Here is a 115343-nt window from a genome sequence, read left to right on the forward strand (position 1 = left end):
ACGCAGCGCGTCCACCCACGGTCTGACCACCTCGGCGCTGCCCGGCGCGATGTTGGTGAAAACGGTGGCCTCCGGCTCGATCACGACGCCCGGGCGGCCGGCGCTGACCTCCGCCGTGCGTGCCAGCAGCCACCGGCCGAGCGCGTCGAAACGCGGGCGTTCCAGTGCCGTCGGGCGACGGCCCAAGATCGAGCCCAGGCCCATGTCGAGGTTGGGAGCGTCCCACACCAGCAAGACGCGCCCACCCGGCGGTTGGAAGCTGCTCAGGCCCTCGGCGGACAGGACCGCCGGCGAGTCGAGCGGTTCCGGTGCTGCCGTGGTCACTTCCGTCAGGCTCATGCTCATCGCCTACTCATCGTCTAAGCCAGACGAATTCGCTCACGGCGCTGCCCGCTTCGTGCGCCTTCGTCTCGTACTTGGTGGTCGGGCGGACGATCGAGATCGGCAGCCGGTCGCCGGGACCGACGCGGCGCAGCCTCGGTTCGCCCATGCCGACTTCGGCGATCTGCTCGGCGTAGCCCGGGTGGTCCGTCGCGGCGTGCAGGACACCTCCAGGGAGTAGCCGGTCCGCGATCAGCCCAATCGTGGCCGGTTGCAGGAACCGGCGTTTGTGGTGGCGCGCCTTCGGCCACGGATCGGGAAAGAAGACGCGAACCCCGGTCAGCGACTGCGGGGCGATCAGATGCTCCAGCACGTCGATCGCGTTCCCGCGGATCAACCGGATGTTGCCGGCGCGCTCGCGCTCGATCGCGCACAGCAGCTGCGCCAGGCCGCGCCGGTAGATTTCCACCGCGATCACGTCGACGTCGGGCTCGTCCTTGGCCATCGCCAGCGTCGACGTGCCGCTGCCGCAGCCGATCTCGAGCACCAGCGGCGCGCGGCGGCCGAACCACGCATCATTGTCCAGCGGCTCCGTGCGGCCGGATGCCCCTTGCGAAGACACCCCCAGCGAGATGCCCAGTTGTGGCCACAGCCGCTCCCAGGTCTGGCGCTGGGCTCCGGAAAGGGCGGAACGCCGCGAGCGGAAACTTGTGGCCGGGAGATAGCGCCGCGGCTCCGGCGCTGGGATAACCGCCGCTCCACCAACCTCGCCGGCGGTCTCTCCGGCCCCCGCCTCCACCGGCGCGTCGGGACACGTCCCGACCCCGGGTTGCGCATCCATTTGTCCATGGTGGCCCATGAACGCCCGATGTAGCCGCCCCTGGTCCAGATTGATACCCAACAGTTGCCTTCAACTGGTAACAGATAAACGGTGGCTCGCATCTCGAGGACCCAGGTGCCACCATTCGGTGGGATCACTCGGCGACGATCCGGACGGCGCAGGCGGTCCGGCAACCCGGGCAATCGAAATCCGTCGGCCGCCAGGCACACGGCGATAGCCTCGGCGACGATCCCGCATCCGGCGGGGGCGACGCTGGCCGGGCGATCAGGCCTATCGGATCGAACGGGCAGGACATGAGGGGACAAGGGCACCAGATTTTCGTCGACGAGCTGGCACGATTTGCCGCCGACCGCGCCGACCCGCGCCTGACGGCCATCGCCGAGCGGGCCGCGGTGCCGCTGCACGCGGTCGTCCGCGGACGCCCGGGGGTGGGTCGCGGCACGGTGGCGCGTGCCCTGCACCGCGCCGGAACCGCGTTGGGGATCTCGGTGACCACGGGAGCCGGCGACGTCGTCGTCTACGTCACCACGGAGGTGGTCAAACCCGAGGACACCGACGCGATCGCCGCCGCCGGCCGCCCGGTGGTGGCGGTGCTGAACAAAGCCGATCTGGCCGGCTCCCTTTCGGGCCGGGCCGGCGACGGGCCGATCGCGGCGGCACGCAAACGCTGCGCCGAGTTCTCCGCGCTCGTCGGGGCGCCCATGGAGCCGATGATCGGCCTGCTCGCGGTCGCCGCGCTGGACGACCTGGACGGCGAGCTGTGGGCGGCGCTGCGGACGCTGGCCGCCCATCCGGGCGGCGCTACCTGCCTCGACGGATCCTTTGCCGGCTTCCTGGCGGCCGACATTCCCTTGCCGACCGACGTGCGGCTGCGCCTCCTGGACACCCTGGACCTGTTCGGCACCGCACTCGGTGCCGCCGCCGCCCGGCGGGGCAGGACGCCCACCCAAGTCCGGGCCCTGCTGCGCCGGATGAGCGGTGTCGACACCGTCCTGAACAAGGCCTGCGTCGCCGGGGCCGAGGTGCGCTACCGACGGGTGCTTCGGGCCGTCGCGGAGTTGGAGGCGCTGGCCGTGTCGCGGGACCACATGGCCGAGGCGATCGGCGGCTTCCTGTCCCGCGACGACACCGTGGTCGCCCGCATGGCGGCCGCCGTCGACCTGGCCGAGGCGGCCGGTCTGGAGCCCGTCAACCTGGACCGCGATGATCCGGCCGCACACCTGCCCCGCGCGGTGCATTGGCAGCGCTACAGCCGTGAAGGCCTTGGCAGGCTTGGCGCCGTGAGCGATCTGCACCGCGCCTGCGGCGCCGATATCGCCCGGGGATCGCTGCGGCTGTGGTCGCAGGCCTGCGGGTCGCTGCCAGGAGAGTCATGGTGAGCGGCGAGGCCGGCGCCGACCCGGCCGCCCAGGTGGACGCGCTGGTGGCAACGATCGGGTCCCGGCTGGACTCGCCCGCCATCAACCGCCGCGACGTGGTACTGGTGACCGGCCCGTGGATGGCCGGCGTGACCGCGGTGGTCGAGGCGCTGCGCGAACGGCTGCCGCAGCACAAATTCGTCGAGTCGACGGACCTGGGACCCGGTGACGCGCCGACCGCGGTGGTGTTCGTCGTCTCCGCGGCGGCCCAACTCACCGGATCCGACTGCTTACTGCTGGACGCGGCCGCCGAGCACACCGACGTGGTCGTCGGTGTGGTGTCCAAGATCGACGTGCACCGCGGCTGGCGCGACGTGGTGGCCGCCAACCGCGACATGCTGGCCGCGCACGCACCGCGCTACGACAAGGTGCCCTGGGTCGGTGCGGCCGCCTTGCCCGACGTCGGCGAGCCCAGCGTCGACGACCTGGTCGAAACCGTCGCGGCACAATTCGCCGATCCCGACATCGCGCGGCGAAACAGGTTGCGGGCGTGGGAATCCCGGCTCCAGATGGTCGCGCGGCGGTTCGACCGCGACGCCGAGGGCGCCGGCCGGCGGGCCCGGGTCGACGCGCTGCGCGAAGAGCGCAGCACGGCCTTGCGGCAGCGGCGCCAGTCGAAGACCGAGCGCACCATCACGCTGCGCGGCCAGATCCAGCAGGCGCGCGTCCAGTTGTCCCACTTCGCTCGCAACCGTTGCTCGTCGGTGCGCACGGAGCTGCAGGAGGACGCCGCGGGTTTGTCCCGGCGGAACATGCCCGGCTTCGAGGCGTATACGCGCGGCCGGGTCGACGAGGTGGTCGCCGAGGTGGGCGAGGGTGTCACCACCCATCTCACCGACGTCGGGCAGGTGATGGGCGTGCCGGTGCCCCTGCCGGACACCGAGAAGCTGCCGACGGTCGAGGTCTCGCCCCCGCCACTGAAATCACGGCGCCAGGAAACCTGGCTGTTGATGCTGGTGGGCGCCGCGTTCGGACTGGGCGTGGCGCTGACGCTGAGCCGGCTGGTGGGCGGGTTGGCCTCGCGGCTGAGCCCCGGCCTGGGCCCCTTATTGACCCTGGCGGGGGCCGTCGGCTGCGTGGCGATCGGGCTGGCGGTCGCGTTCATGGTGATCCACATCCGCGGCCTGCTGCGCGACAGGGCGTTGCTGGACCGCTGGGCGGGCGACGTGACGTCGTCGCTGCGGTCGGTGGTCGAGGAGTTGGTCGCCACCCGCGTGCTGGTCGCCGAGTCGGTGCTGAGCACCGCGCTGGTCGCCCTGGACGAGGCCGACAACGCCGTGGTGGCCGATCAGGTCAGCGCCATCGACGGCGAACTGCGCGAGCACGCGATCGCCGCGGCGCGGGCCGCGGCGGTGCGTGACCGGGAGATGCCCACGGTTAAGGCCGCGCTGGACGCCGTGCGCGCCGAACTGGGTGAACCGGGCATATCACAGCCCGCGGACCCCGCCGCCGCCGCCGATCCGGGCGAAACCGAGAAACCCGCCCCGAGGAGCGCAAACGGCGATCCTTCGTGAGCTTCTGAATCGTTGTTGTGAGGAGGCTTATACCCGCCCGAGACTTCCCCGACAAGTAGCTCGCGATAACCTGTAGTTAACGCCACCATGAAGACGGTTGTGTGGGCGATCGCATATGCAACCAAGGGACGCCGTAAGCACGCAGACGAATCCAGGAGAGTTCGATGACTTCAGCCACCATTCCCGGTTTGGACACCGCGCCGACACAACACCCGGGACTGCTGGCCTGGGTGGAAGAGGTCGCCGAGCTCACCCAGCCGGACCGGGTGGTGTTCGCTGACGGCTCCGACGAGGAGTGGCAGCGGCTGAGTGAGCAGCTCGTCGAGGCGGGCACGTTCACGCGGCTGAACCCCGAGGAGTACCCCAACTCCTTCCTGGCGTTGTCCGACCCGTCCGACGTGGCGCGGGTGGAGTCCCGGACCTTCATCTGCTCCGAGCGCGAGATCGACGCCGGACCGACCAACAACTGGATGGACCCCGCCGAGATGCGGTCCACGCTGACCGACCTGTACCGCGGCTGCATGCGCGGCCGCACCATGTGGGTGGTGCCGTTCTGCATGGGCCCCCTCGGCGCCGACGACCCCAAGCTGGGCGTGGAGATCACCGACTCCGAATACGTCGTCGTCTCGATGAAGGTGATGACCCGGATGGGCACGGCCGCCCTGGAGAAGATCGGCGACGACGGGTTCTTCGTCAAGGCGTTGCACTCGGTCGGGGCGCCGCTGGAGCCCGGCCAACAAGACGTGCCGTGGCCGTGCAGCGACACCAAGTACATCACCCACTTCCCCGAGACCCGGGAGATCTGGAGCTACGGCTCCGGCTACGGCGGCAACGCGCTGCTGGGCAAGAAGTGCTACTCGCTGCGCATCGCGTCGGCGATGGCCCACGACGAGGGCTGGCTCGCCGAGCACATGCTGATCCTCAAGCTGATCTCGCCGGAGAACAAGGCGTACTACGTCGCGGCGGCGTTCCCGTCGGCCTGCGGCAAAACCAACCTGGCGATGATCCAACCCACCATTCCGGGCTGGCGCGCGGAAACACTCGGCGACGACATCGCCTGGATGCGGTTCGGCAAGGACGGCCGGCTGTATGCGGTGAACCCGGAGTTCGGCTTCTTCGGGGTGGCGCCGGGCACCAACTGGAAATCCAACCCCAACGCCATGCGCACCATCGCCGCGGGCAACACCGTGTTCACCAACGTCGCGCTCACCGACGACAGGGAAGTGTGGTGGGAAGGCCTGGAGGGCGACCCGCAGCACCTGATCGACTGGAGGGGCAACGACTGGTACTTCCGCGAGACGGAAACCACGGCGGCGCACCCGAATTCGCGGTACTGCACGCCGATGTCGCAATGCCCGATCCTGGCCCCCGAGTGGGATGACCCGCAGGGCGTGCCGATCTCGGCGATCTTGTTCGGCGGCCGCCGCAAGACCACCGTCCCACTGGTCACCCAAGCGCGCGACTGGCAGCACGGCGTGTTCATCGGCGCCACCCTGGGCAGCGAACAGACCGCCGCCGCCGAGGGCAAGGTCGGCAATGTGCGCCGCGACCCGATGGCCATGCTGCCGTTCATCGGCTACAACGTCGGCGACTACATGCAGCACTGGATCGACGTGGGCAAGAACTCCGACGAGTCCAAGCTGCCGAAGGTGTTCTTCGTCAACTGGTTCCGCCGTGGCGAGGACCACCGCTTCCTGTGGCCCGGCTTCGGCGAGAACAGCCGGGTGCTGAAGTGGATCGTGGACCGCATCGAGCACAAAGCCGGCGGCCGGTCCACCCCGATCGGCATCGTTCCCTCCGTCGAGGACCTGGAGTTGGAGGGGCTGGACGCCGATCCCGCCGACGTGGCCGAGGCGCTGGTGGTCGACGCCGGCGAATGGCGCCAGGAACTGCCGCTGATCGAGGAGTGGCTGGAATTCATCGGCGAGAAGCTGCCGACCGGAATCAAGGACGAGTTCGAGGCGCTCAAGCAGCGGCTCGCAGATGCCGATTAGGTCTCGATTAGATCGAAGTAGCACCCCTCGACGGAATGCTCGCCCCACCCCGCACGGGGCGAGTCCGTCAATCTCACGCGCCGCGCGAGCCGCGCCGCCGCCGACCGGCCCTGATCGGCGTCACCGTCGCCAGGGTGTCCCGCTCCTCCTGCGCGTGGAGCGAGGGGTGCGACGCGCCGTACTTCTTGATCAGCCGATCGCGCTTCTTGCCGAACAGGTCGATCACGACCGCGGTTGGTGCCCCGTCCCGTCGACCCTGATTGTGGTTGAGCACCGGAGACCTCCTCGGGCGTTCGGCCGCCTGCCGCGGCGCGTGAGGCCACGCTATGGCGAGGATTGCCGGGCGCACATCCGTAGCCGGGTACGCGATTTCGCCCGTCCCGGCCGCCGCCGGCACAGGAACCTACTCGGTCCCGATCGGTTCCCCGGCACGCGCCCGCGCCGTCCGGGACGGCCACCGCGTAACTTGCTACGCGGTCACGCGCGGGCGGCGCGTCGCATGAATTCCGCCAGGGCTTTCCGGTCCCCGACGCCGAGTTTGGTGCAGGCGTGCAGGATGTGGCCCTCGACGGTTCGCGCCGAGACCACCAGCCGCTCGGCGATCTCGCGGGTGCTCAGTCCCGTCGCCAGCAGGTTGGCGATCTCACGCTCCCGGGCGCTGAGTGGCAGCGGCTGGGCGGCCGCGCTCAGCGCCGGGGTCCGCAGGCCGCCGCAGCTCTGGGCGATGCGGTCGGCGTTGGCGGCCGCCTCGGTGGCCCGGCGGCGATCGTCGCGGGCGCGGAACATCTCCGCGGCTTGGGCGGCCGCGTCGGCGGCGCACAACAGCGCCCCGATCTGCTCGAAACGCTCGCTCGACGCGCACAGGGCCACGGGATCGCCATCGCGTAGCGCCGCGCCGTAGTCGGCGTACGCGCGCGCCAGGCAGCCGTCGACCACCGCGGTGGCGTCGACCAGGCGTGGGAGTGAGGCTCGGTCCCCGAAGCGGGCCGCGGCGACGAGGGCCAGCGTTTCGATCGCCCGCTGACCGGACTGGCGGGCCAGGTCGGCGGCGTCGATGGCCGCCGCGATGGCCCCGGTGACGTTGCCCTGCGCCGCGGCGAGCCAGGCGTCGACGATGCGCAGCTGCGGGCGAAACGCCGCATGCTGCGCGCCCGATCGGCTGTGCAGTTCGGCGACGGTCGCGGCGGCCGCCTCGACGCGGCCGAGCCCGCAATAGGCCTGGGCCAGAGACATTCTGGGCATGCTCCACCAGGCGGCCGACTCCGTGGTCAGCGCCGCGACGGTCTGTTCCATGCGCGACGCCGCCGCCGCGAAGCGCCCCCGCGCGACGTCGACGGTGCCGGCCGACATGTTGTCCAGCCCCCAGTCGAGGTATTGGTGGGTTGAGAAGATCCGGCCGCGGTCGGCCAACCGGGCGTCGGCGGCGTCGAGTCTCCCGGTCAGGACCAGGGCGCAGACCTCGGCGTAGGCCATCAGGTGTCGCAACACCCCGTCGACCTCGCGTTCGACCCGGCGGCCGCGCTCCGCCAGGACGGCGACCTGATCGCCTTGCCCGGTCAGCGCCAACGCGAGGCCGCCGCCGAACACCGCCCACCCGAGGGCGGCCGGCGGCGCCGCCGGATCGGCCAGCACACCGCGGGACAGTTCGGCGGCCTCCTCCAACCGGTTTGCCAACGCCAGGGAACCCGACGCCAGGCCGTCCACCACCGGCCTCAGCCTCGGATCACGGACGCGGCTGCGCAGCAGGTCGAGCACGTCGTTGGCGGCGTCGGTGTCGCCCATCGACAGTTGAAGGTTGACCATGCGCGCGACGCCCCAGCCGAGCAACTCAGCCTCGTCCATCGTGTCCGGGTCATAGGCGCTCAGGGCGAGATCGGCCTCCACCGATTTGCCTTGCCACAGCAGCGATCTGGCCAGCAGTTCGCCGGCGGCCAGGCCGGCCCCGCGGTCGACGGCGGCGCGGGCCAGGCGCTCGCCCAGGGTGACGTTGGTCAGCGCGATCGCGTCGTCGGCGGCCTCAACCAGCATTTCCGAGGTGGGGCTCGTGTCGCTGTCCAGCGTCAGCTCGGCCAGCCGGATCCGCTCGCTTGGCCCGCGGATCGGCTTGGCGGACAACGCCCGGACGAGTTCGCCGCGCAATCGGCGGGCGGCGGCAACCCCGAGGCGTCGCCGCATGACATCGCTCAGCAGCAGCTGGTTGAACTGCACTTCGCTGCCCTCGGTGATGCGGATCAGGCCCCGCCTTTCGGCCTGTTCCACCGCGCTGGCGCCCGCCAGGCCGATCAGCGTGTCCAGGTCGAGCGGCTCGCAAAACGCCAGCAGCCCCAACGCGCGCGCGACGTCGTCGGGCAGCTGCGCGATGCGCTCGTCCACCAACGACGCCAGTTCCTCGCGCACCACGGCAGGCCCACGCAGCTGCCAGATCCCGCGGACCTGCCGCAGCGTGCCGGCCTCCACCGCCCCCTCCACCAGTTGGCGCAGCAGCAGCGCGTTGCCGCCGGAGTCCCGCCACATCACGTCGGCGCTCAGCCCCTCGACCGGCCCGCCCAGCACCCGTTCGACCAGCTCCACACACTGCTCCCGGCTGAACGGCCGCAGCTCGATGCGCCGCAGGTAGCTGTCCTTCCACAGCGAGGTGATCGCGTCGGGCACCGGCTGGTCGGCCCTGATGTTGGCCACCATCGGCACCGATCGCTCCAGCGCCAGCTGGTGCACCAGCGTGGCGGACAGGTCGTCGAGCAGGTGCGCGTCATCGACACCGAGCACCGTGCCGCGATCGGCGGTCAGCGCGTCACGGGCCGCCGCCAGGCAGGCCACGGGGTCGCGGGTGGTCGCGGCCCCGACCAGGTAGGTGAACGAGCCCAGGGGGATGCTGCGCGACGACTCCGTTCCCGCCACCCAGCGCACCCGATTGGGCAGCGACTCGGTGACGTCGCGGGCCAACGTGGTCTTTCCCACGCCGGCCTCCCCGACCACCACGACGCCGGCGGTGCGGCTTTGTTGGGTGAGGGCAGCGCGAACCGCCGCGAACTCCGGCTCGCGGCGTACCAGCGGCCAATCCTCGACATCCACCAGAGCCAGAACTCTACAGATCGTCGTCCGCGTCCGGGTAGCGCTGAGCAGACGCAGAATCGCACGTCCGGGCCCCGGATCGTGCGATTCTGCGTCTGCTCGGCCGGCGCTACAGTCGGCGTATGGAGATCCGCCCCCATATCGGCGCGGGCAAACCCGCCGTCATCCTCCACCCCTCCGGCACGGTGATCACGTTCGACGAGCTGGAGGCGAGGGCCAACCGGCTGGCGCACCGGTTCCGCGGGGCCGGCCTGCGCGAGGGGGACACCGTCGCGATCCTGATGGAGAACAACGAGCACATCCACGCGGTCATGTGGGCGGCGCGGCGCAGCGGGTTGTACTTCGTGCCGATCAACACCCACCTGACCGCGGCCGCGGCCGCCTACATCGTCGACAACAGCGGCGCCAAGGCGATCATCGGGTCGGCGGCGCTGCGCGCGACGTGCGCGGGGCTGGCGGAGTATTTACCGGGCGGGCTGCCGGGCCTGCTGATGATCGCGGGCCCTTTTTCGCAGGGCGACCTCGACGGCTGGGAGCGCTATCCGGAATGCGTTGCGGACCAACCGGATACCCCCATCGACGACGAGCGCGAGGGCGACCTGCTGCAGTACTCGTCGGGCACCACCGGCCGGCCCAAGGGGATCAAACGCGAACTGCCGCACGTCCCGCCCGCCGAGGCGCCCGGCATGATGTCGGCGCTGGTCGGCTTCTGGATGACCCCCGAGTCGGTCTATCTAAGCCCGGCCCCGCTGTACCACACCGCGCCGTCGGTGTGGTCGATGAGCGCGCAGGCCGGCGGCATCACGACCGTCGTCATGGAGAAGTTCGATCCCGAGGGCGCGCTGGACGCCATCCAGCGCTACCGGGTCACGCACGGCCAGTTCGTGCCGGCCATGTTCACCCGGATGCTGAAACTCCCTCAGGCCATTCGTGATTCGTACGACCTGTCCAGCCTGCAGCGGGTGATGCACGCCGCCGCGCCGTGTCCGGTCGAGATCAAGAAGCAGATGATCGACTGGTGGGGGCCGATCGTCGACGAGTACTACGCGTCCTCCGAGGCGATCGGATCGACGCTGATCGGCGCCGAGGACTGGCTCGCGCATCCGGGGTCGGTGGGCAAGCCCATGGCGTGCCAGATCCACATCCTCTCCGAGGACGGCACCGAGCTGCCGCCGGGCCAGCCCGGCGAGATCTACTTCGAGGGCGGGTTCGCCTTCGAATACCTCAACGATCCAACGAAAACCGCCGCGGCATACGATAAGCGCGGCTGGGTGACGGTCGGCGACGTCGGTTACGTCGACGACGAGGGCTACCTGTACCTGACCGACCGGCGCCACCACATGATCATCTCCGGCGGGGTGAACATCTACCCGCAGGAGACCGAGAACCTTCTGGTCACCCACCCGAAGGTGTTGGATGCCGCCGTGTTCGGCGTCCCGGACGACGAGATGGGCCAGCGGGTCGCGGCGGCCGTGCAGACCGTCGACCCGGCCGACGCCACCGACGAATTCGCCGACGAGCTGCTGGGCTGGCTGCGAGACCGCCTGGCGCACTACAAATGTCCGCGGTCGATCGCGTTCGAGGCGCAGCTGCCGCGCACCGACACCGGAAAGCTCTACAAGAACGGGCTCATCGAGAAGTATTCGGTGTGACCATGCTCCGCGTGGTCCACGTGTCCGACGGTCCCGATGCCCCCGCGGCATCGCCGCCGGGCGTGATCGTCGCCGTCGGCACGGCCACCGACGTCGCGGCGGCCGAATATTGGCCGCGGGCAGCGACTTTCACGCTCACCGAGGACCCCTGTGCCGACCGCAGGGCGGTCACCGTCGATTCGGTGCCCGAGGCCCTGGCCGAGCTGACCCGGCGCTGCCAACGCTGGCCGCACGCCAGCGCCGTGTGCGACGACGTGCTGCGGGCGATCGACCCCGAGGGCCCGACGCTGGCCGGGGTGGTCACCGAGTCGTTGGCCTACTCGACCCTGCAGGCCGGGCCGGAGTTCGCGCGCTGGCTCGACGAGCGCGGCCCGGCCGAAATGCCCGACATCGCCGACCCGGTGCAGGCGGGGCGCGACGGCGACACCCTGCGCATCGCGTTCAACCGGCCGCGGCGCCACAACGCGTTTTCCACCGACGTGCGCGCCGCGCTGCTCGAGGCGTTGGCCGTCGCGCAGCTGGACCCGTCGGTGACCGGGATCGTGTTGAGCGGCAACGGGCCGTCGTTCTGCAGCGGCGGGGATCTCGCGGAATTCGGCACGTTCGCCGACCCGGCCAGCGCGCATCTGGCCCGCACCCGGCACAGCCCCGCCCTGGCGCTCGACGCGCTGACCGCCAGGCTCGGCCGGTCGTGCCGGGCCGAGGTGCACGGCCGGGTGCTGGGCAGCGGATTGGAGATGGCGGCGTTTTGCGGATGGGTTGCGGCGCGCGACGATTCGGTGTTCGGGCTACCCGAATTGGCTCTGGGGTTGATCCCCGGCGCCGGCGGTACCGTCAGCGTCACCCGCCGGATCGGCCGTTGGCGCACAGCGTATCTGGTGTTGTCCGGGCGCACCGTCGGTGCCGAGATCGCACGGGCCTGGGGGTTGGTGGACGCGACTTACGTTGGCGCTCAGTAGCCCGAAAACGTGGTGGTGGTAGTGGACGGCAGGTTCGAGACGGCCACCGCGAAAAGAACAAACCACAGCACCGCCAAGGTCACATAGGCGACGACACCCACGACCGCGCCGATGATGGCCCACTTTTTGGCGTTCTCGGATGCGGCCTGCGCCTCGGCAAACCGCCCTTGGGCCCACAGCCCGGAGACCTTGGTGGAGTAGACGATCGACACGATCCCAAACGGGAGGCAACACAGCACCGTGCACAGGACCGCCCAGACGAGGTAGTTGTCCGGCTCGCGCTGGCCGGGCCAACCCGGCTGCGGGGCTTGCCAACCCGGCTGCGGGGCTTGCCAACCGGGCGGCGGCGGGGGTTGCCAACCGGCCGGCGGCGGCTGGCCCTGCCATTCCGGGGAACCTTCGTACGGCCCCTGGGGATAACTCATGGCAACCGACTTTCTTTCGTTCCAGTAGCGTTTGCTCCCGCGTAGCTTTGCTGGCATGAGAAGTCAGGCAAATATACAGCACGTGGTGACGTCGGACCGGAAGGCCTAGGTTCCTCCCTAGATCCCGCCCCGGGCGACCAGCTGGCCGGCGATCACGTTGCGCTGGATCTCGTTGGTGCCCTCGCCGACGATCATCAGCGGCGCGTCGCGGAAGTAGCGTTCGACGTCGTATTCGCATGAGTAGCCGTAGCCGCCGTGGATGCGCACGGCGTTCAGGGCGATCTCCATCGCGGTCTCGGAGGCGAACAGCTTGGCCATCCCGGCCTCCATGTCGCAGCGTTCGCCGCTGTCGTAGCGCTCGGCGGCATAGCGGGTGAGCTGGCGGGCGGCGGTGAGCTTGGTCGCCATGTCGGCCAGGTAGTTGCCTATCGCCTGGTGCTTCCAGATCGGCCGGCCGAAACTCTCCCGCTGCTGGGCGTAGGCGAGCGCGTCCTCGAGCGCCGCCGTCGCCACGCCCAGGGCCCGGGCAGCTACCTGAATGCGGCCCGTCTCAAGCCCTTTCATCATCTGCGCAAAGCCCTCGCCCGTCCGGCCGCCCAGGACCGCCGCCGCCGGTGCGCGGAAGTCGTCGAACGACAGCTCGCAGGCCTCGACGCCCTTGTAGCCCAACTTGGGCAGGTCCCGCGACACCGTCAGGCCCGGGCCGTGCTCGACGAGCACGATCGAGATGCCCTTGTGACGCGGCGCGGCGTTCGGGTCGGTCTTGCACAGCAGCGCGATCAATCCCGAGCGGCGCGCGTTGCTGATCCAGGTCTTGGAGCCGTTGATCAGCAGGCCGCCGGAGTCGTCGGGTAGCGCGGTCGTCGACATGTTCTGCAGGTCCGAGCCGCCGCCCGGCTCCGTCAGCGCCATGGTGGCCCGCAGCTCGCCCGTCGCCATCGACGGCAGGTAGGCCCCCTTCTGCTCCTCGGTGCCGAACAGCGTCAGCAGCTTGGCCACCACGGTGTGCCCGCCCATCGCGCCGGCCAGGCTCATCCAGCCGCGGGCCAGCTCCTGGGTGACGCGCACATAACACGGCATCGACACCGGCGACCCGCCGTATTCCTCGGGAATCGCCAGGCCGTAGATGCCGATCCGCTTCATCTGCTCGATCCACGCCTCGGGGTAGGCGTTGGCGTGCTCGACCTCGCGGACGCTCGGTTTGACGTCGCGGTCGACGAACGCGCGCACCGTGGCGACCAGCATGTCCTCTTCTTCATTCAGCTCACTGCCCACCTGTGCCATATTGGCCCCGTGACTTATGCGCGTGCACGCGAGGGCGGCCCCTACTTCGACGACCTTTCGGTGGGCCAGGTCTTCGACTGGGCGCCGGCGGCGACGCTCTCGGCGGGGCTGGCCGCCGCCCATCAGGCGATCGTGGGGGACCGGCTGCGGCTGTCCTTGGACACCGACCTGTGTGCCGCGGTGACCGGCGCGCGGGGGCCGCTGGCGCATCCGGCGCTGGTGTGCGACGTGGCGATCGGGCAGTCGACGCTGGCCACCCAGCGGGTCAAAGCCAACCTGTTCTACCGCGGCCTGGTGTTCCACCGCTTCCCGCTCATCGGCGACTCACTTTATACACGTACGGAAGTGGTTGGGCTGCACGCGAATTCGCTCAAGCCGGGCCGGGCGCCGACGGGGATGGCGGCGCTGCGGATGATCACCATCGACCAGGCCGACCGATTGGTGCTCGACTTCTACCGCTGCGCCATGCTGCCGGCCAGCCCGGACTGGAGTCCCTCTGGCGCGGCCGGCGACGACCTGTCGGCCATCGGCGCCGACGCGCCCGGCCCGGCCCGCGATCCGACCGCGCAGTGGGACGCCGACGCGTTCCGGAACAAGGTGCCGGGCCCGCACTTCGACCCCGGGCTGGCGGGTGCGGTGCTGCGCAGCACCGGCGACGTGGTCACCGGCGCGCCCGAACTCGCCCGGCTCACGCTGAACATCGCTGCGGTGCATCATGATTCGCGCGTCGGCGGCCAGCGCCTGGTCTACGGCGGGCACACCATCGGGCTGGCACTTGCGCAGGCCAGCAGGCTGCTGCCCAACCTGGCGACGGTCCTGGGCTGGGAGTCCTGCGACCACACCGGCCCGGTGCACGAGGGCGACACTTTATATAGCGAGCTGCACGTGGAAACCGCCCGGCCGGCCGACCACGGCGGCGTGCTGGGGCTGCGGTCGCTCGTCTACGCGGCCGGTGAGCCCGACCGTCCGGTGCTGGACTGGCGGTTTCACGCGCTGCACTTCTAATCGGCTCGCGAGCGTAACGCCACGGCGAAAAATCCCGCCATTTTTCGCCGTGGCGTTACGCTGGCGGCCGAGGGCGCGGCCAGTACCACCGCTCTCACGGCGAGACCCCTTTTTGCCGCGCCCGGTCCGGCGCGTCCGCGCCGCGGGCCCACGCATCCAGCGATGCCGGCAGGTGATGGCGATCGGCATCGTGCGGGATGCCCAGGGCCGCAAGGACGTTGAGCAGCATCCCGGTGGACAGGAACCGGGTGATCTCCGCCGGGTCCTCGCCGGTGACGTCGGCGACCATGCGCCACAGGCCGGCCAGGTGGTGACGGCCGAGCTCGCGGCTGCGCGGGTCGTCGGGTGCGGCGGAATACAGCTGCAGCTGGAATTGAACGCAGGTGGAGTCGGCGATCAGTTGCCGATAGCGGCTGCCCATCGCGGCGATCGCCTCCGGTCCGGTGAGCCCGCGGGCCGATTCTCGCAGCGAGTCCTCGGTGTGCTGGAAGGACCGCTCGATGCACTTCAGGAAAAGGTCATGCTTGCCGGCGAAAAGCCGAAACAGGTAAGGCTGGGACACGCCGGCGCGCCTCGCGATGGCTTCCGTCGAGGTTCCCGCGTAACCGCGGTGCGCGAACTCGATGATCGCCGCGTGCAGCACCTCCTCGCGGCGGTCCTCGGCACTCATCCTCGCCACGAGCGGCCCCCGTTGTTCCAGCGTGCCGTCGGCCCGAAGGCTTGCCGCGCACCCACCTGCACGTACCGCATTTATGGGCCGCCGGTCAGCGGTTGGCTTCGCGGATCTGCTCGCGCAGCGGTGTTGTGGCCTCAGACCGGCTCCAGTTGGGCGCGAAACCCCGATGAACGACGCCGTCTATCTCGACGGCGCTGTAGATCTCATTCCCGTCGTGCTGAGTGAATTCCACGTTGAAGTAGCGGTCGTCGGCACCGAGGATCTCCACCGCGACGTCGACAAGAGCGTCGGCCAACCGGGAGCGCTGCTCCTCGGTCCGTCCCCGCCTGATGTCGCACGACAGCACCGCCGAAGGATGCGGTTCGTCTCCGCATCGCCACACTCCGCCGGGGCCGTGCTCACGGATCGTCACGTCGACGATGTCGGCGGAGGTCTGCATCGCCTGGGCATAGACCACGCCGAGCCGGCGGGCGAACTCGCGCTTGACGTCGACCGAATAGGGACCCGCCGTGTCCAACTGCAAGTGCGGCATGACTTCCCCTTCCAAGAGGCGCGATGACGACACTATATTAGTGATTGATCACTAATTCAAGCCTCAAGGTTGCAACGCGACGTTCCGCTCTGAGCCACGCGCACAATGGTGGGCGTGAGCTCGGCCGCGTCGAAGTGGGGCAGCAGCGGGCTGGCCTACCTGACGGGACTGCCCGACGGGCCGCCCGACTTCTCCCGCGCCAACGTGCTGGCCCGCGCCGAGCGGGTGGCCGCCGCGGTCGGTCGGCGACTGGATATCGCCGTCGATGCGGCCGGCCTGCTGACCGGGCGGGCGGCATTGCTCGGATTGGCCCGCCGCGGCCGCGTGTCGGCCGGCGGCGCCACCCGGTTGCTGGCGGCCCTGGACGGGTGGTGCGCGATCACGCTGTCGCGCCCCGACGACATCGCGGCCGTGCCCGCGCTGCTGCAGGCCGACGAAGTCCCCGTCGATCCGTGGCCGACGCTGCAGCATTGGGCCGCAACGCATCCGGTGTCCACGATCACCGAGCGGGCGGCCCTGCTCGACATCCCGGCGGCCGGCCTGGGCGAGGCCATGGCCACACCGCCACTGACACGCCCAATGGGCTCGCGCGCGGCCCCGCGCGAGTCGGCCGGCCTGCTGGTGGCCGACCTGTCCTCGATGTGGGCGGGCCCGCTGTGCGGCCGACTGCTGGCACGCGCCGGAGCCACCGTCGTCAAGGTCGAAAGCCCGCGCCGCCCGGACGGTACCCGGGCCGGCAACCGCGCCTTCTACGACTGGATCAACGGCCAAAAGCTGTCCTACTGCATCGATTTCGACGACCAAGCCGACGAGATGCGGGAGTTGCTCGCGGTGGCCGACGTCGTGATCGAAGGCTCGCGTCCCGCGGCGCTGGCGCGGCGCCGGCTCGGGCCGGATCACATCGCATCCCGAGCGGGCCGAATCTGGTTGCGCATCACCGGGTATGACGAGGGGCGGCCGGCGTTCGGCGACGACGCCGCGGTGGCCGGTGGCGTGGTCGGCGCCGCCGTCGGTGCCGACGTAAAAGGGCCGGTGTTCTGTGGCGACGCCATCGCGGACCCGCTGGCCGGGCTGGAAGCGGCCCTGGCGGTGGCCGACTCGCTGAGCCGGGGCGGCGGCGAATTGATCCAGGTGTCGATGGCCGCCGTCGCCGCGACCTACGCGGCGCTGCCCGTCGAGGCGTCGGTCTCGGGGGACCCGGCCCCGCCGCCGCGGACGCCGCCGACATGCCGTCCCGCAGCGGAACTCGGCGCCGATAACGGCGCCGTGCGCCAATTGGTCTCCGAAAAGCGCTGCTTATCATGCTGATTCGGCGAGGCGCACTGCTGGACGGGACGATCGCCGACATCCGGGTCGGTGCGCGGATCGAGGAGGTACGCGAGAGCCTGGTCGCCAAACGTGGGGAAGGCGTGCTCTACGCCGGCGGCGGCACCGTCCTGCCGGGGCTTTACGACCACCATGTGCACCTGCGCTCGGCGGCCTCCGCGCTGGACTCGTTCTTCGTCGGGCCGCCCGGCGTCAGCACCAAAACTCAGCTGATACAACTGCTCTCGAACGCCACGCCGGGACCCGACGGGTGGATTCGCGCCGTCGGCTATCACGAGTCGGTTGCCGGGGAGCTGGACCGGACCGCTCTCGATGCCGTGGTGGCCGACGTTCCGGTGCGCATCCAGCACCGCAGCGGCGCGCTGTGGATCCTCAACTCCGAAGCGCTGGCCCGGGTCGGCCTGGCCGAACATCCCGACGGCCGCCTGCGCAGCGCCGACAGTGGCTGGTCGGACGCGCTGCAGCGGCGCGAAACCGACCTGGCGGAACTCAGCCGCCGCATCACCGCGACCGGCGTCACCGGCGTCACCGACGCCACCCCCGACCTGGACGCCGACGACATGGTCGCGCTGTTGGTCGCGCACCGTCGCGGCGAATTCCGGCCGCGGCTGCGTTTCTTGTCCCCGGGCAAGAAGATCCTGCACGACGATCGCCTCGACCTGGACGGGCTCGCCCAATGGATCACCGATCACCACGACGCGGGCCGGCCGGTCGCCGTGCACTGCGTCACCGCGGCCCAGCTGGTGGTGACCATCGCGGCCCTGCGCGCCGCCGGCAGCCATCCGCTGGATCGCATCGAGCATGCCGCCGTGGTGCCCGACGACAACCTGACCGACCTCGCCGACCTCGGGGTCACGGTGGTCACCCAGCCCAACTTCGTCGCCGAGCGCGGCGATCAGTACCTCGCCGAGGTGCCCGCCGCCGAGCACGATCAGCTGTGGCGCGTCGCGTCCCTGCTCAACGCGACGGTGCCGGTGGCCCTGTCTACCGACATGCCGTTCGGCCACGGCGACCCGTGGACGGCGATGCGCGCCGCCGTATACCGCACCACACCGAGCGGGGCCGTCCTCAACGCGAACGAATGTGTCTCGGCGCTAACGGCTGTGACGATGTTCCTGGGCCGCTCGGATCAGCCCGGCCGGGCGCGGACCGTCGAGCCCGGACAGCCGGGGGACCTGTGTGTGCTGACCGAGCCGCCGGCGACGGTGCTGGCCGAGCTGGACGCCGGCATGGTGGCGGCCACGATCGTCGGCGGCGAGCTCGTCTACTTCGCCATGTGACCGGCGATCAACCCGCCGGGGCGAGCGCGGCGCGCAAGCCGTCGCACTGGCTATCGAAAAACCTTTGCGACACTTGGGCTTTCGGTGCCAACAAGTCGAAACCGTGGAAGGCACCCGGAACGACGTCGACGTGGCACGGGACGCCGGCTTTGGTCAGGCGTTCGGCGTAAGCCAGGTCTTCGTCGTGGAACAGGTCGTGGGTGCCCACACCGATCCACGCCGGCGGCAGCCCGCTCAGGTCGTCGCGGCGCCCGGGGACGGCGATCCGCGGGTCGGCATCACCGAGGTACGCGGTCCAGCCGAAGTGATTGCTGCGCGTGTTCCACAGCCGGTAGTTCGGGCTGTCGGTGGTCGCCGAACTTCGGTCATCCAGCATCGGGTACGCCAGCAGCTGGAAGGCCGGCGTGACCTCGCCGCGGTCTCGAGCCAGCAGGGCCAGGGCCGCCGCAAGGCCGCCGCCGGCGCTGGCGCCGCCGATCGCCACCCGGCCCCGGTCCACCGCGGGCAGGCCGGCCAGCCACGTCAGCGCCGAGTGGCAGTCTTCCAGCGGAGCGGGATATGGATGTTCGGGCGCCAGGCGGTAGTCCACCGACGCGACGGCGATGCCCAGCGTCGTGCTAAACCGGCGGCACAGCCCGTCGTCCTGTTGGGCGGTGCCGATCACGTATCCGCCGCCGTGGATCCACAGCAGCGCGGCCGTGGGTTCGGGCACGCCGACGGGACGGAACAGCCGCACGCCGGCTCCGGATTCCAGGGTGATCGCCTCGATGTCGCCGTCCGCGCCGGGCCTACGAAGGCGGCCCGTCAGCCCACTCAGTGCCCGCATGACCGGCAAGCTCCGGGGTCCGATCATGCGTCGCGGGGCGATGCGGGCGATGCGTCGCAGGTCGGGGTGAACGTCATTGTCCGGCATCGGTCCAGTATCCATCCGGGCTTGCTTCGGCACCGAATCACTCTGGGTTAACCGGATCGAGGATGGGGTATCGATCCGAGTGATCGAAATGCCGGTGTAATTCGTGAACATCAGCATGTCGGCGATGCGGCTTCGTTGCGACGTCCCCAGCGGGGGCCGAGGCGCGTCCGGTCCGCCTGGTCGGTCACGATGCGAGAGGCGTGAAATGCTGGGCCATCTGTACGACCGGGCGCTGGACGGCGAGCGTTGCTGGGTTCGTCACGAGGACGGCGAGGTTCGGCCGCTGCCCGCCCACCGTTGGTTGGGCGCCCGACGTCCCGATGATGAGCCCGGTGAGGGCTTCGACGAGGTCTTCGACGAAGCCGTCGCGCAGATGTGCACCGGGCCGGCGATCGAGCTGGGATGCGGGCCTGGGCGGTTGGTCGCGCGGCTGATTCGGCGGGGCATACCCGCGCTTGGCATCGATCGCTCCGCGACCGCCATCCGCCTGGCGGGTCGCGGCGGCGCGCCGGCGCTGCTGGGCGACGTGTTCGAGCCGTTGCCCGGAATGGGCATTTGGCAGACGGTTTTGCTGGTCGACGGCAACGTCGGCCTTGGGGGAGACCCGCGGCGGATTCTGGGGCGCGCCGCCGAACTGCTGGGCCGCGGTGGGCGTTGCATTGCCGAGTTCGACAGCGGGGTCATCGGTATCCGGGCGCGATGGGTGCGTCTGGAGTCGGCCCGCGAAGTCGGGCCGTGGTTCCGCTGGGCGTCGGTCGGCGTGGACAGCGCCGCCACGCTGGCCGCGCAAGTGGGTCTGACGCTGACCGGTGTCCGCCTGATCGGCGGCCGGGTGATTGCCAGCCTGGCGGCGCTGTGAAGCCCCGGTGAGCGGCCATGGCTTTCCCGCCAAGCTGTGGCGGGCGCTCGACCGGCATCCACCGCCGGGCGTGCGGCGGCTGGCCCGGTTTCGCAGCCCACTGCGCGGCCCGTGGTTGACGTCGGTGTTCGGGTTGGTGCTGTTGGTGACGCTGCCGCTCGTCACCATTACTGGGCTGCTGTCCTACATCGCCTACGCGCCGCAGCTCGGCCAGGCGATCCCCGGTGACGTCGGCTGGCTGCACCTGCCCACCTTCACCTGGCCCACCCGGCCGTCGTGGCTGTACCGGCTGACCCAGGGCCTGCACGTGGGGCTGGGGCTAGTGATCGTCCCGGTGGTGCTGGCCAAGCTGTGGTCGGTGATCCCGCGGCTGTTCGTGTGGCCGCCGGCCCGCTCGATCGCCCAAGTGCTGGAACGGCTTTCGTTGCTGATGCTGGTCGGAGGGGCGCTATTCGAAATCGTCACCGGGGTGCTCAACATCCAGTACGACTACGTCTTCGGGTTCAGCTTCTACACCGGCCACTATTTCGGGGCCTGGGTCTTCATCGCCGGCTTTCTGATGCACATCGCGGTCAAGGTGCCGCGCATGATCACCGGGCTGCGGTCGCTGCCGCTGCGAGAAGTGGTGCGCACCAACCGTGCCCATACCCGTCCGCAACCACCCGATCCCGACGGGCTGGCGTCCGTCGATCCGGCCGAACCGACGATGAGCCGGCGCGGCGCCCTGGCCCTGGTCGGCTCCGGCGCGTTGCTCATCGGCGCGCTGACCGCGGGCCAAACCCTCGGCGGGGCCGCCCGCGGCGCCGCCCTGCTGCTGCCGCGCGGTCGAGGCCTTCGTGATTCCAAAGGCGATTTCCCGGTCAACAAGACCGCGATCGCCGCGGGGATCACACCCGAAAATATCGGCGCCAGTTGGCGGTTGACCCTGGGGGGCGGCCCCGCGGAGGTGGTGCTCGACCGCGCCGCGCTGGTCGCCATGCCGCAAACCACCGCGCGGCTGCCGATCGCCTGCGTCGAGGGATGGTCGACGGTGCAGACCTGGAGCGGGGTGCGGCTGGCCGAGTTGGCCCGGATCGCGGGCGTGCCGGCACCACGCGCGGCGCGCGTGGCATCGCTGCAACGGGGCGGCGCATTCGGTGCGGCGACGTTGCAGGCCAACCAGATTGGCGACCCCGACGCCTTGCTGGCGTTGCGGGTCAACGGCGCCGACTTGTCGCCGGATCACGGCTATCCGGCGCGGATCATCGTTCCGGCGCTGCCCGGCGTGCACAACACCAAATGGGTTTCGTCCATCGAGTTCGAGCCGAGCTGAGATGTCTTTATTACCAACATGTTTCAGCGGGATCTACGGATCTCGCCCATTGCACCTGCTGACGATGCTGTCCGGTTTCGCCCTGTTCGGCTACATCCTCGCCACCTTCAAGCCGGCAACGCTGTGGAACCCTGGTGCCTGGTGGCAGTCGATCGCCGTCTGGTTGGCCGCCGCCGTCATCGGCCACGACCTGCTGCTCTTCCCGCTTTACGCGCTGGCAGACCGCGCGCTGTTCGCGCGGATCCCCCGGCGAACCGCCGCAGACCGTTTAAGTCACACAAACATCAGCGCCCGCAACCACATTCGGGTGCCTTTCCTGGGCGCCGGACTGACGCTGCTGATTTTCCTGCCCGGCATCATCGAACAGGGCGGGCCGACCTACCAGGCGGCCACCGGGCAAACCCAACAGCCGTTCCTGGGCAGATGGCTGCTGCTCACCGCGGCGATGTTCGCGGCCAGCGCGCTCAGCTACGCCACCCGGCTCGCCGTCGCGCGTCGGCGACCCGCGCATAAGCCCGGCGAGCAGACGCGGAATCGCACGATTTCGCGCGAAATCGTGCGATTCCGCGTCTGCTCGCGCCACCGCTCACGGGGCAAACGCAAATAGGCACCCGTACACCGCGAGCGCTCCTGGCAGCCAACTTCGGTCGCGACGAGCTTTCGCGCCGCGGCGCGCCCTTTAACGCAATCGTCAGTTTTCCCCGAACGGCGCGGGGTACGCTCCGCTGCATGACTGCGAGGGGACCCCTCATGACGCCCTGCGTGAGATGGCTTCTGCGGGCTCGTCCCGCCGATTACGCGCTGGCCTTGAGCGCCGCGGGCGCTTCGCTGCCGCTGGTGGGCAAGCACCTCGAGCCGCTGGGCGGCATGACCGCGATGGGCGTCTGGGGCACCCGGCAGGCCCCGCAAACCCTCTCCGCGATGACGAAGGATTGGCTGACGCCGGGCATCAACGACGTGCGCCGCCGCGATCGGGAGACCACCTACGAGGTCACCCTCGCGGCCCTGCGCGGCGTGGTGTCGGCCGCGGATCTCGACACCGAGTGGCCGACGGTGGAAAAGACGCCGCCGATCTGGGACGCGCTGCGTCAGCGCCGCTACCTCTATCGCCGTGGCGTCCACTACGGGAACAGCCCGGCGCAGGTGCTCGAGGTCTGGCGCCGCAAGGATCTGCCCGCGCAACCCGCGCCGGTCCTGATCTTCGTCCCGGGCGGCGCCTGGATACATGGCAGGTCGATGGGCCAGGGGTCCGCGCTGATGTCCCGGCTGGCCGAGCAGGGATGGGTGTGCCTGGCGATCGACTACCGAGTCGCGCCGCACCACCGCTGGCCGCGCCACATCACCGACGTCAAGACCGCCATCGCGTGGGCGCGGGCCAACGTCGACAGGTTCGGCGGCGACCGCAATTTCGTTGCTATAGCGGGGTGTTCGGCCGGCGGACACCTGTCCGCGCTGGCCGGACTGACCCCCGACGACCCGGCACACCGGGCGGAGCTGCCGGAGGGCGCCGACAGTTCGGTCGATGCGGTGGTCGGGCTCTACGGCCGCTACGACTGGCAGGACCGTTCCACGCCCGAGCGCGTCCGGTTCGTCGACTTCCTCGAGCGAGTGGTGGTCAAACGCAAGATCGCCCGTCACCCCGAGGTGTTCCGCGACGCGTCGCCGATCGCCCGCGTGCATCGGAATGCCCCGCCGTTCCTGGTGATTCACGGCAGCAAGGACAGCGTCATCCCCGTCGAGCAGGCCCGCGGCTTCGTCGAGCGGTTAAAGGCGGTGTCGCATTCGACGGTCGGCTACCTGGAGTTGCCCGGCGCGGGCCACGGGTACGACCTCGTCGACGGCGAGCGGGCCGGGGTGGCGGCGCATGCGGCGTCGCTCTTCCTCAACCAGGTCTATCGCACCAAGTCACGGATCGGGGCGAAAGAGGTTATCTGAGCTCGCGCCCTGAGTATGGTCCCCCTATGGGTAAGGGGCAGCGGTGAAACGGCTGAGCGGCTGGGACGCGGTACTGCTGTACAGCGAGACGCCGAACGTGCACATGCACACCATCAAAGTCGCCGTGATCGAGTTGGCTCCGGGCAGGCGTGACTTCGATATCGACGCGTTTCGCCAAGTCATCGCCGGCCGGCTGAACAAGCTCGAGCCCTTCTGCTACCAGCTCGTCGAGATCCCGTTCAACCTCCACCATCCGATGTGGCGGGAGCACTGCGAGGTCGACCTCGACTACCACGTCCGCCCATGGCGGCTGCCCGCGCCCGGCGGTCGTCGCGAGCTGGACGAGGCGATCGGGCGGATCGCCAGCACGCCGCTGGACCGTGGTCGTCCGTTGTGGGAGATGTACTTCGTCGAGGGCCTGGCCAACCACCGGATCGCGGTGGTCGGCAAGATCCACCACGCGCTCGCCGACGGCGTCGCCTCGGCGAACCTGATGGCCCGCGGCATGGACCTGCAGCCCGGCCCGGAGGGCGGTCCGTACGTCTCCGACCCGGCTCCCACCACGCGGCAGCTGATGAGTTCGGCCTTCGCGGATCACCTGCGCCACGTCGCGCGAATCCCGGCGACGATCCGCTACACGGCGCAGGGGCTGGACAAGGTCCGCCGCAGCTCGCGCAAGCTGTCCCCGGAACTGACCCGGCCCTTCGAGCCACCGCCGACCTTCATGAACCACAAGATCACCGCCGAACGCCGGTTCGCCACCGCCACACTGGCGCTCGCCGACGTCAAGGAGACCGGCAAGCGGCTCGGGGCGACGATCAACGACATGGTCCTTGCCATGTCGACCGGCGCGCTGCGCACCTTGCTCTTACGCTACGACGGCGCGGCCGATCCCCTGCTCGCGTCGGTACCGGTCAGTTTCGACTTCTCGCCGGAGCGCATCTCCGGGAACCGCTTCAGCGGAATGCTGGTAGCGCTGCCCGCGGACCTCGACGACCCCCTCGAGCGGGTGCAAGCCTGCCACGTTAATGCCATCTCCGCCAAGGAAAGTCACCAGCTGATGGGCCCGGAGCTGGTCAGCCGCTGGGCGGCGTACATGCCGCCCGGTCCTACCCAAGCCTTTTTCCGGTGGGCGTCCGGCCGTGACGGGCAGAACAAGATCCTCAACCTGAACATCTCCAACGTTCCGGGTCCGCGCGAACGCGGCCGGGTCGGCGGCGCGCTGGTCACCGAGATCTATTCGGTGGGGCCGCTGACCGCCGGCAGCGGCCTCAACATCACCGTGTGGAGCTACGTCGACCAGCTCAACATCTCGGTGCTCTCCGACGGCGCCACCCTCAAGGATCCGCACGAGGTGACCGACGCCATGGTCGCCGACTTCATCGAAATCCGCAGGGCCGCAGGGCTTCCCGAAGAGCTCACCGTCATCGAGACCGCGATGGCACCCGCCTGAGCCGTCCGGCCGCGGAAACGGCACTCTCGCCTGGTGTCAATGGCGTTCTAATCGGCCGTTACCATCGTGCCTTATGAGCACTGGGAGCGACGAGGCCAACGAACCGGAAGTTCTCGTCGAACAACGGGATCGCATCCTGATCATCACCATCAACCGGCCGAGGGCCAAGAACGCGGTCAACGCCGCGGTGGCGCGAGGCCTGGCCGATGCGATGGACCGGCTCGACGAGGACCAGGGTCTCTCGGTGGGCATCCTGACCGGCGCGGGTGGCTCGTTCTGCGCCGGCATGGACCTCAAGGCGTTTGCCCGCGGCGAGGTTCCCATCGTCGAGGGCCGCGGCATGGGCTTCACCGAGCGCCCACCGGTCAAGCCGCTGATCGCTGCGGTGGAGGGATTCGCCCTGGCCGGCGGCACCGAGCTGGCGTTGGCCACCGACCTGATCGTGGCGTCGAAAGACTCGGCGTTCGGCATCCCCGAGGTCAAGCGTGGCCTGGTCGCCGGCGGCGGCGGACTGCTGCGGCTGCCCGAGCGCATCCCCTACGCCATCGCCATGGAGCTGGCGCTGACGGGGGAGAACTTTAGCGCCGAGCGGGCCCACGCCCTGGGCATGGTCAACGTGCTCGCCGAGCCCGGGCAGGCGCTTCAGGCCGCGATCGAGCTGGCCGAAAAGATCACCGCCAACGGCCCGCTGGCCGTCGCCGCCACCAAACGCATCATCGTGGAATCCCGCGGGTGGAGCCCCGAGGCCAGGTTCGCCGAGCAGTCGAAGATCCTGATGCCGGTGTTCTCCTCGAACGACGCCAGGGAGGGCGCGATCGCGTTCGCCGAGAAGCGCCCACCGCGCTGGACCGGCACCTGAGCTTTCGAATTTGATCCTGCGTCCACCAGGGAAAGGTGCGAGTAGGGCCCCTGGTCAGCGCAGAGTCATTAACGCCCGCGGGAGGCTGGATTACACTATTGAGCAGTTTTGTAAAGACGCAAAGGGGTCGTGGATGAGCATTTCGTTGCTCCTGGAGATGGCCGCGTCGAGCAACCCCGAGCGCACGGCCCTCGTCTCCGGTTCCACGCGGCTGACGACGCAGCAGCTCAGCGACCTCGCCGACGGCGGCGCGGGGATTATCGCGGGTTCGGGAGTCAAGCACGTGGCCTACATCGGCACCGGAGGGGCGATGCTGCCGACTCTGATCTTCGCGGCCGCGCGCGCCGGGCTGCCTATCACCCCGCTCAATTACCGGCTGTCCGCGGAGGGGCTCCAATCGCTGATCGAGCGACTGCCCGAACCGCTGGTGATCGTCGACGACCGCTACCGGGACATGCTCGGGGACAAGTCCGCCCGGGTGATGGCCTCCGATGAGTTCTTGGCGGCGGCCCGCGGCAGCGAGCCGGCCGCCGAGGTTCCTGCATTCCCCGACCCCGATTCCGTTGCGATCGTGCTGTTCACGTCGGGCACCACGTCGCAGCCCAAGGCCGTCGAGCTCTCGCACAACAATCTGACCAGCTACGTCACCGGCACCGTGGAATTCGGGTCGGCCGACGCGAGCGACGCCGCGCTGATCTGCGTGCCGCCCTACCACATCGCCGGGGTCAGCGCCGCGCTGTCGAACCTGTACGCCGGGCGAAAAATGGTCTACCTGCCCAACTTCGACGCCCAGGAATGGGTGCGGCTGGTCAACGCCGAGAACGTGACCACGGCGACGGTCGTGCCCACCATGCTGGACCGCATCGTCACCGTGCTGGAGACCGGCGGCCATCAGCTACCGTCGCTGCGCAGCCTGGCCTACGGCGGCTCGAAGGTCGGCCTGCCGCTGGTCCGCCGGGCGCTCGAACTGTTGCCACACGTGGGCTTCGTCAACGCCTACGGCCTGACCGAGACGAGTTCGACGATCGCCGTGCTGACCCCCGACGACCACCGCGAGGCGCAGTCGGCGTCCGAACCCCACGTCGTGAAGCGGCTGGGATCGGTCGGGCGGCCGGTGCCCAGCATCGAGGTGCAGGTCCGCGACGAGCGCGGCGCCGTGCTCGGGCCGGGCGAAAGCGGTGAGCTGTTCGTGCGCGGCGAGCAGGTGTCCGGCCGCTACACCGGGATCGGCTCGGTGCTCGACGAAAATGGTTGGTTCCCAACCAAAGACATCGCCATGCTCGACGAGGACGGCTACCTGTTCATCGGCGGACGCAGCGACGACACTATCATCCGCGGCGGCGAGAACATCGCGCCCGCCGAGCTGGAGGAGGTGCTCATCGAGCACTCCCATGTCCGCGATGTCGCCGTGGTCGGCGTCGACGATCCGCAGTGGGGCCAGGCGATCGTCGCCGTGGTGGTGCCGGCCGCGGGCGTCGATCCCGATCCCGAGGAACTCCGGGAACACGTCCGCAAGAGCTTGCGCGGGTCACGTACGCCCGACCGGGTAGTGTTTCGCGACGAGCTGCCGACCACACCCACCGGCAAGGTGCTTCGCCGGGAGATCATCGAAGATTTAGAAGGACTGCACGCATGATCAAGAACGGAACCCGCCTCGCCAGCCAGGTGTGCGACACCCAGGTCATTGTGGTCCGAAGCGCCGACAGCCTCGACGACCTGCGCTGCGGTGGCGCGCCGATGGTGCCGATCGGCGCCGAGCGTTCGGGCGAGCCGGACCCGGCGTTTTCCGACGGCACCGTGATGGGCAAACGCTACGTCGACGAAACCGGCGCCGAGGTGCTGGTAACCAAGCCCGGTGCGGGGAGCCTGAGCGTCGGCGCGACCCCGCTGCGGCTCAAAGAGGTCAAGCCGCTGCCGGCCAGCGACTGACGCTTACTGCCCGATCTTATTGCGGACGACGAATTCCCTTGCCTTGATGAGGAATTCGAGCTGATCACCAACCTGACGCAGCGGGTCGATGCTGCGAGTCGAGCGAGACAGGACGATGCCGCCTTCCAGGGCGGCGATCGACATCATCGCGAGCGACGCGGCATCGGCGTCGCCGAAGCCGTCGTTGACGAACGCCCGGGTCAGCGCGGTACACCAGCGGCCCAGGATCGCGCCGGCCTCGCCGGAGAGCTTGGGGTCGTCGTCCGAGCCGATCGCCGCGGCAACCACGGGGCAGCCGGCGTTGAAGTCGCCCTCGGTCAGCAGCCGTTCCCAGAACTCGACGAACTCGCGCAGCAGGGCCCTGGCGCCCCAGCCGGCGGCGTCGTCGATCATCGCGGTGATGGAATCACCCGAATACCGCAGCGCCTCGGCCAGGATCTGATTGCGCCCGTCGGGAAAGTGGTAGTACACCGAGCCCCGTGGCGCGCCGCTGCGGGCGAGCACCTCGTCGATGGTCACCCCGGCCGCCCCGCGCTCACGCATCACCTGGGCGGCGCTGACCAGCATCTTTTTCCGGGTGTCGCAGCGCTTCGCCGGAGCGGCGTCCTTGGCGTCGGCGGTAATCGGCACGGCAGTACCTTCCGTGGCTAGCGTCATGCGGCGTGCGAATGCCGCAGTACCGGCCAGTGCATATTACGAGCGCGGAAGCGGAAGCGCTTCAAGTCGGGCACCTCGCGGGTGAATTGGTAGCCGACGACGTTGAGCTCGATGATCCACATGTTTTTCTCCCGGCCTATGTGCTGCACTCATGCGTCGGGGCCGGCGGCCCATGATTATGCAAGAAAGCATATGAAACATCAGTCGAGTAAGCAAGTTTTATTCCCTATGCAAGGCCGGCAGCACCAGGAATGGCCGAGCGCGTGGTGTCAAGCGTCCCAATCGTGGGGAACGTAACGCGGCAGTTTATGCCCTATTGCATAACACCTAGGGTTTGGAGTTCACTGTGCCGATGGCTCCTTCCGACATTTCCCCGCCCGGGCTGCCGACCCTGGACACCGTGTCCCTCGAGCGCGACGGGCACGTCCTGCTGATCGGCCTGAACCGCCCGCACAAGCGCAACGCGTTCGACCGGGCGATGCTCGCCGACCTCTCCCGCGCCTATGCGCTGCTGGAATCCGACGCCTCGGTGCGGGCCGGCGTGCTGTTCGCGCACGGCGACCACTTCACCGGCGGCCTGGACCTCGTCGACGTCGGTCCCGCCATCGCGACCGGGGAGTTGGCGTTTCCGGACGACGGCCGCGACCCCTGGCGCCTCGACGGCCCGTGGAGCACCCCGCTGGTCGCCGTCGCGCAGGGCTGGTGCATGACGCTGGGCATCGAGTTGCTGCTGGCCGCCGACGTCCGCATCGCGGCCGCCGGGACCCGGTTCACGCAGCTCGAAGTGCAACGCGGGATCTTTCCCTTCGGCGGCGCGACGATCCGGCTTCCCCGCGAGGCCGGCTGGGGCAACGCCATGCGCTGGCTGTTGACCGGGGACGAGTTCGACGCCGCCGAGGCGCACCGCATCGGGCTGGTCCAGGAGGTGGCCGACGACGCCGCGGCGGCTCTGGCCCGGGGGCGCGAGATCGCGCGCACCATCGCCGAGCGCGCCGCGCCGCTGGGCGTGCGAGCCACGCTGGCCTCAGCCCACCTGGCTCGCCAACACGGCGAGGCGGCCGCGATCGAGCGGCTGCGGCCCGACGTGACCGCCTTGTTCGCCAGCGAAGACGCCGCCGAGGGCACGCGATCATTCGTCGAGCGCCGGCAGGCGCGGTTTGTGGGCCGCTAGTTTCCGCGAACGTCACGGCAGCGTGACGCTCGACGCCGAACGTCACGACAGCGTGACGCTCGACGGTGGGTCACTCGACGGTGTAGCCCATCGGCATCAGCACGCTCTTCTGCTGCGTGAAGTGCTCGACGCCCTCCGGCCCGTTCTCGCGACCGATCCCGGAGTTCTTGTAGCCGCCGAACGGGCAGCACGGGTCGAACGCGTACCAGTTGATCGCGTACGTCCCGGTGCGGATCTTCTCCGAGATCTCGATGCCGCGCGGCACGTTGGTGGTCCACACGCTGCCGGCCAGGCCGTACTCCGAGTCGTTGGCGATCTTGATCGCGTCCTCCTCGGTGTCGTAACCGATGATGGACAGCACCGGCCCGAAGATCTCCTCCTGGGCGATCGTCATCTTGTTGTCGACGTCGGCGAACACCGTGGGCTGCACGAAGAATCCGTCGTCCAGGCCCTCGGGCCGGCCGCCGCCGCACACCAGCCGCGCGCCCTCCTCGACGCCCTTGGCGATGTAGCCCTCGACGCGGGCGCGCTGCTTCTCGCTGATCAGCGACCCGATCTGGGCGGCCGGGTCCGACGGCGGGCCGACCGGCAGCGCCTGCACGAAAGCGCTTACCGCATCGACGATTTCGTCGTAGCGCGAGCGCGGCGCCAGGATACGGGTCTGTCCCACACAGGCCTGCCCGGTGTTCATGATCCCGGAGAACACCAGCATCGGGATCGCGGCGGCCAGGTCGACATCGTCGAGGACGATGGCCGCCGATTTGCCGCCGAGCTCCAAGGTGCACGGCTTGAGCAGCTCCGCGGCGCGCTTGCCGATCTCCTTGCCGACGGCCGAGCTGCCGGTGAAGGTGAACAGGTCGACTCCCGGGTTGGACGTCAGCGCCTGGCCGGTCTCCACCCCGCCGGGTACCACCGACAGCACGCCCTCGGGCAGGCCCGCCTCAGCGAACACCTCCGCCAAAGCGTTTGCGGTCAAAGGTGTTTCGGCGGCCGGCTTGAGCACCACCGTGCAGCCGGCCAGCAGCGCCGGGCCCAGCTTGTTGACCGCCAGGAACAGCGGCACGTTCCAGGCCACGATCGCGCCGACCACGCCGATCGGCTCACGATGGACGATGGTCTGCCCATAGGACCCGTTGCGGATCTCCCGCCACTTGACCTGGTCGACGGCTGGGCCGGCGAAGAAGTTCATTGCCCCCATCGTGCCCATCCAGTGCATCGTCTCGATGGTCATGGGCGGCTGGCCGGTCTCGTCGGCGAGCAGCTTGGCGAAGTGGTCCTTGCGGTCCTCCATCAGCTTGGCCGCCGCGGCGAGGACGGCCGCGCGCTGGTTCGGCGGCGTCGATGGCCACGGGCCGCTGTCGAACGCGGCGCGCGCCGCGGCGACCGCCGCGTCGACGTCGGCCGCGGCCGCCAGCGGCACCTTGCCGACGTACTCGCCGGTGGCCGGACAGTGCACCTCGATGACCTCGGGGGTCGACGGTTCCGTCCACTTGCCGCCAATGAAAAGTTTGTCGTATTCGGTCGTCTGGCTGTCGGGCATACGCGCCGCTCCTCCTCATCGCTCCGCACTGCATCGTCGCCGGCGGCTATGGCGCCACCCTACCCAAGCCGAAGCAAAACGAGAACATGTTTCATCGCGCTCGGAGCACCAGCACCAGATTGCTCACCAGGAACTCCCGCAGGACCGGCACCGACGTCAGCCACCACGCCCATCGGGGGTGGTAGCGAGGAAATGCGGCAACCAAGGCGCCGGTGCTGGCGGCCCAGGTCAGACCGTCGGCGGCGGACACCGCGAACAACGACGACCCGTAGTTGTTTTTCGCCGGATGGCCGTGTTTGCGGGCATACCGGGCGGCGGCGCGCTCCCCGCCGAGGTAGTGGGTCAGGCCCATCTCGTGGCCGCCGAACGGGCCCAGCCACACGGTGTAGGACAGCACGGCCAGCCCGCCCGGCCTGGTCACCCGCAGCATCTCGGCGCCGAGCCGCCAGGGCCGCGGCACGTGTTCGGCGACATTGGACGACAGGCAGATGTCCACCGAGTCGTCGGCGAAGGGCAGCGCCATGCCCGACGCCCGGACGAACGCGCCCGGATCGCGCTCGAAAGCCGTTCCGGCGGCATGCATTTCGTTAGGGTCGGGTTCCACGCCGATATACCGGATGCCGGCATCGGAAAAGGCCGACGCGAAATACCCCGGCCCGCCGCCGACGTCGAGCAGCGTGCACCCGGAAGGGGGGCCTCCGCGGGCCGCCAGCCACAGGTCGCCGACCATGGCGGCGGTGTCGGCGGCCAGGAAGCGGTAGAACCGCGCCGGATCCGACCGCTCGTGGCGGAACTCCGACAGCAGCCGCACCGAGCGGCTCAGGGTCGCGCGCCGCGCAAACAGGTCGGTGACCGCCACCGGCCACACCCTACGCAGATTTGGCCAGTTGGGGCGCCACCAGCAGCGCGAAGTCTTCGAGTGAATTGATCGACACCGTCGGGTCGGCGATCGCCTCGTGGAACACCGCGATGCGCCGGGCGCCGGTGGTCTCGATGAAGCGTCCGAGTTCGTCGACCACCTGCGACGGCGGGCCGACGATCGCGTTCTGGGCCACGTAGCCGGCCATGGCATCCGGGCCCAACGGCTCGCCGTCCGGCCCGCGATGAGGGTCACCCGCTTGCGGCACATGCGGGTGATCGCCATCGCGGAACGAGCGGCGGAGCGCGCCGGCCAGCTGGTCCCGGCGGCCGGGTGTGCCGTCGACAATGACGATCAGCGTGTGCAAATGCTCCGGGCCGCTGTCCGATTCGCCGCGCAGCTCGCGGTAGCGGGTCTCGATCTCCACACGTTGCGGTGCCGGCGTGGCGAAGTAGTGCTGTAGCGCGAGCCCGTTGCGCGCGGCGTACGCGATGCCGGGCGCGCTCGTGGTGGCCAACAGCAGGTTGGGGTGGGGCAGCGTGCGCTGGCGCGGTTGAACGTCCGTCGGGGGCCGCGTCCACGCGTCGAGCAGCCGCCGGGCGCTAAAGTGCGGTTCCTCGTCCCATCGCGCGAAGTCGACGCCGAAGACCTCGTAGTCGCGCCGGTAGCCCCCGCGGCCGAGACCCAGCTCGAACCGGCCGGCACTCAGTTGGTCCAGCAAAGCGGCGCGCTCGGCCAGCTCGATCGGGTGGCATAGCGGTGACAAGACGACGGCGGTGCCGACCCGTATGCGGCGTGTGCGGCCCAGCAGGAACGCCGCGGTGGTCAGCGCGCTGGGATTGATCCCGAAGCGAATGAAATGGTGCTCGGTGACCCATAGGTCGGCGTAGCCGAGCTGTTCGGCGGTGTCGGCCTGTTCGAGCGTCAGGCCGAAAATCGCCTCCGGGGTGGCGCCCAGCACCGCCCCCATGTTGAGGAGGACGCCGAATCGCGGCCGCCGACGCATGAAGTAAGGGTACCCTCACTCAAGCTGGGGCGATCGGGTAGCCAGGCTCGCGCCGCTGTGCGGCGCGCATCGTCGCCAGGCTAAGCTACCGACCGATGTGTGCCATAAAGCGTGAGCCCGGTCTACGTGCGGTATTGCTGCTGTGCTGGCGCGACACCGGGCACCCCCAGGGCGGCGGCAGCGAAACCTACTTGCAGCGCATCGGCGCGCAGCTGGCCGCGTCGGGGATAGCCGTCACGTTGCGCACGGCCCGCTATCCCGGAGCGCCACGACGCGACGTCATCGACGGCGTGCGGATCAGCCGCGCGGGCGGGCACTACTCGGTGTACGTGTGGGCGTTGCTGGCGATGGCCTTAGCCCGGTTCGGGCTCGGACCGCTGCGGCGCGTGCGGCCCGACGTCGTCGTCGACAGCCAGAACGGCCTGCCGTTCCTGGCCCGGCTGGTGTACGGCCGACGGGTCGCGGTGCTGGTGCACCACTGCCACCACGAGCAGTGGCCGGTGGCCGGGCCGGTGCTCGGCCGGCTCGGCTGGTTTGTCGAGTCGAGGTTGTCGCCGCTAGTGAACCGCCGCGGCCAGTATGTGACGGTGTCGCTGCCGTCGGCGCGCGATCTGGTCGCGCTCGGCGTGGACGACGAGCGGATCGCGGTGGTGCGCAACGGCCTTGACGAGGCGCCGGCGCTGTCGATGTCCGGCCCGCGGTCGGCCGCGCCGCGGGTGGTGGTGCTCTCAAGGTTGGTGCCGCACAAGCAGATCGAGGACGCGCTGGAGGCGGTGGCGGTGCTCCGACGACGGAATCCGGGGATGCCGGGCCTGCACCTCGACGTCGTCGGCGGCGGGTGGTGGCGCCAGCGGCTTGTCGACCACGCGCACCGGCTGGGCATTTCCGACGCGGTGACCTTCCACGGCCATGTCGACGACATGACCAAACACCATGTGCTGCAAAGCTCCTGGGTGCACGTGCTGCCGTCGCGCAAGGAGGGCTGGGGCCTGGCGGTCGTCGAGGCGGCGCAGCACCGGGTGCCCACCATCGGCTACCGATCCTCGGGCGGCCTGTCCGACTCGATCGTCGACGGCGTGACCGGGATCTTGGTGGACGATCGCGCCGAGCTGGTGGACCGCCTCGAGGAACTGCTCACCGATCCGGTGCTGCGCGACCAGCTCGGCACCAAGGCACAGATGCGCAGCGGCGAGTTCTCCTGGCGCCAAAGCGCCGAGGCGATGCGCGGTGTGTTGGAGGCGGTGCACGCCGGCCGCCTGGTCAGCGGCGTGGTGTAGCCAGGCGCCGCCAGACGCAGGCCACCGCGCCCACGATCAGCATCGCCAGCCACGCCAGGTGCGCGACGACCGTCGCGGTGCGACGGGCGGAAGAGACGCCGCCGGTGTCGCCGCCGATCCGATAGAGCGCAAGCTCGTCGTCGCGGTAGACCGGTGTCAGCGCGTCGAGCGTGCGGGCGGCCGCGCCCATGTCACCGGCGCTGTCCGATTCGACGACCAGCCACCCCACCCCGGCCGGGGCCAACGCAGAAGGATCGGGCCCGCCCAGAAGCAACTCCTGTACGGCCCGCGCGCGCTTGCCCTCCCCGGGGACGACGACACAGGAGACGGCCAGGTCACCGGTGGCCAGCACGTCGGCGCGCACCCAGCGCGGCAGCGGATCCAGCACCGGCACCGGGCCGGACCAGGAGAACCGCCGCATGGTGCCGGCGGGCAACACCGCGACGGTCCGCGGATCGGCGTTGATCGTCGCCGCCACCGCGGCCCACGCGGGCGGGTAGCGCACCGGCTCAACCCTGCCCCACACACCCCAGGCCAGGTCGGGCAGCGCCAGGATCAGCGCGAGGCAGCAGACCGGCGCCGTCACCCCGGGCCGCAACCACCGTCGCAGCGTCACCACGGCGCCGGCGCCCGCCAGTGTGTAGCCCGGCACCGCCAGCGCCACCCACTTCTGCCCGTCGCGCAGCACCCCGAGGCCGGGCGCGGCGTCGATCACCGCCCGCAGCACGTGCAGGCCCGGGCCGGTGGCCAGCGCCGCCGGCACCAGCACCGACACCGCGGCCAGCGCCAGCAGCGGCACCGCGGCCGGACGGCGCGCCGCCGTCGGTAACCCGGCCACCACCACACCCAGCAACACCACGGCCGACACCACCGCGAAAAGCGTTGTCCGCGAAGCCGGTACGGCATCGCCGTTCCAGATTCCGCCGAGGCTGGCCAGGCTGACGAGCGTGCCCAGACCCGGCTCGGCGCGCGGGGCGAATGCGGTCACCCCGAGCGCGCTTGCCGGCGTGTGGGCGGTCAACGACGCGCCCATCACCGTCGCGGTCAGCCAGGGCAGCGCCGCCACCAGCGCGGCACCCAACGCCGCCGCGGCACACAGCCAGCGCGGCCTAAACCCGCCGGGGCCCTCAACCGGGGCAGCCACACAGACGAGCGCCACCGTCGCGGCCAGCAGCAGGCCGGTCGGCGTCAGCCCGGCCAACGCGATCCAGAACGCCAGGGCGAAAAACCCGCCGCCGTCCCCCGATCGCAGCGCCAGCATCGCCGTCGCGATCCACGGCAGGCAGCCGTAGCCCACCAGCAGGCTCCAATGACCCTGCAAAAGCCGTTCGGCGACAAAGGGATTCCAGATCGCCAGCGTGATCGCGACGAACTGGCCCGCCGAGCCCGCGCAGGGCAGCGCCGCCCCGACCAGTCGGGCCGCACCCCACCCCGCGAGCCACAGGCCCGCGACGAGCAGCGCCTTCACCACGATGCCGCCGTCAACCAGGTGCGAGGCCAGCGCCACCGCGAAGTCTTGTGGCGTCGCCCGCGGCGCCGCCGCCAACCCCAGCGCGCTATCGGAAAGATACGACCGCGGCGTCGACACCGCGTCGCGCAGCAGCAGGTAACCCGGCTGCAGCAGCGGACCGACCACCAGCAGCGCCAAGGCCAGTGCGTATAGCGGACGGGCCCAACGCACGGTTAGCGCATCCGAGCGGGGCTAGTCGCGTTCGGGCGGGCCGGGGGACTCCGAGGGTCCCGCGTCGGGCGGCCCGGAATCGCCCGAGCCCGAGCCTGAGCCCGAGTCCGAGCCGGCGGTCGGCGGATCCGAGCCGGGCGGGTCCGGGTCCTGACGAGGAAGGGGGCGCTGCGTGGGTAGCTTCTCGGTCTCGGCTTCGGCGCCGGGCACCGGTTCTTCGAGCCCGCCGCGGCCGACGAACTCCTCGCCGCGGTCCAGGCCGGGGTCGGTCAGCGCGCTCTCGGTCCGCAGGCTGAACGAGGCGAGAATTCCGCCGCCGATCAGCGCGATCAGGCCGACCGCGGTGAAGGTGATCGGCAGCACCCGCGACCACAGCGCCAGCCGGTCGCGCTCATCGCGGGCGGAGTTGACCTGGGACTCGACGGTGTCCTCGTTCGAGGTCACCTTGTAATCGACCAGCGTCACCTCGGGCTTGAGCGGATCGCGGGCGAAGTAGTGGTTGGCGTGCTCGGTCTCCTTGACGATGGTGCCCGACACCGGGTCCACCCAAAACGTCCGCTGCGCCGCGTAGTAGCGGGTCATCGTGACCTGCTCGCCCGGATCGCCGGGCACGCCCCACATCGCCGCGGACGCGGTGACCTTGCCGTCCTCGTTGCCGGGGTACAGCGACGGGTACACGACGGGCGCCGCCAGCTTGCCGTCGGGGTTGTAGCCGACGTTCTGCGTGAAGCGATAGGTGGTCAGGCCGTTGACGTCTTCCTGGCTGTCATAGTTGACGTCGAACGGCTTCTGCGCGATCGCATCGAAGTAGGGGTAGGTCTTCTTCTCGGTGTGGAACGGGAACCGGTAGGACAGCCCGTCGTGGCGCAGCGGGATCGCGGTGGGCGGGTTCTCGTCGCCGAAGGCGCGCGGCTTCTGCACCGAGCCGCCGGTGTGGGTGTCGTCGGAGACGGCCATCGCCGTCTTGCGGTTGAGGGTGACGGTGTCGACGATCGCCAGGAGCAGCCCGCCGTCCTTTTGCTTGTCGGTGCGCCGGACCGACGTGCCGGCCTGCAGCGTGACGACGTCGGCGTTGGCGGGCGACTCGACGGTGATCTGCTGCTGGGACACCAGCGGCACGTTCTGGTTGATGACGATGTGGTCGGTGGCCAACGACGCCGAATCGAGCGCGGTTCCGGTGCCGTCGCTGACCAACGTCGTGTCGATGTCGAGCGGGATCTTGGTGATCCTGCTGCTGGTATACGTCGAGAGCAACAGCGCGGCGATCAGCAGGGCGGCTCCGAGTCCGATGATCCCGCATGCTGCGAATCGCAACATGACTGCTCGGTTCACGTCGCTGTGCCCTCCTAGTGGTCTTTTGCCTCGTCGGCCACGAACCGCTCCGACCCGACCAAGCGGGGTGGCAAACCCGTTCGACCCTAACAGCAGAATTTAAGGCCTCGGCTTACCGACCCATTGCCGCCTCGCCCGGTGGTTTCGATGTGCCCGATTCGCCCGGCACACTGTGATGGTGACCGATGGCCAGCAGGTGGGAGGCGTCCGCAGCTTCCTGCCCGCCGTGGAGGGCATGCGCGCGTGCGCGGCCATGGGCGTGGTCGTCACGCACGTCGCCTTCCAGACGGGACACTCCAGCGGCGTCGCCGGCCGGCTGTTCGGCCGCTTCGACCTTGCCGTGGCGGTGTTCTTCGCGTTGTCGGGATTCCTGTTGTGGCGCGGGCACGCGGGGGCGGCACGGGATCTGGGCTCGCGACCACGCACGGGCCACTACCTGCGGTCGAGGGTTGTCCGCATCATGCCGGCCTACGTGGTGGCGGTCGTGGTGATCCTGTCGTTGCTGCCCGACGCGGATCACGCCAGCCCGACGGTGTGGTTGGCCAACCTCACACTCGCCCAGATCTACGTGCCGCTGACCCTGACCGGCGGCCTGACCCAGATGTGGAGCCTGTCCGTCGAGGTCAGCTTCTACCTGGCCTTGCCGATCCTGGCGTTGCTGGCCCGGCGTCTCCCGGTCCGGGCGCGGGTGCCGGCGATCGCCGCGCTGGCCGCCCTCAGCTGGGCCTGGGGCTGGGTGCCGGTGCACGCCGGATCCGGCCTCAACCCGCTGAACTGGCCGCCGGCCTTTTTCTCCTGGTTCGCCGCCGGCATGTTGCTGGCCGAGTGGGCCTACAGCGGGATCGGGTTGCCGCACCGGTGGGCGCGACGGCGCGTGCCGATGGCCGTCGTCGCGGTGCTGGCCTACCTGGTGGCGGCGTCGCCGCTGGCGGGTCCCGAGGGCCTGGTTCCCGGCACGGCCGCACAGTTCGCGGTGAAGACGGCGATGGGCGCGCTGGTGGCGTTCGCGCTGGTGGCCCCGCTGGTGCTGGACCGGCCGGACACCCCGCACCGGCTGCTGGGCACCGTCGGCATGGTGACCCTGGGGCGTTGGTCCTATGGGTTGTTCGTGTGGCACCTGGCCGCGTTGGCGATGGTGTTCCCGGTGCTCGGGACGTTCCCGTTCACCGGCCGGATGCCTTCGGTGCTGGTGTTGACGCTGATCTTTGGTTGGGCGATCGCGGCGGTCAGCTATGGGCTGGTCGAGTCGCCCTGCCGGGAAGCGCTGCGGCGTTGGGAGAAGCGCGAGAAGCCGGCTGACGCACGGGTCATAGACGCTGAGGCGGACGCGATCGCGCCATGATGTCGGCGCGGACCGCCGACCGCCGGGCCTTGCCGGCGTCGTCCCGCAGCGGAGCGTCGACGAATTCTATGAAGCTGGGGGTGGGCGGCACCTTGTATGACGAAATTCGTTCGCGCAGAAAGTCTTTCACGCCATCGGCATCCAGTGTGGACCCGTCGGCGGCGTGCACCACGGCGTAGGGCACCTGGCCGAGGTCCTCGTGGGGTATGCCGACCACCAGGCAGGACAACACATCCGGGTGCGCCGACAGGGCGTTCTCGATCTCGGCGGGGTAGACGTTGCGGCCGCCGACGGTGAACATGTCCACCCGGCGATCCGATAGATACAGGAACCCGTCTTTGTCGAAATAGCCCAGATCGCCCGCGAGTCCCAGCCGTCTCGGCTCTTCGCGGTGGCACCGACGTACCGGTAGGTGGGCGCGCTGCCCGGGGCGGGCCGCATATAGATTTCGCCGACCTCGCTCGGCGGGCAGGGATTGCCGTCGTCGTCGAGCACCTTCATCTCCCCGGCGACCACCACGCCGACCGAGCCGCGGTGGGCCAGCCACTGGTCGCCGCGGATGAAGGTGAGCGCCTGTAATTCGGTGCCGCCGTAGAGTTCCCACACGACCTCGGGACCCAACAGGTCGATCCACGCCTGCTTGATGGCCGGCGGGCACGGCGCCCCCATGTGCCAGAACCGTCGGATCGAGGAGAGGTCGTAGGCTTCCGGGTCGGCGTGGTACGCCGGCAGCGCCCGCTGCATGATCGTCGGCACGGTCGTCAGGAACGTGACGCGATGGTCGGTGATCAGCCGGAGGAACCGCTGCGGGTCGAACCGGCTCATCAGCACCAGGTGATGGCGCATCAGCAGCGCGATCGTCGCGGTGGTGAAGCCGGTGTTGTGGGATAGCGGAATCGGCACCAGGGTGGTGTCGCCCTCCTGCGCGCCGAGTGGATAGCCGATGGCGGCCGGTATCCGGCTGTCACCGCCGGATTCGATCAGCTTGGGCCGGCCGGTGCTGCCGCCCGAGCCCATCGCCTTCCACACCGGCGATACCGCTTCCGGTAGCGCCGCGTCGGACAACGCCGGGTCGGGACTGAAACCTGCTGGCACGCTTGGTATTTCGGGGCGATCTCCTCGATGCCCCACCAGCAAGGCGGGCCGCCGCAAGTCCAGCAGGCCCCGCAACTCCGCGGCCGGCAACCGCGCGGACAGCGCCTGGGGCACCGCGCCCAGCTTCCAGCACGCCACCGCGGCCTGAATCCACTCGAGGGAGTTGGGCAGCACCATGGTCACGTAGTCGCCGACGCCGACGCCGCGCTCGGCGTAGGCCCGCGCCAACCGGTTCGTCGACCGGTCGAGCTCGGCGCGGGTGAGGGTCAGCCCATCGCAGGTGACGGCCGGCTCGTCGGGAGCGAGTTCGGCCAGCTGTGAAATCTGGGTGCCGATCGGCGGGACCGGCTCGGTCATTCGTAGGCGCCCGTCTGCTCGAAGATGCGGCGCGGGTTGTCGACCAGCATCGTGTGCAGCTGCTCGTCGGTGACGCCGCGCTGCTTGAGCGCGGGGATCACGTCGTTGTGGATGTGCAGGTAATGCCAATTCGGCATGACGACCGGCACCAGCTCTTCGGGAAGCGCGTCGAAGTAGCAGTTGGCGTCGTGCGACAGCACCATCTTGTCGGCGTACCCGCGCTCGCACATCTGCGCGACGACGTTCACCCGGTCCTCGAACGGGGAGATCACGTCGATGCCGAATCGGTCCATCCCGAGGTAGGAGCCGGCGGCGATGAGCTCTTCGAGGTAGCCGACGTCGGTGCTGTCGCCGGAATGGCCGATGATCACCCGGCTCAGGTCGACGCCTTCCTCTTCGAAGATGCGCTGCTGCTCCAGTCCGCGCCGCAGCCCCGCGTGGGTGTGCGTCGAGATCGGCACCCCGGTGCGTTTGTGCGCCTGCGCGACCGCGCGCAACACCCGCTCGACGCCGGGGGTGATGCCCGGTGCGTCGGTGGCGCACTTGAGGATCCCGGCCTTGATGCCGGTGTCGGCGATGCCCTGCTCGATGTCGCGGACGAACATGTCGGTCATGATCTCCGGCCCGCCTAGCTCCCCGCCCGGGCCGAGGTAGTGGAAGTAGAACGGCACGTCGTTGTAGGTGTAAAGTCCCGTCGCCACAACGATATTCAGCTCGGTGGCCGCAGCGACGCGCGCGATGCGCGGAATGTAGCGGCCCAGCCCGATCACCGTGAGGTCGACGATGGTGTCCACGCCGCGGGCCTTCAGCTCGCCCAGCCGGGTGATGGCGTCGGCCACCCGCTTTTCCTCGTCGCCCCAGGCTTCGGGGTAATTCTGGGCGATCTCGGTAGTCATGATGAAGACGTGCTCGTGCATGAGCGTCACGCCGAGATCGGCGGTGTCGATGGTTCCGCGAGCGGTATTTACTTCTGACACGTGTCTGATGCTAGGTCGCGTCAGCGCCTGACCAACAGTGCCTCTTCCTGTGTCGAGATCGACGCTGGCGTGCGGTCTACCCGGCGCTTTCCCGCGCTCGGTGGACAACAGGTCGGCGACGAGCAACGCAACAATGGTCACACTCAGACCGGCCGCACCGTTGGTTACCCGCGTGGGGTCATGATGTTTTCTGAAAATTTGGTATCGCACGCGCCGTCACGTCGGTGATTCGTCGTGGAGAAGTTCGACGGTGCTGGTGTGGCCGCAGGACGGATTCGCCGGCTGACCAACGGTGCCGTTTCTCTGGGTCCGTCCCAGCGGCCGCGCCAGTGCAGTACCGTCAGCCTCGTCTTTATCGACGTCTCTTTAGGCCCCTGGGAGTCCGCCATGTTGCTCAATCCCAACCAATTGCAACGCCGCTACCCGGACCGTCGCTCCGGGGAGATCATGGCCGCGACGGTCGACTTCTTCGAATCCAGGGGGAAGGCCCGGCTCAAGCACGACGACCACGAGCGGGTGTGGTACTCGGATTTTCTAGACCACATAGGGCGGGAGCGGATCTTCGCCTCTCTGCTGACGCCGGCCGAGTACGGCGCTGACGATTGTCGCTGGGACACCTACCGAATCAGCGAATTCGCCGAGATCGTCGGCTTTTACGGGCTCAATTACTGGTATCCCTTCCAGGTGACGGCCCTGGGCCTGGGCCCGATCTGGATGAGCGCCAACGAGGACGCCAAGCGCAAGGCCGCCGCTCAGCTGGAGGCCGGCGAGGTATTCGCCTTCGGGTTATCGGAGCAGACCCACGGCGCCGACGTCTACCAGACCGACATGATCCTGACGCCCTCGGATCACGGTTGGACCGCCAATGGCGAGAAGTACTACATCGGCAATGCCAACGTGGCCCGGATGGTTTCGACCTTTGGCAAGATCGCCGGATCCGACGAGTATGTGTTCTTCGCCGCCGATTCCCAGCACGAGCGGTACGACCTGATCAAGAACGTGGTGAACTCGCAGAACTACGTCGCCAATTACGCGCTGCGCGACTATCCGGTCACCGAGGCCGACCTGTTGCATCGCGGTCCCGGCGCCTTCCACGCCGCGCTCAACACCGTCAACGTCTGCAAGTACAACCTGGGCTGGGGCGCCATCGGCATGTGCACCCACGCCATGTACGAGGCGGTCACCCACGCGTCCAACCGCATCCTGTACGGGACCGTCGTCACCGACTTCACCCACGTGCGACGGCTGCTCACCGACGCCTACGTGCGGCTGGCCGCCATGAAGCTGGTCGCGACCCGGGCCTGCGACTACATGCGCGGCGCGTCGGCGGCCGACCGCCGCTACCTGCTCTACAGCCCGCTCACCAAGGCGAAGATCACCAGCGAGGGGGAGCGGGTGGTGACCGCCCTGTGGGATGTCATCGCCGCCAAGGGCGTGGAGAAGGACACCTTCTTCGAGGCGGTGGCCCGCGAGATCGGGTTGCTGCCCCGGCTGGAGGGCACCGTCCACATCAACATCGGGCTGCTCGGCAAGTTCATGCCCAACTTCCTGTTCGCCCCCAACGCCGAATTGCCCGTGATCGGCCGCCGCGACGACGCCGCCGACGACACGTTTTTGTTCGCCCAGGGGCCCACCGGGGGCCTGGGCAAGGTGCGCTTCCACGACTGGCGCGTGCCATTCGAAAGCTTCGCCCACCTCCCCAACGTCGCGCTGTTCCGCTCGCAGGTCGAGGTGCTCACCGAGATGCTGGCCAGCGCTACCCCGGATGCGGTGCAGCAGAAGGACATCGACTTCGCCTTCGCCGTGGGCCAGTTGTTTGCGACGGTGCCTTACGCGCAGCTGATTCTCGAGGAGGCCGGGCTGTCTGGCGTGGATCCGGCGTTGATCGACGAGATCTTCGCCGTGCTGGTGCGCGACTTCAACGGTTACGCCGTGGAGCTCGGCGACAAGCCCGCGACGACGGACGCCCAAGCGCGTTTCGCGACGCGGATGATCCGGCGTCCGGTGCACGATCCTGCGCGCTATGAGCAGATCTGGAAGGAACACGTGCTGCCGATCAATGGCGCCTACCAGATGCGCCCGTGACTTGGCGTGTGCTGACCGAGCTGAGGCGGGGACGAAACCCGCAGCGACGCAGGCTTTTTCGCCTGTTGGCGTGATGGCGTGTGGCGAGAAGTGACGTGCCGTTGACGGCTGTTGGGCACGGTCGATCGCGTCACATGCGTAGCCGTGGGTTGCGCGCTGGTTTGGTGGGCCCGGTGGAGGTCTGTGTCGGGAGTTTGCCGGTTGTGCTGCGTGGTGTGGCAAATATACGTTGACGATCAGTCAATGGTAGTTTCGCTCTGAACTAAAATTCCGGGGGGGGGTTAACTCCTGGCTTTCTAAAATCTCCACAATCATGGGTTATTTTCTCTCGCATAGTTTGCGGCTCTCGATGTTTGCGGGGCGAAGTTGACCAAGCTCGGCCAAACTCACCCGAATCTCAGGTTGTTCTCAGCTACGTTCTGACCATCCGAATTGGACTCACCGATCAAAGGAGATGGTCGTGGACCTCCCAGCCCGCCCCCACATCACCGCCGGAATCGCTCTGGCCAGCGCCGCCGTTATCGCGGCGGGTCCAGTAGCCCAGCACCTGCCCAACCTCCACCTGGCCCAACACCTAGCCGAAGCGAGCGTGGCCGATATCCGCCTCGCCGACGCCGCCAGCGGCATGGTGGACCTGTTCGCCGGCGTGGAGAACGAACTCGCCTCGCTCGCCGGCGGCGCCAACGCCGCCGCCGTGCCCGCAAGTTTCCTCAGCGACGTCGTTAACCCCTACGTCAGCACAATCGAGGCCGCATGGGCCAACATTCAGACGATCGGCAACGACTGGCTCGCCAACCCTTTCCCGGTCCTGTCACAGGTTCTGACCAACCAAGCCAACTACGCAAACATACTCATTCCGGACGTGACGAAATTCCTGCAAGCGGAGTTCAGCTACCTGACGACGGGAATGGTGCCAGCCTTCCAAAACGCAGCCTATATGTTCTTCAACGGCCAGGCCGCGACGGCGATGACAAAACTCACCGCATCGCTATACAGCGGCTTCTTTATTACCCCCGGATTTAATCTGTTTTCTGCCCTAGCACTGCCGGGTGATATGGCAACCAACTTCACAAACGTGGTCAAAACACTGACGAGCTCGACTGTTCTTTTGGCCAACGTCGGCTCGCTTTTCCGGCCGTTCCTGCAGGCGGTGAACGCGTTCGGAATTGCCGCACAAGATTTTGAAGACGCAACCACTCCGGCAGCGGCGCTAGAGGCTATCGCACAGGCTCCGGCGGTGGTAGCGAACGGATTCCTCAATGGTGCCGCCAACAACTTCGCCGGGTACCCGGGAATCTTTGGCGTTCCCACCAGAACAACCAATGCAGGGACCGTCTACGACTGGCTGATTTCTCTGCCCCAGTCGGTCGCGACGTCGCTGGGGGCGAAGGCCGGAACAAACACATTCGCCAACCTGCCAACAGTATTCAACGGAGTTTTCAATACGCTGTCGACCAACCTTGGCAATTTCGCCAACAGCATCGGTAGCGGATTGACGTCGATTCTGCAAGGCATTCCGTCGGCACTCGCGAATCTGCCCTCGATGGTAGGTGCCCTTGCTACCCAGATCGGATCGTGGATCACTACCCTCCTCAAGTTGCTCTAAGTCCGGTGGTAGTCGCCGATGCGAGCCGGTGACCGCCAACGGCGATGGCCCCCTTCCTCAAGAAGGGGGCCATCGTTTTATTGGCTTTTGCCCGCGCCCACAACGCCTTCCAGGGCCACAGGCACAGGCCGGTCGCGCCTCAAGCGCCGTGCAAACATGACGTGAGGGAGAATGCTTAACACTTGACTGTGACCTAGCTCACCATAAAACGACCAATGGTTCATCGATGCGAGGAGACCACAATGCCGACGGTGACTTGGGCGCGCGTAGACCCGGCTCGTCGCGCAGCCGTAATCGAAGCCGCGGAGGCCGAATTCGGGGCGCACGGGTTCTCCCGCGGCAGCCTGAACGTCATCGCCCGCAAGGCCGGCGTCGCCAAAGGAAGCCTGTTCCAGTATTTCGCGGACAAGCGCGATCTGTACGCGTTCATCGCCGACATCGGCAGCCAACGGGTGCGCGCCTACATGGAGGACCTCATCCACGAGCTCGATCCGGGCCGGCCGTTCTTCGAATTCCTCACCGACCTGCTCGACGGCTGGGTCGCTTACTACGCCGAACATCCCCGGGAACGCGCGCTTCATGCCGCGGCGACCCTGGAGGTCGACACCGAAGCCCGCGTCAGCGTGCGGAACGTCATTCACCGTCACTACCTGGAAGTACTGCGGCCACTGGTGCACGGCGCGCTGGTGCGAGGCGACCTGCGCGCGGATGCCGACACCGATGTGCTGTTGTCGTTGCTGCTGTTGATCTTTCCGCACTTGGCCCTGGCCCCCTACATGCGTGGCCTGGACCCCATCCTCGGCCTCGACGAGCCCACACCGGAGCAGCCGGCGCTGGCCGTGCGCAGGCTCGTCGCGGTGCTGGCGGCCGCGTTCTCGGCGAACCTGTCCGTCAAAACCGAGGGGGAGGTCAGATGACATGCACGCATTCGGGCTCGCTCACCCAGGGCGCGGACTCAACTGGGATGGCTTGCCGCTCAAGCTATTTTCCGGCGGCAACGCGAAATTCTGGGACCCGGCCGACATCGACTTCTTCCGCGACGACCCTGACGCAGCTAGCGCGAGCAGACGTAGAGTCGCACGATTTGCCGGCAAATCGTGCGACTCTACGTCTGCTCGCCAGCGGAACCGCTACCCGATCCACACCGTCTTGGCGTTGCAGAATTCGCGGATGCCGTGGCCGGAGAGTTCGCGGCCGTAGCCGGAGCGTTTGACGCCGCCGAACGGTAGTTCGGGGTAGGACACGGTCATGCCGTTGATGAAGACTTGGCCGGCTTCGATGTCGTCGATGAAGCGCCGTTGTTCGGCCCCGTCCTGAGTCCAGGCGTTGGAGCCCAGCCCGAAGGTGGTGGCGTTGGCGATCGCGACGGCCTCGTCGATGTCGGCCACTCGGTAGATGGAGGCGACCGGGCCGAACACTTCTTCGGTATAGAGCGCCATGTCTTTGGTGATGTCGGTGACCACCGTCGGCGGGTAGTACCACCCCGGACGGTCCAGACGGGTACCGCCGCAACGGATCACCGCGCCGGCCGCGGCGGCGTCGTCGACCTGCTTGGCGACCTCATCGCGGCCGGACTCGGTGGCCAGCGGACCCACGTCGGTGTCCGGGTCGGTCGGATCGCCAACCCGCAACGCCTGCATGCGGGCGACGAACTTGTCGACGAACGCGTCATAGATATCCGCGTGGGCGATGAACCGCTTGGCGGCGATGCAGGACTGGCCGTTGTTTTGCACCCGCGCGGTGACCGCGGTGGCGACCGCGGCGTCCAGATCCGCCGAGGGCATCACGATGAACGGGTCGCTGCCGCCGAGCTCGAGCACGGTGGGTTTGATCTCGTCGCCGGCGATGGCTCCGACGGATTGGCCGGCCGGTTCGCTACCAGTCAGCGTGGCCGCGGCGACCCGCGGATCGCGCAGGATGCGCTCGACGGCGCTGGAGGGAACCAGCAGCGTCTGAAAACAGCCGTCGGGAAACCCGCCGCGGGCGATCACGTCGGCCAGATACAGCGCGCACTGCGGCACGTTGGAGGCGTGCTTGAGGATGCCGACATTGCCGGCCATCAGCGCCGGCGCGGCGAACCGCACCGCCTGCCACAGCGGAAAGTTCCACGGCATCACCGCCAACACCACCCCCAGCGGCTGATAGCGGGTGTAGGCCTTTGTCGCGCCCACCGCCGCCGCGTCGGCCGGCTCGTCGGCCAGCAGCTTCTCGGTGTTCTGCGCGTAGTAACGAAAACCCTTGGCGCACTTGAGCACCTCGGCCTTGGCGGAGGCCAGCATCTTACCCATCTCCAGGGTCATCACCGCCGCGGTCTCGGCGGCCTCGGCCTCCAGCAGATCGGCGGTGGCGTTGGCCCACCCGGCGCGCTGGGCAAAACTGGTGCGCCGATAGCCGGCGAACCGCTCATAGCCGCGGGCGATCGCGGCCTCGACTTCGTCATCGGTGGCCGGACTGAACGTCTTGACCGTCTCGCCGGTGGCCGGGTTGATCGTGGCGATGGACACGCTGACATCCTTCTTGTGGGTGGGTTTGGTGAAAACGTCCGACACCCAGCCTGCCACTATCGTGGCCAACGGGAGGTGCCGGATGAGTAAAGCCGCTCAGCTGATGGTCAAGTGCCTGGAAAACGAGGGCGTGTCCGTCGTCTTCGGGTTACCCGGCGAGGAGAACATCCGCTTCGTGCAGGCGTTGGCCTCCTCGGACATCCGCTATGTGCTCACCCGGCACGAGCAGGCCGCGGCGTTCATGGCCGAGATGTACGGGCGCGTCACCGGCCGGGCGGCGGTGGTGTCGGCCACCCTGGGTCCGGGCGCAATCAACATGCAGCTCGGCGTGGCCGACGCCACCACCAACAGCACCCCGATGGTCGCGATCTCCGCGCAGGTCGGCCAGGATCGCGAATACAAAGAGTCGCACCAGTACGTCGACCTGGTGTCGATGTTCGCCCCGATCACCCGGTGGTCCGCGGGGGTGCCGACCGCGCGCGCCATACCGGAGATGTTCCGCAAGGCGTTCAAGGTCGCCGAGGCCGAACGCCCGGCCGCGGTCTACCTGGCCGTGCCGGAGCACATTGATGCAGACGCCGCCGACTATCCCGACCTGACACCGTTGCCGCGCAACGTCGTTCGCGCCGAAGCCCCTGCCGCCCGTCAGGTTGAACGAGCCGTCGACATCCTGCGCGCGGCGAAGCGACCGGTGGTGCTGGCGGGGCATGGCGCCGCGCGCGCCGACGCGACCGCGGCCCTGATCCGCTTCTCGGATGAACTCGGTGTCAAGGTGGCCAACACCTTCCACGGCAAGGGCGTGATGCCCGACGATCACCCCAACAGCATCGGGACCATCGGGTTCATGCGGCACGATTACGTCAACTTCGGGTTCGACCATGCCGACGTCGTCGTCGCGGTCGGCTACGAGCTACAGGAATTCGACCCCATCCGGATCAACCCGCAGGCCGACAAAAAGATCATCCACATCCATCGCTTCCCGGCCGAGGTCGACGCGCACTATCCCGTCGACGTCGGCATCATCGGCGACATCAGCGCCTCCCTGAACGCGCTCGCCGACGCGCTTGCCGGCCACCGCTTCGAAGCCGATCCCGACGTGCCCGGGTCCGGCCTGCTCACCGAGGAATTCACTCGGGGACAACAGGATTCGCGCTACCCGCTGGCGCCGGCGCGGGTGGTCTCCGACACCCGCGCCGCACTGGGCCGCGGCGACGTCGTGCTGGTCGACACCGGCGCCACCAAGATGTGGATGGCGCGCCTCTACCCGACGTACGAACGCAACACGTGTCTGGTCTCAAACGGACTGTCCGCCATGGGCTTTGCCCTACCGGGCGCCCTCGGTGTCAAGCTGGCGCGGCCCGACTCCAGGGTGCTGGCCGTCGTGGGCGACGGCGCGTTCATGATGAACTCCCAAGAAATCGAGACCGCCGTTCGGGAGCGCATACCGCTGGTGGTGTTGATCTGGGAGGACGGCGGCTACGGCCTCATCGAATGGAAGATGGACCTCGAACTCGGCGCGCATTACTACGTGAAGTTCGGCAACCCCGACATCGTGAAGTATGCGGAAAGCTTCGGCGCCAAGGGGTATCGGATCAACAGCGCCGAGGAACTGCTGCCGACGCTGAGAGCGGCGCTGGACGACGACGGGGTGTCGCTGATCTGCTGCCCGGTCGACTACTCCGAGAACCTGCGGTTGACCGACCGGCTCGGCGAGCTGGACGAAACGCTGTAGGTCACCGCAGCATCGCGGTGCCGAACCAATGGCAAAGCAGCAAAGCAACTTCGACATCGAGCCGGTCGTCGGTGATCGGCCGGCCACGGCGCTCGACTGCTCGGTGCACGCGGTACTTGACCGAGTTGGAGTGCAGGTGTAGCTCTTCGGCGGCCGCCTTGTGGCTGGAGCCGGTGCGCAGGAAAACTCGCAGCGTTTCGCGGAGCCGGTCATCGGCGTCGGTGTTGCGGGCGAGCGGGCCGAGCACCTCGCCGACCCACGCCGCCGCCTCCCCGAGGTTGTCGCCGAGCAGGGCCGCCAGCGGCAGGCCGGGATCGCTGGCCAAGACTACCCGGCGGGCGGCGCCCGACGCGATCGTCACGGAACGGCCGTACTGCGCCTGCCGATGTGACCGGCGAAAGCCCTCGATCCCCGGCAGCGGATCGCCGACCGCGAGATACGGTGCGTCAATTGCCTTCTCGGCGAACCGGCGCACCTTCGCCGGCACGTCCGGCCCGTGGTTGTCCTGTAGTGGAATCCATGCCCATCCGGTCACCCGGTCCACCGAAATGAACAACGGACTCTCTTCGGTGCCAACAGATTCGGCGAGTTTACGGACGAATCGTTCCATCATGCCCAGCCCATCGCCGTCGGTGGGCTCGGGACACCATGTGACGATCGCGACGTGGATGCGCATGAGCGGGTAGCGGATCGCGGTCGTGGCCGCGTCGAGGTCGACCTCGTCGCCGGCGAGCAGATCGCCAACCTGGAGCGCGCGCAATGTATTTCGATTGCCCAGCCAGCGCTCACGCTCGTCCTGGTAGGTGGCGACCACGCGCTGGGAGATCAGGTCGATATACTCGAACGAGACCGCCGCCATTCGCTCGTACACATCCAGGCTCAGCTTCGGATCCAGTTCCGATGCCCGGATCTCGTCGAGCACGACATCCAGTGCCGCCCGATGGCCGAGCCGATAGGCGCGTACCAGCGCGTTCGCCGACACCTCCCGCTGCGCCAGCCGGCGGGCATACTCGAGGGCGGCCGTCGGCGGCTCGATGTGCTCGACGGGTATGCCGTTGCGAACCGCCGAGAAGAACGTGTCGACGTTAGCCGCGACCGTGTCGCGCAACAACTGCACCAACTGCGCGTCGCCACCCAGCTCGGTGATCTCGGTGACCAGCAGCCGCTGGATCGCCCGCGTCGCCTCCGCCAGCCGGTTGTCGAGCCTGCTGGCGACCAGTGCCGCGGTCTTCGCGACGATCGCGTCGGCGGCGCCGCTGCCGTCCGCCATGATTCGACCGTAGTCGGCGCCCGGTCCGGCCAACTCCTCGGGTTGGGCCGACTGCGGCGGGCCTTGTCCCCGGAAGACAACCGCGCACCGATATTTGGTCGGCGCACGACGTCGATGCGGTGCCGCCCGATCCGTAACGTCTCTCACGAACGCAACGGCTTTCACCGCCGGGGGACCCGAACCCCAGCGTTTCGCGAACGAATCCCCCTCTGCGGAAAGCGGAAAAAGGAGAAACCCATGCTCGGATTGATCGGAATCATAACCATGGTCCTGTTGCCGGTGCTGATCCCGCTTGCGGTCAGCGGCACCCACGCGGTCGGTCAATGGCGAAGCGGCCGCGATGGCTTCCTCGGTTCGCGTCAATCTTTGCCGTCAAACCGTTTACCGTCAAGGCGCGGCGGCGCACACTGAACATCATCAGCCCATCCGACGGCGAGGTTCCCGCCGTAAGCCGAAATGCGAAGTAATTCAACTTAAGTACAAGGACCTACGATGACAGCCCTGCACCAACAGGATCTCGACACGCTCGACCTGGCCGATCCGGCCGTCTGGGATGACGGTCCGCCCTATGACCTCTTCGCGCGGATGCAGCGGGAGGCGCCGGTGCACTTCAGCCCGCAGCGCAACCTGCCGGGCGAGGGCGGGTTCTGGTCGATCACCCGCTTCGACGACGTCCGCGCCGTGAGCCGGGACCACCGGACCTTCTCCTCGGAACGGCGCGGCATCTTCCACATGGACGACATCGGTGTGCCGCTCGATCTTCAACGGCTGCAATTGATTTCGATGGACCCGCCCCGTCACGACCGGCTCAAGGCGCTGGTGATCAAGGAATTCACGCCGGAGAAGGTCGCCGAGCACGAGGAACATGTCGCGCGGATTATCGGCGGTGTTCTCGACGGTGTCGCCGAACGCGAACGATTCGACCTGGTCGCCGATGTCGCGCGGCCCATCCCGGCCCGCGTGATCGGTTCGCTGCTGGGCACGCCGCCCGAGGACGATGCCACACTGGTGCACTGGACGAACGTCTTCACCGCGTTCGAAGACCCGGCCATCCGGGGGCAATGGCAGGACGCCATGGCGGTGGTCAACGAGATCGTCGAGTACGTCAACACACGGCTCGCGCAGCGCACCGACACGGCGAGCGGCAAGCTGGTCACCGCCATGCTCAACGCCGAGGTCGACGGCGAAAAGCTCAACGAGCTGGAAATCGCCACGTTCTTCGTCCTCTTGATGTCGGCCGGCAACGACTCGACCCGGGCGACCTACAGCGCGACCATGCTGGAGCTGCTGCGTAACCCGGAGTTGCTCGCACAGGTGCGGCGGCAGCCCGAGCTGGTCGACGCGGTGGTGGAGGAGGGGCTGCGCTGCTACCCCGCGTTCGCCTTCATGGCCCGGGCCGCCACCCAGGACACCGAGCTGCACGGCAAGACGATCAAGGAAAACGATCGCCTGCTGCTGTGGTACATCGCGTCCAACCGCGACGAGACCGTGTTCCCGGAGCCGCACAAGTTCGACATCACCCGTCCTGGCCTTGCCGATCGGCATCAGGCCTTCGGTGGACGCGGCCGCCATTTTTGCCTGGGCGCCAATCTGGCGCGCATGGAGCTCAAGCTGTGGATACAGCAGACGCTGGAGCGGTTCCCCGATCTGGAACTTGACGGTGAACCGACCCGGGTGCGGGCGCTTTTCCTCAACCAGTACAACTCGATCCCGGTCCGGCGGGCGTCGTGACCACGATCGTGCAGTCCACCCGCGACAGGGCCGCCTACCGCGAGGTCGAGGTCGACGTCGAGGTCCGGCGCCGCGATGTGGTCGCCGACGGGGTGGTCGCATTGACGCTGGCCGCCGCCGACGGCACCGACCTACCGGAGTGGGCGCCGGGCGCGCACATCGATCTGGTGATGACACCGTCACTGGTGCGGCAGTACTCGCTGTGCGGCGACACCGCGAACCGCGCCGAGTGGCGGGTCGGCGTGCTGCTCGATCCGAACAGCCGCGGCGGATCTCAGTTCGTGCACGACAAGCTGCATGAGGGCTCCACGGTCCGGGTCCGCGGGCCCCGCAACCACTTTCCGTTGGCGAACTCGGCACGGTATCAGTTCATTGCGGGCGGGATCGGCGTCACCCCGATGCTGCCGATGATCGAGGCGGCCGAGGCGGTCGGCGCCGACTGGCACCTGCTTTACGGCGGCAGGAAACGCTCGTCGATGGCCTTCCTCGACGAGCTGAAGCGCTATGGCGAGCGCGTGACGGTCTGCGCCCGGGACGATTCGAGCCGGAACTTCAGGACGGGTCTGGACGCGGTGCTCTCCGAGCCTGATCGGACCACGCTGGTGTACTGCTGTGGACCCGAAGGGTTGCTGAGCGCGGTCGAAAGGGCATGCGAGTCATGGCCCGACGACAGCCTGCACGTGGAACGTTTCTCCGCCAAGGCGCTCGAGGAACCCCCGGCGGATGCGCCGGTGTCGTTCGACGTCGAGTGCCAGCGCAGCGGTATGACTTTGACTGTGCCGCTGGGCAAGTCGATCTATCAGGTGTGCGAGGACGCGGGTATCGACGTGCTGGGCTCCTGCATGGAAGGCGTCTGCGGCACCTGCGAATGCGACGTCCTCGAGGGTGAGCCGGACCACCGGGACTCGGTGCTGAACGACGCCGAGAAGGCCAGGGGCGACACCATGATGATCTGCGTCTCGCGGTCCCGTTCGGAAAGGCTGGTGCTCGACCTATGAGATCCAACTACCCGTTCAACTGTTGGTATGTGGCCGCCACCAGCGACGAGGTCGGGCAGGGCCTGCTCGCCCGCCGGCTGCTCGGCAAACCCGTCGTGTTGTACCGCCGCGGCTCCGGTGACGCGGTGGCGATGGAGGACCGCTGCGTCCACCGGGCTTATCCGCTGTCGGCCGGGCGGCGCGACGGCGATCGGGTGGTGTGCGGCTACCACGGCTTCGCCTACGATCCCGACGGCTGCCTGGTCGACGTGCCGTCGCAGGAGAACGTGCCGCCCGGCGCGGGCGTGCGCACCTACCCCGTTCACGAGCAGTCGCCGTTCGTCTGGATCTGGCTGGGTGAACCGGGAGCGGCCGCGCTGCGCCCGCCGCCGCGAGTGCCGTGGTACGGCGACGGCGCGGGATGGGCGGGCACCGTCGAGGTGCTGCGCGTCGAGGCGAATTATCTTCTGCTGCACGAGCATTACCTCGACCTGACCGACGTGTTCGTGATGCATCCGGAGGCCGTGCCGCCGGACATCGAGGCGTTGCCGCCGCTGGACGAGGTCGAGGTCTCGGAGCGGTCCGTCTCCTATTCGCGGGTGACGCCGCCAAGCCGGCTCGCCGCCTGGGAGGCCGAGACCAGCGGGCTTCCCGCCGACACCGTGGGCATTCGGCGTGAGGAAGGGACCTTCGTCTCACCGGCCCTGCACGTCCAGCATTACGTGATCGATCCCGAGCAAGGAAAAACATACGAGCTGTTGCGGATTCAGGGGTTCACGCCCGAATCGCCCGACGCGACGCACGTCTTCCTGCAGATGGCCCGCAACCACGCGACCGACAGCCCGGCGATCGGCGAGTTTCTGCGCGCCATGTTCCACGAGTGGGCGATGCGCGATGCGGCCGTGTTGGAGACGATCCAACGCCGCCTGGGTGAGGACGCCTCGCCGCGGCGCGACATCAACGTCAAGGCCGACCGCGCCGCCGTCCGGGCGCGCCGCATCGCCATGGAGATGCTCGACGAGGAATCCGGCCGGTTCACGCTGAACCGGATTCTGGCCGCATCCGGATAACGACAGGTGCCGACATGGATACGTTACGCCCCACCACCGGGCCGGCCGCGCCCCAGCTGGAAGTCCTTGCGCGGCAGGTGCGGACCGCCGACGGCCCCGGCGACATGGTGGTCACCAACGCGATGACGGGGGAGCCGCTCGGACACGTCCCGCACTGCACCCCCGACGACGTGGCGGCGGCCGCCCGGCGCGCCCGCGCCCTACAGCCGGGCTGGGCCGCGGTGCCGATCCGCGAGCGCGCGGCGATCCTGCTGCGCTTCCACGACCTGGTGCTGGCGCGCCAGGACGAAGCCCTCGACCTCATCCAACTCGAGAACGGCAAAGCGCGCAGGCATGCGTTCGAGGAGGTCCTCGACGTCTGCCTGACGGCGCGCTACTACGCGCACACCGCGGCCGGCTACCTGAGCCCCAAACGCCGGCAGGGCGTCCAACTGTTTCTCACCCACGTGACCGAACTGCGCCACCCCAAGGGATTGGTCGGCGTCATCTCACCGTGGAACTATCCGCTGACTCTGGGCATCAGCGACGCGTTGCCGGCGATCGTCGCCGGCAACGCGGTGTTGGCCAAACCCGATAGCCAGACGCCATTTTCGGCGCTCTGGGCGGTGCGGCTACTCGAAGAGGCCGGCATGCCACCCGGCCTGATACAGGTCGTCACCGGCTCGGGTTCGCGGCTCGGCGCACCGATCGTCGAGCATTCGGACTTCCTGATGTTCACCGGCTCCACCGCCGTGGGCCGCGACGTCGCCGCGCTGGCGGGCCGGCGGTTGATCGAGTGCTCGATGGAGTTGGGCGGCAAGAACGCGCTGCTCGTCCTCGATGACGCCGACGTCGACAAGGCGGTGGCCGGCGCGGCGCGGGCGGTGTTCTCCAATACCGGGCAGCTGTGCATCTCGGTGGAACGCATCTATGTCCCGGCGAAGCTATGGGACGACTTCGCCGGTCGCTTCACTGCGGCCGCGCAGGCGATGAAACTCTCGGCGGGACTGGACTATTCGGCGGACATGGGATCGCTGATCTCCGAGAAACAACTCGCCACGGTGAGCCGCCACGTCGACGACGCGGTGCAGCACGGCGCCACCGTGCTGGCGGGCGGCAGGGCGCGACCCGACATCGGCCCCTACTTCTACGAGCCCACCGTCCTGTCCGGGGTGCGCGAAGGCATGGTGGCATTCGCCGACGAGACGTTCGGGCCCGTGGTCTCGCTCTACCGCGTCGACAGCGAGGAGGAGGCGATCGAAAAGGCCAACGACAGCAGCTATGGCCTGAACTTCAGTGTGTGGACGTCCAATCCGAGGCATGGCCGACGGGTTGCCGCCCGCTTGCAGGCGGGCACCGTGAACGTCAACGAGGCCTACGCCGCCGCATGGGCGTCGATGGACGCGCCGATGGGCGGCATGAAGGACTCCGGCATCGGCCGCCGTCACGGCGAGCACGGCATCCTCAAATACACCGATGCGCAAACGATTGCGGTAGAGCGCCTGCTTCCGGTGGGCGCGCCCAAGTGGCTTTCACCCCGGCGCTACGCCCGGATCATGACCACCGGACTGCGCGTGCTGCGCCGGCTGCCCGGCGTCAAATAGAAGGGCACGCGATGTCTGGACAATTCGACTACGACGTCGTGGTCATCGGGTCGGGTTTCGGGGGATCGGTGGCGGCGTTGCGACTCACCGAAAAGGGCTATGCGGTAGGCGTTCTGGAAGCCGGGCGGCGATTCGCGGACGACGAATTCCCCAAGACCAACTGGCAGGTGCGGAAGTTCTTCTGGGCGCCGAGGCTGGGCTGTACGGGCATCCAGCGCATCCACGTCCTGCCCGACGTTCTTGTCCTCGCCGGCGCCGGGGTCGGCGGCGGATCGCTGGTGTATGCCAACACGCTGTACGAGCCGAAATCCGATGCCTTCTATCGTGATCCACACTGGGCGCACATCAGCGACTGGAAAGCCGAACTCGCGCCTTTCTACGACCAAGCCAAGCGCATGCTCGGGGTGGTGACCAACCCGACCATGACCCCGTCGGATGAGGTGCTGCTCAGCGTGGCCAAACAAATGGGGGTCGAAGACACCTTCGGCATGACGCCGGTCGGGGTGTTCTTCGGGCCGGGCAACACCAAAGCGCCCGGTATCGAGGTGGACGACCCGTTTTTCGGCGGCATGGGTCCGCGCCGGCGAGGGTGCCTGGAAGTCGGCGAATGCATGACCGGTTGCCGGCACAACGCCAAGAACACGCTGCTGAAGAACTATCTCTACCTGGCCGAGGGCGCGGGCGCACAGATCCACCAGCTGACGACGGTCACGGCGGTGCGGCCGCTCGAGGGTGGCTATGCGGTGGACACGGTGCGCACCGGTTCATGGCGCGCCGGAAAGAGTGCGAAAACCATTACCGCCGAACAGGTTGTCTTGGCGGCCGGCACCTGGGGCACCCAGCAACTGCTGCACCGGATGAAGGCGACGGGGGTGCTGCCGCGGGTCTCGGACCGGCTGGGCGAGCTCACCCGGACGAACTCGGAGGCGCTGTGCACGGCCAGCGTCACGCTGCGGCACCGCAAGGACGCCGAATTCAACCGGGGCGTTGCGATCACGTCGTCGATCCATCCGGACGACAAGACCCACATCGAACCGGTCCGGTACGGCAAGGGCTCCAATTCGATGGGGCTGCTGACGACCGTGATGACCGACGGCGGTGGAAGACTGCCGCGATGGGTGAAGTGGTTGGGCCAGGTGCTGCGCCATCCCGCCCAGGCCACGTCGCTGTACGCCGGGCTGCGCGACTGGTCGCAGCGCACCGTGATCGCGCTGGTGATGCAGACCGAGGACAACTCGCTGACCCTGTTTCCCAAGCGCACCCGATTCGGCCGGATCAAGCTGTCGTCGCGCCAGGGCCACGGCGTACCGAATCCGACCTGGATACCGGCGGCCAACGAGGCCGTGCGCCGGCTCGCCCGCGAAATCGGCGGCGCCCCCTACAGCAGCATCGGTGAGATCCTCGACATCCCGATGACCGCACACTTTCTGGGCGGATGCGTGATCGGCGAGTCCGCCGACCGCGGTGTCATCGACCCCTACCATCGGGTGTTCGGTTACCCGGGTTTGCATGTCTTCGACGGCTCGGCGATCTCGGCCAACCTCGGGGTGAACCCGTCGCTGACCATCACGGCGCAGGCCGAACGGGCCACTGCCTTCTGGCCGAACAGGGGCGAACCCGACACCCGCCCGTCCCTCGGCGCCGCCTACCGCCGGATCCGTCCCGTCCAGCCCCTCAAGCCGGTCGTCCCGGCCAACGCACCGGCGGCATTGCGGCCGAACTGATCTCGCGGCAGCGCCCAGCGGTCGGCGGCGCGTCCAAAAAGGACTCCAAGAGGACCTCCAAGAGGACAATGTCGATGAGGTGATGGGTCGCGCCGAGCGGCGGGGCGGGCGTGGTCGAATAGGTGATGCTGTTTCGTCAGCTCGAGTACTTCGTCGCGCTGGCCCGGGAGCGTCACTTCGCCCGCGCCGCGAGCGCGTGCCACGTGTCGCAGCCCGCGCTGTCGGAGGCCATCCGCAAGCTCGAGCGCGAGCTGAAGGTGCCGCTGGTGCGGCGCGGCCAGAAGTTCGAGGGTCTGACTCCCGAAGGGGAGCGGCTGGTGCATTGGGCGAGGCGCATCCTGGCCGACTGCGACGCTTTGAAACTTGAGGTCACGGCGCTGCAGACCGGCCTCATCGGCGAGCTGCGGCTGGGTGTGGTCCCGGCCGCCGCGACCACCGTCGCGCTGCTCACCGACCCGTTCTGCACCGCGCACCCGCTGGTGCGGGTCCAGCTGGAGACCAACCTGCGCTCCGCCGAGATCGTCGAACGAATCCGCAGGTTCGAGTTGGACGCGGGGATTCTCTATCCCGACCACGACACCGCCGAACTGCTGGTCACCCCGCTGTATCAGGAGCAGCAGGTGCTCGTCGTCGGCGGCGAGCTGCTCACCGGCAAATCGGACACCATGAGTTGGCCGGAGGCACTGGAATTGCCGCTGTGCCTGCTGATCGAGGGCATGCGGGGGCGCCGCGTCATCGACGACGCGCTGGACACCCAGGGGCTCGCGGCCGCACCGCAGCTCGAAACCGATTCTGTCGCCACGCTTTTCGCCCATGTGGCCACCGGCCGGTGGGCCAGCATCGTCCCGCAGACCTGGATTCGCATCCTTGGCGTGCCCGCCGGGGCTTCCGTGCTACGGCTGCACAATCCGTCCGTCACGGCCCCGATGGTGCTCGTCACCAACGCGGCGGAACCGGGCTCCGTGGTGACCCGCGCGGTGGTGCAGACGGCGCGCGCCGCCGGCATCGGCGACGCGTTCACCTGGCCGTCGACGAGGGCGAACGAGCGCGTCTACGAGGCCTGATCGGCCGGGCCTATCGGCCGGTCGGAATTACGTCTTGGACAACCCGGCCGTCGTCGGACGAGACTGAAAGCGGTTCTCAGCAAACACGTCCAGTCGTCGCAAGGGAGAAAACAATGGCCAAGTGTGTGATGGTGCTCTACCCGGACCCCGTCGACGGGTACCCGCCGAGATACGCCCGCGACAGCATCCCGACGATTAGCAGCTACCCGGACGGCAGCACCGTGCCGTCGCCGTCGAAGATCGACTTCACTCCGGGCGAGCTGCTCGGCTGTGTCTCCGGCGCGCTGGGGCTGCGCAAGTTCTTCGAGGACGGCGGGCACGAGCTGGTGGTGACGTCGGACAAGGAGGGCCCCGACTCGGAGTTCGAACGCGAACTGCCCGACGCCGACATCGTGATCTCCCAACCGTTTTGGCCCGCGTACCTGACCAAGGAGCGCATCGCCAAGGCGCCCAAACTCAAGCTGGCGCTCACCGCCGGCATCGGCTCGGACCACGTGGACCTCGACGAGGCCAAGACGCGCGGGATCACGGTCGCCGAGGTGACCTACAGCAACAGCATCAGCGTCGCCGAGCACGCGGTGATGCAGATCCTGACGCTGGTGCGCAATTTCGTGCCGTCGCATCGGTGGGCGGCCGAGGGCGGCTGGAACATCGCCGACTGCGTGGAACGCGCGTATGACCTGGAGGGCATGGACGTGGGGGTGATCGCCGCGGGCCGGATCGGGCGGGCGGTGCTGCGCCGGCTGGCGCCGTTCGACGTCAACCTGCACTACACCGACACGCGCCGGCTGGCGCCCGAGGTCGAGAAGGAACTCAACGTCACGTTCCACCCGGACGTCGAGTCGCTGGTGCGCTCGGTCGACGTGGTGTCGGTCCACTCGCCGCTGTACGACGCGACGCGCCGGATGTTCAACGAGAGGCTGCTGGGCACGATGCGGCGCGGCTCCTACATCGTCAACACCGCCCGCGGGGAAGAAACCGTGCCCGAGGCGATCGCGGCCGCGCTGCGCAGTGGCCAGCTGGCGGGCTACGCCGGTGACGTGTGGTATCCCCAGCCACCGCCGGCCGACCACCCGTGGCGGACCATGCCGAATAACGCGATGACTCCGCACGTTTCGGGAACCACGCTGTCGGCTCAGGCCCGCTACGCCGCCGGCACTCGGGAAATCCTGGAAAGCTGGTTCGCCGGCAAGCCCATCCGTCCGGAGTACCTGATCGTCGAAGGCGGAAGGCTCGCCGGCACTGGAGCGCTCTCCTACCAAAAGTAGGGCACCGCATCACCTTTCCGCCGCAACGGGTCGAGATCAGGTTTCACGAAGTGCAGCGCGGCAGCTACGATGGCCACTAGTGGTCTGGTCCGTAGGTTCGTCGGGGTTGTGGCCAGACGCCGCTGGCGCCGAGTCTGCGCTGGTGGCATCGAGCCTGCGTCCAGGGCTGGCTTTTCGCCTTGGCCGCCGCTACCATCGCAGTCTCGACGCCCAGCCAACAGCGCCCCGACGAACTTCCGGGCGAGACCGCTAGCGCTAATCCGGCCCGGCGGCCATGCCGATCGAGGCGGATTCCCAGACCGAGGCTGCGGTAGTCAAACCACGGATCGCGCGGCCGCGGCGCCCAAAAACCCTATACCCGAAACGATTTGGGCACCGACCCGGGACGGGCCGAGGGCCACACTTCCCGCAGTCAAAACGGTGGCGAAGCCGTGCTTGCTGACGAGCAGGATCAATGCGGACGATGCTTTGCGTTCGCTACCCGGCTTGTTTACCGCGTATCCGAATGGCTAAACGCCAGAAGCAGCTCCACGAACCGCCGGGCGCCTTGCCCGTGGCCGGCTAGCATTCACTCTTAGTGCCGCCACTTGAAATCCGGTGTGCCCTTAACTGTCGCGGCGACAGAACCTTTAGACCGCCCCCCAAATCGGCGCTGGCATTTGGGGTTTGGTGCTCAGCCCTTGCCGCCAGGTTGGAGTTGTCGTGGGCAGTACGCCTTCGCGGATATCGTCGCGAACTGGGCGGCGCCGTTGGTGGTCAGGGCGGGGTTGTTGTCCCGCAGGTCGTTGAGGAGTTGAAGGCCGGATACGCCGCGAGCCATCAAGCCGCATACCGCTTTGCCGGCGCTGACGGCGTGGTCCGGGTCCTGAAAGCTGATCCCCACCGCGTGTAGGTCGGAGAGGAAGGATTCGTTGTTGTCATCGACGGGCTCCTCATCCTCGCCTGGAATGGCGTGCGCGGGCACCGCGGTCACGATTCCCATCCATACGCCGAGAAGCGCTAGTAGCAGTTTGATGGATCCTTTTTCGGTGTGTCGCATCATGTTCTCCCTGTTGCGGGCCGTTTGCCTGTCTTGTTTCTCACGGAGGGAAATGGCCGCATCGCTGCCATGGCCTACCCCAGCTGGGGTTCGGGCGCGGGCGCGGCCTCCTGTTCGTCGCTCACGTGTACCGCGTGGACGCCGGGTGTTGTTCTCAGTCTGGCAACCAGATCATCGAGACCGGCCTCATCGACATTCCAGTGCTGCACCTGATCGGGCATCTCCTGCAGTTGCGCGATGATGCGGTCGAGCTTGACCGGCCCTGTGCGACGCTCACCGGTGATGGGGCGGGTCTGGATGCCGGTTGAGCGCACGACGCGGGAGGCGGGGCTGCCCAGCGCACCGCCCGCCAGGCTGCCCAGGGTCGCCTCGTTGACCAGGCCGGGCGGGAACCCCGCCGCGGGAGCCGCAGCCACGTTGGTGGCTGGTAATGCGATGGAGGACAACCTGATCGCGGGTGCGGCGGTTGCCCAGCTCGACGGCACCGACAACTTGCCCACCGTGGGCGCGTTGCCCAGGATCGCCGATATGGGCTTTACCGAGACGCCGGCGGCAAGACGTCCCGGCGACCCCAGACCAGCCCCCAACACCGCCTTCGGCAAGCCGGCGCTCCAGGGCGCATAGACAAAGCCCCCCTTCCACCCCGCAGTGCCCGTACTAAAGCCGGCACCGACGGTGTTGGCCCAGGTGACCTGACCGCTAATATTCTTGACGCTGGAATACAACTGCTCCCACGCCGGTGCTATCTGCGAGTTCCCCGTTCCCCCAAGCAGATTCTCCCAAGATGAGGTGTATTGCTTGGTGAGCGAGTTGATGTAGCTCTCCAACTGTGTCAGCCACGACGACAAAGACGTGGTTGATGACGTGGACGACGCGCTCGCCGTCTGGGTCGCGTTGCTGGTGTCTTTTGTCGTAGCCGGTGCTTCCTCGAAGGGGGTGAGCTGACCGGCGGCCGTCGACGAGCTGGCGTAACTGAACATCGCGGCGACGTCCTGGGCCCACATCTGGCCATACTCGGCTTCGGTAGCCGCGATGGCCGCGCCGTTTTGCCCCAAGATGTTGGTCGCCTGCAGTGATGCCAGCTGGCTGCGGTTCGCCGCGACAACCGCTGGCGGGACGGTGGCCGCCAACGCGGCCTCGTAGGCGCTGGCCGCGGCCCGGGCTTGGGCGGCGGTCTGCTCTGCCTGAGCCGCCGTGGTCGATATCCAGTTCACATACGGTGCGGCCGCCGCCGCCATGGACGCTGATGACGGACCCTCCCACGACTCGCTGATAAGCTCCGAAATCGCCGATCCGTAGGAGGACGCGGTGGAATGCAACTCGGCGGCCAGCGCATCCCAAGCGGCGGCGGCGGCCAGCAATGACTGTGCGCCCGGGCCCGTATAGATCTGGGCGGAGATTATCTCCGGTGGCAGTACTGCGAAATCCCCGAAAACCATTGCCGCGCCCTTCCTTATTTCGCGTTCGGCGGTATCACGATCACCGTGGAGGTGGTGGCGATGTCGTCGACGGCCACGGCACCGGGAATGCGGACGGCCGTCCCAGCCACGGCGCGGGTGGCCGTCCCGCCGATAGCACGCCCGGCCAGGCTCGACAGGGCCGTAGGGCCGAACATGCCCTGCTCAGCATTCGCCGCCATCGCGGGAGCGGCGTCGAGCGTGGTCTCTGGCAGCTCCGAGGCGACCGTCCTGACCGCCGGGACGGCCGAGGCCCAGTTCGACGGCACCGACAGTGACCCGATGACGCCGGCCCGGCCCGCCGTCGCCAAGACCGTTCCACCACCCGCCGACCGGAATGCGGTGGAGCCGGTTAAAAGATCGCTATGCAGCAGGGGGGCCAACAACCCAATGCGGGCCCCTGGGTGAAGTGTGGGGGCAATGGATGCCAAGGCACGGCTCTGACCCCCGATATTGAGGGCAAGGTTAATAAAGCTCTTCGACACGGTCGCGAACCCGCCCTGTGAGTATGCCCCGGTCGCATCGCTAAAGATGTTGTTGAAACTTGTCAGAACCCCCGTGACGTCCGAAAGGCCTAGCGAAGTCCCAGTCGCTTCGGCCGTCGATGTCGCAGCCGCGTTCGTTGCCCCGCTTTGTGTCGTGGCCGAAGCTTGCAAAACCGCGTTTGATACCGCCGTTTGCACACCGGAGCTGGCCGAAGACTGGGTCGTGGAGGCGACCGCGGCCGACTGGTTCGTTTCCCCACTGTTGCTGGTGGTCGCCGGTGGTGCGGTGAACGGGGTCAGCTGAGTCGCGGCCGCCGAGGAGCCGGCGTAGCCGTACATCGCGGCAGCATCTTGGGCCCACATCTCGGCGTACTGAGCCTCCGTGGCCGCAATGGCCGGGGTGTTCTGGCCCAGGATGTTGGTCGCAATCAGCGATGCCAACAGTGACCGGTTGGTCGCGATGATCGGCGGCGGGACGGTGGCCGCAAAGACGGCCTCATACGCTCCCGCTGCCGCCTGCGCTTGAACTGCCGTTTGCTCGGCTTGCGCGGCGATACTGCTTAGCCACGCGATGTACGGTGCGGCCGCGGCCACCATCGACGCCGACGAGGACCCAAGCCAGACGGCCCTTAGCCCTGAGATTGCGGAGCTGTAAGCCGTTGCTGCTGAATGCAATTCGGTCGCTAATCCGGCCCAGGCGGCCGCAGCGGCCAGCATGGGTGCCGGACCGGGCCCTGAGTAAATTCTGCCGGAGTTGATCTCCGGCGGTAACGCTCCGAAATCCATCTGCTTCCTTCGCCTCCGGCTGTGATCACCGCCGGCTCCCGCTTGCCATCGCCGATAGCGTTGAGTGCCAACAACATCGAGCGCTTCTGGCAGCGATGCCAGGCGCTCGGATGCTTGCGTGTCCAGAAGAGTAGCCAGCATCGCCGGCAGAAACTATTGCCAACGGAAGCAGATGCCGCATCGTCCCACGCGTTCCAACGGCAGGGGCTGAAACGCCGACGGTTCGGCAACCAAGGCCCCGATTTGTCCCTCTACCTCGGACAAATCCAAACGCCCCACAGGGTGAATGAACGGTGAACGCGAGAAAATGGACGCGAATCAAACAGTTTCGGTGAGAAAAAATCTCACCTTACAAAATTCATAAACGGCGCTCTCGACTGGAGTCACCTAGCAGGGTTGCGCTCGAAACCTCGCCACCGGGCACGGTTTGTTTGATGTGGTCGGCGACGCAACCGACGAAGGCTTGGCACGCGGCGGACCGCTTTTCCGGGTGCGGGGCCACGAGGTTTACCCGGCGGTGCAAGTCAGCACCGGCGACCGGTCGCAACGCCAGTCTCGGATCGGCGTTAGCGCGGGTACGTGCAACGGATTCTGGCAGCAACGCGACGCCCAGGTCTTTGCGGACGAAGTGGGTGACCTCATCGACACGCGTCACTTCGAAAGCCACACGCCGGGTTACGTTGGCGAAGCCGCGGTCGGTTTCGTGTCGAAGACCGTAGCCGGGGGGAAAGTCGATGAACGGTAATGCGGCCAGCGCGGTGATGGACACCGATGATTTTTTGGTGAGCGGGTGGTGGGCGGGCATCACGGCGATGAGTGGCTCGCTGAACAGACGGATGGAGGTCAAGACATCGCCGGTGCCGGATACGTTGGAGCCCACGATTGCCACGTCCAGTTTCCGGTCGCGGACCGCCTCGATCAGCGCGTCGCTGCCGCCGCTGCGCAATGTCACGCTGACGTCGGGATAGTGCGAGTGGAAGGTCGCCATCAGGGTTGCCACATCGAGGCTTTCGGACGGGATCTCCATCATCCCGACGGTGAGCCGGCCGCGAACCGTACCGGCGAGAGCCTGGGCGTCGACCAAGATCTGGTCGACGCCGGTGACCACTTGACGCACCAGAGGCAGCAGTGCTTCGCCGGCCGGAGTCAGCGACACCGAGCGGGTAGTCCGCTCGAAAAGCTTTAGCCCGATTTCGCTTTCGAACCGGCCGACTTGTTGGCTCAAGGCCGACGGCACGACGAACATGGCCTCGGCCGCCTTGGTGAAACTGCTGGCCTCGGCCAGCGCCACCACATAGCGCAGCTGCTGCAGGTTCACAACTATTCATGATCCATGATTAATCGCGTCATATCTATTCACTGGACTCTGGGGTGCGTTGGCCTCAGGATTTAGGCCATGTCCGCGGACCCGTCTACACGCACGCCCTCGTCGGGTGCGGGTGTTGTGGTGCGTCCACAGCCGGCGTTGACCGGTAATGACTGCTCGGTCGCGGTGGTGCGCGACGAGATCACCGCGCAGTTCGACGGCCTGCCCTTTCTGGGGGAGCTGCGTTGCTCGCACCACCGGGTGGTCGCGGGTTCGCTCGAGGAGGTGGTGTTCACCTACACCGTCGGAGGATCGGGCATCGCGGACAGCGGTTGGCTCAAGCTGTGCTTCCGCTACTACTCGGATTGGGATCTGCAGACGACGACGCCGGACGGTCGCGACTTCGCGACCGCCCGCGTGGTGAGTCGATCGCTGATCGGAGGGGCATCCGAGGGCGGCGCCGCGACGGTGCAGCAGCTGGTCACGAGCTACGACATCAAAGGCGGGGAGCGGCCGTTTCAGAAGTCGCTGCTGATCCATGTCGTGGATGGGTACCTGCGGCCCGGCGACGTGATCGAGATCCGTTGCGGCGACCGCCGTTTCGGCGGCCCGGGTACGCGGATGCAGACCTTCGTCGAAGACGAGTTTGAAGTCCACTTGTTCGTCGACCCGCTGGGTACCTCCCGCATGGCGCACGCAGGTGTGCATCGAATCGCCGTCGTGCCGGGCGCACCCGAACGGGTCGTCGTACAGGGTCCCCGCCTCGTGCGCAGTGACGCATCGGCCGTGCACCTGCACGCGCACCTCGAGGACCGGTGGGGCAACACCTGTTCCGATACCAGCGCGACGCTGCACGCGATCATCGATGGCGTCACGGTGGCCAGCGCTGGTACGCCTGCGACAGGGTGGTCCAGGGCATCACTGTGCGTGCCCGCGGCGTCCGCCCGCGTCGGTGTCGTCGCCCAGACAAGCACCGCCGTGGTGGCCAGCGGCGAGACCGTGGTCGACGTCGTCGACGACTTCCCGGCGCCGCGAGCCTACTTCTGCGATCTGCACGTCCATTCCAATGACACCGTCGGCACCCAGGACACCGACTGGAACCTTCGCTACGCTCGCGATGTCGCCGTACTCGACGCAGTTGGCTACACGGCCAACGATTTTCAGATCACCGACGATGCTTGGGATGACGTCGTCAAGGCCTGTAGGAAGATCTCCAAGGACGGCGCTTTCGTCTGCTTTCCGGGCGTGGAATGGTGCGGCACCCCAGGTGCCGGCGGCGACCACAACGTCGTCTTCCTCGGCGAGGACACCACATTGGCGCGCTCACTGGAATGGCATCAGCGCATGGCAACCACGGCTCTTACGCCGCAGACCTGGCCGGTCACCCAGTTATATGCCGCCTACGAGAAGGACCCGGAGTCCTACCTGTTGATCCCGCACGTCGGCGGCCGTCGAGCGATCCTGGACTGGCATCACCCCGAGCTGGAGCGGCTGATCGAAGTTCACTCGACCTGGGGGAGCAGCCCATGGTTCCTCGAAGACGCCCTGGCGCGGGGGCTACGGCTAGGAGCGAGCGCCGCCAGCGATGAGCACCGCGGGCGACCCGGCGCGGGGGCGCCAGGAGCCAACATCTTCGGTGGCTTCGGTGGACTCACCGGCGTCATCGCACCGGCCCTTTCGGCCGGAGACATCGGTCGTTCGTTGCGTGCCCGGCGTACCTGGGCCACCACCGGAGCTCGTGCCGTAGCCCTTTTGCGTAGTGGTGATAACTGGATGGGCGACGAGTTCACCACGGATACCAATGAATTGGGTATCGAGTACGCCCTGTATGGCACCACGGGATGGGATGACGTGGCCGTCTACGACAGCGCCGGCCTGATCTGGCACCGCGACTTGCACGCGGAGGCTGGGCTTTCCCGAGACCTGGTTCGCATCCGTTGGGGCGGAGCGCGACACCGCGACCGCTACCGCTGGGCAACGTGGTCAGGCGGGCTGCGTATCGACGGCACGGCAGTCGAAGACGTAATTCCTTGGGCGATAACACATCCCGAACAAATCATCGATAGCGACGGACCTACTGTCGCCTGGGATACCAAGACTTACGGTTCGGATATCGGCTTCGTGGTCCGACTCGCCGACCTTAGCCGCGCGCGATTCGAATTCGACACGACGGTGCGGGAAGAGAAGCTGAGCGCCAGCGCGATCCTGTCCGGGGCAGACCTCATGGCCGAAGGGCACCGCGACATGACCGTGGGCGCTCTCAATCTGCGTGTCCGCCTCGAGCGCATCGCCGACCCGAAGGCGCTGCCGACGACCGCCACCGGCGGGCTCAACCTGCACCTGCCCGAGGGCAACAGCGCAATATATCTGCGCGGCAACCAATTCGACGGGCACCAGGTATGGACCAGCCCGCTGTTCGTGACCCGCACCGCGGGAAGGCCGCAGTGACCCAACTTCGGCCGTGTCTTACCCGTCGCCTGCACATTGACTTGCGACGCGTTACCTGTGCCGCCTGTCCGCCGCCGCTCGTCGCCGTCTGACCCGCTGCGCACCGCCCACGCCACCAGCGCTCGGCGCGCCCAGCGCTAGGCAACGATTCGCCTAGGTCACCCGCGGCCAAACCAGCCAAGTGCTCATTACGCCCGGATTCGAGGAAACCATGCCATTGCGCCGACCCGACATCAAGCCCATCGCGCTGATCGCCGCGTTAGCAACCGTCGCGCTACTGGCCGGGTGCTCCGGCGCCACGCCGACCTCCTCGGCGTTGCCGCTGCGCCTCGGCTACCTGACCCGCATCACGCACGCCTCGGCGCTGGTGGGTATCACCGAGGGCTTTTTCACCAAGCAACTGGGTCCCCGCGTGAACTTCACCGCACAACCATTCAATCAGGGCACCGCGGAAGCGACCGCACTGCTGTCGGGCCAACTCGACGCCGCCTACGTCGGTCCCAACCCCGCCTTCAACGCCTGGCAGAAATCGGGCGGGAAAGCGATCAAGATCATTTCCGGTGCGGCCAGCGGAGGTACGTCGATGGTCGTCAAACCCGGCATCACCAGTGCTGCAGACCTCAAAGGCAAGACCGTGGCCGACCACGCGCTCGGCGGAACCCAAGACGTCAGCCTCCGTGACTGGCTTGCCCGCAACGGTTTGAGAACGAATACCCAAGGCGGGGGTGATGTTTCGGTCAAGCCGACCAGCCCGGACTCGGCCATGGTGCAACAGTTCCTCACCAACCAGATCGCCGGCGCCCTGGCGTCGGCGCCCTTTGACGTGCAGATGATCAAGGCCGGCGGGGTGCGCCTGTGGTCGGACCCCAACACCATCACCGTGCTGGTTGTCCGCCAAGACTTCCTCGCGGCCCATCCCGACGCGGTGGCCGGACTGCTGCGCGCCCAGGTCGAGGCCACCGACCGTATCGCCAGCGACCCCACCGCCGCCGCGCGATCGGCCAACGCGGCGCTGGCGAAAACCCTCGGCAAGGGCCTCGAGCCCGACGTGCTCGCGGCCTCATTTCAGGAGACCACCTTCACCAACGATCCCGGAATGGCCTCGCTGCGCGACCAGGTCGACAAGGCCGTGGCCATAGGGCTGTTGCAACCGCTCGACATTGGTGGCCTGTACGACCCGGGACCGCTCGACAAAGTGCTCGCCGAGCCCGCAAGCCGAAAGTGACCCATGATCCACTACGCCCACGCTGATCACCGCACCGGGAAGGGGCCCGAGGTCAGTTCACCAAAGCCACCGGCCCTGCGGCTCACGGATGTGACCAAGCGGTACGGAAGGGGGCGGTCGGCAGTCTCAGCGCTCGATCGAATCACTTTGACCGTCGGTGCCGGTGAATTCGTGTGCGTCGTAGGGACATCCGGTTGCGGCAAGAGTTCACTGCTATCCCTGATCGCAGGATTGGACCAACCGTCCGCCGGCGAGGTCAACATCTTTGAGCGACGGGTGGCTTTGATGTTCCAGCAACCAGCGCTGTTCCCGTGGCTGACGTCGGCCGCCAATGTTGAACTGGCGTTGCGGGCATGCGCGATACCACGCCCGGAACGCCACGAACGCGCGACTCGCTTGTTGCACACGGTCGGCCTGGCGGACTTCGCCGATAAGCGCCCGCATCAGCTATCCGGCGGCATGCAGCAGCGCGTGGCGCTGGCGCGTGCGCTCGCCCAAGACGCCGACGTCTTGCTGATGGACGAGCCGTTCGGTGCGCTGGATGCCCTGACCCGTAGCCGTCTGCACGAAGAGCTTGAGCGCATCGTTGCCGAAAGCGGCCTCACCGTCGTGTTTGTCACGCACAACGTCCGCGAAGCAGTGCGACTCGCCGACCGCGTCGTTTTGCTCAGCCCGCGACCGGGTCGCATCGTCGAAGAGTTCGCCGTCGCGGTGCCGCGGCACCACAGGGTCAACACCCTGGCCGTTGCCGAACTGGCCGACCACATCTCCGCTCGGCTACGGAACGAAGGGAACCGTAGTGGTGGTTGATAGCCATACGTCCTCGCGGAGTCACCAACTTACCCCGCTGCGTCAGGCGCCGAGCCGGAGCCGATCGCGGATCAGGTCGGCACTGGTATCGGTGCGAACGAAAGCCATTGCGGTTGCGTTGGTTCTGTTGCTCTGGGAGCTGGTGTACCTCACCGGCTGGAAACCGTCATTCGTGCTGCCCGGCCCGGGAACCGTTGCAGTCAACCTCTGGCAGCGACTGCATGAGGCATTGCTCTGGGAAGCGATCGCGACCACGATGTGGCGGGCGCTGGCCGGTTTCGCGCTGGCATTGCTCATCGGGTTGGTCGCCGGTGCGGTGATCGCGCAAAACACGCTGCTGCGCACGGCTTTCGGACCGGTGATCACCGGTCTGCAAACCATGCCGGCCATCGCCTGGTTTCCCTTCGCCATCATCTTCTTCGGGCTTCACACGTCCGCGATCCTTTTCGTCGTCGTCATCGGCGCCGCGCCGTCGGTGGCCACCGGCGTTATCGCCGGAGTCGGCCAAATCCCGCCGATTCTGTTGCGGGCGGCAAAAACCTTGGGATTACACGGATTCAAGCTATACCGGCATGTAATCCTGCCCGCGTCGCTACCGATGTTCGTCGGCGGGCTGCGCCAGGGATGGGCGTTCTGCTGGCGCAGCTTGATGGCCGGCGAGTTGGTGGTGCTAGTCAGCGACACCGCGTCGATCGGGGTGCTGCTGGAAAACGCCCAGAACCTCAGCGATATGCCCTCGGCGATCGCCATCATGATCGTGATCCTTCTGATCGGCATCGCGATCGACGCTGTTTTCAATGCTGCGGATCAGCGCGTCCGCCGGTACTGGGGACTGATCGAAACCGACTCGGAATGAACTCGACCACCCGTTCAGACGAGGAATGCCATGCCTGACGGCCACCAAGCTCATCACTCGCCAGGACGCCCATTTCGGCTTTGGGCATTCGGTGACGCGCACGTCGGGACGGACAAGAGCCATGGCAGGCAGAGCCTGGCTGAGGCGATTACGCAATCGGAGTCCGGCGGATCTGAAGGCGGGCCTCCCTTCGAGTGGGACATCGCCATCGACGTCGGCGACATGTCCGGGGCGCACCACCACCTTCCCGACGACGCCGAGGGATCCGAACTTCGCCGCCAGTTCGCCAGCCTGCGCCGCCACCGGCGCGAAGACATCTACAGTGTCTGCGGCAACCACGACCGCAGCGGCCTGCACGAACCCGAGGCATGGTGGTGGCAGAAGTGGGTGGATCCACTGGGGCATCACACCGAGTTCTCCGGAGTCGACCCCAACGCGCGACCCTACCCAGTCCAGGGTGTGTGGGATCATTATTCGTTCCGGGTGGGCAACCTCTTGTTCCTCATGCTCAGCGACCGCAACGAACCCACCCAGACCGTGGGGCGCGGGACGCTCGGTGGCAACCCGGGCGGCGTCGTCACCGGGGAAGCCTTCCGCTGGTGGAAACACATGGTGCTGACCAACCCCGACTCGATCATCATCGTCGTCCACCACTACGTCCTCAAAGACACCACCGTGGCCTCCGGCGAATGGGAAGGCGTTCGCAGGGCGCCGGACGGCCAGTTGATAGAGCACTACCACCGCCCGTTCGAACTAGGCACCCCACAAGGTGCGTCGTACCTGTATTGGGTTGATAGCAAACCAGACTCCGGTGCGTTCGAGAACTTCCTCATCGAACATCCCGGCCGGGTTCACCTGTGGATCGCCGGGCACACGCACACCCACCCCGACGACGCCTACGGCGGCAAAGCGCATATTGAAAACCGCTGGGGAACATGGTTTCTCAACGTCGCATCATTGAGCCGCCACCATATGCCCATCACCACGCTACCGATAAGCAGACGGCTCACCTTCACTCCCGGCAGCGCTGAGGTGCGTGTCCAGTGCTACCTGCACACCAGCCAATATGCGCCCCAAGGCTGGTACCCCAACGCCGAGAGGACCGTCACACTGAACAAGGCCTTCACGGCTCCGCCGAATTATTCGTCTAAGCGGACAGACGATGCGTTGCCCGCACTCGAGCATCGATAAGGGTGGCGAGTACGGACGTTTGCCGATATCGCGTTGCAGGCCCAGCGGGCCTGCCGCCCCGTGCGCGACCGGCCCGCCCGGGCCGAAACCCACCTACCGCCGGCCGCCCCAGTTTCTTGCGATGACACCGCGGACGAACCTCGTTCGTGTTGTCGGCCGCACCCCCGGGTTGTACGGTTGTCACACTTTGGGTTTGTGGCGTGCCGGTGGAACTCGACGATGGCAGCTAGCCATCGCGATGGCCGCTGCGCTCGGTGTTTTCGTCGCCCTGATTATCGGCTCGTCGCTGCGTCCTCGTTATTCCGCGGCCATGGTACCCATGCCGGCGGCATGGTCGCATACGACCTCCGGCGTACGTTTAGATGCTCCACGCGTGCACTCTCATGCCGTAGCGTGGCTTAGCCGCGATCATGACCGTGACTCTTCGCCAGCGTCCTCATCGACGGTATACAACACGAATAAGAAGCCATTTCATAGCATGTGGTTGAAGCAAGACCGCCCATCGACCTGGGCGCGTCTATCACCACAAACTCTCTGGCTGCCGTTGCCGGCTTCATTTGCCTTCTCGCGGGCCGGCTTAGCGTCGCAGCCGATCGCTCACCAGGGCAGCGCCCTTCCGGGTGGCCGTGCCGACCACGATATTTTGACCGAGCTTTGCGTCGCTCGTCGCTGACGGGTTAGCGCGCGGCGCCACTGGAATCTCAGCGCCAGCTTCCGATTCCAGTTGCCGGCGCGCCGCGTGTGTAAAAAAGCTCACGACGATTCGAAATCACCTTTCCCTATGCAACACGTACGGCAATCAGGCATTAATCAGGCATTGCTCTGGGCTGTCGTCGGATCGCTCGACCACTACAGGGGGCCGCCAAGCGGTCTCGGCTCTGCATGCTTTGAAGGAAAGTCCATGACTTTAGCGATCACTCACAGTTCTGACCCGCAACTGGCACCAAGTGCCGCGGCCATGAAGTGAGACAGCAGTGCACTTCGGAGCGCTGTCACCGGAAATCAATTCCGGCCGAATGTATTCAGGTCCCGGCCCAGCCTCGATGAGCCTGGCTGCCCAGACCTGGGATGAAATGGCCGCGCGGCTATCTGACATCGCGGAGGCTTATAGTTCGGTGACCTCGACGCTGGTCGAGGCGCGGCAGGACCCTGCGGCGATCGCTGTTGACGAGGCGGCCGCATCTCACATCGGATGGCTCGAAGCTGTTGCAGTACAAGCCCAGCAGGCCGCGAGCCAGGCGAGAGCGGCCGTCGACGCCTTCGACTCCGCGCTGGCGGCGGTGGTGCCGCCGTCGATGATCATCGGCAACCGGGCACTGCGAATCTCATTGGCGACGACGAACTTCCTGGCCCAAAACAGCCCGGAAATCGCCGACACAGAAACCGACTATGACCGGATGTGGGCCCAGGACGCCGACGCCATGTATACCTATGCCGCAGCCGCGGAAGCCGCATCGACTATGACGCCATTCAGCTCTCCGCCCCTTGCGGCCCTGGGGCTGGAGCATCAAGGTGCCGGTGCCACGGAAGCCCCCGGCAGGTGGAGTCTGATGACGGCGCCGGAAATCGTATCGGCCGGCCGCCAGGTGATGCCTACGATCCCCGAAGCACTCAAGGCGCTTTCCCTGTCGCCAACGACGACGTTGGATGCGTGCCTTTCGGCGGTGACATCGACGCTGTCAAAACTGAGTTCACAATCTGCTCCGACGAATTTCGCGATAGGCCACCTGAATTCTCTCAACAAGGCATCGGCCTTGGACACGGCAACAGCGCGCCTGTCGCGTGGCGCTAAGCCCGCCTTGGCTGCGAGGTCAGGTCGCGCGGCTTCGATCGGGGCACTGTCGGTGCCGCCATCCTGGGAGACAGCCACGATCCCCGACCGAGTCACCCGCGAGCCATTGGGCGGGGACTATCTCGTCATCGACCCTTCCGACCTCATATGGTGACGCCGTCTCGTTGACGCACTCCGTGCCCTGCGCGCGATTCACTCCGCATAGAGCGCTACTCACTATCGCGGGCCGCGTGACTTCGTGACCAAGAGGCCAAATCCCTTGCGGGTCAGCGAGTTTCCGCGGTGTCGTTGAAGCGACGATCCACCCAGTCGCCGAAGTGCGGCGCGGACTGGATCTGGCCGGCGGCCGCCAACAGATCGGTGAGGCGCTGCTCGGCGTCCACCACGGTGTCGTCGAGCGGGATGGGCTGTCGCAAGGTGCGGCCCTGCGCGACGGCGGCGACGGCGGGGGCGATGCCGGCGGACTCGGCGTACTCAGCAGCCCACTCCTGCGGATGCTCGCGCGCCCAGACCGCGGCTCTGGCGTATCGCGTCAGCAGATTCCCCAGGGCCGTGTTGCGTTTGGCGTCGGCCAGCGTCTGATCGGAGGCGGACCCAAACGAGTACTTGTGCTTGCGTGCGACCAGGCCCCGCACCGGGAGCTGCTGTTCGGCCTGGGCGGTGTAGGGATCCCACACCGCCCAGGCGTCGACCTGACCATTACGAAATCCCGACAGGGCATCGGCTGGTTGCAGGAACACTAGGTGGACATCGGCTGGCTTGAGACCGGCCTTGTCCAGCTGATCAAGCACATTGGCGTGCGCTGAACTGCCCTTGGCCAGGGCGATGGTTTTGCCGCGCAGGTCGGTGACGGATTGTATTGGGGAATCGGCGTGTACCAGAATCTGGTCGCCGGGGCCGCCGCCGTCGTATGCGGACACCACCTTGATGCGGGCGTTGGCTGCCGCGGCGAAAATCGGTGGTGTGTCACCGGTGATTGCGAAATCGATCTTGTCCGCGGTGGCAGCCTCGATCATCGGCGGTCCGGATGTGAATTTGGAGAATTCGATCCGGTAGGGAAGGTCCTGAAGCTCGCCGGCGGCACGCAGCATGGCTTCGGTGCCGACGGCCTTTTGATCGCCGACCTTGAGTGTCAGATCGGCCAGCTGTGACAGCGGAACCGGGTTCGGTACCTGGCTGGGACCGGTGGCCTGTTGGCGGGAGACGCATGCCGGCACCAGCAGAGCGACGGCAGCCAGCAGTGCCGCGGTATGGCGTCGTGTCGACATTGAGCTCCTTAGACTCGGACACCGAGCGGGTTGAGTAGGTCGGTGCGGTACGGGGGTCGGCCGGCGGATGCCGGGATCGGTGATATGGATTTGGCGCACGGTGCTCCCGTTGTCGAGAACCAGCACCCCGGTCGGCCAGCACGACCACTTCGTCGACGTCATGGGCGACCAGCAGCACACCGAAGCCGTGCATGCTGTGGAGATCGAACAGCGGCGCAGACTGGGAAGCAACGTTATGGCAGACCAGTTGAGCTAACAATGGTTTGAATTGCGGTGAACGGAACCGTCCACTTCGAGCTGTTTTGCGTTACGCCCTGGCCAATATGATGTGCGACGCAGTGACTGAATGCTCGGCGCGCGGCCGAGCCCGCTCTCCCGTGGTGACGAGATTGACCTGTAGCGCAGATCGGTGTCGCGCAACGGCACAATGGCGCCGGCCGCCCTGGTTGTAGTTTGGTCTGCTGATGGACCGGAGTGGAAACACGGCGCCGCCGCGACGGACCGTCGATCGTGCTCGTGGGCCCGAAACACTGCTCAATTGGCGTTGGTCGCCGTCGACAGTGCCATGGGCGGGACGTAACGACCGATCAGCGTTCGATGCCACCACGCGCGATCGCGGCGCAGCTCGGCCGCCGTGGTGAAGCGGTACTGGTAGAGCTGTGCCCGAACATGCCGCGGCGGTGAATCCGGAAAGGGATTGTGCCGCAACAGGCGAAGCGTCGGCGCATCGTTGCGCAGCAGCCGCTGCAGCAGCGGGACCAGCCAGGGCTGGGCGTAGCCCCGCGAGATGGCCGCGAACCACATCAGCCAGTCCAGGCGCAGGTGGTAGGGCGCCCATTGGCGGGGTAGCCGGCGCACGGCACCGGGCTTGCCCTTGAATTCGTATTCCTTCCAGACGGTGTGCTGGGTGAGCCTCTCCTCCTCGGTGCCCTCGATCACCACCTCTCGCCGGACGCGCCCGATGCTGCCGAAGGCCCCGTAGGTGTTCACCAAGTGAAAGGGGTTGAACGACATATTCATTCGCTGATGTGAGGACACCATGTTGCGCACCGGCCAGTAGCTCAGGAACAGCACCGCGCCGGTGAACGCGGTCACCAACACGACAAACCACGGCGGTGCCGACGGCGCCGCATGCGAGGGCACGGGAAGCAGCGTTCCCGCAGCCGAGTCGTCGATGGCGCTGAACGCCAGGATGATCGTCACCCAGTTGAGCCAGGCGAAGTTCCCCGACGCCACCAGCCACAGCTGGGTAACCACGACGATCCCTCCGGCCACGCTGGCCACCGGCTGCGGCGCGAACAACCCGAACGGCACGACGAGCTGGGCGAAATGGTTGCCCGCCACCTCGATCCGGTGCAGCGGCTTGGGCAGGTGATGGAAGAACCAGCTCAACGGTCCCGGCATCGGCTGCGTCTCGTGGTGGTAGTACAGGCAGGTCAGGTTGCGCCAGCACGGGTCGCCGCGCATCTTGATCAGCCCGGCCCCGAACTCGACCCGGAACAACAGCAGCCGCGCCATCCACAACGTCAGGACCGGCGGCGCCACCCGGTCGTTGCCGAGGAAGACCATCAAGAACCCGGTCTCCAGCAGTAGCGACTCCCAGCCGAACCCGTACCAGACCTGCCCAACATTGACGATCGACAGGTACAGCACCCACAGCGCCAGCCACATCAGCATCGCGGCCCACAGCGGCGCCAGGTCAGCCACGCCGGCGACAATGGCCGCCGACACCGCCGCACCGAGCCACGAGACGCCCGCGAAAAGCGGATCGGAATAGCGGAGATGAAAGAGGCTCGGCGTTCTCCAGAACGACTGCCCGGCCAAAAACCGTGGCACAGGCAGGATTCCGCGCTCGCCGATCAAAGCCCGGAACTGAAGCGCGGCCGCGACGAACGCGATCAGGTAGATGGCCGCGACGCCGCGTTCCAGCACCAGCCTGCCCAGCCAGTATTCGGGTGCCGTAAACCATCCCATGGCGGTAACTCCTCGGACGGTAACCGTTCCACCAATCCGCGCATCCAGTCAACCAGTAGCCAACTAGTCGTCGTGCGCCCGGGGCGCCCGGCCAGGCATGCTAACTGCCGAAGCGGCCAGTACGGCGAGCGAAATCAGCGCCAGCAGTTGAACATTCGCGGAATGCCCGGCGTATCCGTCGACCGAGCGCCAGGGATGCCGGGACAGCACCGCCCCGGCCAGAATCAGCCCGCCCGCGCTGAGCGCGACGGTCACGGCGTCGGAGTGGCGGTGGCGCAGCGCGCGCCGCAGACCAAAAGCGGCACCGACCGCGGCGAGCCCCGCCGCACCCGCGATGACCGCCCCGGCCGCCAGCACCGCGACCGCGGCCCAGGGCCCCGGCGTCCATGGTTGCGCGGGCGCGTCATCGCCGGGCCTGCGCCGGGTGCGCCACAGCGCCGGCCAGAAAGCCAGCAGCGCCAGCAGCGGCAGCAACGCCAGCCCCACCGCCAGGCCCGCCCGATACAGCGAGTTGGAGGCGAAGGTCAGCGTGATGGTGCCGGGGTCGCCCGCCGGCACCACCCAGCCCTGCTGCCACCCGTTGACGGCGACCGGGGTCAGCCGGGCCCCGCTGCCGGTGCGCGCCACCCAGCCGGGGTTGATGCTTTCGGGGATGACCAGCACCCGGGAGGTGGCCGACGGGGGCGCCCGCACCTCGCGGTGCGCCGGGCCCCACGCCCCGGTGTCCACGGAAATCGTTGTGACGCTGGGTAATTCGGCTGCGCTCGTCATCGACAGCCGGGCCCCGTCGACGACGAACGCCGCACCGGGGCTGATCAACAGCTCCTGCTGGCCCGCCGGCAGCGCGATCGGGTCGCGTTCGCAGGGCACCGCCGCGATCGGATCGCCGTCCAGCAGCGCGCCCACCGTCGTCCTGATCGAGGTGTGCACGAACCGGCCCGCGACCGCGATGACGGGGCCCCGGGGATCACCGTCGCAGCCGACGGTGATCGCGCGGGACCGGTTGCGGGCGGCGTCGGCGGGCGCGATCGGGCTGCCGTCGGCGCCGAGCACCGCGACCTCGGCCAGCCCCGGCGGCTTGAGCTGGTCGAAGCCCAGGGCGTTGCGGTCGATGACGTCTTCCCAGTCGAGCAGGCTGACGCTGACGGTGTCGGTCACCCGGGGTTTCAGCGACAGGGTTTGCGGCCGGCCCGCTTTCAGCTCCCGGACCTGCGGGCCGTCGCCCAGGTTGACGGCCACCACCGTGGGGTGCGCGGGCAGCGCCGACCGGCTGGGGACCAGGCGCAGCCCGGCGACCTCGGTGGGCCGCGGCAGGGTGACGGTCAGCGTCGGCGGGGTCTTGTGTTGCACCACTCGCTGCGGCGCCGTCCAGGCGGTGGCCGGGTCGCCGTCGGTGGCCGCATAGGCCGAGCCGAGGATGTCCACCGGGTCCGAATCACCTTGGGCCCGAGTGGTATTCGGTTCGGCGATCAGGTCGGCGAGCTTGGGTCCCTGCCGTGGCCGCACCCACACCGTGGGGGTCACCGACACCGGGGCGGGCACGGTGAGGGTGCGGCTGAAATTGACGGGCTCCTCCGGCGCCAGCGCCATCGACGCGGCGCAGCGGACGCCGTCGGGCGCCGGGGCGCAGCCCGGCCTGCCGAGCAGTTCGGATCCCAGGTCCCAGCCGTTGATCGCCGAGCCCGACGGCGGCCCGGGCACCCGCACGGTGTGCCGCAGGTCGACCGGGTGGGCGAATCCGGACGCGTCGTATTGGGTGATGGACAGGTCGGTGATGCCGAACTGCACGCCGGCCGACCCGTCGTCGGTGGCGGCCGCGGTGATCCGCACCCACGGGGTCTCGCCGTAGGGCAGCGCCGCGGCGAGCGGCTTGCCGGGCTCGTCGAACCGCAGCGTGGTGCTGCCGTTGGGGGTCTCGATCAGGATGCGGCGGACCTGGGCGCCGACGGCGGTCGCGCTGGGGGTGAGGGTGATGGCGGCGTTGGTCACCGGGTGGTCGAAGTCCACCCGCAGCCACTGCCCGACGGCGGCCTGCAGCGCGTTGGACACCCACGCGGTCGTGGGGTCGCCGTCGATCGCGGCGGCGGGGGAGGTCGCCGGGGCGACGTCGGGCATCGCGGTGGAGTCCGACGACGAGCTCGACACGGTGATCCGGCCGCCGGTCCAGGCGCCGTAAACCGTGGCGGCGCCCGGGACCGGATAGTCGGGCACCCGGTTATAGGTGTGCCGGGCGTCGCCGGGGGCCCGGATCGCCGACGAATGCTCGTCCACCCGGCCATAGTCGGTCTCGCGTGCCATCGGGGTGTCGGTGACGGTCACCAGGGGGGTCGGCAGACCGGCGGCGCGGGCGGCCGCAAAATCCGGGGCCATCAGCACCGGGCCCAGCGGCGGCTGGCCGAGCAGCCGCCGCCGCTCGTCGAGCCGCAGCAGCGCCTCGGGTCCGCCGTCGACCCGGGCCAGCCCGTCGGCATCGACGAAATAGGGCGCGCCGGGATTACCGTCCAGGGCGACCCGGTAGATCTCGACCGCGGGGTAGCGTGGGCGCAGCCCACTGTCGGCGACGAAGCCCGCCACCGTGCCGGGCCCCACCGGCGCGCCGAACTGCGCCACCCTCTGCAGCCGCGGCGACCCCTCGATCGCGCGGTGTACCAGGATGGGCCGCGCCGAGCGCGACGTATCGGGATCCAGGTCGTTGCGCAGCACTACATACGAAATGCCTTGTCGGGCAAGGGTATCGGCCAGGCCGACCGAGGGGCGCCCGGCGGCGAACAGGCGTTGCACCGAATCCAGCGCCCGGATGGTCTGCGGCGGGGTCAGCGGGATGGAGTCGCGCACCCCCCACGGGCCGCTGCCGAGCACCTGCAGCGGCTCGTCGTGGCTGGTGCCCCACACCTGGGTGGCGAACGGCGCGCCGGGAATCACCAGCACGCGGCCGGGCGCCGGCGAGCCTACATTGTGTTCGCTGAGCCAGGCGGCGGCGTCGCGCCAGTACTGCGGTATCGCCCTGAACGTGCCCGGCGGGGTGAGCCGGCCGGTCCACGCCAAAGACGTGCCGACCAGCAACGCCGTCAGGACCACGATCGTCACCGCGACCCGCTTGTCGCGTTCCGGGTGGGCGAACGCGCGCAGCCACACCGGCGCCGGCACGCTGCCCGGTAGCGGTATCCGGCCCAGCAGTTGCGCGATGCCCAGCGCGACGGGGATCCGGATCACCGACTCCAGCTTGTGCACGTTGCGCAGGGGTGCGCCGGCGGCGTCCAGGAACGCTTGGACCTGGTGGGCGAAAGGCGACCCCAGCCCGCCGCCGTAGCCGGCGGCCATCAACACCACGCCGATCAACAGCATCGTCACCAGCCGTCCCCGTGCCGGCATCCGCGGGCCGGCCAGCCCGGCCAGCCCGGCCGCCGCGACCAGGCAGGTGCCCAGGATCGCCGCCGATCCGGTCACCAGTGGTGCGCCCGCGGTGGCGGTCGGCGCCACGAACGGGGTCCAGCTGTCGGTGCCACGCAGCATCTCGGTCAGCGACGACCATTGCGTCGTCACGCCGGAGGATTCGATGAAGTCCAGGAACGGGGGACTGACGTGGCGCAGGCAAGCCAGCGCCACCACCCACCACGCCATAGCCAGGGACAGGGCCAACAGCCACCACGCGGTGTAGCGCCACCACAACCGGTTCGGCCGGTGACACGCCAACCAGATCACCGCGGGCAGGCAACCGGCCAGCGTCGCGATGGCGTTGACCGCGCCCATCAACGCGACGGCCAGGCCGGACTGCGCGGCCAGCGCCCGCACGGACCGGTCGGAGGCCCCGCGCAACGCCAGGATCGTGGGCAGCAACACCCATGGCGCCAGCATCATCGGCAGGGTTTCCGACGAGATCGACCCGAGCGTGGTCAGCACCCGCGGCGACAGCGCGAACGCCGTCGCGGCGATCACGCGAGACGCCGGGCTGCCGATCCCCAGCGCCTCGGCGACCCGCAGCAGCCCCCAAAAACCCGCGCCGAGCAGCAGCGCCCACCACAGTCGCTGGGTCATCCATCCGGGCACCCCCAGCAGGTGGCCGGCTAGGAAGAAGGTGCCGTGCGGAAACAGGTAGCCGTAGGCCTGATTCTGCGCCTGGCCGAAAGGCAGGTCGCTGTTCCACAGGTTGGTCGCGCGGGCCAGGAAGCGCAGCGGGTTGGCGGTGAGGTCGAGTTTGGTGTCGGGGGAGACCTGGCCCGGGGATTGCGCGAACGTCAACACCAGCGCAATCGCGCCGACCAACGGCAACCACCGGCGTGACAGCGGCGCGGCCGGCGGGCACTGGGGCGGCGCACCGGCCCGCGTCCGCGCCGCTGAATCCGACGGCGGCGACCCGCTTCGCCCGGCTTCGCCGCGCTTGCGATCGCCGCTAGCTACGGTTGCCGTACTCGACCCGGTTGAGCACTGACGACTGCGGATCGCCCCCGGGGAGTGGCGGCTTCGTGTCCTGTTGCACCATCAAGGTGACCCCGAAAATCGCGGCCGCGCCCAGCAAGAGACCAACCACCACGCTCGCGGCGGCGGGCGCAATGATCCGATTCATCGATGGCTCCTCGGGCTTTGCGGTCGTGACCTTCAACCTAGCGTCAACCTAGCAGAAGAGCCGTTGAGCCCCTGGAACGCGAGTCACCGCCGGGGCCGCGGTTCGGGCGGCAGCTGGTTCAGGCAACCCTGCTTGCCGCCGCACGGCAGGCAGCGCCCGTGAAATGCCCAGATCGGTTTCGCGGGGTTGGTGGGCTGCGCGAAATGCCCGTCATGACACCATGTCCCGATGGCCTTTTCACGCACCTTCGCCGCGCTCGCCGCAGCGTCGGCGCTGGTGGCGGGCTGCGGCCACCACGCCGCGCGGCCCCCGGGCGCCGCTCAGCAGTCCACGCCCACGGTCAGCAAGCCGCCGCCGGTTTGCGCCGACCCGACGGCCGTCCCGGCCGCGTTGTCGACCCGCGACAAGCTGGCCCAGCTGCTGATGGTGGGGGTCAAGAACGCCGCCGACGCCCGGGCCGTCGTCGACCGCTACCACGTCGGCGGCATCTTCATCGGGAGCTGGACCGACCTGTCGATTTTCCAGGGCCCGTTGACCAATATCGCGGGCGGCGTGGGACCACTACCGCTGGCGGTCAGCGTCGACGAAGAAGGCGGCCGGGTTTCGCGGTTGAAGTCGCTGATCGGGACGGGGCCGTCGCCTCGGCAGCTGGCACAGACGCAAACCGTCCAGCAGGTCCACGACCTGGCGGCCGACCGCGGCAAAAAAATGCGCGACCTAGGCATCACCATCGACTTCGCCCCGGTGGTCGACGTCACCGACGCCCCGGACGACAGCGTGATCGGGGACCGCTCGTTCGGCTCGAATCCCGATACGGTCACCGCCTACGCCGGGGCCTACGCGCAGGGTCTGCGGGACGCAGGGCTGCTGCCGGTGCTCAAGCATTTCCCCGGTCACGGGCACGGCTCCGGTGACTCGCACACCGGTGGCGTGGTCACGCCGCCGCTGAGCGACCTGCAAAACGTTGACCTGGTGCCGTACCGGACGCTGGTGACCGCGGCCCCCGTCGCGGTGATGGTCGGCCACCTGGAGGTTCCCGGGCTCACCGGCGACGAGCCGGCCAGCCTGAGCCGGGCCGCGGTGCAGCTGCTGCGCACCGGCACCGGCTACGGCGCCCCGCCCTTCAACGGCCCGGTGTTCAGCGACGACCTGTCCAGCATGGCCGCGATCTCCGACCGCTACGGCGTCGCGGAGGCGGTGCTGCGCACCCTGCAGGCCGGCACCGACGTCGCGCTTTGGGTCACCACCGACGAGGTGCCCGCGGTCCTGGACAGGCTCGAAAAGGCTTTGGCCGCAGGCGATTTAACGATGCCGACCGTCGACGCCTCGGTGGTGCGGGTGGCGACTATGAAGGGCCCCAACCGGGCGTGTGGACACTAGCCCGCCACGCCGTCGTTACCCTGGAGACAGAAAACGGACGAGAAAGGCACAGTGATGGCAGGTGGCACCAAGCGATTACCGCGTGCTGTCCGCGAACAACAGATGCTCGACGCCGCCGTGCAGATGTTCTCGATCAACGGCTACCACGAGACCTCGATGGACGCCATCGCCGCCGAGGCGCAGATCTCCAAGCCGATGCTCTACCTGTATTACGGCTCCAAGGAGGACCTCTTCGGCGCGTGCCTCAGCCGCGAGTTGAGCCGGTTCATCGACGCGGTGCGCGCCGGAATCGACTTCAACCAGAGCCCAAAGGACATGGTGCGCAACACCCTCATCTCTTTTCTGCGCTACATCGACGCCAATCGCGCGTCGTGGATCGTGATGTACACCCAGGCCACCAGCTCGCAAACCTTCGCCCACACGGTGCGCGAAGGGCGCGAGCAGATCATCGACCTGCTGGCCGGGCAGCTGCGGGCCCGTAGCCGCACCCCGCGGACCGACGCCGCGCGCCAGATGATGGCGGTGGCGCTCGTGGGCGCCGGCGAGGCGATGGCCACCCGGGTCAGCACCGGCGACATCGACGTCGACGAGGCGGCCCAGCTCATGATGGAGCTGTTCTGGCACGGCTTGCGGGGAGCGCCCGAGGACCGCGAAGCCGCGGCCGAGGCGGGCGGCCCCAGCGCGGCGGCCGGCTAGACCCTACATTCGTAGGGTGGCCCAACCGCCCCGCCGCGACGTCGACTTCTTTTGCGCGGTAGTCATCGTCGGATTGCTGGCCGGGATCGCCGGGCTGGCGACGACGGCGGTGCTGCGTTTCGTCGAGCACCTCACCTACCACTACAGTTTCGGCACCCTGCTCGTCGGGATCACCGGCAGCAGCCCGGTGCGCCGCGCTCTGGGACCGATGGTCGGTGGCGCGCTGGCGGCGGCCGGCTGGTGGGCCCTGCGGCGCAGGACCCCGGTGCCGCCGCTCGCGGAGACCATCGCGCGTCACGACCGGATACCGCGGTTGGCATGGAGCGTCGACGCCGCGTTGCAGGTGCTGCTGGTTGGCTCCGGGGCATCCCTTGGCCGGGAGGGCGCCCCGCGCCAATTCGCCGCCGCGCTAGGCGATTTCGGCACCGGATTGCTGACGAGGCTGTCGCGCCGGGACCGGGAGATCTTGCTGGCGTGCGCGGCCGGGGCCGGGCTCGGCGCCGTCTACGCCGTGCCACTGGCCGGCGCCCTGTTCGCGGTGCGGATCATGCTGAACACCTGGCATCCGCGGGCGCTGGGCGCGGCGCTCATCACGTCCAGCCTGGCCGTCGCGATGGGCTCGGTCGTCACCGGCGATCAGCCCGACCTGGACTGGCCCGGAGCGGAATCGACGTACCTGCTGACCGCGCACGCCCTGGTCCTGGTGCCGGTGACCCTCGCGGTGGGCCTGGCGTTCGACCGGCTCATGACCGCGGCGCGGCCGGCCGCGCCGATGCGAACCTGGGTACTGATCCCCGCGCTCGCCGCCGCGGGGCTGGTGATGGGGATCTGCTCGCACTGGTGGCCCGAGTTGCCCGGCAACGGCCGAAGCATCCTGACCGTCAGCCTGGCCAGCGGGATGACGCTGTCGGCGGCGGCCGCGATCCTGGCGTTGAAACCGCTACTGACGGCGTTGTTCCTGCGCGCCGGCGGGGCGGGCGGAATGCTCACGCCCTCGCTGGCCACCGGCGCGGCGGCGGGATCGGTGCTGGTGCTGGCGGTCAATTGGGCGGCCGGGACGCACCTGCACGTGCCGGCGGTCTCACTCGCCGGTGCCGCCGGGGTGCTCGCGGTCACCCAGGGCTCACCGATCTGGGCCGCGATCTTCGTCTGGGAGCTCGCCCATCCCCCGCTCCGGCTTCTTCTCGTTTTCCTGGTGACCGCGGTCGGCGCACACGGGCTGAAAGCGCTCGTCGCGCGCCGCGGTGCTGCCGCGCCGGCGCCCCACCGACGCGCCGGTTGAGCGTGCCCGAATTTCCGCTCGCGACTCGGCTGTCAGATCCCCGGTGGAACATGAGCTCATGGCTACAGTCAGTTCCGACCGAGGCGACCGAAGGAGAGCGCGCTGTGACGGACCTATTGGTCGCCGCGGCAGTCACCGAGGCCGTGGAGAACCTGCGGCCTCTGGGCTCCCGAGGTTCGCGCGGAGACCTCGCAACCACCTCGGCGAGCGACCTGACACCGGCCGCGGCCGCGGTCCTGGCCGCGATCCCGGCATGGTGGCGGCTGCGGGCACAAGCGGTCGGCCTCGACGGCCGCTGGCTCGAGGTCGACCGGGCCGTCGACGCGCAACCGCCCATGGACCTTCCCGCCGACCCGGATCTCGGCGCATCGTGGGCCTCGCTGACGGCCGAACAGGTCGGGGCGGCCTACGTCGAAGCGCTGACCCCGGCGATACGCGCGCGCCACGGGCGCCATTACACCCCAACAGAATTGGCTTCCCGCCTCTGGGCTCAGGCGCGTCGAGCCCTCGACTTCGCCCCGCGCAGCCAACCGCTGGGCGGGCTCGTCCGTGACCCCGCGTGCGGCGCGGGTGCGCTGCTGCTGCCCGCGCTTCGTGAGCACCTGCACGGGTCGTACGACGTGGACCCGTCACTCGTCCTCGCCGGATTGCCCAGCGTGATCGAGGGCGTGGACGCGGACCCCGCGGCGGTGTGGATCGCGAATGTCGTCATGGCCGCCGAGATGCTGCCGACGCTGGCCCGGGTGCCCAAGGCCATCCGCAAGCCCCTGCCGTGCCTGGCCCGCGTCGGGGATGGCTTGTCGGGCTTCGGATCCCGGGCCATGGCGGTGATCATGAATCCGCCCTACGGCAGGGTTCGGCTGTCACCGAAGGAGCGGGCTCGCTTCGCTCACCTGGTGTATGGCCACGCCAACCTCTACGGACTGTTCATGGGGACGTCCGTCGAGGCGCTCGCGGAGCGGGGCGTGCTCGCCGCCCTGGTGCCAACGTCGTTCATGAGCGGCAGGTACTTCACGAACCTGCGCGCCTATCTCGGGCGCACGGCCGGCATGGGCGCGGTGACGTTCGTCGAGGACCGCAGCGGAGTGTTCACATCGGTGCTCCAGGAGACCTGCCTGGCCGTCTTCGAGCGGCGCCGACGGCAGAAGACGCGCATCACCAGCTTCGGCAGCCGGGAGCAAACCATCGCGACCGTCCGTTTGCAGCGATCCGAGCAGCCGTGGGTTCTGCCCCGTCGATCCGACGACGCGTCCGTGGCCGCCGCGGCGTCGGCGATGCCCGAAACGTTGTCGTCGTTGGGTTGGACGGCGTCGACCGGCCCCCTCGTTTGGAACCGGCGCGCCGACGACCTCTCCGCCACCTGGGGGCCGACGCGCTCCCACGTGATTTGGGCCGCCGATCTCGACGGCGGGAACCTTCATCGCGATCCGGCCCGCGACGGGATGCGGTATCTGTCGTTGTCTGTGCCGTCGGACCCCACGGTGATGCTCCTGACGCGACCCGCGGTCCTGGTGCAGCGCACGACTTCGCCAGAGCAGAATCGCCGACTGGTCGCCGCGCACCTCGGGGATCAGGAACTGGCCGCCCGGAACGGCCGCGTCACCGTGGAGAACCACGTCAACGTGCTGCGCCCCGCCCCGGACGCCGCGCTTTCCGAGGCTGCGCTCACGCGCGTGTTGTCCACGCGCACAATGGATCAGGTGGTCCGCACCATCTCCGGCTCGGTTGCGCTCAGCGCCTACGAATTGCAGTCCATCCCCATGCCCGATCGTTCGACGGTGACGGCGTGGGAGGACCTGCACGGCGACGCCCTCGAAGCGGCCGTCGCCGCCGCCTATGACTGTGGTTCCAGCCGATGCGCCCCGTGATCGCTCCCGACTTCGCCGAGCGGCGGCTCCAACTCATTTTCCCGAGGACCGCGTTCGATTCCGTCCTCTCGTCACCGCTGGCGGGCCACGCCGTCGCCGCACTGATCTACGTCGACGCCGTCAGCGCGCCCGACCAGGATGCGACCGCCGTGTCGTGGGCCCGGCCGTCGACCGTGATCTGGATGTCGAAAGAGGTGTTCGCCGCCGCTGACGATAAGCGACGCGTGGAGTGGCGGGACGCCTCGGCCAGGAGTCAAAGACACGTCGAAGAGCTGCACGCCTCCTGGGGCATCCCCTTTTCGCCGGCCTACCGGGAGAACAGCCGGGAGACGCTGCGCGACGAGACCTTTCGCAAATGGCGCGAACTCGGGGCCCTCCGCAGGCGGACCGGGTTGGCCACGTCGAGCAGCAAGCCCCGCTGGGCGCTTCTGGGCGACTTCGCGGATCTCTTCGACCCGTCCCTGACCGGTGAGGATTTCACCGAGGCCGCGGCCGCCTGGCGAGAAAACCGCCTCGATCCCGGCACCCGGCTCAAAGCCAACTTCGCCCTCGACAAAGAGCGCGCCCGGCACGCGGTCAGGGTGACGTTGCCCGGCGGGCAGGTCCGCACGCTCGAGCCGGGCATGTCGAGCGTCATACTCAAGGGCGTCATCGAGGCGTGGGCCCCGCGCCGCCTGGTCGAGCCGGTCGTGCTGGCGATATCGGAGCCCGGCGACAAGGTGCACCTGGGCGATAAGCGGGTTCTGCAGGAACTGGGAATCAAGATCGACCAGACGAATCTGCTTCCGGACACCCTTATCGCGGACATCGGCGCCGAGCCGGTTCGCTTCTGGATCGTCGAGGCGGTGGCGACGGACGGGGCGATAACCGCGGAACGACGCCGGGCGCTGCTCGATTGGGCAGCGCGCCAGCATATTTCGGCCGACCGCTGCTCATTCCTGACGGCGTTTCAGTCCCGCAACCACCCGGCGGCGAAGAAGCGGCTCAAGGACATCGCCCCGAACACGCGGGTGTGGTTCGCCGACGAACCCGATCACGAGCTCGCCTGGTATCGGCTCGACTGAATTCAGGCCAGCGCCCGGATGCCGCCGGTTAGGTGCGGATATCCCTTGGCGATATTGCGCAACGAGAGATCCCAGCCGTCATCGCGTTCGTCGAGATAGAGCCCGAGGGTAGCCGGCAGCAGCACCGGCTTGCCGAACCGCACCGAGTACCGCACCGCGTCGGGAAGCCGGGCTTCGATGTTGGCCAATACTGCTGCGGCGCTGAACATTCCGTGTGCGATGACGGTCGGGAATCCGAACAGCCTGGCGGCGATCGGGTTGGTGTGGATCGGGTTGTGGTCGCCGCCGACGGCGGCGTAGCGCCGGATCCGGCCGGCGGTGATCCGCAGCACGGTGCCGGGTGGGGGCAGCTTGGGCTGCTTCTGCGGTGGCGGTTTGGGCTCGTCGGACAGGCTGGTGCGCTGCTGGTGCAGGAAGGTGGTCACCTGGTGCCACGCGGTGTCTTGGAAATCTCCGCCGACGCTGAGGTCCGTCACCAGGTCGACCAGCAGGCCCCTGCGATGCTCGCGCAGGTTCTCGGCACGCATGCGCACGGCGACTTTGTCGGTCACCGCGATCGGGCGATACTGCGTGATCTGGTTCTCGATGTGCACCGATCCTATTGCCGCGAAAGGAAAGTCGAATCCGGTGACCAGCGACATCATCGTCGGGTAGCTCAGCACGAACGGATAGGTGAGCGGCACGTTGTTGCCGTAGCGCAGCCCGGTGACCGCCGCGTACTCGGCCACGTTGGCGCGATCGATGGGCACGTCGTTGACCGTCAGTGTCCGGCCGGGCAGCCGATTCCCGCGCGGCACCAGCGGCAACGCCCCCGCCGCCGCGCGCAGCATGTTCTTCAGCCCGCTTGGCTCGCTCATGACTCCTCCCGATTGTCCAGCTTCTCCTCGGGCCGATCGGCCCGTATCGTCACCAGACGCTACGCTCCCAGCAGCGCCTGGCCGCAGACGCGAATAACGTTGCCGGTCACCGCGTTTGATGCCGGGCTGGCGAAGTAGGCGATGGTCTCGGCGACGTCGACGGGCTGCCCGCCCTGCAGCAGCGAGTTCATCCGGCGGCCCACCTCGCGGGTGGCCAGCGGGATGGCGGCCGTCATCTGGGTTTCGATGAATCCCGGTGCGACGGCGTTGATCGTGATGCCCTTGTCGTAAAGCCCCGGCGCCAGCGCCTGGGTGAGGCCGATCATCCCGGCCTTGGTGGTGGCGTAGTTGGTCTGCCCGCGGTTGCCGGCGATGCCGGCCATCGACGACAACCCGATCACCCGGCCCCCTTCGCCGACGCTGCCGTTGCCCACCAGCCCTTCGGTAAGCCGTTGCGGGGCAAGCAGGTTGACGGCCAAGACGGCGTTCCAGCGGGCGTCGTCCATGTTGGCCAGCAGCTTGTCGCGGGTGATGCCGGCGTTGTTGACCAGGATGTCGGCGTGGCCCGCGTAGTGGTCGCGCAGGTGCTCGGTGATCTTGTCGACGGCGTCGTCGGCGGTGACGTCGAGCCACAGCGCGGTGCCCCCGACCCGGCTGGCGGTCTCGGCCAGGGACTCGGCGGCGGACTCCACGTCGATCGCGACGACGCGGGCGCCGTCGCGCGCGAACACCTCGGCGATCGTCGCACCGATTCCCCGGGCGGCGCCGGTCACGACGGCGACGTGGGAGTCCAGCGGCCGTTCCCAGTCGGCCGGCGGCGTGGAATCGGCCTCCCCGACGTAGAAGACCTGGCCGTCGACGTACGCCGACTTGGCCGACAGGATGAACCGCATGGTCGATTCCAGGCCCGTCGCAGCGGGTTTGGCGGCCGGCGACAGGTATACCAACTGCACGGTGGCCCCGCGGCGCAGTTCTTTGCCCAGCGAGCGGGTGAAGCCCTCCAGCGCGCGCTGCGCGATCCGCTCGTCGGTGCTGGTCGCCAAGTCGGGCGTGGTGCCGACGACCACGACGCGCGCGCAGCGGCCCAGGTTGCGCAGCAGGGGTGTGAAGAACTCGTGCAAGGCCGTCAGCCCGGCCGGCGTCGTGATGCCGGTGGCGTCGAAAACCAGGCCGCCGAACTGGTCGGCCCAGCGGCCGCCCAGGTTGTTGCCCACCAGGTCGTAGTCCTTGTCCAGCGCCGCGCGCAGCGGCTCGACCACCCTGCCTTGCTGATCTGGGGGACCGCCGATCAGCAGGGACCCGGCCAGCGGCGGATCGCCGGGTCGGTAGCGTCGAAGTGTCTCGGGTTGCGGAATGCCAAGTTGCCTTGCCAGAAGCGATCCGGGGCCGGAGTTGACCACCTGCGAGAACAGATCGGACGAGCGCTTGGGAGCCACTAGCTGCCTTCCAATTCTTCCTGGGTTTCGTTCTAGGTCGGGCGTGCCGTTATTAGGGCAACCGTATCGGGGACGAACTTACTTCAGAGTAAGAACAGTGGGTAGTATGGCCCCCAACGGCCGATTCAAAACCGATGTACACGGAGATAAAAAGTGGCCCCTGCAAGTTCACAGACCGGGCGGCGAGTCGCCGTGCTGGGCGGCAACCGCATCCCGTTCGCGCGATCCGACGGCGCCTACGCCGAGGCGTCCAACCAGGACATGTTCACCGCCGCCCTGGGCGGGCTGGTGGACCGGTTCGGGCTGGCCGGCGAACGACTGGGTGTGGTGGCCGGCGGCGCCGTACTCAAGCACAGCCGCGACTTCAACCTGATGCGCGAATGCGTGCTCGGTTCCGAATTGTCCTCGTACACACCGGCGTTCGACATTCAGCAGGCGTGCGGCACCGGGCTGCAGGCGGCGATCGCCGCGGCCGACGGCATCGCGGCCGGCCGTTACGACGTGGCCGCCGCCGGCGGCGTGGACACCACCTCCGACCCACCGATCGGCCTGGGCGACAACCTGCGTCGTCACCTGCTGAAGTTGCGCCGGTCCAAGTCCAATCTCCAACGGCTCAGGCTCGTGGGCACGCTGCCGGCCACCCTCGGGATCGAGATCCCGGCCAACAGCGAACCGCGCACCGGGTTGTCGATGGGCGAGCACGCCGCCATCACCGCCAAGCAGATGGGGATCAAACGCGTCGACCAGGACGAGCTGGCCGTCGCCAGCCATCGCAACATGGCCGCCGCCTACGATCGCGGCTTCTTCGACGACCTCGTCACGCCGTTCCTGGGGCTGTACCGCGACGACAATCTGCGGCCCAATTCCAGCGTCGAAAAGCTGGCGACGCTGCGTCCGGTCTTCGGGGTGAAGGCCGGCGACGCGACGATGACGGCCGGCAACTCGACGCCGCTGACCGATGGCGCCTCGGTCGCGTTGCTGGCCTCCGAGGAGTGGGCGGCCGCGCGTTCGCTGGCCCCGCTCGCCTACCTGGTGGATGCGGAGACCGCCGCGGTCGACTACGTCAACGGGCGCGACGGCCTGCTGATGGCGCCGACCTACGCGGTGCCCCGGCTGCTGGCCCGCAACGGCCTGAACCTGCAGGACTTTGATTTCTACGAGATCCACGAGGCGTTCGCGTCGGTGGTGCTGGCCCATCTGCAGGCGTGGGAATCCGAAGATTACTGCAAGGAGCGGCTGGGCCTCGACGCCGCGCTCGGGTCGATCGATCGGTCCAAGCTCAACGTCAACGGTTCGTCCTTGGCCGCCGGCCACCCCTTCGCGGCCACCGGCGGGCGGATTCTCGCCCAGGCCGCCAAGCAGCTTTTCGAAAAGAAAACAGAGCAAAAAGGCGGCGGCACGGTCCGGGCGCTGATCTCGATCTGCGCCGCCGGCGGCCAGGGCGTGGCCGCGATCCTGGAGGCCTGACCGGGCCGGTCATTAGGCGGCCGTTCGCCCACCAATAGCCCGCCGCGGCCCGGATGATTTCCGTCACAGTCGGTTTCTAACCCGAGCGGTTGGGTACCCACACGTCCGGATAGCCCCGTGTTGTGGTCTGACCCCCCGACCCCGACGGCAATACGGGGCATCCCTGGAATCGACCGCCGGTCAGCGGACGGGCGTACGAAAAGGGCCGCCGCTGGAGTGAGGGGATCCAGCGGCGGCCTTTTTGGTAGGCAATCCCGATACGGCCGTTCACGCCGACTGCCGCTCCGCGGCCGCATCGTCGTTGGCCGTCAGAAAGCGACCTCGTCGAGCTCCATGATCTCGTTGTCCAGCGTCTCGATCACCTCGCGGGTGCTGGCCAGCAGCGGCAGGAAGTTCTTGGCGAAGAACGAAGCCACCGCGACCTTGCCCTCGTAGAAGGACCGCTCGGCGCCACTGGCGCCGGCGTCCAGCGCTTCCACGGCCACCGCGGCCTGACGCTGCAGCAGCCAGCCGATGATCAGGTCGCCGACGCTCATCAGGAAGCGCACCGAACCCAGGCCCACCTTGTAGAGGCTGGTGACGTCCTCCTGCGCGGCCATCAGGTAGCCGGTCAGCGTGGCCGCCATCGCCTGGACGTCGGCCAGCGCCTTGGCCAGCAGCTCGCGTTCGGTCTTCAGCCGGCCGTTGCCGGACTCGCTGTCCACGAACGCCTGGATCTGGCCCGACACGTGGGCCAGCGCCACACCCTTGTCGCGGACGATCTTGCGGAAGAAGAAGTCCTGCGCCTGGATGGCCGTCGTGCCCTCGTAGAGCGAGTCGATCTTGGAGTCCCGGATGTACTGCTCGATCGGGTAGTCCTGCAGGAAGCCGGACCCGCCGAACGTCTGCAGGCTCTCGGTCAGCTTCGCGTAGGCCTGCTCGGAGCCCACGCCCTTGACCACCGGCAGCATCAGGTCGTTGACCTTGACGGCCAGGCCGGCGTCCACGCCGTGCACCGCCTCGGCGACGGCCGCGTCCTGGTAGGTGGAGGTGTAGAGGTACAGCGCGCGCAGACCCTCGGCGTAGGCCTTCTGGGTCATCAGCGAGCGGCGCACGTCCGGGTGGTGCATGATGGTCACCCGCGGCGCGGTCTTGTCGGTCATCTGGGTCATGTCGGCGCCCTGCACCCGCGACTTGGCGTACTCCAGCGCGTTCAGGTACCCGGTCGACAGGGTGGCGATCGCCTTGGTGCCGACCATCATGCGGGCCTGCTCGATGACGTCGAACATCTGCGCGATGCCGTTGTGCACCTCGCCGACCAGCCAGCCCTTGGCGGGCACGCCGTGCTGGCCGAACGACAGCTCACAGGTCGCCGAGACCTTGAGGCCCATCTTGTGCTCGACGTTGGTCACGAACACGCCGTTACGCTCGCCCAGCTCGCCGGTCTCGAAGTCGAACAGGAACTTGGGCACGAAGAACAGCGACAGGCCCTTGGTGCCCGGACCGGCGCCCTCGGGGCGGGCCAGCACCAGGTGGAAGATGTTCTCGAACAGGTCACCGGAATCGGCCGAGGTGATAAACCGCTTCACGCCGTCGATGTGCCAGGAGCCGTCGTCCTGCTTGATCGCCTTGGTCCGCCCGGCGCCGACGTCCGAGCCGGCGTCCGGCTCGGTGAGCACCATGGTCGAACCCCAGCCGCGCTCAGCGGCGATGACGGCCCACTTCTGCTGCTCCTCGGTGCCGAGGTGGTAGAAGATGTTGGCGAAGCCGGCGCCGCCGCCGTACATCCACACGGCGGGGTTGGCGCCCAGGATGTGCTCGTGCAGCGCCCACAGCAGCGCCTTGGGCATCGGCATGCCGCCGAGTGCCTCGTCGATGCCGACCTTGTCCCAGCCGGCTTCCTGGACCGCCTTGACCGACTTCTTGAAGGCCTCCGGCAGCGCCACCGAGTGGGTCTCCGGGTCGAAAACCGGCGGGTTGCGGTCGCCCTCGACGAACGACTCCGCGACCGGCCCCTCGGCCAGTCGGCTGATCTCGGCGAGCATTTCCTGGGCGGTGTCGACGTCGAGGTCGCTGTATTGGCCTTGGCCTAACGCCTTGTCAACGCCGAATACTTCAAACAGGTTGAACACCTGGTCACGCACGTTGCTCTTATAGTGGCTCACGATGTTCCTCCTCGTTGAGAATGCCACTTTTGTGGTTGGGTACTAGGGCTAAGTTACCCACCAGTAACACGACTAAAATATATCCGTTAGCTTCTTCAACGCAAGCGAGTGTGAGCTACATTTCACCGTCTAACTAACCAACCGGTTGGGAAGGCTGGCATGGCCCCGTTGACCTGCGGAGATGATCGTCGATGACGGACGTGAGTAGCGTCACTGCCTTGCCCGTGGTGGATCTGCGTGCCGACCCCGAACGGCTGCGGGCAGGCCTGCGCGAGGCCGCCCACGAGGTCGGTTTCTTCTATCTCACCGGCCACGGCGTGCCCGACGAGCTAGCGGGCAGGGTGCTCGAGGCGGCGCGCCGGCTGTTCGGGCTGCCGGACGCCGACAAGGATGCCGTCGCGATGGTCCGCAGCCCGCATTTCCGCGGCTACACCCGACTCGGCGGCGAACTCACCCGGGGCGAGGTGGACTGGCGCGAGCAGATCGACATCGGACCCGAACTCCCCGCGATCGGCGGGCCCGGCAAGCCGGGCTACCTGTGGCTGCAGGGTCCCAATCAGTGGCCGGCCGCGCTGCCCGAGTTGCCCGGGGTGATCGACGAGTGGGACGCCGCGCTGTCCTCGGTGGCCCGCACCCTGCTCCGGCAGTGGGCGGCCTCGCTGGGCAGCCCACCCGACGCGTTCGAGCCGGCCTTCGCGGACACGCCCGCCACGTTGATCAAGATCATCCGGTACCCGGCCCGCGCGGCCAGCCCGCAGGGCGTGGGCGCGCATCGAGACTCCGGGGTGCTGACGCTGCTGTTGGCCGAGCCGGGCAGCCGTGGCCTGCAGGTGCGACGGCCCGATTCGGGCGAGTGGGTCGACGTGCCGCCTCTGGACGGTGCGTTCATCGTCAACGTCGGCGAGCTGCTCGAGGTGGCGACGGGCGGCTACCTGCGGGCCACCGAGCACCGGGTAAATCTGGGCGGAGCGGCCGAGCGGATTTCGGTGCCGTACTTCTTCAATCCGCGCCTGGACGCGCGGATCCCGGTGCTGTCGCTGCCCGAGGAATTAGAGGCACTGGCGTCCGCAAGGCAGGACCCGTCGGATCCGATCTTCTCGGTCTACGGCCGCAACGCCTGGAAGAGCAGGCTGCGGGCCCACCCGGATGTGGCCGCCGCGCACGGATACTCGTCGAGTAGGGTCGGATAGGCAGAAAGGGGCGAATGAGGTCCGGTGAACTCGACGAACAAGCTGACACCGTCATCGCTTCGTGAGGCCTTCGGCCACTTTCCGTCCGGCGTGGTGGCCATCGCCGCCGAAGTCGAAGGCGTCCGGGAAGGCTTGGCGGCCAGCACCTTTGTCCCCGTCTCGCTCGACCCGCCGCTGGTGTCGTTCTGTGTACAAAACACGTCGACGACATGGCCCAAGCTCAAGCGCGTGCCGAGGCTGGGCATCAGCGTGCTCGGCGAGGCCCACGACGAGGCCGCACGCGCGTTGGCCGCCAAGACCGGTGACAGGTTCGCCGGCCTGCAGACGGTGTCGCGCACCAGCGGCGCGGTCTTCATCAAGGGCACCGGCCTGTGGCTGGAGAGCGCGATCGAGCAACTGATCCCGGCCGGCGATCACACCATCGTGGTTTTGCGGGTCAACGAGGTGACGGTGGACGCGGAGGTGGCGCCGATTGTGTTCCACCGCAGCACGTTCCGCAGTCTGCTTTGACCGCGAGACTGTAACTACCGACGCATTCCCCGAGACGTGGCGTCGGTAGTTACAGTCTCGCGGGAAATTAACGCCGGAACAGCTTGTTGCCCAGCCAGACGATCGGGTCGTATTTGCGGTCGGCGACCCGCTCCTTCATCGGAATCAGCGCGTTGTCGGTGATCTTGATGTTTTCCGGGCACACCTCGGTGCAGCACTTGGTGATGTTGCAGTAGCCCAGGCCGTAGTCTTCCTGCGCCTGGTTGCGCCGGTCCAGGGTGTCCAGCGGATGCATTTCCAGCTCGGCGATGCGCATCAGGAAGCGCGGCCCGGCGAACGCCTTCTTGTTCTGCTCGTGGTCGCGGACCACATGGCAGACGTTTTGGCACAGGAAGCACTCGATGCACTTGCGGAACTCCTGCGAGCGCTGCACGTCGACCTGCGCCATCCGGTACTCGCCGGGCTGCAGCTCCTTGGGCGGCGCGAATGACGGTATCTGGCGGGCCTTTTCGTAGTTGAAGGAGACGTCGGTGACCAGATCGCGAATCACCGGGAAGGTCCGCAGCGGAGTGACGGTGACGACCTCGTCCTCGGCGAACGTCGACATCCGGGTCATGCACATCAGCCGCGGTTTGCCGTTGATCTCCGCCGAGCACGACCCGCACTTGCCAGCCTTGCAGTTCCACCGCACCGCGAGGTCGGGCGTCTGGGTCTGCTGCAGGCGATGGATGATGTCGAGCACCACCTCGCCCTCGTTGACCTCAACGGTGAAGTCCCGCAGTGCGCCGCCGGCCTCGTCGCCGCGCCACACCCGCATGCTCGCGTTGTAGGTCATTTACTTCTCCGTCCTGGAGGTCCGTCCTGGATGCTCGGCCAGTTCGCCGTCGGTGTAGTACTTCTCCAGCTCGGAGATCTCGAAGAGCTCCAGCAGGTCCGGGCGCATCGGCACCTGGTCTTCACGCGTGACGGTGATGTCGGGAATCACTTCGTCGCCGCCGGCCGCACGGCAGACCAGCAACACCTTGCGCCAGTTGGCGTCCATCGACGGGTGATCGTCGCGGGTGTGCCCGCCGCGGCTCTCGGTGCGCTGCAGCGCGGCCTTGGCGACGCATTCGCTGACCAGCAGCATGTTGCGCAGGTCGATGGCCAGGTTCCAGCCGGGGTTGTACTGGCGATGTCCCTCGACCTGGATGTTCTTGAAACGCTGACGAAGTTTGTCCAGCCAGCCGAGGGCCTGGGTGATTTCGTCCGCGTTGCGGATGATGCCCACCAGGTCGTTCATCGACTGCTGCAGTTCCAGCTGCAGGGTGTAGGGGTTTTCTGCCGCGGCGCCGTTTGCCGGTGTCTCGAAGGGGGCCACCGCCCTCTTCGCCGCCGTGTCGACGGCGTCCTGGTGGACCGCCGGGCGGCTGCTCAGCGCGCGCACGTAGTCGGCGGCGCCCAGGCCGGCCCGCCGACCGAAGACCAGTAGGTCCGACAGCGAGTTGCCGCCCAGCCGGTTGGAGCCGTGCATGCCGCCGGAGCACTCGCCGGCGGCGAAGAGCCCGGGGACGACGGCCGCACCCGTGTCGGCGTCGACCTCGACACCGCCCATCACGTAGTGACAGGTGGGCCCGACTTCCATTGGCTCCTTGGTGATGTCGACCCCGGCCAGCTCCTTGAACTGGTGGTACATCGACGGCAGCCGGCGCTTGATTTCGTCGGGGGTCAACCGGGACGCGATGTCGAGGAACACGCCACCGTGCGGGCTGCCGCGCCCGGCCTTGACCTCCGAGTTGATCGCGCGCGCGACCTCGTCGCGGGGCAGCAGGTCCGGGGTGCGGCGGGCCGAGTCGTTGTCCTTGAGCCACTGGTCGGCCTCTTGCTCGGTTTCGGCGTACTGGCCCTTGAACACCGGCGGGATGTAGTCGAACATGAACCGCTTGCCGTCGGAGTTTTTGAGAACCCCGCCGTCACCGCGAACGCCCTCGGTGACCAGGATCCCTTTCACGCTCGGCGGCCACACCATGCCCGTCGGGTGGAACTGGACGAACTCCATGTTGATCAGCGTCGCGCCGGCGCGCAGCGCCAGGGCGTGCCCGTCGCCGGTGTACTCCCAGGAATTCGAGGTCACCTTGAACGACTTGCCGATCCCGCCGGTGGCCAACACCACCGCGGGGGCCTCGAACAGGACGAACCGGCCGCTTTCGCGCCAGTAGCCGAACGCCCCGGCGATCCTGTCCCCGTCTTTGAGCAGCTCGGTGATCGTGCATTCGGCGAACACCTTGATCCGCGCCTCGTAGTCGCCGAGCTCGGCCTGGTCCTCCTGCTGCAGCGAGACGATCTTCTGCTGCAACGTGCGGATCAGCTCCAGGCCGGTGCGGTCGCCGACGTGGGCCAGCCGCGGATAGGTGTGACCGCCGAAGTTGCGCTGGCTGATCTTGCCGTCCTTGGTGCGGTCGAACAGCGCGCCGTAGGTCTCCAGCTCCCAGACCCGGTCCGGCGCCTCCTTGGCGTGCAGTTCGGCCATCCGCCAGTTGTTGAGGAACTTCCCACCGCGCATCGTGTCGCCGTAGTGAGTCTTCCAGTTGTCCTTGGGGTTGGCGTTACCCATGGCCGCCGCGGCGCCGCCCTCGGCCATCACCGTGTGCGCCTTGCCGAACAACGACTTGCACACCACCGCGACCTTGAGGCCGCGCTCGCGCGCTTCGATGACCGCACGCAACCCCGCGCCGCCGGCACCGATCACTACCACGTCGTAGGAGTGCCGCTCGACCTCAACCATGAATCCTCACTTAAGCTTTTCTGATATTCCTGAAAAGGCTTTTCAGCCAATGAATCTCAAGTCCGGGATGGTTCCGCTGGCGACCAGCATGACGTAGAAGTCGGTAATTACCAGCGTTCCCAGCGTGATCCACGCGAACTGCATGTGGCGGGTGTTGATCCGACTGACCTGTGTCCACAGCCAATATCGGATCGGATGTTTCGAAAAGTGCTTCAGCCGGCCGCCGGTGACGTGGCGGCAGGAGTGGCACGACAAGGTGTAGGTCCAGAGCAGGATCACATTCGTGACGAGAATGACGTTGCCCAAACCGAATCCGAAGCCCGACGGGGAATGGAAGGCCTTGATCGCGTCGTAGGTGTTGATCAGCGAGATGATCAGCGCCACATAGAAGAAGTACCGGTGGCTGTTCTGAATGATCAGCGGCAACCGCGTTTCGCCGGTGTACCCGGCTCGTGGCTCGGGGACTGCACAGGCGGTCGGCGACTGCCACACCGAGCGGTAGTAGGCCTTGCGGTAGTAGTAGCAGGTGATCCGGAAGGCGAGCAGGAACGGCAGCGAGACCGCCGCGAACGGAATCCACCACGGGAAGTGCCCGAACCATACCCCCAGGTGACTGGCGCCTGGAGCGCACGATGCGCTGACGCACGGTGAATAGAACGGCGTCAAGTAGTGGTATTCGTCAACCCAGTAGGCGCTGCCCCAGATGCCGCGGATGAACCCGTAGATCAGGAAGGCTCCGAGGCCCAGGTCGGTCAGTAGCGGCGCCTTCCACCAGCGGTCGGTGCGCAGCGTTCGCTCCGGGATTTGCGCGCGGGTAGGTGAGAAAACGCCGGACTTAGAACGGTTCGCCGTGGGTGCGCTCATCTAATGTTCCTCTTCGAACGGGCTGTCACGTCGAAGGGTACACAGAGAGTACCCCCACTTTTCGGGGGGCTTGGGTTGTCAGGACCTGCTGTGACCTCCGACACCCTCGTCGTCGACATCGCGCCAGAAATCGCTGTCGTACTGGGTGTCAGGAATGACGATCTTCTCGCCGGATTGCTGCACGGTGGCGCGCGACAGGTCCAATTCGGACACGTCGGTGTCGAGCAATTCGACGTCGCTGAGAATCCGATCGGCGTCGATGACGATGCGGCGCATCGCCGGGCTGTCGCCGTAGCGCGCCTTCAAGGAGCCGACGCACCGCCGCAGGCCGCCGATGAGGTCGTGAAGTTCGGCGAGTGCGGTGACGCCGGTAGGGCTCGACAACGGATCTCCTCGACTTTCCCGGGCTCTCGTGGGTTCTCGCGGGTTCTCGCGGGCCGGACGGTGGTACGGATCACAGTACGCCCCGATACTATCCACGGCACGGGCCTGACGTCAGGCACGTCACTTCGGGCGAGCCAGGGAGCAAACACCCCATGACGGGCGAAACCACCGCGCGGCGCGCCACGGCGCTGCTGGAACTGCACCAGCCGGGCAACCCGGTGGTGCTGCCGACCGTGTGGGACGCCTGGTCGGCGCGGCTCGCCACGGACGCCGGATTCGTCGCCCTCACGGTGGGGAGCCACCCGCTGGCCGATTCCATCGGCAAACCCGACGGCGAGGGCATGTCGTTCGACGACGTGCTCACCCGCGTCGCGCAGATCACCGCCGCGGTCGACGTCCCGGTATCGGTGGACATCGAATCGGGGTATGGGTTGCCGGCGGCGCGCTTGATCGAGGGCTTGCTCGGCGTGGGCGCCGTCGGGCTCAACATCGAGGACACCGTGCACTCCGAGGGCAAGCGCCTGCGGTCCGTCGGTGAACACGCCGAATTGGTTGGCGCGCTGCGGTCGGCGGCCGACGCGGCCGGGGTACATGTCGTGATTAACGCCCGCACCGATCTCTTTCTGCGGAAGGACGGCGACGACGCGGATCGCGTCGACAGGGCCGTGGCGCGGCTGACCGAGGCCGCCTCCGCGGGAGCCGACGTTCTCTATCCGGTCGGCCGCCACGACCCGGAAACGTTGCGGCGCTTGGCCACCGAGTTGCCGCTGCCGGTCAACGCGATCGCGCTGCCCGACCGGGACGACCCGGCGTCGTTCGGCCCGCTGGGTGTGGCGCGGATCAGCTTCGGGCCCTTTTTGCAGGCCGCGCTGGCGGCCCGGGCCGGGGAGCTGCTGGCCCGCTGGAGTTAGGGCGCGCTCGGGCTTTCGGGGTGAATCCAGGGCTTTGCCCGTGAATCCAGGGCTTTCAGTATGTAACCAGGGCGTCGATCCGGCGACTTTTCCGCCCACGCTTCACGGGCAAAGCCGAGGTCTCACAAGCAAAGCCGTGGCCTCACGGGCAAAGCCCACGCTCACGGGCAAAGCCGGCGAGGCCGCCCGAGGTTGATGCGGCCCAGCCGGATTGCTCGGGACTTACTTCGTGATCGTGATGCGCTGCGCCTGAGCCCCGGCGTAGGCGCCGGCGACTCGCACCGTTAACACACCCGCGTCGTAGGACGCCGTGACGGCCTCGCTGGTGACGTGCGCGGGCAGCTGGAACGACCGGCGGAACGATCCGTAACGAATCTCACGCAGAGTGCGGCCGCCATCCTCCTGCGCGCGCTCGTCGCGGTGTTCGCCGTGGATCACCAGGCGGCCCTTGTCGACCTCGACGTTGACGTCTTTCTCGACGTCAACGCCTGGCAGTTCCACGCGGACCACCGCGTCGTCACCATCCTTGACGATCTCCGCGGCCGGCCTAAAATCACTGGTCACCGGTTTGACCCAGTCCGTTGTGGCGGCGGGGCCGAAAAAGTCGCGCAACCACCGGTCGGTGTCCCAGGCCGGTCGCGACCACAATGCGAGGTTGCTCATGGGCTTCTCCTTACGCTTTCTTGTGAGTTAGCTGTGACCGGCGCCTTCCCGGCCGGCTATTCCTAGAAACATGAGTCGGCCCCGCTTAAGTTCCACCTGGGTGTTCGCCCGCAGCGAAAAGTTTCACACTGGTCCCTGTGAGGTGTGAGGCCGCTGTCATGTGGGCGTCACATTTCGCGATTTTTCCTTAATCTCCTGCCCCTACCCTCGTGGCATGGCCCCGTCCGAGAATTCGCGCGCGCACTGTGCTGCGCGTCACGTCGTCGTGGTCGGGCATGGCATGGTGGGCCACCGGCTGGTCGAGGCGTTGCGTGCCCGCGACACCGAGGGGTCTTGGCGCATCACGGTTTTGGCCGAGGAGGCCGACGCGGCCTATGACCGCGTCGGCCTGACCTCCTACACCGAAAGCTGGGACCGCGCACTGCTCGCGCTGCCCGGCAACGACTACGCCGGCGACGAGCGGGTTCGGTTGTTGCTGAACACGCGCGTCACCGAAATCGACCGTGCGACAAAGTCGGTGGTCACGGCCGACGGCCAACGGCACGGCTACGACGCCCTGGTGCTGGCCACCGGTTCCTACGCCTTCGTCCCGCCGGTGCCCGGCCACGACCTGGCGGCGTGCCACGTCTACCGCACGCTCGACGACCTCGACGCCATTCGCGCCGATGCCCAGCGCACGCTGCAGGCCGGCCACGCCCCTGCGGGGGTGGTCGTCGGCGGCGGCCTGCTGGGACTTGAAGCCGCTAACGCATTGCGCCAGTTCGGGTTACAGACGCACGTGGTCGAGATGATGCCGCGCTTGATGGCCCAACAGATCGACGAGGGCGGTGGGGCGCTGCTGGCCAGGATGATCACCGACCTCGGCATCGCGGTGCACGTTGGGACCGGCACCCAATCGATCGAACCCGTTGAGCGTCCGGACGGCTCGACGTGGGTGCGGGTGCGCCTGACCGACGAGGACGTCATCGACGCCGGCCTGGTGATCTTCGCGGCCGGCATCCGGCCGCGCGACGAGCTGGCGCGAGCGGCGGGGCTGACGCTCGCCGAACGGGGCGGTGTGCTCACCGACTTATCTTGCCGCACGAGCGATCCCGACATCTACGCGGTCGGCGAGGTCGCCGCGATCGGGGGCCGCTGCTATGGCCTGGTCGGGCCCGGTTACACCTCCGCCGAGGTGGTAGCGGACCGGCTGCTGAACGGCGCCGCGGAGTTCGGGGAAGCGGACCTGTCGACAAAGCTCAAACTGCTTGGCGTCGACGTCGCCAGCTTCGGCGACGCGATGGGGGCGACCGAGAACTGTCTCGAGGTCGCCATCAACGACGCGGTGAACCGGACATACGCCAAACTGGTGCTGTCCGACGACGCCAAAACCCTTCTGGGAGGGGTGCTGGTGGGCGATGCCTCGTCGTACGGAGTGTTGCGGCCGATGGTCGGCAGCGAGCTGCCGGGGGATCCGCTCGCGCTGATCGCGCCGGCCCAGTCCGGCGGTGGCGCGGCCCTGGGCGTTGGGGCGCTGCCGGATTCGGCGCAGATCTGCTCGTGCAACAACGTCACCAAGGGCGATCTGAAGTGCGCGATCGCCAACGGCTGCGCCGACGTTCCCGCGCTGAAGTCGTGCACGGCAGCCGGCACCTCCTGCGGGTCGTGCGTGCCCTTGCTCAAGCAGCTGTTGGAAGCCGAGGGCGTGGAACAGTCCAAGGCGCTGTGCGAGCACTTCAGTCAGTCGCGGGCGGAGCTTTTCGAGATCATCTCGGCCACCGAGATCCGAACCTTCTCGGGTCTGCTGGAGCGCTTCGGCCGCGGAAAGGGTTGCGACATCTGCAAACCCGTGGTCGCGTCCATCCTGGCCTCGACCGGTTCCGACCACATCCTCGACGGCGAGCAAGCCTCCCTGCAGGATTCCAACGACCACTTCCTGGCCAACATCCAAAAGAACGGCAGCTATTCGGTGGTGCCGCGGGTCCCCGGCGGTGACATCAAGCCCGAGCATCTGATCCTGATCGGCCAGATCGCGCAGGACTTCGGGCTCTACACGAAGATCACCGGCGGTCAGCGGATCGACATGTTCGGTGCCCGGGTGGACCAGTTGCCGCAGATCTGGAAGCGGCTGGTCGACGGCGGCATGGAATCCGGCCACGCCTACGGCAAGGCGCTACGCACGGTGAAGAGCTGCGTGGGCAGCGACTGGTGCCGCTATGGCCAACAGGATTCGGTGCAGCTGGCCATCGACCTGGAGCTGCGGTATCGGGGGCTGCGGGCGCCGCACAAGATCAAGCTCGGTGTCTCGGGTTGCGCGCGGGAGTGCGCCGAGGCGCGCTCCAAGGACGTGGGCGTCATCGCCACCGAAAAGGGCTGGAACCTCTACGTCGCCGGCAACGGCGGCATGACGCCCAAGCACGCACAGCTGCTGGCCAGCGACCTGGACACCGAGACGCTGGTCCGTTACGTCGACCGGTTCCTGATGTACTACATCCGCACGGCCGACCGGCTGCAGCGCACCGCGCCGTGGGTCGAGACGCTGGACGGCGGACTGGATCACGTGCGCGAGGTCGTGTGCGAGGACTCGCTGGGATTGGCCGCGGAATTCGAGGCCGCAATGGAGCGGCACGTGCAGAACTACAAGTGCGAATGGAAGGGCGTGCTGGAGGATCCGGACAAGCTGTCGCGGTTCGTCTCCTTCGTCAACGCCCCGGACGCCGTCGACTCGACGGTGACGTTCACCGAGCGCGCCGGGCGCAAAGTGCCTGTGCCCATTGGCATGCCGCGGGTCCGCTCATAACTCGGGAGGCAATATGACTGTTCTCAACGACATTCAGGTGTGGACGACCGCCTGCGCGTACGATCGCCTCATTCCGGGCCGTGGTGTCGGGGTGCTCCTCGACGACGGCACGCAGGCGGCCCTGTTCCGGCTGGACGACGGGTCGGTGCACGCGCTCGGCAACGTCGACCCGTTTTCCGGGGCGGCGGTGCTCTCGCGCGGGATCGTCGGAGACCGGGGCGGTCGCGCCACCGTTCAATCTCCCATTCTGAAGCAGGCTTTCGCGCTCGAAGACGGTTCCTGCCTGGACGACCCGCGGGTCTCGGTGCCGGTGTACCAGGTGCGCGTCACCCCCGAGGGCGAGATCCAGATCGGGCGGATCGCCGCGTAGACATCAGCGCGTGATGTCACCGACCAAGTAGCGCTGCATCGTCGGGCCGATCGCGTCGACGAGCGCGTCCACCGGCATCGAGTGCAGCGGCTCCGAGCGCACGCCGTAGCGCATGATGCCCAGGCCCACGAGCTGGGAGGCGCACAACGACGCCCGTACGGCGACCTTGTCGGCTCCCAGGATTTTCAACAGCGGGCCGAAAACCGGGCCGATGAACAAGCCCTCGACGATTTCGGCGGTCTTGGCCAGCCCGGTGGACGCGATCGCGCTGGCCGCGAAGGGGCCGCCGCCGGCGGCGTCCCAGGTGGTAATCAGCATGTGCAACGTCCGGCGGCCCACCTGGTTGACCCCACCGGTGACGACCCGATCGATGAATTCCGGTGTGCCGAAGGGCAACCGCAGCATCTTCGCGACCGGGTCAAGGAGCCCACGCGACGGCTCTTCGCGGCGAGGCATGCTGCCAGAATCGTCCGGATGTGAGCAAAGATCAAGCGTCGCGGGCGTCGGCGTGCCCCGTCGGCAGCGCACTGTGGCTGCGCCCCAGCGAATTCAGCAGCCCATGAGGCCCGTGAGGCCGCAGGCCGAGCCGGCGCGACGCGTGCCGCGTTGTCACGGGCATGGCCCCGCGGAATCCGTTGGCAATCAGGTGGGCCAGCCCGGGATGAGTGCCCAGCGGCCGGCTGACCAGGTCGGCGCCGCAGCCGCGCAGCCGTTCTTGAAACAGGCCGTCGGCCAGCAGATAGGAGGCGACCGCGACGCGGCGGGCGCCGTCGCGGCGGGCGGCGGCGACCGCCTCGTCCACATAGGGATCGCCGGTGGCCGCAAATCCCAGCCGCACCCGCGACCGGACCAGCGCGGACAGTGTCGTCGCGGTCGTGTGCACATCGGCGCGCGCCCGGACATCCGTTGTGCCAGCCGCCCCGAGGATCACCGAATCACCCACGCGCCAACCGGATTTCGCCAACTGGTGGGCGAGGATCCGCGCGATCTCCTCGCTCGGTCCCAAAGCGGGGGTGACGATGACATCCGGGTGTCCGCTGGCGGCGACGTGGGCCGGCAGATCGGTGCGCACGTGATAGCCGCGCGCTAAAAACGCGGGCACCACGACGGCGGGCCGGCCACCGGCCGCCGCCCGCGACAGCACCTCGGTGGGCGTGGGCCCCAACACGTCGACGAACGCAACCTGCACCGTGCGGTCGAGAAGCGCGCTCACCCGTGCCGCAAGGTCGGCGATCATCGCGACGCCACCCGGTCTGCGGGTGCCGTGCGCGGCCAGGATCAGGTCCATGGGGAGCCCGGCGGGTCGTCGATGGCGAGCCGGTAGCCACGTTTGACCACCGTGGCGACGATGTTCTTGTCGCCCAACGCCGTTCGCAGCCGTAGCATGGCTGTGTCGACGGCGTGCGGGTCGTTGCTGTTGCCGGGCAGCACCCGCAACAGGTCGGTGCGCGCGACGACGTCGCCGGGCCGTTGCGCCAGCGCGCGTAGCATCGCCATCCCGGACGGCGACAGCAGCTTGATGGAACCGTCTACCAGCACGCAGGTTCCGCGGATATCAACCGCGTGGCCGGCGGCCTTCACGGTGCACGACCCCAGCAGTGGCAGCTCCTCGGCGATATGCCGGGCCAGCGCCCCCAATCGCATCCGTTCCGGCGCCGAGGTCGGAACGCCCTTCCGGATCAGCGGTTTGGACGTCACCGGGCCGACGCACATCGCATGCACATCGGTGCGCAGGGCTTCCAACACCTGGTCTTCGATATTCAGTTCCCGACTGCGCTCCAGGACCGCCGCGGCTGCGGGCGCCGACGTGAAGGTGACCGCATCGAATTGTCGTCGGGCGATCCCGGTGACCAGCTGGTCAAAATCGCCGCCCAACGGCGTTGGCTTCCACCGGTACACCCGGAGGGGCACCACTTCGGCGCCCGCGAACCGCAAGCCGCCGATAAATTCCGGAAACGGGTCCCAAGCGTCGGCGGCGCCGTGCAGTTGAATGGCGACGCGCTTTCCGGACACGCCCGATTCGAGCAGATATTCCAGCACCTCCTGTGAGGATTCGGACTCAGGGGACCACTCCTCGTGCAGGCCAGCGGCGCGCACCGCGCCAGTTCCCTTCGGTCCACGCGACACGATCCGGGCCTTCGACAGCGACGTGATGAGTTGGTTGGCCAGCCCCCATCCCTCGGCCGCGGCCAGCCAGCCGCGGAAGCCGATGCCCGTGTGCACGACCAGGATGTCGGGCGGCTCGGCGATCAAAGCCGCTGTGTTGCTGTGCAATTCGTCATCGTCGGGCAGCGCGATCATGTTGATCGCGGGCGCGCTGCAGACCTCGGCGCCCTGTCGGCTCAGCAACGCGCACAGCTCCTCGGCGCGGCGAGAGGACGTCACCGCAATCCGGTAGCCGGTCAGCGACGCGGTTTTCGGTTGAGCCATATGACCTGTGTATGCCCGGGACGTTTCCGCCGCGTTACCAAGCAATTGCTGCCGCATTGCCCCTGATTGCCCCTGCCGCGACCACGGTCACACCCGGGCGGGCTCGGCTTCCGGTGCGGATTTCGGCGCGCCCGGGGCCGATGCCGGCCGGCGAACATACAGCATCCAGGTCATGATCGCGGCGGCGCAGTAGGAGACCAGGAAAATCCAATACGCCGACGTCTCGGTGCCGCTGCTGAGATAGGACTGACGCAGCGCCATGTTGATTCCCACGCCGCCGAGCGCGCCCACCGCCGAACAGATGCCAATCAGCGCTCCCGACTTAGCGCGCGCCCAATGGCGGCGTTCGTCCTCGCTGACCTTCAGGGAGCGGCTGCGCGCCTCGAAGACCGACGGGATCAGTTTGAACACCGAACCATTGCCCATCCCGGACAGGATGAACAACACCATGAAGCCGACGACGTAGCCGATCATGCTGGTGGATCGGGCGCTGGCGTGGTGGTCGTCAAAGGTGCTGATGGTGACCAGCAGGCCGGCGCCCAGGATCATGCCGGTGAGGACGCCCAGGGTGACGCGGCTTCCCCCGAGCCGGTCGGCCAGCCGGCCACCGTAGATCCGGGCCAGCGACCCCAATAGCGGTCCCACGAAGGCGATCTGCGCGGCGTGCAGCGCCGCGTGCTTCGCGGTTTCCCCGTTGGCCAGGAAGTTGACCTGCATCACCTGGCCGAAGGCGAAGGAGAACCCGATCCAGGAGCCGAAAGTGCAGATGTAGAGCAGCGAGATCACGTGGGTGTCGCGCTCGAACAGGATCGAGCGCATGGTGTTCACCTCGGTGCCGTGGTGGAGGTTGTCCATGAACAGCGCCGCCGCGATGCCGACGACTGCCAGCAACACGATGTAGACCGCGCATACCCAGTACGGCGCTTCGTGGCCCGCGGTGGCGAGCACCAGCAGTCCGACCAATTGGATCACCGCGACCCCGAGGTTGCCGACGCCGGCGTTGACCGCCAGCGCCGCGCCCTTGAGCCGCTCGGGGTAAAACGCGTTGACGTTGGCCAGCGAGGCCGCGTAGTTGCCGCCGCCCAGTCCGGTCAGCGCGGCGCAAACGAGGTAGGGCCACAGCGGCAGCCCGGGATTGGCCAGCAACACGATGGTGCCGACCGTCGGAATCAGCAGCACGAACGCCGAGAACACCGTCCAATTGCGGCCGCCGAAGGCGGCGATGCCCAAGGTGTACGGGATGCGCGCGCAGCCACCGATCAGGGTGGCGACGGCGCCCAGCAACAGCTTGTCGCTGGCCGAGAAGCCGTACACGGACACCGGCATGAAAAGCGCCATCACGGGCCACAGGGTCCAGATCGAAAACGCGACGTGGTCGCCCGCCACCGTGCAGAGCAGATTGCGGCGGGCGACTTTCTTGTTGCCGGCCTCCCAGGCCGCCGTGTCTTCCGGATTCCAGTCCGTGATGCGGTGGTTGCGGCCCATGCGATCTCGATTCCTTTCCTCAGGCCGTCCCAGGAATTCGCTGAATTCGCTCAGCCCAACCCGGCACCGGGAGAGCTGTCTGAGTCTGGCGTCGATGGCGCATGGGCACCCCGGAGTGAAGAGGCATGCCCTGCCGTATGTTTCGATGCTCACATTAAGGATGGAAGCCCGTCAACTCGATTTGGCCGATATCGCCTGTAAGTTGAATCCCAGTTGTCTGGTAAACACCTGAGGGGCAAACGGGCCGGCAAAGGAGCAGGTCAGGCGGGCCGATTGGCGGGTGCGCGGTGCGGTCAATAATCACGCGCGCCAAGCGAATTCGTGAGGTGCGGAATTTGGTGTGAGCTGGAATACATTTCCCGCTACGCGGTTTCTTTACCAAATCGGTATGGGACCTATGCGGGCGAACATGTTGCGGCCCTGAAGGATCGATTCCCGCGCCGCCGCCAGTGACGTTCGGCGACGGCGAAGCCGACCGAATTAGCCTATGAAGCAAGGAAATTCCGAACCCCGCCCAAGCGGCAGCGAGGTCGCGCCTACCATACGTCGCCGGCGCGCCAGTCGCACATCAGGTCCTCGGAGGTGTCCAGGCCCATCCCGACTGGCAGGACGAACACCGTGCCGTCGTCGTCGGGAGTGCGGGTCGGACCGGTGGGCGCCAGCACCGACGTCGGCCCGCGCCAGGGCAGCCAGCCGCGCCCCGTGTACACCCTGCGGGCCTGAGTCGACGAACTGACGGCACCCAATTGGTAGGCGCCGCGGATCACCTGTTCGCAGCCGTCCAGCAGGGCGTGCGCCAGGCCCTGGCCACGCCAGTCCTCCCGCACGGCGATGCCTTCGACGTACCCGCAGCGCAGGGCGTCGCCGCGGTACAGCAGTCGCCGCTGCACCACGGCGGCGTGCGCGATGATCGCGCCGTGCTGCCAGATCAGCGCATGCATGCCGCCCAGCGCGTGCTCCCAGTCGTCCTCGGTGAACTCTCCGCCGAACGCGGCGGTGACCATCTGGCGGACGCGCTGGCGGGTCTCGGTGTCGAGATCGGCGGTGTGGACCAGGCGGGCGGTGTGTACCTGCGCGGTGTGTGCCTCGGTGTGCACAGTCCTTGTCTACCAGCCCTGTCCAGCGGCCGGCACTACGACAGCGGCCAGCCCGCGGCCCCCGAAAGCGGCCGCGTCCCCAGCGCCGACCGGGGTCGCGCCCAGTGCAGCCGCACGTGCTGGCCCGGGCGCACCTGGGCGGCCTTGTCGATGTCCTCGTCGGTGACGACGCCCACCACCGGGTAGCCGCCGGTGACCGGATGATCGGGCCCCAGGATCACCGGTAATCCGTTGGGCGGCACCTGGATAGCGCCGCGGGTGGCGCCCTCGCTGGGCAGCTGCCGATCCGGCCAGCGGTGCTGCAGCGGGCGGCCCTCCAGCCGCATGCCGACCCGGTCGCTGCGGTTGGACGCCATCCAAATCGTGTGCACCAGGGCGTCGGGGTTCACCAACCAGTCGTCGCGCGGGCCCGGGACCACCAGCAGTTCCACCAGATGCTCGGTGATGGCCGCCACCGGGGCCTGCTCGAGTGCGGGGTAATCGTCGGTGTGCTCGCCGACCGGCAGCCGGTCTCCGGGCTGCAGCGGTGCCGGGCCGATCGCCGACATCACGTCGTAGCTGCGCGAGCCCAGCACCGGCTCCACACAGACGCCCCCGCGCACCGCCAGGTACGTCCGCAGCCCGGCGCGCGGGGCGCCCAGGGAGATCACCTGGCCGTCTCGGACATGGTGAATGCTGTTGGTGCCGAACTTGATTCCGTTGACGGTCGGGTCGGTGTCGGCACCCGTCACGGCGATATCGACGTCGCCGCCGCGGACCCGGGCCGACAAGCCGCCGAACGTCACTTCGACGGTGGCGCGGTCGTCGGGATTGGCGACCAGCCGGTTGGCCAGCTTGTGTGCGCGCCGGTCGGCGGCCCCGGACCAGCCGACGCCGAGGTGCGTCAGCCCCGGCCGGCCGAGGTCCTGGACGACGGCGAACGGTCCGGTGCGCAGGATTTCCAGGCTCGTCACGGTTTTCTCCTCGCGGTTACACGGCCCGGAACCGGACCCACATGCCCTGCGTCAGCAACGCCGGATTGGGTCGCTCGAGGTCCCACACCACCGCGTCGGTCCGGCCGATGAGCTGCCAGCCGCCGGGCGATTGGCGCGGATAGATCGCGCTGAATTCGCCGGCCAGGCCGACGGAGCCGGCCGGCACCGAGGTCCGCGGCTCGGACCGGCGCGGCACCCGCAGCCGCGCGTCGCCGTCGACCAGGTACGCGAAACCCGGTGCGAACCCGCTGAATCCGACCCGCCACAGGGTGCGGGTGTGGGCGCTGATCACCTGCGCCGCGGTCAGCCCGGTGAGGTCGGCGACCTCGGCGAGGTCCGGCCCGTCGTACACGACGTCGATCACCAGATCCGGGCCGCGCCCCGCCGGGGCCTCGGCGTCCGCGGCGACCCGCATGTTGCGTAGCCGCCGGCGGATGACCCCCTGGAAGCGGGGGCCGTCGAGCTTCACCAGCACCGTGCGGGCGGCCGGGACGATGTCGACCACACCCGGTAACGCCGCCGCGCGTAGCGCTTCCACCCACGCCAGCACCTCGGCGGTGCTGCCACATTGCAGCATCAGCGCTTGATCGCCATAGTCCACGACGGAATTGCCAACCAGGTCGGTGGGCAGGTCGCTGGCGAGGCCGGTGAGGTTGGTCACGCTCATTACTCGACGGTAACCCCGGAATCGGGGCGGGAGCGAGGGGAAGCGGCGGGATTTTGGAGCACTGCCAGAGGTGCCTTAGCAAACGCTCAAACAGGAGGGATTGGGCGGGGCTCTCACCCAGCTCTAACCCAAGACCTTGCCGATCAGCGGGGGCAGTTGGTCGGCCACGAACGGGTAGCTCAGCGGCGACGAAAAGGCGATCGCGCCGGCCTGGTCCTTGGTGGTGAAGACGTGGCGGTTCTGGGCGGTGGCCGCCGCTCCGGCGATTTCGGGGTCGGCCAGCAGCGCCTTCTGATCGTCGGGGCTCTCGGTCGTCCAGATCACCACGTCCGCGGAATCGAGCACCGCCTTGATCCGGTCGCGGGGGATGACGGCGCGGTGATCGCCGCCGAAGGGCTTGATGCTGTCGGCGATGACGAGGCCCATCTGGTTCAGGAAATCGGTCCGCCAGCCGGCCAGGGTTGCCACCACGGTGCCCTGCCAGAGGGTGCCCTGCATCAGCAACGCCTTCTTGCCGGTCCATTGCGGATTCTTTTGGGCGACGGCGGCAAACTTCTGGTCGACGGCGCCGATCAGCGACTTCATCTGGTCGGCCTGGAACACCGCCTGGCCGACGGCGGTGGCCTGGTCCTTCCACGGCTCGAAGAAGGCGTCGCCGTCCGACTGCGGGACGGTCGGGGCGATCGCCGACAGCTTCTGATAGGTGTCTGCGTCCACCCCGGCATTGATGGCCACGATCAGGTCGGGTTTGAGCCCGGCGATCTGCTCGATCGGAATCCCGTTGTCCAGGCTCAACACCACCGGCTGCGCGCCGCCCAGCCTGGGCTGGGCCCACGGCCACACCGCGAACGGCTGGTCGCCGAACCAGTTGGTCACCGCGATGGGCACCACACCCACCGCGAGCAGGTCGTCCTGTTCGGTGTAGCCCGCGCTGACCACACGCTTGGGTGGTTGCTTGATGACGGTCTGGCCGAAAAGGTGGGTGATTGTCACCGATCCGCTGGGGGCGCCCGGCGCCGGTTTGCGCGCCGAGCACCCTTGGGCCACCCCCGGGTACCCGGCGACCGCGACGACCCCTGTGGCCCCTGCGAGCTGCAAGAATCCCCGTCGATTCCATCCGTGTCGCACCGCGTGAGAGTATCGCGTGCGCGATGCGCTCTGCTCCAAAGTTCTGACAAACGCTTACGGGTCGGTGCGATCTTCACGTATCGCCGGCGTAACTGCGCACACCCAGACCGGTAACAGTCCGTCCCTACCGTCGAGCCGTGACCATCACCCCGGAAACCATCACCCCGGTCCTAGCGCCCGCGCCGCGGCGCGGGCATCACCAGGGACGGCACTGGATCGACGACTGGCGGCCCGAAGACCCCGCGTTCTGGGAGACGACCGGCAAACCGATCGCCCGGCGCAACCTGATCTTTTCCATCTTCGCCGAGCACATCGGGTTCAGCGTGTGGATGCTGTGGAGCATCGTGGTCGTCCAAATGACTTCGGTGGGTGCGCTCGGACACCCGAGCCATCCCGCCGCGTCCGGCTGGGCGCTGACCCCAAGCCAGGCGTTGTGCCTGGTCGCCGTCCCGAGCGGTGTCGGAGCCTTCCTGAGGCTGCCGTACACCTTTGCGGTGCCGATCTTCGGCGGCCGCAACTGGACGACCATCTCGGCGACGCTATTGCTGATCCCCTGTCTCCTGCTGGCCTGGGCGGTGGCCCATCCCCATATGCCGTTCGCGGCGCTGGTGGCGATCGCCGCGACCGCCGGCCTCGGTGGCGGCAACTTCGCCTCGTCGATGGCCAACATCTCGTTCTTTTATCCGGAGAAGGACAAGGGCTGGGCGCTGGGCCTCAACGCGGCCGGCGGCAACATCGGTGTGGCGGTCGTGCAGAAGATCATTCCGCCGATCGTGATCGCCGGTGGCGGGATCGCGCTGTCGCGCGCCGGGCTGTGCTACGTGCCGCTGGCCGTCGTGGCCGCGGTGTGCGCTTTTCTGTTCATGAACAACCTCACCGAGGCCAAAGCGGACGTGAGGCCGGTCTGGCAGTCCCTGCGCCACCCCGACACCTGGATCATGTCGCTGCTCTACATCGGCACGTTCGGGTCCTTCATTGGCTACTCGGCGGCGTTCCCGACCCTGCTCAAGGCCGTGTTCAACCGCGGCGACATCGCGTTGGGGTGGGCGTTCCTCGGCGCCGGCATCGGATCGGTGATCCGTCCGCTCGGCGGCAGGCTCGCCGACCGGATCGGCGGGGCCCGCATCACGGCCGTCAGCTTCGTCATGCTTGCCGCCGGCGCCGCGTCCGCGCTCTGGTCGGTCAACGCCAAAAACTTGCCGATGTTCTTCGCCAGCTTCATGTTCTTGTTCGTCGCCACCGGCATCGGCAACGGCTCCACCTACCGGATGATCTCGAGGATCTTCAAGATCAAGGGTGAGCTCGCCGGCGGTGACTCGGACACCATGGTGCACATGCGCCGGCAGGCCGCGGGCGCGCTCGGCGTCATCTCGTCGGTCGGCGCCTTTGGTGGGTTCGTCGTGCCGCTCGCGTACGCCTGGTCGAAGTCGCACTTCGGCGGCATCGAGCCCGCGCTGCGGTTCTACGTGGCGTTCTTCCTCGCCCTGCTGGTCGTCACCTGGTACGCCTACCTGCGCAAGGAAACCCCGATGGGGAAGCTGGGCGTCTAGCGGTTCCCATACCTCGCCCAGGGGGAGTAGTCGGCGATCAGCTCTTCCTGCGGCGGGCGCCGGTCGGCCGGCACGTGCTGCAGGTTGATCCGGATCCGGTACCAGATCGAGCTCGGCCCGCGCATGCCGTCGACCAGGACGTCGGCCGGCTGCAGCAGGCCGGCCGCGTCGGGATGGCGGTCACGCCAGGCGTCCAGCGCGGCCATCGCCTCGTCCCTGGTCTTGGTGCGGGCGATCTCGATCAGCGGCTTCGAGGGCTGTCGGCGGCGGCTCGCGTCGCCGGCGCCTTTCGGTGCGCGCTCCGGAGGCCCCATTTCTTCGGCCAGCATCAGCAGCCGATCGAGGGAGCCAACCGCTGCAGCGTTGGAGGAGTCCATCCCCGCCCACGGGTCACCCCGTTCGGCGAACCGGCCGGGCACGGTGTCGATGGTGAACGCCTCGGGCCTGCAGTCGGCGACCTCGTCCCAATCCAGCGGCGTCGACACCCGGGCATCGGGAGTGGCCCGCACCGAGTAGGCCGACGCGACGGTGCGGTCCTTGGCGTTCTGGTTGAAGTCGACGAATACCCCCTCGCGCTCCTCCTTCCACCAGCGGCTGGTCGCCGCCTCGGGCGCCCGGCGCTCGACCTCACGGGCGACGGTCTGGGCGGCCAGCCGCACCTGGCGGAAGTCCCAGCGCGGGGCGATCCGGGCATAGATGTGAAAGCCCCGGGACCCCGACGTCTTCGGCCACGCGACCAGGCCATAATCCTCGAGCACCTCGCGGGCCACCAGCGCGACGTCCACGATCCGCCGCCACCCGACCCCGGGCATCGGATCCAGGTCGACCCGCAGTTCGTCGGGGTGGTCGAGGTCGCCGGCGAGGACCGGGTGCGGATTGAGGTCGACGCACCCCAAGTTGATCACCCACGCCAGCCCGGCGGCGTCATGGATGACGGCCTCTGCGGCGGAAGTGCCCCGCGCGTAATGGAGTTCGGCAACGTCGATCCAGTCCGGCCGTTTGGTGGGTGCCCGCTTCTGGAACACGGCTTCTTGCGCGATGCCGTGGACGAAGCGCTTGAGGATCATCGGCCGGCCGGCCACACCGCGCAGCGCCCCCTCGGCGACGGACAGGTAATAGCGGATTAGGTCGAGCTTGGTGTAGGGGCCCCGCGAGTGGCCTGGGCCGCCGCGGCGTTCGAACACCACCTTGTCCGGATGGGTGACGGTGACCCGGCGTCCGGCCACGTCCAGCAACATGGGACCGGCCATGGGGTTCATGGTAATTCGGCGAGACTTTCCGACCCGCAGTGCGACGGACGTCACATATGGTGAATTCATGCCTAACCTGATTGACCTGCCCGGCCGGGCCGTGACCAAAGTTCAGCAATACCTCGAACGCGGCGCGGCCGAATTGCACTACGTGCGCAAGATCATCGAAGCGGGCGCATTCCGGCTGGAGCCGCCGCAGAACTATGCCGCGATGGCCGCGGACATCTACAAGTGGGGCGAGTTCGGCATGCTGCCGTCGCTCAACGCCAGGCGCAATCCCGGCGGCGCGGCCCTCGTCGACGAAGAGGGGACGCTGACCTACGCCGAGCTCGACGAAGCCGCCCACGCGGTGGCCAACGGCCTGATCGACAAGGGTGTGCGCGGCGGCGACGGCGTGGCCATCCTGGCCCGCAATCACCGCTGGTTCGTCATCGCCAACTATGGCGCGGCGCGCACCGGCGCCCGCATCATCCTGCTCAACAGCGAGTTTTCCGGCCCGCAGATCAAGGAGGTGGCCGAGCGCGAGGGCGCCAAGGTAATCATCTACGACGACGAGTACACCAACGCCGTCAGCAAAGCCGAGCCGCCGCTGGGCAAACTGCGCGCGCTCGGCACCAATCCCGACGCCGTTGATTCGTCCGGTAGCACCGACGAAACGCTGGCCGAGCTGATCGCGCGCAGCAGCAAAGCTCCCGCCCCGAAGGCCGGCAAGCACGCGTCGATCATCATCCTGACCAGCGGGACCACCGGCACCCCGAAGGGCGCGAACCGCAGCACCCCGCCGACGCTGGCGCCGGTCGGCGGCATCCTGTCGCACGTTCCGTTCAGGGCCAACGAGGTGACGTCGCTGCCGGCGCCGATGTTCCACGCGCTGGGGTATCTGCACGCGACCATCGCGATGTTTTTGGGGTCGACGCTGGTGCTGCGCCGGAAATTCAGGCCGCCGCTGGTGCTGGAAGACATCGAGACGTACAAGGTGACCGCGATGGTCGTCGTCCCGGTGATGCTGTCGCGCATCCTCGATGCGATCGAAAAGATGGAGACGAAGCCCGACCTGTCCAGCTTGCGGATCGTGTTCGTATCCGGGTCGCAGCTGGGCGCCGAGCTGGCCAGCCGGGCGCTCAAGGACCTCGGTCCGGTCGTCTACAACATGTACGGCTCGACCGAGATCGCGTTCGCGACCATCGCCGGGCCCAAGGACCTCGAACGCAACGCGGCCACGGTCGGCCCGGTGGTCAAGGGCGTCAAGGTCAAGATCCTCGACGACAACGGCAACGAGCTGCCCCGGGGTGATGTCGGCCGGATTTTCGTCGGCAACGCGTTCCCGTTCGAGGGTTACACCGGCGGTGGTCACAAGCAGATCATCGGCGGGCTGTTGTCATCGGGCGACGTCGGCTACTTCGACGAGCACGGCCTGCTGTATGTCAGCGGTCGCGACGACGAGATGATCGTCTCCGGTGGTGAGAACGTCTTCCCCGCCGAGGTG

General features: G+C 68.1%; 93 protein-coding genes and 5 pseudogenes (2 of these 98 only partly in view). 51 read left to right on the forward strand and 47 right to left on the reverse strand.

The features are described 5' to 3' along the window. Both K3U93_RS01865 and trmB read right to left on the reverse strand, forming a co-directional pair. Positions 1–339, reverse strand: partial view of an NYN domain-containing protein gene (locus K3U93_RS01865; protein ID WP_083010717.1) — the beginning only. Its footprint begins 375 nt before the window's first position; only the first 339 of its 714 coding nucleotides appear in the window; it begins with the start codon at positions 337–339; its stop codon lies off the left edge, out of view. 13 nt (positions 340–352) lie between these two features. Further along, entirely contained in the window at positions 353–1180 is an 828-nt protein-coding gene (gene trmB / locus K3U93_RS01870) for a tRNA (guanosine(46)-N7)-methyltransferase TrmB (RefSeq protein WP_139796963.1), read from the reverse strand. A gap of 275 nt (positions 1181–1455) precedes the next feature. Here trmB and K3U93_RS01875 point away from each other — a divergent pair, with 275 nt between their 5' ends. From K3U93_RS01875 to K3U93_RS01885, 3 genes are all read left to right on the forward strand, one after another. Further along, positions 1456–2541, forward strand: a complete 1086-nt coding sequence (locus tag K3U93_RS01875; RefSeq protein ID WP_083010676.1) for a hypothetical protein — start codon at positions 1456–1458, stop codon at positions 2539–2541. Beyond that, complete coding sequence (locus tag K3U93_RS01880) at positions 2535–4094, forward strand: hypothetical protein (protein WP_083010675.1); 1560 nt, start codon at positions 2535–2537, stop codon at positions 4092–4094. The genes K3U93_RS01875 and K3U93_RS01880 overlap by 7 nt, the downstream gene beginning before the upstream one ends. Positions 4095–4258: 164 nt before the next feature. Next, entirely contained in the window at positions 4259–6088 is a 1830-nt protein-coding gene (locus K3U93_RS01885; protein WP_071511388.1) for a phosphoenolpyruvate carboxykinase (GTP), read from the forward strand. 73 nt (positions 6089–6161) lie between these two features. Here K3U93_RS01885 and K3U93_RS01890 read toward each other — a convergent pair whose 3' ends face one another. Further along, positions 6162–6314, reverse strand: a complete 153-nt coding sequence (locus K3U93_RS01890; RefSeq protein WP_176219973.1) for a hypothetical protein — start codon at positions 6312–6314, stop codon at positions 6162–6164. 251 nt (positions 6315–6565) lie between these two features. Further along, on the reverse strand, positions 6566–9160 hold the full coding sequence (locus K3U93_RS01895) for a helix-turn-helix transcriptional regulator (protein WP_230981560.1): 2595 nt from the start codon (positions 9158–9160) through the stop codon (positions 6566–6568). A 122-nt stretch (positions 9161–9282) separates the two neighbouring features. Here K3U93_RS01895 and fadD4 point away from each other — a divergent pair, with 122 nt between their 5' ends. Both fadD4 and K3U93_RS01905 read left to right on the forward strand, forming a co-directional pair. Next, positions 9283–10812, forward strand: a complete 1530-nt coding sequence (gene fadD4 / locus K3U93_RS01900; RefSeq protein WP_083010674.1) for a fatty-acid--CoA ligase FadD4 — start codon at positions 9283–9285, stop codon at positions 10810–10812. A 2-nt stretch (positions 10813–10814) separates the two neighbouring features. Beyond that, positions 10815–11771: an enoyl-CoA hydratase/isomerase family protein gene (locus tag K3U93_RS01905; protein ID WP_083010673.1), complete on the forward strand. Its 957-nt coding sequence runs from the start codon at positions 10815–10817 to the stop codon at positions 11769–11771. Here the strand turns inward: K3U93_RS01905 and K3U93_RS01910 are convergent. Continuing rightward, the gene (locus K3U93_RS01910; RefSeq protein WP_071511391.1) at positions 11765–12196 is read right to left on the reverse strand and encodes a CD225/dispanin family protein; all 432 of its coding nucleotides are present in this window, start codon (positions 12194–12196) and stop codon (positions 11765–11767) included. The two genes, K3U93_RS01905 and K3U93_RS01910, sit on opposite strands and share 7 nt — an antisense overlap. A 117-nt stretch (positions 12197–12313) precedes the next feature. Further along, positions 12314–13480, reverse strand: a complete 1167-nt coding sequence (locus K3U93_RS01915; RefSeq protein WP_083010672.1) for an acyl-CoA dehydrogenase family protein — start codon at positions 13478–13480, stop codon at positions 12314–12316. 9 nt (positions 13481–13489) lie between these two features. Here K3U93_RS01915 and K3U93_RS01920 point away from each other — a divergent pair, with 9 nt between their 5' ends. Further along, positions 13490–14485 (forward strand): MaoC family dehydratase, encoded by a 996-nt coding sequence (locus K3U93_RS01920; RefSeq protein ID WP_139796955.1) that lies wholly within the window; start codon positions 13490–13492, stop codon positions 14483–14485. Between the two features lie 94 nt (positions 14486–14579). On the opposite strand, the gene K3U93_RS01925 is transcribed toward K3U93_RS01920, so the two are convergent. Next, the gene (locus K3U93_RS01925; RefSeq protein WP_139796962.1) at positions 14580–15155 is read right to left on the reverse strand and encodes a TetR/AcrR family transcriptional regulator; all 576 of its coding nucleotides are present in this window, start codon (positions 15153–15155) and stop codon (positions 14580–14582) included. A gap of 94 nt (positions 15156–15249) precedes the next feature. Next, the gene (locus K3U93_RS01930; RefSeq protein ID WP_139796954.1) at positions 15250–15693 is read right to left on the reverse strand and encodes a tautomerase family protein; all 444 of its coding nucleotides are present in this window, start codon (positions 15691–15693) and stop codon (positions 15250–15252) included. Between the two features lie 105 nt (positions 15694–15798). Between K3U93_RS01930 and K3U93_RS01935 the strand changes: the two genes are divergently transcribed. Together K3U93_RS01935 and K3U93_RS01940 are read left to right on the forward strand one after the other, a co-directional pair. Then, entirely contained in the window at positions 15799–17001 is a 1203-nt protein-coding gene (locus K3U93_RS01935; RefSeq protein WP_083010670.1) for a CoA transferase, read from the forward strand. After that, positions 16995–18299 carry an amidohydrolase family protein gene (locus K3U93_RS01940; RefSeq protein ID WP_083010669.1) on the forward strand — a complete coding sequence of 435 codons (1305 nt, stop codon included), beginning with the start codon at positions 16995–16997 and terminating at the stop codon, positions 18297–18299. Before K3U93_RS01935 ends, K3U93_RS01940 begins: the two co-directional genes overlap by 7 nt. A 7-nt stretch (positions 18300–18306) precedes the next feature. On the opposite strand, the gene K3U93_RS01945 is transcribed toward K3U93_RS01940, so the two are convergent. Then, positions 18307–19212: an alpha/beta hydrolase gene (locus tag K3U93_RS01945; RefSeq protein WP_071511417.1), complete on the reverse strand. Its 906-nt coding sequence runs from the start codon at positions 19210–19212 to the stop codon at positions 18307–18309. Positions 19213–19417: 205 nt separating this feature from the next. On the opposite strand from K3U93_RS01945, the gene K3U93_RS01950 reads away from it, so the two are divergent. The 8 genes from K3U93_RS01950 (at position 19418) to K3U93_RS01985 (ending at position 27559) form a co-directional block, all read left to right on the forward strand. Continuing rightward, the gene (locus K3U93_RS01950) at positions 19418–20071 is read left to right on the forward strand and encodes a class I SAM-dependent methyltransferase (protein WP_083010668.1); all 654 of its coding nucleotides are present in this window, start codon (positions 19418–19420) and stop codon (positions 20069–20071) included. Continuing rightward, positions 20049–21383: a molybdopterin-dependent oxidoreductase gene (locus tag K3U93_RS01955; protein ID WP_083010667.1), complete on the forward strand. Its 1335-nt coding sequence runs from the start codon at positions 20049–20051 to the stop codon at positions 21381–21383. Before K3U93_RS01950 ends, K3U93_RS01955 begins: the two co-directional genes overlap by 23 nt. Position 21384: 1 nt before the next feature. Continuing rightward, the gene (locus tag K3U93_RS01960; protein WP_230981561.1) at positions 21385–21990 is read left to right on the forward strand and encodes a hypothetical protein; all 606 of its coding nucleotides are present in this window, start codon (positions 21385–21387) and stop codon (positions 21988–21990) included. A 122-nt stretch (positions 21991–22112) separates the two neighbouring features. Continuing rightward, the gene (locus K3U93_RS01965; protein WP_083010714.1) at positions 22113–23318 is read left to right on the forward strand and encodes an alpha/beta hydrolase; all 1206 of its coding nucleotides are present in this window, start codon (positions 22113–22115) and stop codon (positions 23316–23318) included. Positions 23319–23361: 43 nt separating this feature from the next. Further along, positions 23362–24771 (forward strand): WS/DGAT/MGAT family O-acyltransferase, encoded by a 1410-nt coding sequence (locus K3U93_RS01970; protein ID WP_071511400.1) that lies wholly within the window; start codon positions 23362–23364, stop codon positions 24769–24771. 73 nt (positions 24772–24844) lie between these two features. Then, positions 24845–25630, forward strand: coding sequence for a crotonase/enoyl-CoA hydratase family protein (locus K3U93_RS01975; RefSeq protein WP_083010666.1), 786 nt, complete (start codon positions 24845–24847; stop codon positions 25628–25630). 133 nt (positions 25631–25763) lie between these two features. Further along, complete coding sequence (locus K3U93_RS01980; protein WP_083010665.1) at positions 25764–27266, forward strand: class I adenylate-forming enzyme family protein; 1503 nt, start codon at positions 25764–25766, stop codon at positions 27264–27266. Then, complete coding sequence (locus K3U93_RS01985) at positions 27263–27559, forward strand: hypothetical protein (protein ID WP_071511403.1); 297 nt, start codon at positions 27263–27265, stop codon at positions 27557–27559. The genes K3U93_RS01980 and K3U93_RS01985 overlap by 4 nt, the downstream gene beginning before the upstream one ends. A 3-nt stretch (positions 27560–27562) precedes the next feature. Here K3U93_RS01985 and K3U93_RS01990 read toward each other — a convergent pair whose 3' ends face one another. Then, positions 27563–28126, reverse strand: coding sequence for a TetR/AcrR family transcriptional regulator (locus K3U93_RS01990; RefSeq protein WP_071511418.1), 564 nt, complete (start codon positions 28124–28126; stop codon positions 27563–27565). A gap of 86 nt (positions 28127–28212) precedes the next feature. Next, complete coding sequence (locus K3U93_RS25155; RefSeq protein WP_254893605.1) at positions 28213–28338, reverse strand: hypothetical protein; 126 nt, start codon at positions 28336–28338, stop codon at positions 28213–28215. 230 nt (positions 28339–28568) lie between these two features. Here K3U93_RS25155 and K3U93_RS01995 point away from each other — a divergent pair, with 230 nt between their 5' ends. Then, positions 28569–29387, forward strand: a complete 819-nt coding sequence (locus tag K3U93_RS01995) for a crotonase/enoyl-CoA hydratase family protein (protein WP_139796953.1) — start codon at positions 28569–28571, stop codon at positions 29385–29387. Between the two features lie 70 nt (positions 29388–29457). Here K3U93_RS01995 and K3U93_RS02000 read toward each other — a convergent pair whose 3' ends face one another. The 3 genes from K3U93_RS02000 to K3U93_RS02010 all read right to left on the reverse strand — a co-directional run bounded on the left by K3U93_RS02000 (position 29458) and on the right by K3U93_RS02010 (position 32792). After that, entirely contained in the window at positions 29458–30927 is a 1470-nt protein-coding gene (locus tag K3U93_RS02000) for an aldehyde dehydrogenase (protein ID WP_083010663.1), read from the reverse strand. A 91-nt stretch (positions 30928–31018) separates the two neighbouring features. Further along, positions 31019–31786, reverse strand: a complete 768-nt coding sequence (locus K3U93_RS02005) for a class I SAM-dependent methyltransferase (protein WP_071511420.1) — start codon at positions 31784–31786, stop codon at positions 31019–31021. 10 nt (positions 31787–31796) lie between these two features. Continuing rightward, the gene (locus K3U93_RS02010) at positions 31797–32792 is read right to left on the reverse strand and encodes an LLM class flavin-dependent oxidoreductase (RefSeq protein ID WP_083010662.1); all 996 of its coding nucleotides are present in this window, start codon (positions 32790–32792) and stop codon (positions 31797–31799) included. Between the two features lie 95 nt (positions 32793–32887). Here K3U93_RS02010 and K3U93_RS02015 point away from each other — a divergent pair, with 95 nt between their 5' ends. Next, complete coding sequence (locus K3U93_RS02015) at positions 32888–34069, forward strand: glycosyltransferase family 4 protein (protein WP_071511406.1); 1182 nt, start codon at positions 32888–32890, stop codon at positions 34067–34069. Here the strand turns inward: K3U93_RS02015 and K3U93_RS02020 are convergent. Both K3U93_RS02020 and pgfA read right to left on the reverse strand, forming a co-directional pair. Then, positions 34043–35750 (reverse strand): annotated as a pseudogene (locus K3U93_RS02020) (MmpA family trehalose lipid delivery protein); the annotation flags it as partial. The gene K3U93_RS02015 and the pseudogene K3U93_RS02020 overlap by 27 nt on opposite strands. Positions 35751–35771: 21 nt before the next feature. Beyond that, entirely contained in the window at positions 35772–37082 is a 1311-nt protein-coding gene (pgfA, locus tag K3U93_RS02025; RefSeq protein ID WP_176219972.1) for a cell envelope lipid trafficking protein PgfA, read from the reverse strand. Positions 37083–37257: 175 nt separating this feature from the next. On the opposite strand from pgfA, the gene K3U93_RS02030 reads away from it, so the two are divergent. Continuing rightward, entirely contained in the window at positions 37258–38424 is a 1167-nt protein-coding gene (locus K3U93_RS02030) for an acyltransferase family protein (RefSeq protein WP_139796952.1), read from the forward strand. Here K3U93_RS02030 and K3U93_RS02035 read toward each other — a convergent pair. Beyond that, positions 38390–39876: pseudogene (locus K3U93_RS02035) on the reverse strand (AMP-binding protein). The gene K3U93_RS02030 and the pseudogene K3U93_RS02035 sit on opposite strands and share 35 nt — an antisense overlap. Continuing rightward, entirely contained in the window at positions 39873–40853 is a 981-nt protein-coding gene (locus K3U93_RS02040) for a phosphotriesterase family protein (protein ID WP_083010658.1), read from the reverse strand. The pseudogene K3U93_RS02035 and the gene K3U93_RS02040 overlap by 4 nt, the downstream one beginning before the upstream one ends. 387 nt (positions 40854–41240) lie before the next feature. On the opposite strand from K3U93_RS02040, the gene K3U93_RS02045 reads away from it, so the two are divergent. The 4 genes and pseudogenes from K3U93_RS02045 to K3U93_RS02060 all read left to right on the forward strand — a co-directional run. Beyond that, on the forward strand, positions 41241–42938 hold the full coding sequence (locus K3U93_RS02045; protein WP_083010657.1) for an acyl-CoA dehydrogenase family protein: 1698 nt from the start codon (positions 41241–41243) through the stop codon (positions 42936–42938). Positions 42939–43392: 454 nt separating this feature from the next. Further along, the gene (locus tag K3U93_RS02050; protein ID WP_083010656.1) at positions 43393–44544 is read left to right on the forward strand and encodes a hypothetical protein; all 1152 of its coding nucleotides are present in this window, start codon (positions 43393–43395) and stop codon (positions 44542–44544) included. 242 nt (positions 44545–44786) lie between these two features. After that, positions 44787–45461 (forward strand): TetR/AcrR family transcriptional regulator, encoded by a 675-nt coding sequence (locus tag K3U93_RS02055; RefSeq protein ID WP_071509050.1) that lies wholly within the window; start codon positions 44787–44789, stop codon positions 45459–45461. Then, a pseudogene (locus tag K3U93_RS02060) lies at positions 45458–45594 on the forward strand (R2-like ligand-binding oxidase); the annotation flags it as partial. The gene K3U93_RS02055 and the pseudogene K3U93_RS02060, both read left to right, overlap by 4 nt. An 80-nt stretch (positions 45595–45674) precedes the next feature. On the opposite strand, the gene K3U93_RS02065 reads toward K3U93_RS02060, so the two are convergent. Beyond that, on the reverse strand, positions 45675–47048 hold the full coding sequence (locus K3U93_RS02065) for an NADP-dependent succinic semialdehyde dehydrogenase (RefSeq protein WP_083010713.1): 1374 nt from the start codon (positions 47046–47048) through the stop codon (positions 45675–45677). An 82-nt stretch (positions 47049–47130) separates the two neighbouring features. Between K3U93_RS02065 and K3U93_RS02070 the strand changes: the two genes are divergently transcribed. Then, positions 47131–48780: an acetolactate synthase large subunit gene (locus tag K3U93_RS02070; RefSeq protein WP_083010654.1), complete on the forward strand. Its 1650-nt coding sequence runs from the start codon at positions 47131–47133 to the stop codon at positions 48778–48780. Position 48781: 1 nt separating this feature from the next. On the opposite strand, the gene K3U93_RS02075 is transcribed toward K3U93_RS02070, so the two are convergent. Next, entirely contained in the window at positions 48782–50050 is a 1269-nt protein-coding gene (locus K3U93_RS02075; protein WP_083010712.1) for a PucR family transcriptional regulator, read from the reverse strand. 237 nt (positions 50051–50287) lie between these two features. On the opposite strand from K3U93_RS02075, the gene K3U93_RS02080 reads away from it, so the two are divergent. The 8 genes from K3U93_RS02080 to K3U93_RS02115 all read left to right on the forward strand — a co-directional run bounded on the left by K3U93_RS02080 (position 50288) and on the right by K3U93_RS02115 (position 59467). Continuing rightward, entirely contained in the window at positions 50288–50461 is a 174-nt protein-coding gene (locus tag K3U93_RS02080) for a hypothetical protein (protein WP_176219971.1), read from the forward strand. Between the two features lie 81 nt (positions 50462–50542). Then, positions 50543–51781, forward strand: coding sequence for a cytochrome P450 (locus K3U93_RS02085; protein ID WP_083010653.1), 1239 nt, complete (start codon positions 50543–50545; stop codon positions 51779–51781). Next, positions 51778–52779 (forward strand): PDR/VanB family oxidoreductase, encoded by a 1002-nt coding sequence (locus tag K3U93_RS02090; protein ID WP_230981562.1) that lies wholly within the window; start codon positions 51778–51780, stop codon positions 52777–52779. Before K3U93_RS02085 ends, K3U93_RS02090 begins: the two co-directional genes overlap by 4 nt. Then, complete coding sequence (locus K3U93_RS02095) at positions 52776–53828, forward strand: aromatic ring-hydroxylating dioxygenase subunit alpha (protein ID WP_071509047.1); 1053 nt, start codon at positions 52776–52778, stop codon at positions 53826–53828. Before K3U93_RS02090 ends, K3U93_RS02095 begins: the two co-directional genes overlap by 4 nt. Before the next feature lie 14 nt (positions 53829–53842). After that, complete coding sequence (locus K3U93_RS02100) at positions 53843–55411, forward strand: succinic semialdehyde dehydrogenase (protein WP_083010652.1); 1569 nt, start codon at positions 53843–53845, stop codon at positions 55409–55411. 11 nt (positions 55412–55422) lie between these two features. Next, positions 55423–57135 carry a GMC oxidoreductase gene (locus K3U93_RS02105; RefSeq protein WP_083010651.1) on the forward strand — a complete coding sequence of 571 codons (1713 nt, stop codon included), beginning with the start codon at positions 55423–55425 and terminating at the stop codon, positions 57133–57135. Positions 57136–57260: 125 nt separating this feature from the next. After that, on the forward strand, positions 57261–58199 hold the full coding sequence (locus K3U93_RS02110; RefSeq protein WP_083010710.1) for a LysR family transcriptional regulator: 939 nt from the start codon (positions 57261–57263) through the stop codon (positions 58197–58199). A gap of 113 nt (positions 58200–58312) precedes the next feature. Then, on the forward strand, positions 58313–59467 hold the full coding sequence (locus K3U93_RS02115; RefSeq protein WP_071509044.1) for an NAD-dependent formate dehydrogenase: 1155 nt from the start codon (positions 58313–58315) through the stop codon (positions 59465–59467). Between the two features lie 264 nt (positions 59468–59731). Here K3U93_RS02115 and K3U93_RS24665 read toward each other — a convergent pair. The 5 genes and pseudogenes from K3U93_RS24665 to K3U93_RS02135 form a co-directional block, all read right to left on the reverse strand. Further along, positions 59732–59931 (reverse strand): annotated as a pseudogene (locus tag K3U93_RS24665) (MgtC/SapB family protein); the annotation flags it as partial. Positions 59932–60140: 209 nt separating this feature from the next. Further along, positions 60141–60482 carry a DUF732 domain-containing protein gene (locus tag K3U93_RS02120; protein ID WP_071509055.1) on the reverse strand — a complete coding sequence of 114 codons (342 nt, stop codon included), beginning with the start codon at positions 60480–60482 and terminating at the stop codon, positions 60141–60143. A 98-nt stretch (positions 60483–60580) separates the two neighbouring features. Then, complete coding sequence (locus K3U93_RS02125) at positions 60581–61945, reverse strand: PPE family protein (protein WP_083010650.1); 1365 nt, start codon at positions 61943–61945, stop codon at positions 60581–60583. Between the two features lie 14 nt (positions 61946–61959). Next, entirely contained in the window at positions 61960–63234 is a 1275-nt protein-coding gene (locus K3U93_RS02130) for a PPE family protein (RefSeq protein WP_071509042.1), read from the reverse strand. A 358-nt stretch (positions 63235–63592) separates the two neighbouring features. Continuing rightward, positions 63593–64552, reverse strand: a complete 960-nt coding sequence (locus K3U93_RS02135) for a LysR family transcriptional regulator (protein WP_083010649.1) — start codon at positions 64550–64552, stop codon at positions 63593–63595. 78 nt (positions 64553–64630) lie between these two features. Between K3U93_RS02135 and K3U93_RS02140 the strand changes: the two genes are divergently transcribed. The 6 genes from K3U93_RS02140 to K3U93_RS02165 all read left to right on the forward strand — a co-directional run bounded on the left by K3U93_RS02140 (position 64631) and on the right by K3U93_RS02165 (position 73016). Further along, the gene (locus tag K3U93_RS02140; RefSeq protein WP_083010648.1) at positions 64631–66988 is read left to right on the forward strand and encodes a hypothetical protein; all 2358 of its coding nucleotides are present in this window, start codon (positions 64631–64633) and stop codon (positions 66986–66988) included. Between the two features lie 211 nt (positions 66989–67199). Further along, positions 67200–68213, forward strand: coding sequence for an ABC transporter substrate-binding protein (locus K3U93_RS02145; protein WP_083010709.1), 1014 nt, complete (start codon positions 67200–67202; stop codon positions 68211–68213). 75 nt (positions 68214–68288) lie between these two features. Further along, entirely contained in the window at positions 68289–69023 is a 735-nt protein-coding gene (locus tag K3U93_RS02150) for an ABC transporter ATP-binding protein (RefSeq protein ID WP_083010707.1), read from the forward strand. A 91-nt stretch (positions 69024–69114) separates the two neighbouring features. After that, the gene (locus K3U93_RS02155; protein ID WP_230981564.1) at positions 69115–69879 is read left to right on the forward strand and encodes an ABC transporter permease; all 765 of its coding nucleotides are present in this window, start codon (positions 69115–69117) and stop codon (positions 69877–69879) included. Between the two features lie 30 nt (positions 69880–69909). Continuing rightward, positions 69910–71070, forward strand: a complete 1161-nt coding sequence (locus K3U93_RS02160; RefSeq protein ID WP_083010647.1) for a metallophosphoesterase — start codon at positions 69910–69912, stop codon at positions 71068–71070. Positions 71071–72044: 974 nt separating this feature from the next. Then, positions 72045–73016, forward strand: a complete 972-nt coding sequence (locus K3U93_RS02165) for a PPE family protein (protein ID WP_139796950.1) — start codon at positions 72045–72047, stop codon at positions 73014–73016. Between the two features lie 112 nt (positions 73017–73128). On the opposite strand, the gene K3U93_RS02170 is transcribed toward K3U93_RS02165, so the two are convergent. The 5 genes and pseudogenes from K3U93_RS02170 to K3U93_RS02190 form a co-directional block, all read right to left on the reverse strand. After that, complete coding sequence (locus tag K3U93_RS02170; protein WP_083010644.1) at positions 73129–74130, reverse strand: ABC transporter substrate-binding protein; 1002 nt, start codon at positions 74128–74130, stop codon at positions 73129–73131. A gap of 104 nt (positions 74131–74234) precedes the next feature. After that, positions 74235–74341 (reverse strand): annotated as a pseudogene (locus K3U93_RS24670) (sulfonate ABC transporter ATP-binding protein); the annotation flags it as partial. Positions 74342–74664: 323 nt separating this feature from the next. Next, on the reverse strand, positions 74665–76104 hold the full coding sequence (locus K3U93_RS02180; protein ID WP_083010643.1) for a lipase maturation factor family protein: 1440 nt from the start codon (positions 76102–76104) through the stop codon (positions 74665–74667). A gap of 63 nt (positions 76105–76167) precedes the next feature. After that, positions 76168–80388 carry an alpha-(1->3)-arabinofuranosyltransferase gene (locus tag K3U93_RS02185; protein ID WP_083010642.1) on the reverse strand — a complete coding sequence of 1407 codons (4221 nt, stop codon included), beginning with the start codon at positions 80386–80388 and terminating at the stop codon, positions 76168–76170. Positions 80389–80494: 106 nt separating this feature from the next. Continuing rightward, entirely contained in the window at positions 80495–80668 is a 174-nt protein-coding gene (locus tag K3U93_RS02190) for a DUF2613 domain-containing protein (RefSeq protein ID WP_066947240.1), read from the reverse strand. Positions 80669–80896: 228 nt separating this feature from the next. Between K3U93_RS02190 and K3U93_RS02195 the strand changes: the two genes are divergently transcribed. The 5 genes from K3U93_RS02195 (at position 80897) to K3U93_RS02215 (ending at position 86958) form a co-directional block, all read left to right on the forward strand. After that, a complete protein-coding gene (locus K3U93_RS02195) occupies positions 80897–82048 on the forward strand; it encodes a glycoside hydrolase family 3 N-terminal domain-containing protein (protein WP_083010641.1) in 1152 nt (383 codons plus the stop codon). Between the two features lie 54 nt (positions 82049–82102). Beyond that, a complete protein-coding gene (locus tag K3U93_RS02200; protein WP_071512210.1) occupies positions 82103–82744 on the forward strand; it encodes a TetR/AcrR family transcriptional regulator in 642 nt (213 codons plus the stop codon). A 16-nt stretch (positions 82745–82760) separates the two neighbouring features. Then, the gene (locus tag K3U93_RS02205; RefSeq protein WP_176219969.1) at positions 82761–84026 is read left to right on the forward strand and encodes a chloride channel protein; all 1266 of its coding nucleotides are present in this window, start codon (positions 82761–82763) and stop codon (positions 84024–84026) included. Between the two features lie 104 nt (positions 84027–84130). After that, positions 84131–85894, forward strand: coding sequence for an Eco57I restriction-modification methylase domain-containing protein (locus tag K3U93_RS02210; protein ID WP_083010639.1), 1764 nt, complete (start codon positions 84131–84133; stop codon positions 85892–85894). After that, entirely contained in the window at positions 85882–86958 is a 1077-nt protein-coding gene (locus K3U93_RS02215) for a BsuBI/PstI family type II restriction endonuclease (protein WP_083010638.1), read from the forward strand. The genes K3U93_RS02210 and K3U93_RS02215 overlap by 13 nt, the downstream gene beginning before the upstream one ends. A gap of 2 nt (positions 86959–86960) precedes the next feature. Here K3U93_RS02215 and K3U93_RS02220 read toward each other — a convergent pair whose 3' ends face one another. Continuing rightward, on the reverse strand, positions 86961–87815 hold the full coding sequence (locus K3U93_RS02220; protein ID WP_083010637.1) for a MaoC/PaaZ C-terminal domain-containing protein: 855 nt from the start codon (positions 87813–87815) through the stop codon (positions 86961–86963). A gap of 59 nt (positions 87816–87874) precedes the next feature. Beyond that, positions 87875–89251, reverse strand: coding sequence for a 3-oxoacyl-ACP reductase (locus K3U93_RS02225; protein WP_083010636.1), 1377 nt, complete (start codon positions 89249–89251; stop codon positions 87875–87877). A gap of 153 nt (positions 89252–89404) precedes the next feature. On the opposite strand from K3U93_RS02225, the gene K3U93_RS02230 reads away from it, so the two are divergent. After that, complete coding sequence (locus tag K3U93_RS02230) at positions 89405–90718, forward strand: acetyl-CoA C-acetyltransferase (RefSeq protein ID WP_083010635.1); 1314 nt, start codon at positions 89405–89407, stop codon at positions 90716–90718. A 308-nt stretch (positions 90719–91026) separates the two neighbouring features. Here the strand turns inward: K3U93_RS02230 and K3U93_RS02235 are convergent, their stop codons facing one another. Further along, positions 91027–92862, reverse strand: coding sequence for an acyl-CoA dehydrogenase (locus K3U93_RS02235; protein WP_083010634.1), 1836 nt, complete (start codon positions 92860–92862; stop codon positions 91027–91029). Between the two features lie 191 nt (positions 92863–93053). On the opposite strand from K3U93_RS02235, the gene K3U93_RS02240 reads away from it, so the two are divergent. Continuing rightward, on the forward strand, positions 93054–94052 hold the full coding sequence (locus tag K3U93_RS02240; protein ID WP_083010633.1) for an isopenicillin N synthase family dioxygenase: 999 nt from the start codon (positions 93054–93056) through the stop codon (positions 94050–94052). A 24-nt stretch (positions 94053–94076) separates the two neighbouring features. After that, positions 94077–94562 (forward strand): flavin reductase family protein, encoded by a 486-nt coding sequence (locus tag K3U93_RS02245; RefSeq protein ID WP_083010632.1) that lies wholly within the window; start codon positions 94077–94079, stop codon positions 94560–94562. Positions 94563–94629: 67 nt separating this feature from the next. On the opposite strand, the gene K3U93_RS02250 is transcribed toward K3U93_RS02245, so the two are convergent. The 4 genes from K3U93_RS02250 to K3U93_RS02265 all read right to left on the reverse strand — a co-directional run bounded on the left by K3U93_RS02250 (position 94630) and on the right by K3U93_RS02265 (position 98553). Beyond that, entirely contained in the window at positions 94630–95376 is a 747-nt protein-coding gene (locus tag K3U93_RS02250) for a succinate dehydrogenase/fumarate reductase iron-sulfur subunit (RefSeq protein WP_071512159.1), read from the reverse strand. Further along, entirely contained in the window at positions 95377–97305 is a 1929-nt protein-coding gene (locus K3U93_RS02255) for a fumarate reductase/succinate dehydrogenase flavoprotein subunit (protein ID WP_083010631.1), read from the reverse strand. A gap of 42 nt (positions 97306–97347) precedes the next feature. After that, positions 97348–98169 carry a succinate dehydrogenase subunit SdhC gene (sdhC, locus tag K3U93_RS02260; RefSeq protein ID WP_071512161.1) on the reverse strand — a complete coding sequence of 274 codons (822 nt, stop codon included), beginning with the start codon at positions 98167–98169 and terminating at the stop codon, positions 97348–97350. A 78-nt stretch (positions 98170–98247) separates the two neighbouring features. Next, the gene (locus K3U93_RS02265; protein WP_083010630.1) at positions 98248–98553 is read right to left on the reverse strand and encodes an Rv0250c family protein; all 306 of its coding nucleotides are present in this window, start codon (positions 98551–98553) and stop codon (positions 98248–98250) included. A 152-nt stretch (positions 98554–98705) separates the two neighbouring features. On the opposite strand from K3U93_RS02265, the gene K3U93_RS02270 reads away from it, so the two are divergent. Beyond that, positions 98706–99464 (forward strand): isocitrate lyase/PEP mutase family protein, encoded by a 759-nt coding sequence (locus K3U93_RS02270; protein ID WP_071512163.1) that lies wholly within the window; start codon positions 98706–98708, stop codon positions 99462–99464. A gap of 222 nt (positions 99465–99686) precedes the next feature. Here K3U93_RS02270 and K3U93_RS02275 read toward each other — a convergent pair whose 3' ends face one another. Continuing rightward, positions 99687–100127 carry an Hsp20/alpha crystallin family protein gene (locus tag K3U93_RS02275; protein ID WP_071512164.1) on the reverse strand — a complete coding sequence of 147 codons (441 nt, stop codon included), beginning with the start codon at positions 100125–100127 and terminating at the stop codon, positions 99687–99689. A gap of 214 nt (positions 100128–100341) precedes the next feature. On the opposite strand from K3U93_RS02275, the gene nirB reads away from it, so the two are divergent. Together nirB and nirD are read left to right on the forward strand one after the other, a co-directional pair. Next, the gene (nirB, locus tag K3U93_RS02280) at positions 100342–102906 is read left to right on the forward strand and encodes a nitrite reductase large subunit NirB (protein WP_083010629.1); all 2565 of its coding nucleotides are present in this window, start codon (positions 100342–100344) and stop codon (positions 102904–102906) included. 13 nt (positions 102907–102919) lie between these two features. Beyond that, a complete protein-coding gene (gene nirD, locus K3U93_RS02285; protein WP_071512166.1) occupies positions 102920–103276 on the forward strand; it encodes a nitrite reductase small subunit NirD in 357 nt (118 codons plus the stop codon). Positions 103277–103279: 3 nt separating this feature from the next. Here the strand turns inward: nirD and K3U93_RS02290 are convergent, their stop codons facing one another. From K3U93_RS02290 to K3U93_RS02325, 8 genes are all read right to left on the reverse strand, one after another. After that, positions 103280–103732, reverse strand: a complete 453-nt coding sequence (locus K3U93_RS02290; RefSeq protein WP_071512167.1) for a TetR/AcrR family transcriptional regulator — start codon at positions 103730–103732, stop codon at positions 103280–103282. 31 nt (positions 103733–103763) lie between these two features. Then, a complete protein-coding gene (locus tag K3U93_RS02295) occupies positions 103764–104564 on the reverse strand; it encodes a sirohydrochlorin chelatase (protein ID WP_083010628.1) in 801 nt (266 codons plus the stop codon). Next, positions 104555–105706, reverse strand: a complete 1152-nt coding sequence (locus tag K3U93_RS02300; RefSeq protein WP_071512169.1) for a uroporphyrinogen-III synthase — start codon at positions 105704–105706, stop codon at positions 104555–104557. The genes K3U93_RS02295 and K3U93_RS02300 overlap by 10 nt, the downstream gene beginning before the upstream one ends. Before the next feature lie 87 nt (positions 105707–105793). Next, a complete protein-coding gene (locus K3U93_RS02305) occupies positions 105794–107191 on the reverse strand; it encodes a nitrate/nitrite transporter (RefSeq protein ID WP_071512170.1) in 1398 nt (465 codons plus the stop codon). A gap of 536 nt (positions 107192–107727) precedes the next feature. Beyond that, positions 107728–108288, reverse strand: a complete 561-nt coding sequence (locus K3U93_RS02310; protein WP_071512171.1) for a GNAT family N-acetyltransferase — start codon at positions 108286–108288, stop codon at positions 107728–107730. 35 nt (positions 108289–108323) lie between these two features. Continuing rightward, entirely contained in the window at positions 108324–109241 is a 918-nt protein-coding gene (locus K3U93_RS02315; RefSeq protein WP_083010627.1) for a 5-oxoprolinase/urea amidolyase family protein, read from the reverse strand. Between the two features lie 16 nt (positions 109242–109257). Next, the gene (locus K3U93_RS02320; protein ID WP_071512173.1) at positions 109258–109929 is read right to left on the reverse strand and encodes a 5-oxoprolinase subunit B family protein; all 672 of its coding nucleotides are present in this window, start codon (positions 109927–109929) and stop codon (positions 109258–109260) included. Positions 109930–110052: 123 nt separating this feature from the next. Further along, complete coding sequence (locus tag K3U93_RS02325) at positions 110053–111057, reverse strand: ABC transporter substrate-binding protein (RefSeq protein ID WP_083010626.1); 1005 nt, start codon at positions 111055–111057, stop codon at positions 110053–110055. A 158-nt stretch (positions 111058–111215) separates the two neighbouring features. On the opposite strand from K3U93_RS02325, the gene K3U93_RS02330 reads away from it, so the two are divergent. Next, positions 111216–112607, forward strand: a complete 1392-nt coding sequence (locus K3U93_RS02330) for an MFS transporter (RefSeq protein WP_139796960.1) — start codon at positions 111216–111218, stop codon at positions 112605–112607. Here the strand turns inward: K3U93_RS02330 and K3U93_RS02335 are convergent. After that, the gene (locus K3U93_RS02335) at positions 112604–113866 is read right to left on the reverse strand and encodes a DNA polymerase domain-containing protein (protein WP_083010624.1); all 1263 of its coding nucleotides are present in this window, start codon (positions 113864–113866) and stop codon (positions 112604–112606) included. The genes K3U93_RS02330 and K3U93_RS02335 overlap by 4 nt on opposite strands. 58 nt (positions 113867–113924) lie before the next feature. Here K3U93_RS02335 and fadD2 point away from each other — a divergent pair, with 58 nt between their 5' ends. Beyond that, on the forward strand, positions 113925–115343 hold the 5' portion of the coding sequence (fadD2, locus tag K3U93_RS02340) for a long-chain-fatty-acid--CoA ligase FadD2 (protein ID WP_071512177.1). It continues 261 nt past the right edge of the window; the window shows 1419 of its 1680 coding nt (coding positions 1–1419); its start codon is at positions 113925–113927; its stop codon lies off the right edge, out of view.

The sequence above is a fragment of the Mycobacterium malmoense genome (assembly GCF_019645855.1).
In the GTDB taxonomy this organism is placed as follows: Bacteria; Actinomycetota; Actinomycetes; order Mycobacteriales; family Mycobacteriaceae; genus Mycobacterium; species Mycobacterium malmoense.

What these genes read in the sequence shown, in the direction of transcription:
- K3U93_RS02030 (WP_139796952.1), top strand. Translation starts at nt 37,258, where the DNA reads ATGGTGACCGATGGCCAGCAGGTGGGAGGCGTCCGCAGCTTCCTGCCC.
- K3U93_RS02080 (WP_176219971.1), top strand. Translation starts at nt 50,288, where the DNA reads ATGCTCGGATTGATCGGAATCATAACCATGGTCCTGTTGCCGGTGCTG.
- K3U93_RS01930 (WP_139796954.1), bottom strand. Translation starts at nt 15,693, where the DNA reads ATGCCGCACTTGCAGTTGGACACGGCGGGTCCCTATTCGGTCGACGTC.
- K3U93_RS01880 (WP_083010675.1), top strand. Translation starts at nt 2,535, where the DNA reads ATGGTGAGCGGCGAGGCCGGCGCCGACCCGGCCGCCCAGGTGGACGCG.
- K3U93_RS02300 (WP_071512169.1), bottom strand. Translation starts at nt 105,706, where the DNA reads ATGGCTCAACCGAAAACCGCGTCGCTGACCGGCTACCGGATTGCGGTG.
- K3U93_RS02200 (WP_071512210.1), top strand. Translation starts at nt 82,103, where the DNA reads ATGGCAGGTGGCACCAAGCGATTACCGCGTGCTGTCCGCGAACAACAG.
- K3U93_RS02290 (WP_071512167.1), bottom strand. Translation starts at nt 103,732, where the DNA reads ATGCCTCGCCGCGAAGAGCCGTCGCGTGGGCTCCTTGACCCGGTCGCG.
- sdhC (WP_071512161.1), bottom strand. Translation starts at nt 98,169, where the DNA reads ATGAGCGCACCCACGGCGAACCGTTCTAAGTCCGGCGTTTTCTCACCT.
- K3U93_RS01915 (WP_083010672.1), bottom strand. Translation starts at nt 13,480, where the DNA reads ATGGCACAGGTGGGCAGTGAGCTGAATGAAGAAGAGGACATGCTGGTC.
- K3U93_RS01875 (WP_083010676.1), top strand. Translation starts at nt 1,456, where the DNA reads ATGAGGGGACAAGGGCACCAGATTTTCGTCGACGAGCTGGCACGATTT.
- K3U93_RS02105 (WP_083010651.1), top strand. Translation starts at nt 55,423, where the DNA reads ATGTCTGGACAATTCGACTACGACGTCGTGGTCATCGGGTCGGGTTTC.
- K3U93_RS01940 (WP_083010669.1), top strand. Translation starts at nt 16,995, where the DNA reads ATGCTGATTCGGCGAGGCGCACTGCTGGACGGGACGATCGCCGACATC.
- K3U93_RS01985 (WP_071511403.1), top strand. Translation starts at nt 27,263, where the DNA reads ATGATCAAGAACGGAACCCGCCTCGCCAGCCAGGTGTGCGACACCCAG.
- K3U93_RS02335 (WP_083010624.1), bottom strand. Translation starts at nt 113,866, where the DNA reads ATGAACCCCATGGCCGGTCCCATGTTGCTGGACGTGGCCGGACGCCGG.
- K3U93_RS02270 (WP_071512163.1), top strand. Translation starts at nt 98,706, where the DNA reads ATGACGGGCGAAACCACCGCGCGGCGCGCCACGGCGCTGCTGGAACTG.
- K3U93_RS02220 (WP_083010637.1), bottom strand. Translation starts at nt 87,815, where the DNA reads ATGAGCGAGCCAAGCGGGCTGAAGAACATGCTGCGCGCGGCGGCGGGG.
- K3U93_RS01945 (WP_071511417.1), bottom strand. Translation starts at nt 19,212, where the DNA reads ATGCCGGACAATGACGTTCACCCCGACCTGCGACGCATCGCCCGCATC.
- K3U93_RS02075 (WP_083010712.1), bottom strand. Translation starts at nt 50,050, where the DNA reads ATGGCGGACGGCAGCGGCGCCGCCGACGCGATCGTCGCGAAGACCGCG.
- K3U93_RS01990 (WP_071511418.1), bottom strand. Translation starts at nt 28,126, where the DNA reads ATGCTGGTCAGCGCCGCCCAGGTGATGCGTGAGCGCGGGGCGGCCGGG.
- K3U93_RS02055 (WP_071509050.1), top strand. Translation starts at nt 44,787, where the DNA reads ATGCCGACGGTGACTTGGGCGCGCGTAGACCCGGCTCGTCGCGCAGCC.
- K3U93_RS02215 (WP_083010638.1), top strand. Translation starts at nt 85,882, where the DNA reads ATGCGCCCCGTGATCGCTCCCGACTTCGCCGAGCGGCGGCTCCAACTC.
- K3U93_RS01925 (WP_139796962.1), bottom strand. Translation starts at nt 15,155, where the DNA reads ATGAGTGCCGAGGACCGCCGCGAGGAGGTGCTGCACGCGGCGATCATC.
- K3U93_RS01980 (WP_083010665.1), top strand. Translation starts at nt 25,764, where the DNA reads ATGAGCATTTCGTTGCTCCTGGAGATGGCCGCGTCGAGCAACCCCGAG.
- nirD (WP_071512166.1), top strand. Translation starts at nt 102,920, where the DNA reads ATGACTGTTCTCAACGACATTCAGGTGTGGACGACCGCCTGCGCGTAC.
- K3U93_RS02195 (WP_083010641.1), top strand. Translation starts at nt 80,897, where the DNA reads ATGGCCTTTTCACGCACCTTCGCCGCGCTCGCCGCAGCGTCGGCGCTG.
- K3U93_RS01965 (WP_083010714.1), top strand. Translation starts at nt 22,113, where the DNA reads ATGACTGCGAGGGGACCCCTCATGACGCCCTGCGTGAGATGGCTTCTG.
- K3U93_RS02250 (WP_071512159.1), bottom strand. Translation starts at nt 95,376, where the DNA reads ATGACCTACAACGCGAGCATGCGGGTGTGGCGCGGCGACGAGGCCGGC.
- K3U93_RS02110 (WP_083010710.1), top strand. Translation starts at nt 57,261, where the DNA reads ATGCTGTTTCGTCAGCTCGAGTACTTCGTCGCGCTGGCCCGGGAGCGT.
- K3U93_RS01950 (WP_083010668.1), top strand. Translation starts at nt 19,418, where the DNA reads ATGCTGGGCCATCTGTACGACCGGGCGCTGGACGGCGAGCGTTGCTGG.
- K3U93_RS02015 (WP_071511406.1), top strand. Translation starts at nt 32,888, where the DNA reads ATGTGTGCCATAAAGCGTGAGCCCGGTCTACGTGCGGTATTGCTGCTG.
- K3U93_RS01975 (WP_083010666.1), top strand. Translation starts at nt 24,845, where the DNA reads ATGAGCACTGGGAGCGACGAGGCCAACGAACCGGAAGTTCTCGTCGAA.
- K3U93_RS02130 (WP_071509042.1), bottom strand. Translation starts at nt 63,234, where the DNA reads ATGGATTTCGGAGCGTTACCGCCGGAGATCAACTCCGGCAGAATTTAC.
- K3U93_RS02095 (WP_071509047.1), top strand. Translation starts at nt 52,776, where the DNA reads ATGAGATCCAACTACCCGTTCAACTGTTGGTATGTGGCCGCCACCAGC.
- K3U93_RS01910 (WP_071511391.1), bottom strand. Translation starts at nt 12,196, where the DNA reads ATGAGTTATCCCCAGGGGCCGTACGAAGGTTCCCCGGAATGGCAGGGC.
- K3U93_RS02140 (WP_083010648.1), top strand. Translation starts at nt 64,631, where the DNA reads ATGTCCGCGGACCCGTCTACACGCACGCCCTCGTCGGGTGCGGGTGTT.
- K3U93_RS02305 (WP_071512170.1), bottom strand. Translation starts at nt 107,191, where the DNA reads ATGGGCCGCAACCACCGCATCACGGACTGGAATCCGGAAGACACGGCG.
- K3U93_RS02000 (WP_083010663.1), bottom strand. Translation starts at nt 30,927, where the DNA reads ATGCCCGACAGCCAGACGACCGAATACGACAAACTTTTCATTGGCGGC.
- K3U93_RS01995 (WP_139796953.1), top strand. Translation starts at nt 28,569, where the DNA reads ATGGCTCCTTCCGACATTTCCCCGCCCGGGCTGCCGACCCTGGACACC.
- K3U93_RS01905 (WP_083010673.1), top strand. Translation starts at nt 10,815, where the DNA reads ATGCTCCGCGTGGTCCACGTGTCCGACGGTCCCGATGCCCCCGCGGCA.
- K3U93_RS02190 (WP_066947240.1), bottom strand. Translation starts at nt 80,668, where the DNA reads ATGAATCGGATCATTGCGCCCGCCGCCGCGAGCGTGGTGGTTGGTCTC.
- K3U93_RS02160 (WP_083010647.1), top strand. Translation starts at nt 69,910, where the DNA reads ATGCCTGACGGCCACCAAGCTCATCACTCGCCAGGACGCCCATTTCGG.
- nirB (WP_083010629.1), top strand. Translation starts at nt 100,342, where the DNA reads ATGGCCCCGTCCGAGAATTCGCGCGCGCACTGTGCTGCGCGTCACGTC.
- K3U93_RS25155 (WP_254893605.1), bottom strand. Translation starts at nt 28,338, where the DNA reads ATGTGGATCATCGAGCTCAACGTCGTCGGCTACCAATTCACCCGCGAG.
- K3U93_RS01935 (WP_083010670.1), top strand. Translation starts at nt 15,799, where the DNA reads ATGGTGGGCGTGAGCTCGGCCGCGTCGAAGTGGGGCAGCAGCGGGCTG.
- K3U93_RS02295 (WP_083010628.1), bottom strand. Translation starts at nt 104,564, where the DNA reads ATGGACCTGATCCTGGCCGCGCACGGCACCCGCAGACCGGGTGGCGTC.
- K3U93_RS02045 (WP_083010657.1), top strand. Translation starts at nt 41,241, where the DNA reads ATGTTGCTCAATCCCAACCAATTGCAACGCCGCTACCCGGACCGTCGC.
- K3U93_RS02240 (WP_083010633.1), top strand. Translation starts at nt 93,054, where the DNA reads ATGACGGACGTGAGTAGCGTCACTGCCTTGCCCGTGGTGGATCTGCGT.
- K3U93_RS02255 (WP_083010631.1), bottom strand. Translation starts at nt 97,305, where the DNA reads ATGGTTGAGGTCGAGCGGCACTCCTACGACGTGGTAGTGATCGGTGCC.
- K3U93_RS02100 (WP_083010652.1), top strand. Translation starts at nt 53,843, where the DNA reads ATGGATACGTTACGCCCCACCACCGGGCCGGCCGCGCCCCAGCTGGAA.
- K3U93_RS01885 (WP_071511388.1), top strand. Translation starts at nt 4,259, where the DNA reads ATGACTTCAGCCACCATTCCCGGTTTGGACACCGCGCCGACACAACAC.
- K3U93_RS02050 (WP_083010656.1), top strand. Translation starts at nt 43,393, where the DNA reads ATGGTCGTGGACCTCCCAGCCCGCCCCCACATCACCGCCGGAATCGCT.
- K3U93_RS02085 (WP_083010653.1), top strand. Translation starts at nt 50,543, where the DNA reads ATGACAGCCCTGCACCAACAGGATCTCGACACGCTCGACCTGGCCGAT.
- K3U93_RS02170 (WP_083010644.1), bottom strand. Translation starts at nt 74,130, where the DNA reads ATGTCGACACGACGCCATACCGCGGCACTGCTGGCTGCCGTCGCTCTG.
- K3U93_RS02115 (WP_071509044.1), top strand. Translation starts at nt 58,313, where the DNA reads ATGGCCAAGTGTGTGATGGTGCTCTACCCGGACCCCGTCGACGGGTAC.
- K3U93_RS02070 (WP_083010654.1), top strand. Translation starts at nt 47,131, where the DNA reads ATGAGTAAAGCCGCTCAGCTGATGGTCAAGTGCCTGGAAAACGAGGGC.
- K3U93_RS02275 (WP_071512164.1), bottom strand. Translation starts at nt 100,127, where the DNA reads ATGAGCAACCTCGCATTGTGGTCGCGACCGGCCTGGGACACCGACCGG.
- trmB (WP_139796963.1), bottom strand. Translation starts at nt 1,180, where the DNA reads ATGGGCCACCATGGACAAATGGATGCGCAACCCGGGGTCGGGACGTGT.
- K3U93_RS02180 (WP_083010643.1), bottom strand. Translation starts at nt 76,104, where the DNA reads ATGGGATGGTTTACGGCACCCGAATACTGGCTGGGCAGGCTGGTGCTG.
- K3U93_RS02320 (WP_071512173.1), bottom strand. Translation starts at nt 109,929, where the DNA reads ATGAGCGTGACCAACCTCACCGGCCTCGCCAGCGACCTGCCCACCGAC.
- K3U93_RS01960 (WP_230981561.1), top strand. Translation starts at nt 21,385, where the DNA reads ATGTCTTTATTACCAACATGTTTCAGCGGGATCTACGGATCTCGCCCA.
- K3U93_RS02125 (WP_083010650.1), bottom strand. Translation starts at nt 61,945, where the DNA reads ATGGTTTTCGGGGATTTCGCAGTACTGCCACCGGAGATAATCTCCGCC.
- K3U93_RS02145 (WP_083010709.1), top strand. Translation starts at nt 67,200, where the DNA reads ATGCCATTGCGCCGACCCGACATCAAGCCCATCGCGCTGATCGCCGCG.
- K3U93_RS02010 (WP_083010662.1), bottom strand. Translation starts at nt 32,792, where the DNA reads ATGCGTCGGCGGCCGCGATTCGGCGTCCTCCTCAACATGGGGGCGGTG.
- fadD4 (WP_083010674.1), top strand. Translation starts at nt 9,283, where the DNA reads ATGGAGATCCGCCCCCATATCGGCGCGGGCAAACCCGCCGTCATCCTC.